The organism is Lentimonas sp. CC4 (assembly GCF_902728235.1).
In the GTDB taxonomy this organism is placed as follows: domain Bacteria; phylum Verrucomicrobiota; class Verrucomicrobiia; order Opitutales; family Coraliomargaritaceae; genus Lentimonas.
In genome coordinates this window covers 173,015-288,357 of sequence record NZ_CACVBO010000002.1, presented here as the reverse complement: position 1 = coordinate 288,357, position 115,343 = coordinate 173,015, and the positions used below count along the sequence as shown (strand labels likewise).

Sequence of the window (115,343 nt, the reverse complement as noted above, 5' to 3'; positions counted from 1 at the left end):
CGAGATCGATGAAGATTCCACCAACAATTGCCCTTGATGAGACAGCGTATAGGAGACGTCGGAAGCAGTGAGCGACACCTCGACTATCGTTAGACCATCAGGGGATTCAATGGTGGCGGTCTCCGCCCAAAGATTCACGGAGCTGATGATTGTAGCGATTAAGCCAATACGGATCGTTCGAACTTTCATAGTGAGTAATTAGCGTGATCGATGATCATTAGCGTGCAAATTGCCTGAAGAACCCCCAAGCGGGGATTATACATTTCATCCTCTGCTACGAGTATCCCGTAATCTCGGGCTGGGTAAAAAAACTTCGGACGGCCCCAAGGGCCATCCGAAGTTTTGTAAAACGCTGATTGTGCTTAAGCCTTCAAATGACAGCCGGCCGAGACAACTTAAGACCTGCGGCGACGGATCATAACGAAAGCCAGACCTGTAAGCCCCGCAAGCAAGGCGTAGGTGCCGGGCTCGGGGATGGCGGTGGTGATAGTGAAATCAAGATCAGACACTCCCCAAGCGCCGCTAGCGCTGCCAGCCGAAGAAATGTAGAGATTTGAGGCACCCCCAGTGGTCAGGGCTTCGTTGCTGCCCCCACTCCACCGAGCCTCGAACAGCCCGGTTCCCGAACCAACGATACCTTTATGATTACTTCCGCTAGTCTCGAGGCCATTGGCTAAATTAAAACCGTCGAACGTCGCACTCCCACCTGTGTAGACGAGGTTTGTAACTGTAAATAGCAGGGTTTCTCCGACGGCTATATTGGTGCCGACACCAAAACCACTTCCGACCAATCCGACATCGGCAGCTGTTGCACCGAGCGTAACCTCGCCGCTATTTCCGGTCGTGTTAGTAGTGATACTTTGCGTTACCGTGCTGCCCGAAAAACCGTCCACATTCAAGTCGAAGGTCAGAGTTTCGACACCATCGAAATAGGTAAACTTGAACAAGTAGTCTCCCGACGGATTTGTTCTCACTAAAGACGTAATCGAACCTGCCCCATTTTCCGAAACAGCGTTAGCACCGATCGTGTCCACGTTATTAAAATCAGTGAAGGCGATGGTTTCGGCATTCGAGACCTGAGCCAGCGCGAGCGACGCGAAGGCGGCGAAGAGAAGTGTGGTTTGATTTTTTGTTTTCATGATATTATTGGGGGTTCATCAGATTAAGAAGGTGCCAATTCAGAAAATTGGCCTAGAAAGAGAGATCCCTTTCTAAATTCGAGCGTCATTATGCCATAATAACCGACTTTGCCTATCGGTCGTTTGTCCGATAGGCAAAACACGTAGATGCCACATCATTCAGATAGGCTCGACTGCTCCGACGCGGCACCCGATTCAGGGAATCGTAGATTATGTTATTCGTGCGCCGGGTTGACGCGCAGGACACAGGAATAGCTACCGGAACCGCCATTAAAATTAGATCCAGAAGCCACGAAGAGGTGCGTAGGACGCCCGTCCTGCAGCAGCACTTGTGGTCGCTCAAACTTATGGCCACGTAGCTTTTTAGCCCCCTTCAATTCCTTTGCCGGAAGGTAATGACTGAGTTGATCGAAACCAAGGATCGGCTCCTTAAAGTGAATCCCATCGACCGACTCCCACAGGTAACCGGATCCGCCTTCGTTATGAGTCGTAAGGAGATAGACTTTTCCATTTTCATAAAAAGCATAACCATCCTCAATTTCTGAATCGTTGCTGGTCAAAGGCTCCGCATGAAATACGTAAGGCCCCTCCACCTTATCGGCGATAGCAACTCCCATCCGGCGCACATCGCCCTTCTTCATTGCCTTATAATACAGAAAAAAACGTCCATCCGGATGCGCAAATAAAGCGGGGTTATTGACGCCGACGACAGAGCCACAACTCCAAATGCTGGGATCTTCCGGAGGCGCCAGCAGCAGCCCGTCTTCTCCGACCTTGGTCCACGGCCCCGCAGGATGATCGGAGATCATCATACCGATACGTTGAGATACCACCCGACTTTTTCCTTTGCCACCCGCATTCGCGATGTAAGTGAGCGTATACCGATCGCCGATCTTTTGCACATTCGGATTATGCGGCGACTGATGGTCCCACGTCGCAGCACCCGATCCCACCACAATTACCTCCTTAAACTCATAAGGCCCTTCCGGACTGTCGCTGACATATCGAGCGATCTCACAATGCGTCAGCCAGGCACCAAAACCTTCCGAAATCGGCCAACGCGCGACAAAAAGGTGCGTTCTGCCCTCAGGGCCCACCACTGGCGATGCGCCCCACACGTGATAATCCGGCTCTTCCACCGCGATCCCGACATACTCTAGGCGATCTGCCCAAGCGCGTTCGGAATCCGCTCCGTATCCATTCACACTGGATAGAATGACCACACCAGCAAACGCGCAGATAGCACTTATGTATTTAATCGTCATATAAATGCCTCTTCATTTTATGAATTCTCTCAGAGTCAGTATCGCTAGAGAATTCACTGGAAACACTCCATTAGTTAAGCGTAATGCGAAAGCCAACAACCGGATATTCTGGCAGAGCCTTTGGTAGCGAAATGGTCACCCCTCCTGCATCACGATTCCACCGAATCGTTTCGTCACTGCCCATTAAATGAATCGCTTTGATCTCCTGCTCCAAGAGCCCACCGCTCGCGAGTGTTTTAATCACGATATCCTGGGTCGGATGCGCCAGCACGAAGGCATAGAGCGCGCCATCTTTTTGAGTAAATCGAATATCCTGTTGCGAAAAGTTCGTGTGGTTTTCGCCTTGGCGTCCGTCTTTCATCTTAACTGGACCTTCGCCAAACACCTTCCATGGACGAGTGCCGTAAATCCCCTCGCCGCAGTCTTTGAGGAATTCACCAAAAGTGATCAAGTAAGCCGCTTGATTCTCAGGCAGTGTTCCATCGCCTCGGAGCGCCACATTCATCATTACCACGCCATTTTTACTGATCGCGTCGACCGCGTTGCCTAGCATCACGGGGATGCTCATGCGATTCTGACTCCCCTTGCGGTAGAACCACCCGCCAGAAAGATCCGTCGCCCACATCCAGGACTCTGTCTGTATATCTGCCGAGCTCCCCCGCTCCAGGTTGTAAGTAAACGCCTTGCGGTTTAAACCGCCGCTCTTGCAGGAGAATACCACGGTTTGCTCGCCGTTGTTTTCTTTCAGGTCACGATTGATATAATCAGAGAACAATTTAACCCCCAGCGATTTTCCAGTTTTCTCATTTGGGAACGGCGAGTCGTTGTTGAACATATCTGGGTCGTATTTCTCGATTATTTCCCAACAGCGGTCATACCAATGCTGATTCCAACTATCCTGCTTCGAATACTGCTTTGGATCATAGTCCATGTTGAACAGCTTCGCCTCCAGCGTGCCGGGCGTTTGATACTGACGAGCGGTGTTGAAGAAACGCGGCGACCAGTATAGGTGCGTCGATACGCCAAACTTCATGTCATATTTGTCAGCGGCCGCCTTCCACTCTTTGAGCGTATCGCGCTTCGGCCCCATATCCACCGAGTTCCATGGATGGGAGGAGTCATACATATCAAAGTTATCATGATGCGTGGCCACAGGCATGACGAAGCGTGCGCCATTATCATGGAAGAATTTAACCAGCGCTTCGGGGTCCCAATTCTCCCCTTTAAAAAGCGGAACCAGATCCTCATAGCCGAATTCAGAGGGGTGCCCATAACGCTTGGTGTGAAACGCCGTCAGCTCTTCCGTCATCTTGAGCTGCCCACCTGTTTCCCCCTCGTTGGCGCCATACATGCGGCGGCCGTAGTGCGAGCCGTCGTTCGGGCGGTTTTCATCGGTCGCAGCGGGCACGCCCCAGTGCGCCCAGACGCCGATCTTACCGTCTTGAAACCATTCCGGCACAGCATAGTTTTCTGCCATTGATTCCCAGGTTGGTTCGACAACGCCCACCACAGGTGGTTCGATCGCATGTGAGTTAAGTGCCGCAAATAGTAGAGAGAATGCTGCAAGAGGAGCTTTGAGAGATAAGTGTATTTTCATTTCGATTTATAAAGGGCATCAGCGCATCCAGGGGAGTGCATTTGATATTATTGATGTTAACACGTGCGTGAGCTCAGTGGCATCACGCATTATCGGGATAGCGCTTATTACAAAGAGTCAGTGAATTTAGTTCTTAACTGGGACGGGCTGCTTTAGACAGGCCGCAGAGTGTGCGCATTCATGTGATTTACAGATACTTATTACATCGTCGGCAGCTAAAGCAGCCGTTTCCCAGTTATCCAGGCAAAGCTACTCCAATTCGAGGCAGAGCACCGTCGCAATTTTACTGCCAGTCGTTTCAGGCAGCGCGAGCAGATAGAACGATTTTAAATGTTTTTGCATAGTATGAATATAAGAGCCGAGCGCCCACTAGGGTAACTGGGCTCTTATTATGCCCGAACGAAATATTCTGGCTATCGGTCGTTTGTCCGATAGACAAAACGGCTGGATTCCACGATAATCCATATCGTGAATATTGAGGCGCTCCCTGCTCATCCCGCTTCATTCCAGCCAACTAGGCACGACAACAAAAATGTTCCGTATAATTCAAGCACTGATCGCCATCACACTGGTGCTGCAGACTATGACGGGAACCCCGTTGGACGACCTATCCTTGCCTACACTCGAGCAACGACTGGAAGCCATCGACACCGAATTGGCCTCCCTCGCCCGCCACACCCTTCGTAGGGGCAGCGGCTCGATCGGCTTCCGCTCGAAGTGGCAAAAGACGGCTGAGCACTCCGAATGGATCGAAATCGATCTTGGGCGTGAGGTTCCCATTGATGAAATTGCCCTGGTTCCTATCCTTTGGCGTGATTCTGAAGATGGGTTTCGATCCGACGCCTTCCCCGAAATGCTACGCGTCACATACGGCACAGGCGACGAACGACCAGGCACTCTGATGGGGGAACTCCATTTCTCACCACACAACCAAAGTATCGCACCACGTATCATTCCGGCGAACCGTGTCACCGCCTCCTGGATTCGTATCGAAGCCCCACGACTCAACTCACGCGCCTTTGATGGTTGGTATGTGCTGCAGTTTTCAGAGATAATGATTTTCAGTGATTCGGAGAACGTCGCGCTGCGTCGCCCTGTCACTGTCTCCTCCAAACTCTCGAATAAGGATGTTAATTGGAATGAGCGCTTCCTCGTCGATGGGCACATGCCCTACCTGATGGACACCGCACAGGAGAAGGGCAGTCTCGCCTTCCTCATTCTACGCAGTGAACGCGCTTCGCTGATGATCGACCTAGGCCATGCGCAACCGATCTCCCGTATTCATCTTCATGAAATAGAAAAAAGCGATACCGTCCCTCAGATTGACAACAGTAGTGTCGGCACCCCTCCGAGGATGCGACTCGAGGGCGCCAACTCTCCCAACTTTTCCGATGCAGTCACGCTACTCGAAACGAATACCGAACGCATGATCAACCAAGGCCCCATCTTAATGTGGCCCTTTCCCGAAACGGTCTGTCGCTACATTCGTATCGTAGATGACTCCGACATTCCGGAATTCCGAATCGGGTTTGCCGAAATAGAGATTTTCTCTAACAAGCACAACGTCGCTCGAGGTGTGATGGTTCAATCCGATCCGCCCGACCAACGCTCCACCCCGTCAGGCTCTAAAGCTTCCACTCGGAGCCTGTCGACATTAACCGACGGTAAAAACCTAACTGGAAACATTCTACCCATCCGAGAATGGCTCAACCAATTGGCGCGCCGACAGGCATTAGAAGTCGAACGCACACAAGTAGCGACTGCACTGGACCAACGCTACACACAGCAGAAAGCTAACCTCAGACGCATGAGTTGGTTGGCCGCCCTGCTCGCCGCTGGTATCAGCATCACACTATTGACCCAGAAGATTATTCGTCAAAAAGTCGTATTTAGAACCCGCGAACGCATCGCAGCCAATCTCCACGATGAGTTGGGCGCCAACTTACACGCCATCGGCCTCTTCGGTAATCTAGCCCAAAAAGAAGCCAATAAGCACGGCGAAGACGAACGATGGAGCAAATTAGTCATGTATGTCGACGAAGTGCGCACGCTTACCAAAAAAACCGGAGAAACAGCGCGCTATTGCACCAACATGCTCGAAGCTAAAGAAATCCATGAGGATATTGTTGGAGAAATACGTCAAATGACGGAGCATCTGTTAATCGACCTAGAGCATACCCTCTCCATTACCTGCGAGCCACAACTGCAACAACTCAAGCCCCGTAAACGCGCCGATCTATACCTCTTCTACAAAGAATGCCTGACCAACATCATCCGCCACTCCGAGGCCACCAAAGTCGAGACTCGTATCGCACTTGAAAATCATCGAATCACGCTCACCGTCACAGACAACGGTTGCGGATTCACCGAAACACCCAAGGCACTCAAACGACGCGCCCGCCTACTAGGAGCAGAACTATCCATCGAAAAGCCGGATACCCGCGGCACTTACATCACTTTACAGCTACGCAAATACTGATGGAGCGCACATCTCGGTCGAAGCGACCGGCATGCGACGGCTCACACATTAAAAATTACCATACCCATGCAAAATAACATCCACATCATGCTGATTGAGGACAACGTCGCTTATCGAAAAGGCATCGCCTGCGCGTTGGATGATGAGTCGGACATCACCCTAACAAGCCAGTTCGGCACGGCGGAGATTGCACTACGCACCCTTCAAAATGCCACGGGCGTCGACGTGCCCGACCTGATTCTGCTCGACCTGAATCTGCCTAGCATGTCTGGCCTCGATTCAATCACATGGATTAAGCAGTATTCACCAAACACAAAGATACTAATACTCACTCAGTCGAATATGGAGGCGGATATCCTCTGTGCGATTCAGCGCGGAGCCGATGGTTATCTGCTAAAATCCACCTCAGTTGAAGACCTTATCACTGGCATCCACGAGGTCATGAACGGTGGCGCATCGATCGACCCGGGTCTCGCTCGTGTCATATTAAACACGCTGAAAAAGAAGCTCCCAACCAGCACGACCACGATCACACTCTCTCAGCGTGAACATGAAGTGCTTGCACTGATCGGAGACGGGCTACTCAAAAAGCAGGTAGCTGATCAACTCGACGTTAGCCAGCGAACCATTGCCACCCACCTTGAACACATCTATAAAAAACTTCAGGTGCAAAACGCTCCCTCCGCAATTAGCAAAGCCTACAAGTTAGGTATTTTGAAATAAAGAAATGAGCACCTCGCTTCATGCAAGACTCCTACACGCCAGCCAGATTTGGTAGGAACATTGATAGCGGCGCCCAATACGTAATCAACAGCAAGGCCAGCACCATCACCACATAGAATGGTAGCATGGCCTTTGACACACTGACGATATCGCTCTTCCCCACCCCTGCTCCGACAAATAAACAGGTGCCTACGGGCGGCGTTAATAGCCCGATGCAGAGATTCGCGATTAGAATGATACCAAAGTGAACGGGATCGAGCCCGAGTGCCGTGGCAATCGGCAAGAATATCGGCGTAAAGATAAGCACCGCTGGCGTCATATCCATAAACACCCCGACCATCAGTAACACCAGATTCATGATGATGAGAATCACGATCGGGTTTTCGGACAGACTTAACAATCCAGCACTCACCTGTTGTGGCACCTGCTCCTGAGTGAGCAAGCGACTCATCGCATAACTACAAGCGACAAGGAACAGCACCACCGCAGTCGTGCGCGCGGCTTTCAAAATAATCCTCGGTAATTCTGAGAATGCGATTTCGCGATAACACCCGACTCCGAGAATAAAGGCCCACAACACTGCAATCGCCGACGCTTCCGTGGCAGTGAAAACCCCGCCAAGAATCCCTCCAAGAACAATCACGACCAAGAGCAAGCTCGGCAGCGCGCCCAACAAAGAAGGCATGAATGGTGGATAACTCACCGCCACGCCATCAATCGCTTTGCCATAGCCACGCTTTAAACAAAGCACCAGTGCCACAGACATAATGCCTAAGCCCACCACCACACCGGGAACGACACCCGCTAGGAACAACGCAGCCACAGACACATTGCCCGCGACCAAGGCATAAACGATCATGATATTACTCGGCGGAATCAACAGACCCGTCGTGGCGGCACACGCCGTGAGCGCGATGTTAAAATCTTTATCATACCCCTTACGATTCATCTCAGGAATCAAGGTGCCACCGATACTGGAAACCGCCGCCACCGAGGAACCACTGATCGCCCCAAACAGCATACATGTCAGGGTATTCACCGCTGCTAGGCCGCCAGGCAAGCGACCCACCACCGCGGTGGCCAAGTCGATCAAACGACGCGCTAAACCACCGCAGCCCATCAGTTCACCAGCAAGAATGAAAAACGGAATGGCAAGCAGCGCAAAGCTATCAATGCCATTACTCAGATCACTCGCCGCGGCTAAGGGTATATGATCATAGTCCAGCGCAACCGACGTCACGACCGTGACCATGCCCAAAACAAAAGCGATCGGCACTCGCAAACAAAGCAAGGCCACAAACAAGGCGATCAATAGTGCAAATTCCTGACTCATGACTGCGCCCCCTTTACCTTTGAAATTTCAGCGAGTTCCGCAAACAGACGCTCTAAGCTGAAGCAGCTCACCAACACCCCACTCACCGGCAGGGCTAAATAAAACCAGGCTCTGGAGATATCTAACGCAGGCAACATCTGACCAGACTCAAAGCGCGCGGCAACCAATTGACCGCCGCCCCATGCCATAATAATCAACGCAAACGCGATCACCGCAAGTTGCACCACGACCGATGCCCAACGCTGCACGTCCTCGGTCCACTGTCGCACCACAATATCCAAACCGAGGTGCTCACCTTCACGCGTCGCTAACGCAGCACCAAGCAAGGCCAACCAGACCATGAGCAGCCGTGCTAATTCCTCCGACCAACGCGCCTGCGTGCCTAACAAGTAACGCGACCCCACGCCCCAGAGCACATCGATCACAAGCACGACGAAAATGATGATCAGTAACAGATTCAGGCAGCGAGAGGCCCATGCATTTAATGATTTTAACATAGCACTTATTCCTCGCTGATACGGCTCACCAACTCGCTCAATTCACCCGTTGCATATTTATCACGCACGGACTGTGTCACTGCCATAAATGGTGCGATATCAGGATACGAAATGGTCACTCCCTCTGCTTCCATCATCGCAATCGCTTCATTCGCGCCGCTGGCCCAGACCTCACGCTGAAAGGCGGTCGATTCACTGGCGGCCTGCGTCAACCAAGCTTGCTCCTGCGCACTTAAACTATTCCAAGTCTTTAAACTGATCAGCAAAATGTCTGGAACGCGCGCATGATGATCGAACGAAAACTCCTTACATACCTCAAAGTGACGCGAAGTCACAAAACTCTGCGGGTTATTCTCGGCACCATCAACCACGCCCTGTTGCAACGCAGTATAGAGCTCGCCCCATGCCACTGGCGTCGGTGCGCCCCCCATGGCATCGATCATATCCATCGCCACTGGATCGTTCTGCACACGAATCTTCATTCCTTCCAAATCCTGCGGCGACTCAATCGCCTTCTTCGCATAAAAATTACGACTACCCGCATCATAATAAGTCAATCCACGAAAGCCACTGGAACGCCCCGCATCGTTGGTTGCCAAGGTATCCAAAATCTCCTGACCGATCTCACCGTTGAGAACGCCCCAGAAGTGCTCCTCATCGCGAAACAAATACGGCAAGCTAAAGACCTTACAGACTGAGATAAAATTACTGATCGGCGCCGAACTGCCCTTGGCAATGTCCAGCGTGCCCGCCTGCAACTGCTCCATGGTCTGGGTCTCACTGCCTAACTGGCCATTGGGGAAGACCTCAAGCCGCAACTCCCCTCCCGAGAGCTCTGCGACGCGCATAGACATAAAATCGAGGCCCTCATGAACTGGATGATTCGTGGGCGAATTATGCGAGACTTTGAGTTCGCGCCCTTGCGCGGCTCCGGCAGGCGCATTCGATCCAAAGAAAGCGAATACCAACGAGGTTGCGACCACGCCCAGTATCACACCAAAGGTAAGATAAGATTTATTTTGTTTCATTTAATCAAGTGGCAGTAATGCTGCACTCAGTTTATCGGGGGTAATCGAAGCTTATAAATCTGAATCGTTCGATCGATAGAGCGTCCATCAGCCTCATAGAAGTAAGGCTCCTTTTGAACTAAAACCACACCGATTCGTCAATTTGATAATAATAACAGACACAGCTTGAAATATTCAAATCGCTCTAGAATCTAACACAAACGGAATAGCAATCGCGTAATTGCGCGCGCAATAAAAACACCCGAAAATAGGGGCAACCGGCTCAGGAAGGAAATTTACGCCGAAACGGGTTCCCCGTTCCGCTACAATAGGTGACTGTCGCGAATACAGACGTGGTAGCTTGTAGCGGATCCGCGAAGCGGTTTCGGCTCACGTCGTGATCGTGCTGAGGCTACGCAAGCCGAAACGGGTTCCCCGTTCCGCTACACTGGGTGACTGTAGCGAATACGGACGTGTTTCTTTTGTAGCGGATCCGCGAAGCGGTTTCGGCTCACGTCGTGATCGCGCTGAGGCTACGCAGGCCGAAACGGGGTCCCCGTTCCGCTACAATAGGTGCTGTAGCGAATACGGACGTGTTTCTTTTGTAGCGGATCCGCGAAGCGGTTTCGGCAATACCACGTGCTCGCGCTGAGGCTACGCAGGTCGAAACGGGGTTCCCCGTTCCGCTACGCTGGGTTGCGGTCCCAAATACGGACGTCCTTCCTTGTAGCGGATCCGCGAAGCGGTTTCGGCTCACGGCGTGCTCGTGCTGAGGCTACGCAGGTCGAAACGGGTTCCCCGTTCCGCTACACTGGGTGACTGTAGCGAATACGGACGTGTTGCCTTGTAGCGGATCCGCGAAGCGGTTTCGGCAATACTACGTGCTCGTGCTGAGGCTACGCAGGCCGAAACGGGGTTCCCCGTTCCGCTACACTGATGAACCGCAACTGCCTCGCTCTAGAACACAATCTTCACCATGTCGGGAAGGTCGGTCTCCATCTCAGTGGGCAGCACCACGCGGAGGGCGGAATCGCGATATTCAAAATCCAATTTCGCGCCTGTCCGCAGTAAAGTCACCGACTTCGGGCGTGTGACGTCGGTGATGAAAATGACGCTTTCTACATCCGGTAGCGAGTAGTAGGTGTTGCCGCGTTTGGTCGTGTAGTTCTGAGTTTGATCCAACATGGGCAACGGGGCATCTTGATCGACGTCATACGTTGCCTCTTTGGAGTGCGCCATCCACCCTTCCATCTCGTTGCAGACCTCGTAGAACCAGTCCATCATCGAACCGTCCCCGCGTGGTGGCACATTGACAAGAAGGTTCCCGCCGAGTGCGCGGCAACGGATCAGCTCGGTCAGCAGTGTGTTGGCATCCCAGTGATTCGTTTCGCATTCGATGCCGTAGTGCCAGTTTGGCGTAAAACTATTCTCAGACTTCTGACAACTCTCCCACCACCATCCGGCTTCGTTGCTCACTTTGAGATTATGACTGGCGGCCTGATGCTCGCCTTCTGGGGTCGCAATATTACCGCGTGCGACAAACACGCCAGGCTGCATCTCAGCGAGCTCCGCTTCGTTCATGGCCACACTACCATCCCACCAAACCACATCGATCTGCCCGTAGTGGGTCATGAGCTCGCGCACTTGTCCGATGGACTCGGCCTTCTCTGCTGCGCTCGAAGTCGCCATGAGAGGCGTCAGCTTGGTATCTGGAGACACCTTCTCGTGCTTGTAGTTTACCTTATAGTCCTTGCCCGGTGGATTCTGAAACTCCCGATTCTTGTAATCGTAGTGCCAGTTCGGACCTGAGAAATAAAATCCAACGCGCATATTGTTTTTACGTGAGGCCTCGACATAGTCTTTCACTAAGTCACGACCGCCCATGTAGTCGCCGGTATCCCAAGTGCCGTAATCACTGGGCCACAGCGCATAACCATCGTGGTGCCGTGTCGTGAGCACCGAATAGCCAAAGCCTGCCTTGCTTGCAGCGGCGAACCATTGATCGGGATCGTATTTCGTCGGATTCCACGTCTCCGCCACGGCAAACATCTCCTCTGGTGTCTGCATGAAGCGGTTTGATTTTGCTTTACGCTCCGACCAGACCATAGCCCAAGCATCGCCGGTCTGTGGATTTTCACTGGTTAAGCCCCAGTGTAAAAAGAGCCCGAGGCCTGATTTACGAAACCAGTCCCACTCGGGATGATCCTTGGCAACGATCACACGCCTAGCGGTAAGTTTATGGTGCAAATTCTTTTTAGCCCACGCGCGCAGCTCCTCTGGACTACGTCCCGACCAGTTATCCTTACCTTCGCCTGCTTGGTGCTGGGCTTGGTTCAGTGCAAAAGGGTCTTCGCCGAGTTCGTCCTTCGCGCTCAGTTGCGAGGAAAAGGCCACTGCCCCGGCAAGGGCGAGAAAAGGGACAATAAAAGACTGCTTCAGGATATTTGTATACATGAGATATTTACCGAAGATAATAACTCATTCCTGAACAAATGGTATCCCAATTTCACGGGATAGAAGGAAATGAAACAGGCACAGTGGAGACCTGATCGCTGGATCGGGAGGCGTCAGAGAGTGACTAGGATTGAACGAATATCATTGTGATGGCGATGATTTCACTGCCGTGCTTCAAACAGTTTCCATTCCTTATTGGCCAGCGCCTTAGTGGTCTTTAAATTCAACGCCTTATTGGAAGGCGTATAGTCCAGATTCTCCCTGGGCATCTCGGCCTGCATCTCCGTCAACGCCCGATCCAGTTGCGCTGCCAGCCGTGCAACTTTTTCTGGATTGGTGACGGTCAGGTCGTATCGCTCATGGGGATCATTGTCTAAATCGTAGAGCAAGTAGGCACCGAACTCATCGTTGTAAAAACGAATCAATTTCCAGCCTCCTTCCGTAATCGAAGAAAACGGTCCTGTCGCGTGCGTATAATGCGGATAGTGCACAATGATCGGGCGTGGCTCCAAGGTAGCTTTCTCTGTCAAAACGGGCATCAGATCGACACCATCCACATGCTGCTCCGGACGCAACAGCAGCCCAGCGGCACTCAACAGGGTAGGATAAATATCCGTGCCAACAATACGCTGTCCCGAAATCCCGGGATCAACCTTACTCGGCCATTTGACGATAAACGGCACTTTAGTTCCGCCTTCAAAGGGAAAGGATTTACCGCCCATTAACGGATAGTTCGAGGTATTCTTGAGTGTCAATCCTCCGTTATCCGAAGTAAAAATCACCATCGTATTCTCATCAAGCTTGAGTGCTTTGAGTGCTTGTAGCACTCGGCCGACACTCTCGTCCACCGATTCAACCATAGATGCGTAGCCCGGACTGCCCTGGTCTGTTTTCCGCTTCTGCTGATAATGAGCCAACTTCTCTGGTTTCGGCTGAACCGGAGAATGAACCAAATAATGCGATAATACTGCCATCCATCGCTTATCATGATTTTTGGAAATGAAATCAATGCACTCATCTGTCAACACGTCGGCCACATAGGCATCTGGATCCACGCCCTCCAAGTGCGCGCCGTATTTCGAAAAGGTCTTCATCCAATGACCAGACTTGCTGGTCGGCACATAGGAGGTGCGATAGCCCTTCGCCACATCAAAGCCACGATCGTCTGGCTGATAATTCGCGCATTCCCCGATGTGCCATTTACCAAAGAAGCCAGTCGTATAGCCGCCTGCCGCGAGCGCTTGTGGCAGGATGAACTCCCCCGAGGGCAAGGCGTGACGGTGTAAGGCCTCAAGTGTCTGGTCGTTTTTGCCTTGGTATTTGCTGATTGCATACAAACGATCATCAGGGCCTTCATTTCGATTATACACCGCCGTCAATTTCGTGCGCGCAGGGAATTTCCCCGAATAGATTGCGCCTCGCGACGGCGTGCAAGTCGGCGCAGCGGAATAGGCGTTAGTGAAGCGCAAGCCCTCGCGAGCCAACCCGTCGATATGAGGTGTCTCGTAGTAAGCGCTGCCAGAAACACTGATATCCTTCCACCCCATATCATCAATGATGATTAATAGGATGTTAGGCTTTTCCGCAGCCGCTAAAAGGAACGGCACGCCTACCACTAGGGCGAGAGAGTAAAGCCAATACGACTTAAGATAGGATCTTTTCATACTAGTTATTTACTTTCGTTAAAAAAACGCCGGATTGAACAGTGTGCTGAGCTCGTGCCCTTAGCTGTAGAATTATTTCACAAACTCTACATGATCGAGTTTCACGACTACCGTGTTTGGCCATTTCTTGTCGTTGTAAATCCGCTGTGCACGCACGACGGAAATTTCAAGACCTTCCTCGACCTGCTTGAACCTCGATGTTGGAACAATCTTCGGCTGGTATTCTACCACTTTGTCGTTTTGGCCGAGCACCGAGATGCTGGTGCCACGCGTAGCTTTCAACTCTTTGAGCACGATCTTTTTGCGCTCGCCTAACTTCCATTGCTTTTTTCCAGTGAATTCAGTCAGGAAGACATATACTGATTTGCCATCTTTAGACTGCGTATACCACACACCATCCTCCCCTATGACTTTACCTGGACGGATATCATGAATCGCCTCGTCGTTAATAAACATCCACATGCCCAGTTCGCGGAAGGTGCGATCCTGCTCAAAGGGAATCGCGCCAGAAGGCTCGGGTCCCATATTAATCAAGAGGTTGCCTCCTTTTGCACGAGTCTCAATCAACATATTGATCAATTGAGTCCCGGATTTGTATCGCTCATTCGTCGGTTTGAACTGCCATTGGCTGCCTAGCGTAAAGCAAGATTCCCATGGCCCAGGTAAAGGCGTTTTAGGGAGATTCTGCTCCGGCGTAGTCATTTCTCCCCGAGTCACAATACACTTCGGATATTTTTGATGGATGTATTGAACCAAGTCGGCTTGGTCGCGACCGTCAAAGAATATCATATCAATCTCACCATAGTTCTCAAAGAGCTCGTCCAGCTGGCGTATGTTATATTCGACAAGCCCTTCCTTTTCTTTGCCGCTCGTTCCGACTCGGCGAATCGTTTCCCCGATCCCTCGCAGATAGAGGAAATCTTCCGGGGAGAAATACAAGCCCACTTTGAGGCCAGAGCGACGGCAGGCATCTACATAATCTTTGACGATATCTTTCCCATACGGGGTGTTCATGACATTGAACTCCGTCGTTTCGGTATCCCACATACAGAAGCCGTTGTGATGCTTGGTGGTGAAGACCATATATTTGGCACCAGCGATCTTGGCGATCTCCATCCACTCATCGGCATTATACTTTTGGGGGTTAAAGGTCTTTGGCAGTTCATGAATCATGCGATCCAGATATTTGTCCGACGCACCTACCATGGAGTGGCTAATAACAGAGCCAATTTGCGAATCGTGCGACCAGTGCACAAACATGCCTAGGCCCCAATCCATGAATTCCGATTCACGTGCAGGATCATTCAATAGTGGCCCGATGCGATCCGGCTTATTGGCTTCGGCTTGCGGCACCAAAGCTAGACTTGATAAGGCGACCAAGAGGCCAAGGAAGGATATTTTTCTAGTTATCATTTGTTGTAATTTCCCAAAAGCGTCAGAGAGTCCCTCTGCCTAAAATACGATATGCACCATCTCAGGTATTTCCGTGTGCAGCACAGAAGGCACCACGATGTGAAGCGCCGATTTGTGTAACTCGATGTCAATCGACTCACCTACTCTGAGTAGCGTCACGGATTCCGGGTGGGTAAAATCTGTGATGGAGATAATAACTCATCCCCTAAACAAATGGTATCCCAATTTCACGGGATAGAAGGAAATGAAACAGGCACGCCTGGATCAATTTCACGATGCGCTAACCATTGAATAGCACGCTTAAATACCGTCTGGAAGGCCACACAGCGAATACCTGCCGGCGGTTCTGTTTGCGTGTGCCAGTGATGGCCGTAGGTCGAATTAAACACGCGCCCTTCGCCGTATTGAATGACCCACTCAATCGGGAAATTGATGCCGGTCTTAAGCTCCTTGGCATAGCTGATCACAGTCAGGTTCTCGGCCGGACCACGAGCGTAGCGGTAGATCTCCAAATCAGCGGCGAGCCATTGCTGCGGTAGCCCTTGATGAATGGGGTGATCATTCATACGTGTGACAACGGTATCCTTTCGTTTCCCGTGCCCAGTATTGCCGCCTTCGCCAGCGGGAATCAGGACTGACACGCCATCGATGATTTGTATCGCGGGGCCGAAGTCCTTCTTGCGCCAGCCGAGACCGATCATACGATTATATTCGTGCCACTCGGGAAAGGCATTGTTGGCGGAGTGAAAGATATACAAACCACCACCGCCAGATACGAATTGCTCTAAGGCAATTTGCGCGGGACGTGGCCATGAACCATCAACGTTGATATCCGTCGTATTTTGAATCACCACATCATATCGACTAAAATCTGGCAACCAAGCACCCCACTCCGCCGCATCTTCGGCTGGCACCGTGGAGACTTCATAGCTAAACAGAGCATCGTCGCTGAGCATCGCCTTGATATCCTCCGTCGTGGCCTCCCAATCGTGATTACTAAAACCATCGACGATCAATACCTTAATCGTCGGCTCCGAGGTGTTGCCGATTGCAGTATGTAGCAACAGAGGGAGGAGGCAGAGAATAATCAGAATGGGAGGTAATTTCACTGTGATGACAATGATTTCACGCGAAGCACTTTCAACTCAATTCACTTTACAGGTGTGTTAATCCGCTCCCAAAGAATAGCGCTGCCCAGTTGCTATAGTTTCAACCAATTGCTGCTTCCCATCCGGCGTTTGAACCACGAATGGATTCCCTAACAGCGAGATGACTTCCAAATCGACTAACTGACCGTCTTTCCATTCAAGAGAGACCTCGAAACCGCCGCGAGCGCGCAAGCCATGAATCGAACCATCCGGCCACGCCGATGGCAGCGCGGGTAGAATGTCGAGAATGTGGTTCCCGTTGTCATCACGACGATGCGACTGCAGTAAGGCCTCCGACACGCCCGCAGTCAGACCGAAGTTACCGTCGATCTGAAACGGCGGATGAGCGTCGAACAAATTGTTATAGAATCCAGGCTGCTTCTTCACACTAGAGTTTTGAAAGAAGCCGGTAAGGATTGTGTTTAAGCGCTCTCCATCACGCAGTCGTGCCCAGAAATTCACCTTCCATGCACGCGACCACCCGGTCGCCTCATCGCCGCGCATTTCCAGCGTCGTCTTGCAGGCTTCGAACAGCTCTGGAGTGTCAGGCGTGATCTCGGATCCAGGATGCAGCGCCCACAGATGCGACACGTGTCGATGGTTCGTCTTTGGCGAGGCACGGTAGAGCCATTCATTCAACTGCCCCTCCGGGCCAATCGAATTGGGCGCGATCCGGCTTGCAGCATCTTGTAACTCTGCAGCAAATTCGGCGTCGCATTCGAGAATATCCGCAGCTTCGGCCGTAGTCGTAAACAAGTGACGGATGATTTGGTGATCCATGGTCGGTGCCATGACTAAGCCACCCAGCTCAGGCGAATTGCTGGGACCACTGATCAACCAACCTTTGCCAAACTGGGGATCCTCAATCATGTAATCGAGGAAGAATTCCGATGCACCCTGCATTAAGGGGTAGGCCTTCTGCTGTAAAAATTCTTTGTCACCACTAAAGAGATAGCGTTCCCATAGATGCGTCGCCAACCAGGCACCACCCGTCGGCCAGATCCCGTGGTTTGCGTGGTTAATCGGAGCTGCGCCGCGCCAGCCGTCTGTGTTGTGATGCACCACCCAACCTCTGGCGCCGTAGAAATCATTCGCGACTTCCGCACCTGTGACCGACAAGTCATCGATCATATCAAACAGCGGCTCATGGCATTCGGAGAGGTTTGTCAGCTCCGCGGGCCAATAATTCATCTCTGTATTGATATTGATGGTGTATTTCGAGTCCCACGCCGGCGACAGTTGATCATTCCATAGTCCCTGTAGATTTGCCGCCTGACTACCAGGGCGCGATGAGGCAATTAACAGGTAGCGTCCATATTGATAGAGCAAGGCGACAAAGTCTGAGTCAGGATTAGCCTTATATTGATTGAGTCGCTCGTTGCTTGTCAGCTTGGCGGAGTCCCCGCCCCCGAGGTCGATGGCCACACGACGAAAGAGCTCACGGTGGTCTGATTGATGATCCGCCAGAATATTGCCATACGACTTGTCGTCGATTTCTTGGAGTGTCGCCGCACAGAGGACTGAAGGATCGGCGTTAATTGATTTAAAATCCTCATAGCTCGTAGCTGCCGCTAAATAGAGCACTACGGCATCCGCCGACTTCACTTCGATGCTGTTATCCGTCACCACAGCGCTGCCACCTTCAGGCACTACCTGCAACTGAGCGGCAAAACGAACCTGCCCCTCCAAGGTATACTTTCTTCGCTTTGGGGTAATGTCATCCACCGCGCCTGAGAGTTGCAAAGTTCGAGCATCGAGCTTCTCAACTCGTGTCGCTTGCTTGTGCAGCGTGGACAGCTTCGCGGTGAAGTTAATCTGCCCCGGCTGGTCTGCTTCGATGCGCACGGCGATCACGTCATCGGGATAACTGGCAATCACCGTCCGCTTATAGCTCACTCCGTCGATGGTAAACTCAGTCGCGACGAGTGCGCCATCGAGGTCGAGCGTGCGTTGATACTCGACCGCGTCTCCCAAGCCTGGGAACTCCAGCACGAGATCCCCAAACGGCTGATAAGGCGCCTGTCCTAGCGGATCGGACATAAATGTCTGCATCGCCAGCTTCTCTGCTTCCTTCTGTTTGCCCTCAAAGAGCAACGCTCGAATCTGCGGGAGCGACTCAGAGGCAGCCTTACGCGAATACGAATGTGGCCCACCGGCCCACAGCGTATCATGGTTAAACTGCAAGCGCTCCGTCTCAACGCCACCATAGACCATCGCGCCCATCGAGCCGTTACCCACAGGCAAGGCATCCGTCCATTCCACTGCTGGCGCATCATAACGCAGCTGCAAATGGCTCCAATCGGACTCGGCCCACACTGTCGTGCAACAGACCGAGAATAGAGCGAGCATCAAGCTCATTTTTTTAGGCATATTCATCATTCAATTTTCTACAGATATTGGGGGGCAACTGGGATCAACTATTTCATTTCCGGCGCGTAGGACTTGACATTTATAATCCGAGGCGAGCCGACTCACTAAACTCTCATAGGCAACACGAACATCACTAAGCGAGTCAGCCCCTGCGTGTCAATCCGCCTCGCCCATTATATACATAATTCGTCAAATATATTCAGATTCAACATGCGACCTAGAAAGTATTCGATCAGTAGTCATTTGCGACTACTAACCCCTTTCACACTTATATAAAAAGCTACAATAGCCCTACCGACCCCAATGCATCCTGGCATGGGCAACCTACAAACCACTTCAATTAATTGACACAACTCGTCAGCTATTTGACTTTCCTTCACAAATATCAAGTTTTCATAGGTATGGGGTTTGTGTGCACTCTACTTAACTTCAAACACTACGGTCCCGCTTGCTTCGATATCCAGCACCAAGCGATCATCAATACGTTCAAATTCGACGGGCAGCCCCTCACGATACACTCCTGTGCAGGCTTCAACCGCTGGAAGCTCCAGACGCACACGCATCGTCCCTGGTAGGCTCAGCGATAGCGTGAATGTCTCCGAACTCACCCAATCGATCAGCACAGACCCACGCGGAGTGGGAACTTTGCCCCGAGCGGAGGAAAGCCCCGCGGTATGCGGACGAATACGAACGACCTCCCAACCGGGCTCCAATGGCTGTGCACCAAGGATGTAGCGAGGGAACAGATTCGCAGGCGCCGCCCCCCAGGCATGGTTCCAATCTTGATTCGGCTTATACTTTTGATCCCACGCTTCCCATGTAATGGTCGTGCCGCTTTCCACCATATGCCGCCAGCTACGGTCATTATTTGCAGTGATCATTTCAATGGCCTGCTGCCCTGCTCCATTCTCGAAAAGACCTTCGAGCAGATACTGTGCAGCATAAACGGAGCAACGCATCCCGCGACTCGACAGCCAATGCGCGATGGCCGCGCATTTCCCCTCAGGAACGATGCCAAATGCCAATGGAAACAGATTCGCATGCACAGAGCTATGCGCCGTATCGATCCCATCCATATAAAGCCCCGTTTTAGTATCGAAAAAAGTGGCCTGAAAGCGCTCATCACTCACGCGAAAATCGGACTCATACTCGTCTGCCTCGTTGGCTTTGCCAAGCGCGCGCGCCATCTCACCCATCAGCGCGATCGCGCGCAGATGAAAGGCATTCACCACTGTATTACGCGAGGTAAAGACATACCCATCACGCTCGCGCTTCGGCCAATCGACTATGTCGATTCTGGCAATCTGCTTCGCATCACTGCCGACTAAACCATCGGCCTGGCGGCGATCGGATAAGGTCTTAGATTTCAACGCATCGTAACGGCCAGCCATCCACTGCGTATCCCCCGTCTGCATCCAATCTGCATACACCATAAACACCATGTGAGGCGCCCATTCGCTCGGCCACGTATCATAGATCAAGAGATGGTCGATCGTATCGCGAGCCATCTGTATATCATTGTCCGTATAGTAATGACTCAACTGATTCAGATACGCATCCGCTTCATAAGGAATTCGCTCACGGTCTCCATCCACATATACTCCAGCAAAGGTAGTCGCCTTGATGGAATAGCGACACAGCTCCCAGATTTGGTTGAGCAGTTCGTCGGACGATTCAAAGGATGCGGCCTCATTGTCCCACGTGGATGCAAATACGGATTGCCGCATCACCTGTTCTGGTAACAGTTCCCCAGGCCAGCCCTCGATCTCAACCCAACGAAAGGGGGTAATCACTCCCCAGTGTGGCGGCGTTAGAATGGCGGGTGGATTGCTCGGATGATTCGTCTGTGTATTGCGTCGATTCTGTGGCGGAGCCACGACCACCGATGAGTTTCCAATCAACGTCGCGGTCGCGTGACTATAACGCACCGTGCCTGGCGGCTTACGATTGACTCGCCCTTCCGACAAATCTTCACCAAAGTGAAACGTAACACTCGTCTCCGAATTGACAGATGGCAATACGCGAAGGTTCCCGAACGCGACACGACCAAAATCAACCAGATAAGCGCCCGACTTCAGTTGCTCAATATGGACTGGCTCTTGATCGAACAGACGAGTCGGCGCAGCACTGCCTTGCAGCAGCCAGCCGAAGTATCCGATCAAAAAAATGACGATGCGCCTTTTCATCTCTTAATATCCAACGAGTTCATGTTATGATATGCCTTGAGGCAGTTCATCACTGAATGATTCATGTCCCTCCGGGTCAGTTCGACGAAGTCACCGTGCCATAAAGCGTCATGTCATTAAAGTCCATTGATAGGCCTCCATTGGCAGTTAACGGATAATAGCGAAAGGTGATCGACTCAATTCCTTGATAGAGAGGAGCGTTCAGATTGACTGTCACATTAGATGGAGCCGCTCGCGTGCCGATCTCATTGACGACCGAAGCAATCGGTTGATCGCCATATCTAAAAGGTGCTCCATTCACCGATGCATACAAAACATAGCCGCGCGACTGGCTCGCACCTCCACGAGCCGATAGAAACGTCAAGGCGGAGCAATTCATCTTCGATCCAGCGAGCGCTTCAATTTTCACCTCAAAATAGCCTCGTTCTAATTCCTTCGCACTGTCGATGGTGACGCCATTATTGGAAGCCAGGCTAAACCCGGCCCACTCTGAATTGGCATACGTGCTCAATGTGTCTCCAGCAGCTTTCAAAGTTTCCACATCCGTCAGACCAGTCACCTGTGGATCACAAACTTGTGAGACCAAGGCTGCATTGAGTGTCTTTTTATTCGGCTGACCGCCATCCAAGGTGCTCACCTGATACACAATACCACCCGGCACGACGACCTCAGCAGCTGAAGCAACGGGCACATCCAATTGAGCACGAAGCGCTTCCACTTTAAGATCCGCATTGTTCTTCATGAACCTGCTGTAGTCCTTGGTATACAAGGTCGCAACTGACGGGAACCGTTGGGGCAGTTTATTATAGATTAACCATGCAGCATCATAGACGGCGATCCAATCAGCCATGGCCTGCTGATCCCCGTTCGCTTCGGCATCGGACAAATAAATGATACTCCGATAAATTTCATAGAGGCGCAGTCCATACTCAGCCGATCCAATCGCATACTCCCGCGTGGCATCGTCTGCCCATTCAATCGATTGAGCCAACTCAAGGATCTCCTTCCAGATAGCAATCGCCTCGTCTTTTTGCTGTAGGATGCGTTGCTGTGTTGCGGGGTTTTTGGCAGCACGCGGCCAGCTGATCCCTTGGTCGCGCGTCCAAATCCCGCGAAATCCTCCTCGCTCGGCATACCGCCCCAACACCACCGCATCGGTAGAAAGCAGGCACAGCTGACGGAACTTCGCGAGATCATCCCCTTTCAAGTTCAAGCGCTCTGTGGCATAGCGATTAAAAACAGATGCCTCACTTTGCGATGGATCCTTTGCCCACTGCGCCATCACCCACGCATTGAGATCGCACCATAGCTCGTCTTTCAAATACGGGCCGGCCCAACCGCCACCACGCGACCACGTCCACACGCCGCCGAACAGTTCCGGCTTGGTTTGGTAAAATTCCTGTAGGCTGTTGATGGCAGCTGATGGCATCTTGGCGTGTTCTGCAAACCCATCGATCACCCCGTGGGCGATGTAGTTCGGATACGCGCCCTTGCCCTCGTATTCACGGGCACACTGCACCTCGATAATTTGACGGTGACGCCCCATGCCGATGCAACGGCTATAGGGGTTTTGGCGAAAGAAATCGCCTTCACAGTGCTTAATACTGATCACCAGATTCGGGTGTGGCTCAATCGCATCACTCACAGCCTGATAGCGCGCTGCGTTGTCATCAAACGCGCGCCATGTCCGAAAGATCAATGTCTTATTACGCTTTACACAGATCTCTTCACGCAGGATTTGCATCAAAGGAATAATGGTGGCCTCTGCATTCGTTTTGTCATTGATATGCCCCTGATGATACGGCGCATCCTGTAGGTAAGTCTCACCAATTCGCACGACCAGACCATCCATCGATGGGAACTGATCAAACATTTCATTGATCTGTGCGCGGATCAGTTTTTCCGTCTGAGGATGCTTAGGATCTCCATAAGTTTTTTGCATGCCGTATTTCTGAATTAGCCGCTTCGGAAACAGCACGAGGTCCGACATGGCAAACACCGAGAGCCCCTCCGCCTTCGCGGCGGCCTGCATACCTAGAATCTCAGCCGCTTTGGCATCCACCCACTCGCGCTCGGGCGAGCCTTGAGGTAGAATGTCGGCATCGACGGATTCCCAGTTGATCGCAAGCATCGGGGACTCGAACAGGAAATACACTTTCCCATTGTAGCCAATCTCTTTGAGCACAGCGGGATCATTGAAGGCACTATCATACGGCGTATCGCCCGGATTGTGGTGCACCATGTCCAGAATAAGACGCTCTTGCGCGCCACTCAGGGAGGTTCCGATGAATAGGCAGACGAGCATGGCTAGCACCTGCACCGGATTGTGATAAATTGCTTTTTGAGTCATGTTTACTGTATATTTGAAAGACGTCTCTGAGCTTGAATTGACGTTGAAATGAAGAGCCGTCCGTCACGATGCCCCCGTTCATAAAAAGGGAGAATAGACTTACAGTGGCCCAGCATTACAACGTCTAGAACACTCGCGATCGATGCAGCAGCAGCGAGTAATAGTATCATTTATTAAATATTTATGTGCTTTTATTATTTGTATTGAATCCAAACAAAAAGGCCACAGTAGTGAAAAGTTTCGATCATGGAACAACGCTCGCATACTACCTAATAGTAGTAATACGAGGTATCCCAATATGTTGGGATAAATCGAAAATACTGTAATTCCCCGAAGAATACGATCCCTACAGGCTACAAAAAAGCCCTCAGGAATCACCGAGGGCCTTTTGAAAATGTATTGAACTAGGATCGAACAACTACTACCGACGACGACGCATCATCACCGCGCCCAATCCGAAGCAACCCACGATCAGTGCATAGGCGCCTAGCTCGGGGACTGCGGTTGTTCCATTGAGAGTTACGCTATCCAGAATAACTGCAGGGACTGCGACCATACTATTAATAGTTAAGCGTAGCGCCCTTCCCTGGCTTGTTGTTCTCAGACTCCCACCATTCGTTCGGGCCTTCGGTTTTGACATCCTCCCAAGTCTTCAAAATTAGCTTTTTCATCTCGTCCAATTTCTCAGGCATGGTAGCGGCCAAATCGTTTTTCTCCTGCCAGTCCTCCTGCACGTTAAAGAGCATGAACTCAGTCATGGTATCGTTCGCTACAATTTTCCAATCGCCGTAGCGCAGTGCCACACGATCTTGCGCCGACGATACGTGTGTGCGCCAAAACATGGGGACGTCACGCGTCGTTTTCGTTCCGGCAAACACAGGCAGCATACTGACGCCGTCAATCGTGCGATCCTGAGGCGCTTGAATATCTACAATGTCCAAGACCGTCGAAAAGATGTCGGTGCCGATGACGGGCGTGTCATTCACCGTGCCCGGCTCAATATGCCCCGGCCAGCAGGCTAAGAACGGCACACGAATGCCGCCCTCGAAATCGTTACGCTTATTACCACGCAAGCCGCCTGAATAGCCACCAGAGCCCACGACCGGCCCGTTGTCGGATGTGAAAATCAGCAGCGTGTTCTCCATCAATCCCTCTGCTTCGAGCGTGTCCATGATTTTACCTAACGCATAATCGAGCTGTGTAATGTTTCCATAGTAGGTCGCATCGCGTTTGGATTCGTTCGGGTAGAGCGACGAAAACTGAATGTCCGTCGCGATCGGCTTGTGCGGTTCGTGGAACCAGACAGACAGCACGAAAGGCTTTTTAGGATCACGAACCTCTTTCAGCCAATGAATGGTCTCATCCGCAACCAATGGTGCGGAGTAACCCTCCAACTCACCTACGGCTTCGCCGTTACGGATGAAGTTCTTTGGATTCTTGTGGCTCGGATCCGCGTTGTTGTGCGTGGCAAACCAGTAATCGTATCCGCCTTGCTCGCCTACTTGAGGGAATTCAGGGTTGTCGAATTGTTGCCGAGACAAGAGATGCCATTTGCCGATGTGACAGGTTTGATAGCCCACCTCTCGGAGTAGTTCGGGATACGTAATTTCACTCACACGTAGGTGCGCTTTATGAATTCCAGACAAGTGACGCCATACCCCGTTCCGATAAGGTGTGCGACCAGTCAAGATCGCTGAGCGTGAAGGCGAGCAGACACCCGCCGCAGAATACCCCTGCGTGAACTTAACCCCCTCAGCAGCCATCCGGTCCAGATTAGGCGACTGGATGACTTTATGCCCGTAGGTGCCAGAATCGCCCCACCCCATGTCATCGGCCATGACTACCACGATGTTAGGCTGTTCAGGTTCAGCATGTGCAACCAGTGCCAGAGAAGCAGCAGTCAAAATGCTGCCGAGTTTTATTAAGTTCTTAATCATGATGTTTGAGTTAATTGAATCGGTGTTTTCCGTAAAATTAAAGGTTGTAAAAAAGCGCTATGGACGGATGCGTCCCATTTGCGAGACATTCAGAGGCTCGATTCCTAGAAGTCGTGCAGGACTGCCAGGCTGAAAGCTAAAATCGCCCGCAGCGGGATCGACGAACAGTGGATCAGCGAACACACTGTGCGTCTCTTTGCCCACTGCCTGCATTCTTAGTAAATGTGCCTCCACCCACTTCGTATCTGTTGGGTGAAAATAGAGATTCGAATCCATCTCAGTGTCTTCGACCTTGGGGTCACCATCCTCCGTTCTTGCGATTGGAGACTCTCCATAGACTTTCCCGCCTTCGGCATGAGACATCACAATATTATGCCGCACTTCTGATCCGGTGACGCGCACCCACTCAAAGCTGATATAGCCTCGTTTAGGCGCAGTTAATGGAGCCACGATGAAATTATTAATAATGTCGTTCACACCTTTAGACGCAATCGCAGCAGAGAAGCCGTAGTTGTGATAGATTACATTCCCGAAAATGAGCGTCTCATGTTGGTCATCATCACAACGAATGGCAGCCGGCAGTGAATGCTCTAAATTGTCGTGAATATAATTATAGCGCACGATGTTTCCTGTGCCAGCGCCGGAGACATAGATCGCGTTGCCATCGGAGAGCAATTGCACGGAGTGTGTGATTGCATTGTATTCTAACAGATTGTGCCGTGCATGATTATACTGCTCACGGACTTTCCAATCTTCATAAGTCTCAGCAACACTCGATTTGACAGACTCTGGGATTTCATCCTGACGAATCGTCTGCCCGCCCTGCCCTGTTAAAGGTCGATCTGGCTCAACCCGATTGGTAATCATGACTGCAGTATAACCGCTGTGATGGATATCATTATGAGCGATATGGTTATGACCGCTTTGCCACGCCCAGATTCCAGGTGAGTGCCAGGTGATCTGACTGAAGTGGTGAATGTGATTGTTAAAAATCTCATTATGGTGGTTCACGTCCTTGGTCCCAGGTCCATAGCCCGCGAGTAGAATTCCAGCTTCACCCAGATTCGCGAATTCGCAGCCCTCAATCCGATTACGCTGCGCATGCAGATCAAGTCGTAGCCCCGTGCCACCAGAATCAATAAACCGGCATTGAGTGACGCGGCATGCTTCGGCACCACGAAAGCGTAGCATTGCAGTTGGCCGGTCAAACATCTCCCAATCGTGCTGCAATCCCCAACCAAGACGGGAATCATCCGTCGTCCATGCCCAACGGTCGGCATGTGTGAATGTCAGCCCAGTGAAGGCGATGCCGACTACGGGTGTGTCCTGCGCCCCGTCATAGTCGATGACTCCCTCGACACGTATCAATTCACTGGTCGACGGAGCCAGAATACCACGCGGCGAGCCATCGGCAGCGGGATCCGAGGGCCACAAATAAACTTTCCGCGTGCTGGTATTCACCACCCATTCCCCGGGCTCATCCAATGCTTCGAGCACATTCTCAATCCAAACAGTCGATCCCGTCGGGTTGTGCACCCAGGCGGGCAGTTCACCCATTTCATAGGTGGCGGATACAGCCGTCTTCGCCACGCCTGTTGCTTCGTCCACCGTAGCGAGTGGGAGCATATTGATCACCCAGGGGCGATACGGTCTGACCTGGATCTCTACATCCTGTAAGTTATCCCAATTTTTGAGCGAACCAGAGGGAAAGTGCAGTGTTCGCTTATCGCCAGTTTTGGTGGGTGCAAAACCGCTGTCGCGCGCACGACTCAAACGCCCCTGATCATCATATAGCGTATAAAATCGCTCGAGTCCCTCGGGCATATCGGCCACCCACACATTGCCAGCGGCATTCGCGGGAAGGCCATCCGGTGCCGTCTCTAATCGCGTCCATCCCGCAACCGGCACACCCGCACTCAGCACAGGCGTCTCGCCGGGATACGCCGCAATCGTCAAATAGGCAGGCTCGGTCATTGCACCCGCACCGTATTGTTCATGGGCAACGACTTCCGACGTCGACGGACGGCCATCCTTCATTCCTAAAACCAAGGTTTGCTTCAATGGGTGACGCCCTTCGCGCAGGTAGATCGTCGCTGGCTCGACATTCCCAGCTTGGCGCAACGCTCTCAATGCGTCGACCGCATCGGGTAGCGATGCATAGGGATTTGCAAGGCTACCATCGGCCTGCGGGCCAGCGTCTACAGATACATAGAGTGCCGTCGCAGCGGTTGCGTGCACCGCAAAGAGCGTCATCGCCATCGATATGGGGAAGCTCACATGTTTGAATAAATTGCTAAGAGTCATACTATCAATCGCGTTCGCTGGATCCCTCCACAGGCACCAACTCCAAGCCCTTGAACTCAAATCCACTGCTCATACTGATCACCTTCGTGGGATAGACCATGATCTGCTGGATACCCCCCTGGTCGATACGGATGGTGTCCGGATGCTGTTTCTTCGTTAGAGTGCCGACGTCGCCCTTAGCATTGAGCTGCTGTTGATCGCTTTCAGTCATCAATTCATACACAAACTTATTGTCGCTTGAGTCTTCACTGAAGATCGTGAACTCGCCTGGCTCGGTCACGTTGACCGTCCAAATCAAGCCTTGTTTGGGATTTTCTCCCCAGCGATGAGTGACCTCATGCTCATAGTCGTAACTGATACGACGTATCGCGAATTCGCACTGAGATACCGGCAGCGAAATTGCTCCATTCGGTGCCTGTTGAATGGTTTCGTCCACCACGCGAGCCACTTCATCCTCCATCTCTAGGACGACCACGGTAATGCGTGGCTGGCGGTGCTCCTCGGGAATACTGACACTCAGGTGAGCGCCTTTCTGCTGCACTTCCAACGATTGCTGTGTGGAGTCCGCGAGACAATAAGCATTCGTGACTTTAGAAAGAATACCATCCAGTATCACCTGTGTTTGATCCAACTCCTTGAGGTGCAGATATAACTTCCCAGGTTTGCTGGTGATCGCAAACGGCGGGAATATAAGCGGACTCGGATCCGCTCCATAAATCGCCTCTCCATTGACTTCCAACCACTCTCCAATCGCTCGCAGGCTATTCACCTGAGATTCCGGGATCGTGCCATCCGGGCGCGGGGCAACGTTGAGCAGGTAGACGCCACCATAGCATACAATTCTGCTAAGACTGTAGACGAAATCGGTATAGTCCTCGGAACGATCAGTCTCGCCGCCATAGGTGGTGTAGCCCCAACCGCGCTCAGTCACGGATTCGTGCGTTTGCCATGGCACCTTCAAATCCGGCAACCATGTCGCAGTGCTGACACTTGGAGTGGTTCCATTGTCGAGCGATACATCGAAATGACCATAGCCCTGCCCCAACCTCGAGTTCACTAATGCGCCGGGTTGATTCTTGCGAACGATGTCCATCATCTGCTGACATTTGGCATCATCCATCTGCATGGGCGTATCGAACCAAACCATGAAAATGTCGCCGTAGTTCTTCGTGAGCTCTTCAACCTGAGCCACCGCTTTCTCCTCAAAATATGCGTCAAACTGAGCCTGCGGCTTGAATATATCCTCAAAATCCCAGCTATTACCAAAGGCACCGGACTCATGCCAATCCTGGCTTTGCGAGTAGTAGAACCCAAGGTTCATGTCCCGCTCGGCACACTCAACCGACAGCTCCTTGAGCAGGTCGCGGTCAAACCCTGCAAAGTCCACGATGTTGTATGGGTTCGCGGAATCATACATCGCAAATCCATCGTGATGCTTCGCTGTGACGACGATGAACTTCATGCCTGCCTGCTCAGCAATATCGACCCACTCCCCTGCATCGAATTGATCGGGCTTAAACAGACCTGACGCCTGCTCCTCGTAATCTTTGATTGGAATCTCGCCGCGACGCATAATCCACTCGGCCGAGACTTCTTCACCGTCCCAAACACCGCCTAATTGAGCATACGGGCCGAAGTGGACAAACAAGCCGAACTTATCTTGATACAGCTGCTCCATATTCACCCGCACCTCAGGCGTATAGGCGGAGACATCGGTCTTTCCGAAATCAACTTTGCCGCCAGTCTTGGTGACATAATCAATCGTTGAAGGTTTACCGGCCGCGTGTCCCGTTGCAAGCGAGGCACAGCCCAACAGTATTAAAAATGTTCGTTGAATTCTCATAATATTGATTGGTCTAACAAGCACGCTAGAGACCCTGCGGGTGAGATTGGAGAGGCATACTGCCGCTTATCAGGAATAGTGATTCTTAATGGTCCAGAAATGTGCGCAGGGGTCGTGCTGGCCTCCTGACCATGAGCTTGTCGAATGGCGCGAACCGCGAAGGCAGCAAACGTTGCAAAACTCCATAACCTTAAGGCCTTTGCGCGGTCTTCGCAAAGCAAAGCCCCTACCTCAGGCAGAGACGAGGCGCGCTCTGAATTGCTGCTAGTGCTTTTCGATATAAACATAATACGCGGGATGTATCCGTCGCTCGCTGTCAATGAGTTGCGCTTCCATATCGTATTTCCCCGCAGGGATCGTCGCCTTGAAAGTCACCTCATCTTGTTCCGCTTTGATCTGCGCGGTTTCCACGACGTTCGCCACATACAGGTAAGCTGAGGTAAAGTCCGACTTCACACTCGCAGGGGCAATCCGATCCAGTTCAATGGTCCGCTTCTGCGCGGGAAAAGTGGCATTGATCGCCAGCCCACTCTCGCGAGGAAAGCGGCGCAAAGTAATCGTATATTCGCCGTCCTCTACAAACTCGATTTTCCAGCGTCCGCTTGCCTGAGCGCCGGTCGCGGCTCCGATCTGATGCCATGACTGCCCATGCTTACCAGTTAACATATCGTGCGCAGAAATACGGCTAGGGTTCTCATGCGGGGATCCGACTTTGATATACGCGTAGCGTTCGTTGACGCCCTCCTCCTTGAAAGAGCCCCACCAGCGCTCATAGCCTTCAGCCAAGCGCGCAGCTACCTCAGGATACTGATCAAAGACGTTGTTTGTCTGGCCACGATCCTCGCTCATATCATAGAGCTGTGTGCCATTTACCAAACGCCAATCCTGATCCATCACGGTATACTTACGATACTTGACTAAATTCTGCAGCCGCTGCGTATCCATATAAAGAATACGATTGGGCCATTCTGGATCAGCTTCAGTCAGCAGCGGTTTAAAGCTAATACCATCCAAAGGTTTCACGGGTTCGAAATCGAGGCCGAGCAACTCCACAAAGGTGGGCAGCACATCGTAATGCGCGAGCAGTTGATCAATGTCCTTGCCTCCGGTCAGCTGACCATCAGGCCAACGAATGAAAAATGGCACACGGTGCCCGCCTTCGTATTCACTGCCCTTGGAACCCTTCAGCCCCGCATCATAGATCTTATTGCCGCCGGCGGTGCCGTTATCGGTCATGAAAATCACAATCGTATTATCGGTTAACCCCAAGGCATCGAGCTTGTCGCTCAGCAACTTAAAGTTGTCATCAATGTTGGTGATCATCCCATAGAACCGTTGAAACCGCTCAGGTAAGTCCGGCACATCCTTATACAGATTAAGATACTCCTCTGGAACGTTGTAAGGCGCGTGCGGCGCATTGGTTGAAATGTAGCAGAAAAATGGGCGCTCTTGGTTGTCTTCGATAAACTGCAGCGCCTCTGAAAAGAAGACGTCGGTGCAATAGCCTTTGTAAGGCTGCATGACTCCATTGTGCCAATAGGTGTCGTCGAAATAATCATTCCCCCAGTAATCCGGTCCCTGCGTGATGCCGCCACCGCCATGACGCACGACCTCATGAAAGCCGCGATCCATTGGGCGGAACGGATAATTGTCACCAAGGTGCCACTTGCCAAACATGCCATTGGTGTAGCCATTCTGAGCTAATACCTGAGGCAGCGTGACCTCATCTTCAAACATCAGTGAGCGCCCATTAATGGTGTGAAACACGTTCAACCGATTACAGTGTCGCCCAGTCATCAAAGAGCCGCGACTCGGAGCGCAGGTCGTCGACACGTGAAAATCAGTCAATCGCACGGATTCGTTATAGAACCGATCAATATTGGGCGTCTTGATAATGGGATTCCCCATACAGGCCAAATCCCCCATCCCTTGGTCATCCGTAATGACTATGACGATGTTTGGCCGTTGCTTGGTTGCAGCCGCCAGTGAACACGCTGATGATAAAGCGACACAGGCGAGCAACAGAGCCGCACCAATTCGAAAGGTATTTTTAATCATCAGTTTAAGATTAATTATTATTACTTCGCCGAAGAAGCTCCTGCCTTCGCTTTACTGCCAATTGGCACGACTTGCAGATCAAGCTGCACCCCTGGAATAAACAGATCGGGCACACCGCCGTGTTTCTTTTGCTCTCGCAGGTAGGTGGGCCAGCAAATCGTGCTCACGGTGATGTCGGCGTCTTCATTGATCATTAGTGGACGGCATACATCCCACCACGCTCCGTAGGCTTCCATCATCGTGCTGACGATTTCTGGGTGTTCCTTTGCGACGTCGTTCTTCTCGCCGGGATCTTCCGTAATATCGAAAAGCTCCAGATCCTTATCGATCCCCTTGTTGACTGTTAAACGCCACTGCTCGTCACGCGCAGCAAAGCTCAGAAATTTGTTGTTGTCCGCGCCCGGATTCCTGCGGTGCTTTGCATGCTTCGAATCGGGATTTCCCCAACGGCCCTTATGGAAAAACATCATACGTTTCTCCCACTGAGCATTCGGATCCTCCAACAATGGCAACAGGCTTTTTCCATCGGTTTGTAACGTGCGGGTATCCACACCCGCCAAGTCTGCAAAAGTCGGCAGCAGATCAAAATGCCGAGCCAACGTATCGATATCGCGGCCCGCCTCGATTTTACCAGGTAGACGAATGAAGAACGGAACCCTAGAACCGCCTTCATGCACGCTGGTCTTACCACCGTTCATGCCAGCATTGTAAACCGAACTGGCGACCGAACCGTTGTCCGTCATGAAAATTAGGAGGGTGTCTTCCTCCATGCCCCACTGCTCAAGCTTCTCCATCAGTAAGCCCATGTTGTCATCGATATTGCTGATCATCGCGAAGAATCCCGCCTTCTGCGCATCCGACGGATCTTCGATCGTATCATACAGCTTAATGTATTTTTCCGGAGCGCTCCACGGCCCGTGAGGGGCATTCGGAAAGATGCAGGCCAGAAAGGGCCTCTTTGCATCGTGCTGCGCCTTCATCCAATTCATTGCCTGCCCGAAGAATACATCGGTGCAGAAGCCGTGGGTCTGGACGAACTGGCCGTTGTGCCGGATCAGCATGTCCGTGTAGGATCCGTTGGTGCGAATCCCACTGGCTCCCGCAATCCCGCCGCCATGGATCAAGGACTCATCGAAACCACGCATGTGCGGCTGGTAAGGATCTTCGTCGCCCAAGTGCCATTTCCCAAAAAGTCCAGTCGCATAGCCAGCCTCTCCCATGATCTGAGGCAGGATCTTCTGATCCAGTGCCATGAGCTCGCGGCTAAAAATGGTATGAGTGACTCCCACCTTGAACGGATGCACGCCGGACATGATTGCGGCACGCGTCGGCGCACAGCTGGAACTCACATGAAAATCCTCAAACCGTGTGCTCTGCTCACGCAGTTTGTCGATATGAGGCGTCTTGATATACGGATGCCCATTGCAGCTCAAATCTCCGTAACCCTGATCATCCGTCATCACTATAATGATGTTTGGCCGACTGCCTGACAAGCTCTCCGCAGTGGACTGCCCAGTAGCGCAGAGAAGGCCCAGGAATAGGTAACTACTCCACCGGTATTTTGTTAAAACATTCATCTTGTTCTTAGTATCGTAGGTGACTCGTTTTAAACTAGTGCCAATCGATGCGCGCCTCTTTGGAAGTGAGATCCACCCACACCGAGGCGTGCTTGAACTCGCGCGTGGCGGTCATGCCATCCCACACGGCATCCGCTTCCGGCGGCCCCAGTGGCTTTTTAAATTCAGGGTAGGCATCCAACATCCCGTGCTTTTCACGATACCCCCACGAATAACAAAATTGCGAATCCGGTTGGGCCGCGACGAGAAAGCAAGCCAGCGGGAAAGTGATCCGCTCGCGAGCGATTGTTAGCAATTCCGCGCGCGGCCGCTTCATCATTGCCGAGTCATTCCAGGCGAACCCCGGCCATGCCTTGATCACTACAAATTTTCCCTTATCCGCCGCCAGCTGAATCGTTTCGAGATCCGCTTTAATCGTGGCAGGATCGTGACTACCAAACTCATCAAAGTGCTCGATCATGATCCCGTCCAGACCCGGCCACTCTAGAATTTCGCGGTAATCCTCACCACGTGCGCCATTCGCCAAAATCATCTTATCAGCCCCAATCTTCTGCTTCGTCAATGCGATCATATCACGCACACCCGCGACGACTGCGAGCGCCTTTGCGTCGCCGAGCTGTGATGCTAGTCGCTCATGGAGCACTTGAGGCAAAGCATCCACAAAGACCCCGTCGATCCAACCATCCTTCATTTGATCTGCGATGACCTGCGACCACCATTCACGAAATTCCGGATTCGACGGGTCTGGCCGCGCAACATTTTCCGTCTTAAAAACGACACTGCCCTCAGGCGTGCGTAAGTCCCACTCTGGCTGATAGGTCGCATAGCAGTCGTAGCCTGGCCAGTTGATAAAGGAATTCAGATAAAAGAGGACGTTGACGTTCGGGTTGCGCTGCTTCAGGCGCCTAGCCGTATCCGCGATCCCGGCTTCCGTGCTACCGTGCACTTCCAGTCCATGTCTTTTCTCCAAGATGACCCAACCATCATACGAGGCGAGAAAATCAATCTCTGCATCGGTCAAATCTCCATTGGTTTTGCCAAAGTGAATATTGACCGGCACACGATCCCAATGGCTCCAAGTGACATTCGAGCTCGCGGCCGATCCATGACTGGACGGATCTAACAAAGTCTCAGCTGGCAATAAAGCGGGTGTGATCAGGAGTGCTACACATGCACACATTAGTTTTCGATATATGCGCTTCATAGTTCCACTCGAAATTAATGCCCCTTTGAAGCGCCCGGTGCCTTCACGACTTCGCTATACTGCATATAGCCATTCGAATCGATGATCGCAAAGCAATAGGCTGGGATGCTCGCGGGTATCGCAGCACTGACACGGTATCCGTCGGCACTAATCGTCGCTAATTCGCGCATCCCTGGCAATTTCGCATCGTCCGGCTTACTGACCATTTCTTTATATCTGTGTTTCACATCGGGATTTTCAGGACGGTAAATCACGTATGCCTTTTGAATGGCAGGCCCGGAGCGTTTAACAGACAGCGTGGCGTGGCGGCTACCGCGATCATACTTCGACTTTGAGACGATCGCAGACGGCGCCTTGTTGCCAGAAAAAGCAGGATTCAAATAGGGGCCTTCGGCATGATTCGCTGCCAGTTCGGCTTCGAGTGTCGCACTCAGTCGCTCAAGCACGGAACTAAACTCTGGATTGTTTGCCAAATCATTGGCCTCCTCAAAGTCGTTGCGCTGACCATCTTTGTAGAGTCGATAGAGCTCATAGTCATTGGTGGCATAGCGCTTATGGAGCTTAAAGTCACCGCTACGAATCGCAGACTTCATCGAACCCATACCATTGTGCGGGAAGTGCCAGAACAGGTGCTCACGCTCGTTCCCTTGTGCATCCACGATCTGTTGTGACTTGCCTTCGAGGACAGGTGTAATGTCGAGGCCGCTGAGTTCCTTAAAGTCTTTTTTAGCAATCTTTGAGTCAGTCAACTCAAGGATCGTCGGGAAATAGTCGAGCTGGTTCACTAATCCATCAAACTGACTGGCATGTGCAATCCCTGGTCCTGAGATGACCATTGGCACACGAACGCCACCACCCTCAGTATGCGTCTTCCCGTATTTCAAAGGCGCGTTATCAGAGATGACTTCCTTACCGTGCTTCTCGGCACCGCCATTGTCCGAGGTGAAGAAGATGTAGGTCGTCTCAATGAGTTTTTTACCTGGATTTCTAGGATCATCGGTTGTCTCGAGATAATCGACCACGCGCCCGAGGCTCCAGTCCACCGTGGTCACCATGGCAGCGAAGTAAGGGTTTTGCTGGCCTGGTAACGACATGTCCCCTGGCTTAGGTGGAAACGGTTGACCGAGTTTGTCGCAGTAGTATTCGAGCAACTCGCCGTTGCGCGTCAAGACAGGCCAGTGCACCATCCAATGGCAGAGGTTAAGGAAAAACGGCTGATCGCCGCTCTGGTCCATAAACTGAATCGCCGACTCTGTGACCTCATCGTATGGGTAGCTAATGCCCTCTGGCTTCTTGTCACTCAACGGAGGGAACTTCTCCTTACTGAGCGGATATTGCTTATCATCCGCGGTCGCAAAGCCTTTGGTGCGGTCATCCATACCACGGTGAGGGCCACGTTCTTGGTTCACGACCTCAAAACCATAACTCGCGGCGTTGAGGCCGACGTGCCATTTCCCAGAGTGCCCAGTGCGGTAGCCGTTGGCCGCCATCGCATCCGCTAGCGTCAGGAGGTTCAGATCGAGAGGGTCCTGGAGATACGGTGCAATCAGCGACTCGCTCTTTCTTGCTGGTGTCATCGCGCCAAGATGAACGTGGGTCATGCCAATTTTAGCCGGATGCTGTCCCGTAATAATACCCGCACGCGAAGGCGAACACGACGGAGCTGGCGAGTAGCCCTGGGTAAAATTCATACCAGACTCGGCGAGCTTGATAATGTTCGGAGTCTCGTAGGGACACGGTGCGTCCACATCATTGAGCTGCACATCTTGCCAGCCAAGGTCATCGACGTAAAAAATAATGACATTTGGTTTCGACACTGCCTGAGCCGTGATTGAACTCACACAGAGCAGTGCAAACGTAGAAAGTATCGGTAATTTCATAAGAATTTAGTAATGTTAGATTTACTTTGAGACCACTGTCATCGATGCCAGCTTACTCACCTTCCCAACCATCAATTTTGAGGATGTAGCCTGCGGTCGAATCGTCATCATGGCACGCGAGGTATAGATAATCCGGCTTGCCATCTTTCCACAAAATATGGGGACGTTCACTGCGCGCAAGTTCGTGCCCGTAATAGATCTCGTTGGTTTGGTAGCCGACCTTAGGGATGCCCCAGTCGAGGCCATCCTTTGATTGATAGATCAACCCTGGGCGCAGGCCGCCAGGACGTGCCTTACCAGTATGCGTGCCTTCCAGCATGCCTTTCACATCCTGCCTATCCTCCAGGATCATATAATACATGCCGTTGTAATAAAACGCATAGGGATCTTCGATATCGATCTTCTGCTCCGCATACGAAATCAGCGGATTTTCAGCATAGACCTCATAGGGGCCTTCGAGCTTGTCGCTGGTCGCCAATGAGATCTCACGATAGATCTGACCTTCGCGCTCCGTCATCGTTTTATAGTAGATCCGGAATGAACCATCTGGCGCGGTAACAAAGGTCGGGTTCGAGGCGTGCTGACCATTTGCCTCCGTCGCTTTCAGAACCGGGTTGTGCGGGCTTTCAGTCCACGGCCCCGTCAATGACTTCGCGGTCGCGATGCCGACTTCTTGCTTGGAGCCATTCGCGTCTTGGTGACGATTCAATAAAAACACTAGCACGTAGGTGTCGCCGACTTTAGAAATCTGAGGGTTATGATAGCTGGCGATGTCACTGACAAAGACGTCACCCAGCAGCGTGTAAGGCCCCTCAGGCTGATCGGCGACCCAATGCACAATCTTACTGTGCGTGGTCCATTTCCCTTTCTTATCGATGATGGAGTTAAAGATGTGCACCTTGCCCGCTTCGTCATAGATCGGCGCCATGCCCCATGTCCATGTGCCCGCAGGAGACGGTAGAATAAAAGGCCCCGGAGTGAGGGATTTTACAAATTTGGAGTCTTCCACGGCGCTTGCGGTCACAGAAAAAAGTCCTAAGGCCAGCACGGCCGCTATTACGTATTTTGATTGCATCATGTTTCGTTTCTAAAAGTCAGTCGGAGTGAGATCTCCAAGCATGTTACATAGTATCAATCGATTGCCCCAACGAATATCCCCTCTTTACGGGATAGGGCGCAGTTTTACAGGTATTTCGAGCGGGATGCGATACTCGCACGCATCATGATTTGTAAAAAGTGACTCACCAACTGCACATACACATTGAATAGGTGCGCCTCACCTCGCCGGCGAGTCACCTCTCCCCATAAGCGTTCAATTAGCGTCAATAAGCGGTTCCCGCGCAGCGGCTCTGGGCACTGCGCTAAGGCTCTGTTTTTTCTACCGCTTATGGTCCGCGTAAAAGCCCTTCGTCTCACGCTGGAAGCTGCCTATTAAACCCTTATCCACTCTGACGTGACAATGAAACCTCGAGTCAGACATGAACCTTAAAAGAGTAGTCAGAAGCTAGAAGGCAGTAGTTAGAATCTGAATATCAGTGTTTTATGAAGAATCTTCGATCACCAAATGGCTTCGCCCTTCGGTTGCACCCAAGGGCATCATAAGTGTCGCTGCGCTCGGTAGCGCGACAGCGAATACGTTCGTAAGAGTTTCATCACCAAGGACTAACTCCTGACTTCTAATACCATCCTTTGACATTTTCTGGTAGTATGTAGCCATCGAAGGGAAGACCACTGTGAATACTTTTCAGCTGTATTTGTTAACCGCCCGCTACGCTAGAGATCGCAGAGCACGCTGAGAGCTGACGCAGAGCATTTCACGCAGCCCTCCCCATCTCCTCGGCGCACTCAGCGATCTCTGCGGTTAAACCTTTTTACCAGTTTTAGTCGCATGTTGGTATAACTCCTGAATCTAGGATGAATCGTAGCGCTCTCTGCCCCGAAATTGAAGTCCTCCAGATCCGTAGCCACAAAAAAGGCCTCGGATCAATGATCCGAGGCCTTGGAAAATTGAAGCGTCAGTCAGCTTAAGCGCGGCGACGACGAAGCATTACGAATGTCAAACCGAAGATACCTGCCAACAATGCGTAGGCATTAGGCTCAGGAACAACCGTCAGCCCTAGAATACCAGTTGTTTCAGTAAACACCCAAGTATTATCGCCATCTACGAGATCCCAAATGCCATCTGTATCACCATCTAGCAGGTTGCCAGTATAGTCACCGGATAAGGCAATTGAGGCGAAAGTTCCGGTCTCGGTGCCAAAGTCGAACAGATCCCAAGAGTAAGCGCCATCTGCAAGGATGCCGGAGCCAAGGACGAGGTTTAGATCGCCGCCGTAGACGAGTGCACCCGTTACATTGTGGAAATCATGTCCGCCTGCGACACCCGCACCTGCAGTGCCGTCGATTTCAGCAATCGTGCTACTACCCGCATCCAATGCCAGACCAGCTGCGAAGTTCATCGTGCCAGGGCTATTACCGACCGACAGGATATTGCCATCTGTGATAGTGACCGCAGTGCCGATGGTGCCGGAACCAGTCAGCGTGTTACCAGTGCCAGTAAAGCTGATCGCAGCCGCCAGGGCGGTGGATGAGTTGTAATCAAAGGTGCCCGCGAAACTGACAGTAATGCCGCTGGTTGCGTTGATACTACCGCCGTCAGCCACAACAAGTGTGCCGGCACTGACAGTCGTGCTACCAGTGTAGGTGTTGACACCGGAGAGTGTCAGCGTGCCTGTGCCAGTTTGCTCAATCGCACCTGTGCCGCTTACAACACCGAAAAGTGTCTGGTCAGCAGTGCTGTTCTGCCTATAGACCCCGTCGTTAATCACCGCGCCACCAAAGTTTCCGCGTTTGATTCTCCCGGCATCGGCGACTTCAAAAACGCCGTCTTCAATCGTGATTGTATTGGTGTCTAGTAAGTCGTTGTGTATGTGGGTGAGAGCCAAAGTGCCGGTGCCTCGCTTGACAATGAATCCTCGCTCATGATCGACCGACACCAGAAGGTCAAAATCGTCAGAACCATCCGCAATGTCGTAATAAGCGGTCCTTGTATTCTGCATGTTGAGATAAGCAGTGCCGGCCAACGTATTTTGTAAACCTCCGGTGGTCACGACCGTGTTATTGCGCCAGAGCCCCTGAGATCCATTGACTTCCAATGTGCCACCGCCCGCGCTGTCGAATGTGAAAGTATCAGTGTCAATACTGAGCCCTGAAACGCCCTTCTCAATTTTCAGCGTTGAGCCGTTGTTGATTTGAAAACCCGTGCTATTCGAGTTTTTATTCGATTCGCTGCTACTGACTAGCACTAGGGTTCCCTCGTCGACCGTGGTGATGCCGTTATAACTTAAGTCCCACTGGGCTGTCAGCTGACCTGCTCCGAGCTTTGTCAGCCCAGTGTTGCCGAGGAGCGAAGAAGCGAGCACGACGTCCTGTCCGTTGGTATCGAAGGACATCGCCGAGCTACCGGTGATACGAGAGCTGTAGTCAGTGCCTGCGCTGTTAGCAGTGTATTGAAGCGTGCCGCCGGTAAAGGTGATGTCTCCACCGTTACCCAACGCACCTGAAGTAGCTGCTATGTCAGCAATGTCGGCCTGTAAAACCCCAGCAGCGAGTGTAGTCGTGCCAGTGTAAGTGTTAGCTTGATTGAGGACAAGTGTGCCGGAACCGTTCTGCGTGATTCCACCGATGCCAGTGAGTGCACTGCCACTGAAGTCAGTGCCTTGAGTCACCGTATTTGAGCGATTAAATGCCAGCGTGCCAGCGTTCGTGATCGCGCTGCTCGTAGAGAGCGAGCCAGTCGTGCCACCGTCACCAAGTTGCAACGTGCCTGCGCTGATCGTAGTCGCACCAGTATATGTGTTCGCTGCATTAAGAACAAGCGTGCCGGAACCGTTTTGTTCGAGTGCCCCCGATGTGAGCTCACTACCGCTGAAGTCAGTGCCCTGAGTCACCGTATTTGAGCGATTGAATGCCAGTGTGCCATTATTAGTAATAGCACTGCTAGTTGACAGCGAACCAGTCGTTCCACCATCACCAAGTTGCAAGGTGCCTTCGCTGATCGTAGTCGCACCAGTATAGGTGTTAGCACCGGATAGCGTTTGCACGCCAGTGCCTAATTTAGTCAATGCAAGTGCGCCACCGCCAGCGCCGTCCTGAATCACGCCAGAGAAACTAGTGCTAGTATCGTCTTCGCCCGTGCTAAGGACTACAGCAGCAGCGTTGGCATTTTCGACCGTGCCGGCTCCAGCGAGCGAGCCGATGGAATTCGAGTTTCCGTCAAGTTGAAGAAGTGTAGCGTTGTTGACAGTCACTGCCGAATTGCTGCCGAAAGCACTTGTGCTGCCTGCGATCAAGGTGCCTCCAGTAACATTGGTGGTGCCCGTGTAAGTATTGTCCCCAGAGACTTTCCAGGTGCCGTCATCGGTCTTCGTTAGGTTAAGCGGATTTGAATTGACCGTCGAGTCAATGATCGCCCCCTGAATTTCATTAGTGTCCGTGTTGCTACCGCGAAGCGTCAGCGTCTTTGTCGCAGTGTTAGCAGTCGTGTTGGCAAAGGCCCCTGTAAACACCAAGGCCCCCGTGCCGTTGTTGTAGATGGTGGAACCTGCGTTGTATACTGTCAGCGTGCGGTCTGTAGAGTCGCCGCTGCCCGTGTAAAAAAGGTCCGCATTGTTTCCAATCTGGATCGTGTCGCCCGCACCTGCAGCACTGTTCACTCCACTGTTTGCGATCGAGGAAACATAGGTGTTTCCGCCATTGTTCAGGTTGAGAACGCCAGTAAAGGAATTGTTATCGTTGGAGAGATACATGTGCCCTGCTCCAAATTTATTAATGCCAAAAGCACCGGTGATCTGAGACGTAACCGTCAAAGGGCCATTAGTAATCGACCACGTATTGGTTGCATTTAGCGCAAGGCTACCACCATCAGAGCTCTCAATTAAGACAGCTCCACTCCCAGCGTTCACCCTGACACCGCCAGTCGTCAGGATAAAACTCGCAGTATCGAGTGTGTAGGTGCCAGCAAATGCTGTATTGAACGTGATCGCTTCAACAGCAGCAGTGGTCGTAATATCGCTGCCGAGAGTCACGGTGCCTGCGGTGCCTTCGGTGCCTCCTCCAAAGATTGCTTTGTCGCCATCTGCCCAAACGATTCCATCGCTAGTTGGGGTTACGGGCGTGTCGTTCCAGTTCCCGGCACCAGTGGTCCATGTGCCAGCTCCATCTGTGATAACACCATCGGCAGCGATGGTGGTGTCCCAGGTTAGGTCAGCGGCCTGAGAGGCCTGTGCTAGCGCCAGCGAGGCTGCGGCAGCGGTGAAGAGTTTTATTTTATTTTTCACAGGAGTAGTTTTGGAGTGAATGTATGAGTTCGGGGTTTTCTTTAAAGTCAGTGAAATGAGTGATTAGTGAGTCAACAGTGTTAGCATGTGACATAATACATAACTCGCAGAATTCGCATATCCCAATATATTGGGGGGGATGCGTGCAAAAAAAGTCAGAATCACCTCAGGTTAATCCAAGAAAAGTCGCGGGGCGCGGCGTAATGCCTGCGCCAAATCGGCCGCAACCGCGCCGGAGGAATGGATCTGATCTATCAAGGGTTAGGGGTATTAGACTGAATCGATGGGGGTAGAGTGTTAAGAGCACTTCATAGAACTGTCGTAACGCTGACTTACTGTTGCTCATTCATCGCACCAAGTAAAGACAACACCTCTACACTTTCGTGTTTTTTACAACAAAACAGCATTCATTTTAGTTAAATCCTAAAGCTGGCTACGGGAGAGCCTGCGAATGGCTGGGACAATTGAATCGTCAGCGGGGAATATGAGGGCAGCGCACAAAGCCACGGGGCTCCTCGAACACTATACTGCTGCGCATCAAGAATTGTAATCTTTCGCTCAAAACATTCGGGAGGGACGAGCTTCGTCTGCGGCGTGTGGGTGCTTTGGTTCGGTGCAGAGGCTCGGCCGACGGCAGCGTAGAACGCAGCAGGCGTAGAGGCCATCCCTCCCAAACAACCAGCACATACGCCAAAGCCACCCTCACCTCATCTACGAATGACTTCTCCCCATAAGCGTCAAATGAGCGTCAATAAGCGGTTCCCGCGCTGCGGCTCTGGGCACTGCGCTAAGGCTCTGTTTTTTTCTACCGCTTATGGTCTGCGTAAAAGCCCTTCGTCTCACGCGGTAAACTGCTGATTGAACGCTTATCCACTCTGACGTGACAATGAAACCTCGAGTCAGACATGAAACTTAAAAGAGTAGTCAGAAGCTAGAAGGCAGTAGTTAGGATCTGAATATCAGTGTTTTATGAAGAATCTTCGATTCGCCAAATGGCTTCGCCCTTCGGTTGCACCCAAGGGCATAATAAGTGTCGCTGCGCTCGGTAGGCGACAGCGAATACGTTCGTAAGAGTATCATCACCAAGGACTAACTTCTGACTCCTGAATCTAGGATGAATCGTAGCGCTCTCTGCCCCGAAATAGAAGTCCTCCAGAACCGTAGCCACAAAAAAGGCCTCGGATCAATGATCCGAGGCCTTTGAAAATTGAAGCGTCAGTCAGCTTAAGCGCGGCGACGACGAAGCATTACGAATGTCAAACCAGTGAGCCCAGCGAGCAGTGCGTAAGTGCCAGGTTCTGGAATGACGGAGATCGCGATTCCTAAATCGCCTCCGCCAAAGTCGTAAACATAATCTGTGGAAAACGTCTGCCCTGCTTCCAAACCCAGAACATTCACGATGCCAAAAGTTCCATTCAGTGAACCGTAGTCAATCAATTCATAGGTTCCCAATTCACTTCCTGCAGTCAGATCCGTTAAATCCAGATTCAATGCATCACCAGCACCGCCACCAAGTTGAGCTTCCCCATCGACTTGAAAGAGCGTCACCTCACCCAAGCTGTTTGCAGCGAAGGTTATTATTTCGTTTTCGCTGGCTCTATTCCAGTCGAAGGTCGTGACCCTAGCCGTCGCGCCAGACTCGATAATTAGGGTTGGGTTATTTCCACCAAAAACGTTACCATATGTTCCTGTCGTGTTACCCCCATTGGTCAAATCAAGTGTGCCGCCAGTTGCAACAGTGAATGTTTGCCCATTTGGACGTAGGCTAGTGCCATCTTCATTGGCGATCACGGACTGGCCCGATGTAATTGTAAACGAGGTATCTGCAGTAACCCATGCGCCACCTCCACCGTCTTTTTCCCCCGCATTAAGGATGACCGAATCCCCATCGGTGGGGGCAGTAGTGGCAGTAACACCACCATTAAGCCAATTATCGGCGACACTCCAACTCGCAGTCGTATCACCGGGATTATTCCATGTGAACGTGTCCGCTTGCGCGGAAGAAGCGAAAAGGCCTGCGGCGACAAGCAGAGAAAATTGTGTGATAGTGTGCTTTTCCATGATAAGGGGGTAAGTGATTGTGAAAATAGTCTGTTTTTCGGTTTTTCTAGTTAGTGTCCACGATAGCTCACATCCAGCTATCGTGAATATCGCAATATATTTTGGTGGGGAGAGAATTGGATAACCTCAGGTTAATCCAAGAAAAGTCGCGGGACGCGGTGTAACGCGAGGCCAAAGCTGGCACAACAGCGCCGAGGGGATTGATCTGATCTATCAAGGGTAAGGGGTATTAGACTGAATCGAGGGATTGTTAACAGCAGTTAAGGGAACTATGGTAAAACACATCAACCTATGCCGATTTATCCTAAAAAGTAAAGCGAGCAGCCCATGTATTCCGCATTCTCTTTTTTTCAAAAATATAAAATCCACCTCAGGCGAGTTCGATTCCCCATGCATTCGACACCAACAAGCAATCACTAGCTACTGCGCTCAGGCGACAAAGCAACGCACACTCTGTCCACTAGCCACAGGTTCGCATAAAGTGCACTCACAAAGATCCGCACACTTCACCTAAACGCAACAATGGGACCTAGAGCTACCCTGCCGACATTGTTGAAGTCCGCCAGAGATCACTCCACAAAAAAGGCCTCGGATCAATGATCCGAGGCCTTGGAAAATTGAAGCGTCAGTCAGCTTACGCGCGGCGACGGCCCTTCGACAGGCTCAGGATCTACGACGACGAAGCATCACGAAGGCCAGACCAGTGAGGCCAGCGAGCAGTGCGTAAGTGCCGGGCTCCGGAATGACCGTGAAGACAATATCACCACTACCCGCTAGGTCCTGAGTCAAGGTATAACCAACCCCCTCAGTGCCGAAGCCATTCACTGTGATATTACCACTGTCAAAACCTGTAAGCGTAGCCGCATCTACGAGGGTGAAGGCGGCGCCGACAGTCGCGTTGTAGCTACCAACATTGATCGTCATGGTTGAAGTCGTGCCTGCGCCAAAGGATCCAGCAGTTGTAAACGAACCGATGCCTGCTGCATCAAAATTGAACGTTAATGTAGAGTTGCCTTCAAAATCAATCGAACCCGCTGAAACAGCCGCGGTCGACCCCGTCAGGATGACATCGCCAAGTGTATTCACCTCGTAAAGTTCGGTAAGCGTCACATTGCCACCAGACATGGTGTGTGAAGAGCGTGTTGTCGCTGTAAGACTGCTAGCAACGACAAAAGTTCTACCGGACAGAGTGCCGCCAGTCTGAACAACGTGCCCTCCTCCATTGCCGCCATTCGCTGCTAGGCGTCCTTGGTCAAAGTTGGAAATGGTCACTCCGGTCTGAAGTGTCAGTGTTGCTTCATTTCTGAAATTGAAATCCGATGCCGTCGTAAAGGCAAAGGATGCTGTCGGGGTATTGTTGTCACCCGCTGTATTAAAGATTACACTATCTTCCACACCCTGGCTGCCCGGAGTGACTCCGCCCCAATTGGCAGTATCATTCCAATCGTCCGTAGTGCCACCGCCAGTCCAATTAATACTAGCAGCATGGCCAGCTTGAGTGAACGCGAGCAGGGCGGTTGCCGTTGCGATAAATTTGATCTGTTTTTTCATAGAGGGATGTAACTTTCGTTGAGTGCACTAGTTCGGGAAATCAGCAGAAGGAAACTCAACGGACCGCCAACTACTGATAGTATTAACAGCACGCATACTACCGAATTCTAGTGGGCTCGAATACCCCAATATATTGGGGGGTAGTTAAGAAAAATGGCTTAATAAATCGAACCCAAGCCAACTGCCGAGTTTAGAATAAGCGTCAAATGAGCGAGAATAAGCGGTTCTGGGCACGATTCTAAGGCTCAGTTTTTTTCTACCACTGATGGCTGCTTATCCACTCTGACGTGACAATGAAATCTCGAGTCAGGCATGAACCTTAAAAAAGTAGTTAGAAGCTAGAAGGCAGTAGTTAGGAGCTAAATATCAGTGTTTTATGAAGAATCTTCGATTCGCCAAATCGGCGACAGCGAATACGTTCGTAAGAGTTTCATCACCAAGGACTAACTTCTGACTTCTAACTCCTGAATCTAGGATGAATCGTAGCGCTCTCTGCCTCCGAGATTGAAGTCCTCCAGATCCGTAGCCACAAAAAAGGCCTCGGATCAATGATCCGAGGCCTTTGAAAATTGAAGCGTCAGTCAGCTTAAGCGCGGCGACGGCCCTTCGACAGGCTCAGGATCTACCACGACGAGCCATAACAAAGGCAAGGCCAGTGAGGCCAGGGAGCAGTGCGTAAGTGCCGGGCTCGGGAATAGCAGTGGTGAATGCAAAATCAAGGTCACGAAAACGATTACCATTCGCGGTAGCAGTCACTGTAAGCACATCAACTGGGCCAGAGAATCCGGAATCCCCATCACCCGTCATGAAAATAGACTCAGCGGCTGTTGTTCCAAAGTAATAAGTGGTGTTATCCGTGCCATATTTAGAGATCGCAGAAAAACCGTCAAATGTGGCCGCCCAACCATCGCCCTCACCTTGATCAAAAAAGATATTCTCAATACTTAACTGGAAGGACTGATTATTGTCGATATCACCGCCAGGGCCAAAGTGTTGCAGAGGAGTGGGAACGGGATTAGTAGTCGCATCATAGACACTATCCCAGTCTGCGCTGAGATCGTAAGCAGTTCCAAGCGTCACATCAGGACTCGTATAAGAGGATCCCGTAAAGCCCTTGAGGCGCAAATCGAAAGTCAGAGTGTCATCTACAGTCCCTCCATCCAAATCGCCAGTTCGAGTCAAAGAAAAGACACTTACTCACTCATTCGCGCGCCAAGATCCTCACACGCAGCGGTAACTACGACGAAGGCAAAGTGATGATCGCACAGACACGCCAGCAACTCGGCACACAGATCAATGAGACCGACGACCTCGCACTGCTCATCCTCGAAGCCAAGATCGCCCGCGCCGAAGACGATAACGAGACAGCCATCACCGCACTCGATCAAATCATTAAGCGTGATGCCCTCAACGGCGAAGCCATCATCGACCTAGGCCGTATCTACGCAGCCCAAGGCGATCTCGCCAAAGCAATCAACCGCTTTGAGCAGGCCGAAAAGATAGCTGAGTTCGAGCGCAAAGCACTTATTGCCCACGCACAGGCACTCGTCGCCAACACAGAATATCAGGCAGCGTTGCCACTGCTACGCCGCGCACTTTACATGCAGCCAGACGAGAACATCGAAGACTACCTGAAACGAGTCGAACGTGCCGCTCGTAACAAAGCGTAGACAACACCGCGACATTTAGCTTTAGACAAGGCCGCCCGATACTAGGGCGGCCTTTTTTGAGTTTAACGAAACTGCAGGGGGCAATGATACTGAACCACTGCATGGTCTGTGCGAGTGAGCAGATCCCCCGTGTCCTCTTCTACGTGCTGCCCTACCTGATGTCGCAGCGAACACTTTGATATCAACTGTCCGAACGGCATCATTCAGATCATTTATACTGGCGCGCATCATGACATGTGAAAAGCGTAGTCAAGTGCCTAGCCTGACATAAGCTCCTCCCAATGTAGGTGTTCAACCGACACGTTCGTTGGAACCACCCCTCCTAGCGGGTGACCACCTAATGGAAGCCACCTACGACTGAAGTAAGATTGTGTTTTTTCGACAATCAGACCGCCCTATCGAGAATCACAATACTTGATACGCAGCGGTATAATACGGGAACATCTAAAAAGATGAGTTGGAACCGCGACGTAGGTCAGCCGACATTCAGGACTTAGAAGCAAGGAGTCAGAAATTAATCTTTGGTTGTGCAGCGCGCTAAAGTTCGCACAGCACGCAGAGAGCAGACGCGGAGTATCCACACTCCCCATCTCCTCTGCGCACTGCGGTTATTTTCATACCAATACTGGTCAGTATTTGGTATTAAAAGTCGACTGCAGCCTGCAGGCCGAAGGTGCGTGGGTTCGTATATTGCGCACCGTTGCTCTTCGCAACATAGCTCACCTCGTCAAACACGTTCTTAACGATCACTTTGAGAGATAACTTCGGGGCTTCCTGACTCTTGCCCATTTTGCAACTCCAGCCCGCAAAGAGACTCGTCTCAAAATGGTCATCTAACCAAAGCTCCGCATTACCGCCGTCCAGGAGCTCATATGTATCGTAAAGGGCTTTATCGATATACTTCATACTACCACCGAAATAGCCCCCCTTGAGAAGCCCATCCTTGAAGCTATATCTCCCGGTGAATGTGACAGTATGCGGTGCCGTGCCGTTTTGTGTATTCCCTTCTTTATAGTCAAGCGGATGATCCTTAATTTCGGTATCCAAATAGGCATATCCTAGCGACAGTGAAACCGCTGAAATCGGGTTATAAAAGACCATCAACTCGACGCCTTGTGACTGCACGTCAATCCCAGATAGACGATTACCGACAAATTGTGTGCTACCGTCTGTTTGATCGTATAAGTCATCATTGGTTCCATCATTTGGATACAGGCCTTGAAGCTCGCTGGTATTCAAAGAATTGATGTCATTCTCTTTTTTGATGCTGAAGCCGACCAATTCGCCATTCAGCTTCCCGTCAAGCAATTCAAATTTGAATCCGACCTCATAACCTTTGCCCTTTTCAGGGTCCAAGATCTCACCTTCTGGGTTACGATCAAATCCTGTGGGCGATTGAACCGAGGTCGAATAATTCGCAAAAACCGCGACATTCTCATGAAACCAGAACAGTGCACCGATCGAAGGGCTCCACTCAGTATAGGTATCATCTGTTTTAACCTTTCCATTTTCATAGCCCTTGATCGCGGTCCGGTCATTCTCTGACGAAACATCAATCATATCCACACGCACGCCTAACAGTGTATGCAAGCGCCCATCGGTATAGGTGCCTTGATTCGCAAACCATAGAGCATGCGTTTCAATCTGTGCTGTATCCTTATTCGTTTCGACCCACTTCGAGTCCCCCGAATAGTTTCCTGTGTCAACGCCATCAAAGCGATAGTTCAAAATGGGGGTCTTGTCACTGTTACTATAGATGCCATCCGCACCAGGCGTCGCATACGTATAATATGGGTCTTTTTTCTTTTTACCGACATCGCGATAGTCGAAGTCATATGAGAACAAGAACTGCTGCTTACTCTCTGCAATATCTTTATGCCATGAGAAGGTCGTCCTAGTAGAGTAGGTGTCTTCAAAAGCCTCGTTCTTTACCCACCTCGCACCCACATGCGCTCCCGATATCGCTTCCTCAACACTTCCGTTTCCACCTAAGTATTTCGCGTCACTAATCGGATTTGGTTCGCCGTCACGCCCCAGACCTTTATAAGGATAGGAACGATCTGGATCATAGCTCTTGTTCGTGGCCAATTTAACCGTGCCCAAATTAATTGTTTCAGAATCGGTATCCTCACTATCGATTGCGAAAGCAAACTTAAGATTTAAGTTCTCGGTGAATGAGTGCATCATTTCTCCCAATGCAAAAAATCCTTCACTGTCCCGATACTCATCGTCTCCTTCGAAATCACCAATATCATCGGGGTCAAAATCAATACTTTTGTAGAGATTTTTTATATCCTGCTTTGACTCAAAGAAATCAAGCACTGGCTTTGAGTTAGGAGTTCCATTAGCTCTAAGATCCGTTGTCTCTAACGTTCCGTCGTTGAAGTTAATCATATCCTGCACCATACTATTGGGCAAATAATCAACCAAATCGTCATCAAACGGAAGATTTCGAAACGGGCCAGTCGTGCCATATTCAGAAGTTCCATCTTTATACCAATTTGCGATCGGTGTGCGATCCGCCTTGGCTCCTTCTAGGTGTAAGCGGAACTGAGTGTTCTCTGTAGCTCGGTAACTCGTTTCTACAGTCATACCTTGAAAGGTGCGGTCTGCCTCATCTTGGACAAGGTCCTTATAGGAGTATACCCCCATCACCCGAGTCGCCACTTTTTCGTTAATGACTTGGTTGTAGTCAAACTCACCACGATAGGAACCGTCATCTTCAATCGTAGTGGAGACGCGTCCCTTATTCTTACCAAACTCAGCACGTTTAGCGATGTAATTGACCTTACCGCCTGGGTCAGACTGACCATAAATCAAACTGTTTGAGCCGCGAATGATCTCAGAACGAGCCACATTGTAATTATCTTGATCCAAAACACGCGGCATGAACTCAAAGGTCTGAGAGTTCGATTTGAATCCACGGAAGCGCAACACACGGTTATTGAATCCGTCGTTCGCATCGGTTTGAACACCTGCCAATACACTCGCAAGATCATCAATCGTATTCAATCCGAAGTCATTGATGAGCTCTTCATTAATGACACCAATAGTCAGAGGCGTATTTTTAATCAGTTCACTGGTGCGAGTCCCCGCAAGTGAGTGCGCAGAATAATAACCTTGGTCCTTCTCGGCTGACACCACGAACTCAGGCAGGACATAAACTTCTTCACCGTCTTCATCCTCAAATTCGCCTTCATCCGTATCGGCGCTCGCATCTGTAGCATCCTCATCCTCCTCGGGCAGCACAAAGCCCTCAGGAAGCACCATGGCATTTTCTCCTTCTCCAGAATAAGCGTCTGCAGGATCATCTGCATCTGGTAGCACAAATCCAGCCGGAACTGCGACATCGTCTGCAACGGGCGGACCTGAATCTGCCGCGGCTTGAGCACATAGCCAAGGGCTACAAGCGAGCATGAAAGTCGTAATATAAAAACGATATGTAATGTTGGGGTATTTACTCATATTGCATATTAAACTACAGGACATAGAGCATATGTAATATACAAGATTGCGTATTAATTAGGCGTAATTTGATCACCATCCTAAACAAGTATAAGGAAAATACCTCACAAAGCAGTCATCTTTCAATTTAATTTCCCTGCAGCAAGGTATCGATGGCGCAAACAGACATAATATATCCGCAATCATAACTATCGACACGCGGCATATCGGGTTACAATGAGGATTAATAACCACTCCAATAACTCATGCAATTACCCTCCCGAACTTCATACCTCGCTACCAGCATGGCAATCATCAGTGCAATTAGCACCCCCACCATCACAACAGCCAGTCAGCAGCCAAATGTGATCCTGATTACAGTCGATGACCTTAATGATTGGATTGGTCCACTCGCTGGCACCGACCCCGTGAAACAGCAGTGCAAAACGCCTAACATCGACAGCTTTTGTGACGCAGGCACGATCGTATTTCGCAATGCAGTTTGCGCGGCACCAGTCTGCGGCCCGTCTCGATCATCCTTCTTATCCGGGTATATGCCCAACAAAATAGGCGTGTATGGCAACGGCGCAAACATGCGCGATGCCGAACTGGTGCAAAACAACCCAACACTCCCGGAGTATTTACGCCTGAACGGCTACTACACACTCTCAACAGGAAAGGTGTTCCACGGACACGAATCAACCGATGGGGATGACCTAGGGCACTGGGCCTTTGATACTTACAAGCACATCAACCTGTTTGACACTGCCGACGACGACCAAGAGACAGTCAGTAAGGAGAACAAATTCAACGGAACCTACGACCCCAATGAACTTTACGCCGACTATGCCATTACCAAAGGCTTATCATGGGGTCCCACATCGAATCCGGACATAACACGCACCAAGGACTATCAAAAAGCCGCATGGGCAGAAGATCAACTCGGCACGGTGGGTAATGGCGCCTTGCAAGAGCCCTTTTTCATGGCAGTCGGTCTCTATAAACCACACTTCCCGTGGTTCGCGCCACAGCACTATTTCGACCTCTACGACGAATACGACTCCGTGCCCGGCAATGGCGACCTCGCGAACCTGCAAACGCCCAACGTGCTTGCGACTGACCTGGATGACATCAACAAACCAAACGGCTCCAATTTATTCAAATCCATGAAAGACTACGACTGGATCGTAGCCAACGATGCCGCTCACAATACCATCAAAGAGGCCACACGCGCATACATGGCATGCGTCTCACAATCCGACGATGCACTCGGCGTCATTTTCGATGCACTCCTAAATAGCGACTACGCGGACAATACCATCATCATCGTCACGGGCGACCACGGTTGGCACCTAGGCGAGAAGCTACAATATCATAAAAACACCCTCTGGGCCGAATCCGTGTTAACTCCTCTCATTATTAGCACACCTGCCACCCGCGCAGTCGACACACCAACGCTCGAATACTGCGATAATCCCGTCAGCCTCATTGACCTCTATCCGACTTTGATCGAGCTCTGCAATTTGCCCGCCAAACCGGACCTCGACGGCTCAAGCTATGCGAGCATGCTAACCAGCCCATCCACAGATACCAGCAGTGTCGCGGTGACAGTTTCAACTAATGGGGCTTCCGTTTTATCCAAGGATTGGCATTACATCGAAGATCGAGCCAAGACCGACGGCGCGCCCGGCGCCTTACTTAGCAGAGAACTATACGATCGCACTGCCGACCCTCACGAGCACACGAACTTAATCACGGTCGATCCCACGGAAGACGGTGACTACGCAAGCGTCACGGCGACACTCTCCGCGCACGCACCTCAGACCTTTGCCGCCGACGTCACCATAGACCATGGGGATGGGGATGGCGACCTAGACCCCACGATCAAGCCTGAACGCCTCGCAATGGACAGCGACAACGATGGCCTAACCGACCTGATGGAGCAATTCCTCGGCACCAACGGCGCCCTGCCCAACAGCCAGGACCCAAGCAGCAGCGCCTACCCACAGATTTCAATAAAATCGAATGGCAAGCTCGCCTATCACTATGGCGTCTCCTCGGCGATCAACAGTTACACCTTCACACACGGCATCCTAGTCAAAGATGACCTGACAGACGACAGCTGGACACCACTCGACACCACAGTCAGCAGCGAGTTCCCATCGTCCTACGAATACGAATTTGACTCCGAAGACCCGCAAAAATTCGTCAAGCTAAGCATCACGGCATCTGAATAAAACATCTCAATCACCTGGCCTCCAGCAGTGATATCAATCAACTGCTGGAGGCCGCCACACCAGTTATACTGGCGACATCTATACTACAATCTGTAGCGAAGAATATACCGAGTTTCAGTTTTCAGCGTTTCCTTGGCTTGAATGTCTCAGACAAAGTCCCCGATAAGAACACCCATTTTTAGATGTCCCCGTATAATATGTGCCTATATTGGACACCAGCACATGCCGACCCCGACCGTGCGAAGTCAATATACGATACTCAACGGACGGTCTTGAGTTAATCAAGCAGTGGTTATCGAACGCCGTCCGCAGACATCAATTCCTTCAGCTGAAGATCCATCAACTCAGCCTTCTCAGGGTTTTGATCGATGATATTATTCAACTCACTGGGGTCGCTATCCAAGCGATATAATTCCGCATCTTTCCCAGGCTTGTTCCTCCACGCCTTTGTCGGAGCGATATATTTCCAGTCGCCTAAACGTAAAGCACGACTCGTCCGACCAGCCTCTTCGATCATATACGGCAGACCGATGGCATCTTCACCGAGGAACGCGGCTAATGTATCACGGCTATCAGCCGCATCCGTTACCGCTAATTCGATGTCCAACAGGTCCGCAAACGATGCGATGAAATCGATCTGATTCACTAAGGCGTTCGATACGCCCGGTTGAATACGTGCTGGCCAGCGAATAATAAAAGGCACGCGGGTGCCACCTTCGTAGATCTGATATTTACCGCCGCGATAGTGCGCAGAGCCGTCGTGACCGCGATCGACCTCCTCGGTCGATGTTTTGACAGTGGTGCCATCCGCATAGCCATCGTCATACACGGGGCCATTGTCACTGGAAAAAATAACAATCGTATTTTCAGTCAGTCCATGCGCCTCAAGTGCATCTAGAATTTCGCCAGTGGACCAGTCAAACTGCACCATCGCATCACCACGGTAGCCCAACTCTGTCGCCCCCTGAAAACGCGGATGCGGCGCGCGCGGCACGTGCACATCCTGCGACGCAAAATAGAGAAAGAATGGCTTGTCCTTATTGGCTGCGATGTAGGCCTTCGCCTGCTTCACAAACTCGTCGGCCATCGTTTCGTCATCCCATAACGCAGACTTCCCACCAGCCATGAAGCCGATACGGCCGATGCCATTGATCACACTGTTATTATGTCCGTGCGAACTCTTGTAATAAGTCATCGCTTCTGGATTCGCCACAGCATCTGGATACGGCGTGCTACCATGACGATCAACATCAGCCTTCGTCTTTCCGACATACAAAGGATCGGCAGGATCCAGATTCACCACGCGGTGGCCATCGAGATAAACACAAGGCACGCGATCATTGGTGGATGGCAGCAGGAATGACGAATCAAATCCGATTTCCATTGGCCCAGGCTTTACATCCCCATTCCAATCCGTGGACACCCCCGCTTCGCCAATACCCAAATGCCATTTACCAACCACACCTGTGGTGTATCCGGCGTCCTTGAATAGCTTGGGCAGTGTCAAGATATCGGTCGAAATACTGAGCGGTGCATTGGGTGGCAAAATACTGACACCATCACGAAAGCCATGCACGCCCGTCAGGAGTGAATAACGTGATGGCGTGCATGTCGCGGCCGCGCAGTGACCATCCGTAAAATTCAAGCCGCCTGCTGCCAATCGATCAATATTAGGCGTTGGAATCATAGTCGAACCATTCACACCGATGTCACCGAAACCGACATCATCGCCATAAATAATCACCACATTCGGCTGAGAAGACGACGCCTTTTCAGCAACGACGGCGATTCCAGTTGAGAGAAATGACGCAGCAATCAAGCAACCGACAGAAAGAGAACAGCATTTATTAGACTTCATGTATTAGAGAACTCGGGGACAATGAACAGAAAGATGACCTTTTCAAAAAAAGGTCGGACGTTATAGCGAACGTCCGACCTTGGAAAGCAGTATTAAGCGAGCGGCCTACCAGAAGACTGCGTAGAGTGCGATGGTAGCGAGCACCACACCGATACCAACGATCTTCGCGCCCTTGGAAGACTCCAATTCGATTTGATCGTTCACTGGCAACACCACTGGATTCTTCATTGGTTTGATCAACGTGAGTAATGCACCCGCGATCATTACAATAAAGAAGCAGATAGCCATACGGTCTAAGAATGCGATTTGATCGGCATACCACCAGCCCTTGGAGACGACCCAATCACCGAGGAACAACTTGAACGAACCATAAGAAACAACGTTCAGGCCGATGCCAACCGCACCGAAGTAGCGAGGTGTGCGTGGTGAGAAGAAGCCAAAGATGAAGACGGCCAAGATACCAGGAGAGATGAACCCTTGGAACTCTTGGATGTATGCGAAGATACTCTCGAAGTTATCGAGCTTTGGAGCAACGAGTGCGGCAAGTAAAACGAAGAGCACCACAAACCCACGACCAACTTTAACCAGTTTTGCTGGATTCTTTTCACCCGAAAATTTCGAGTATAAATCCATTGTCGCAATCGTCGAAGCAGAGTTAAGCATGGATGCCAGTGAGCTGATCACCGCGCCGCAGAGAGCTGCGAGCACGAACCAGGAAATCAACGGGATCGGCTTGATTAGGTTACGCACGAGAACTGGGAATGCGGAGTCATAATCATATGCCTTCAGAGTCGATAGACTCATGCCGCCATCCACTCCGGATTGCGCGAGCTCGTTGATACGATTCGCTAGCTCATCGCCTCCAACCCCCACGGCCAGCGTTGCATCCGCACCGACTGCCGTGATGTTCTGTGCCAAGGCACGTCCAGCAAGCTCTGGCTGTAGTCCGACAACGGCGGCCTCGACAGAAACAACCGTGTTTGAATTCGCCACTTCGGCTGCTTGAACCATCGCGATGTTCTTATTGGCAGCAGAGGTATGGAGGTCGCCGCTAAAGAGATTGAAAGCGAGAATCCCCGGAATCACCACCAAGAATGGAATCAGCAACTTCAGAGTCGCCGCAAAAACAATACCTTTCTGACCTTCGGCCAGCGACTTCGAACCCAAAGTGCGTTGCACGATATATTGATTCAGCCCCCAGTAAAAGAAATTAGGAATCCAAAGACCGATCAGCAATGCAGTCCATGGAATGTCCGTGTCTTCTTTCGGGCGCACCATGTGCACCTTACCGCCAGAACCATTCGGCCCGTTCATGGCAACGGCTTCGCCGTCGACACCATCATTCAATAACATGAATCGTTCCCACGGGCTCGCCACTTCGAGTTGCTCAACCGTCGCATCTGAATTCGCAACCTTGGTGAGGAAGAGCTCTTCGGCTGACTTGTCTGCCAACACATTAAACGCGAGGAACATCACGATCGCACCACCAACAATCAGAGCCGCGCCCCAGATCAAGTCAGTCCACGCACAGGCTTTTAGACCACCGACGAATACATAAACCGCCGCAAAAATCGCGATCATCCAGCAGACTGCGGTCAGATTATTGAGGATCGGCACATCATTGTAATATTCGGAAACGAACTTACCGCCGGAGAAAATGACCGAAGAGGTTGTAACAAATACCAAGGTTACAATCGCAGGAATCGCCATGGCGAGACGTGCGACACCGTCGAAACGATACTGCAAAAATTCAGGAATCGTATAGAGACCTGCTTTGAGGAATTTCGGCAAGAACCAGAACGCCACAAAGATCAGAGTGACAGCCGCCATCCACTCGTAAGAGGCGATCGCCATGCCGAGCCAATTGGCTGAAGAGCCTGACATGCCGACAAATTGCTCGGTCGAGATATTAGCAGCGATCAATGAGAAACCGACGAGCCACCACGTGAGGCCACGGCCAGCGAGGAAATAATCGGAAGCGCCCTGCTCTCCCGAAGTGTCTTCGTCTCGACTCTTCCAAATGCCAAGACCGATAACGCCAACAACGGCGATGATGAATAATGAGACTTCAAGTATGTTCATGAGATAGGTGTTAAGATACCATTGGGGTGTGATAAGGATTTCGGCGTGCTCTAATTATCCGAAAGATTTGTAGAAGTTAGGCAGTATATCTATGGGACCCTCGCGCTGATACACGCATTTACGGAAAAAGCATACACAATCTCGCCACAATGATTTACCTCACAGCGGACATGCGGATCTTGGCGAGATTGTGTATGCTTTTTACGTGATTTCGCATTTATGCCACGCAGCTTTGTGATAAGATAATACCCCCCCCATTGGGACTCTCTATGAAAACAACGACCTCTTTGCTCGCCTCACTCCTGCTGACATTAACTTTTAGCGCCACCGCGCATGCAGCAAAATCGAATGCTCCAACCACGGCACAACCGAATATCGTGCTGCTCTTCGTCGATGACATGGGCTGGGATGATATGGGTTACCGCGATCCACTACTGGACACGCCGAATCTGGATGCGCTGGCAGCAGACAGTCTCGACTTCCAACAAGCCTACATTGCGACGCCGACCTGTAGCCCCAGCCGCGCCACGCTGCTAACCGGACAACATCCCGCACGGATCAAAATGGTGCGCCACATTCCGAATGATATTGAACACGGCTTTGATAAATACGGCCGCACCGACGAGAGCAACCCAGTCAACTACTGGAAGAAGGATCCCGCTCAGTTCCCGTGCCCCAATTGGTTAGCACTCGAATACACTAGCTACGCCGAAGCGCTCAAGGACTTAGGCTACTATAATCTATTCGTCGGCAAGTGGCATCTCGGCCACGAGCCCTTTCACCCCATCCATCAGGGGTTTGACCGGCAGATCGGCACAGGCAACGCAGGACATCCGAAGTCTTACTATCCACCGTATTTCCATCATTCCGACGTCATGGCTGACGAGACAGAGCGTTACCTGACTGACAAGTTGACCGATGAAACCGTCAACTTCATCGAGCACTACGAGAAGGAACAACCCTTCATGATCTCGCTCTGGTATTACACGGTGCATGGCCCACACGTCGGCCGCAAGGACTTGCTCAAGCACTACCTCGACAAAGGATTCACCGGCAAAGAGGCACACTATGCTGCAATGGTTAGCGCGATGGACGAATCTGTCGGCCGTGTCCGTGCCGCACTAGCAGCCAAGGGCATCGATAAAGAAACCATTATCATCTTCTTATCCGACCAAGGGGGCATGTTTGAGAACAAGCCCTTCCATGGCGGCAAGAAAGCAGACACGCTCTACGAAGGCGGCGCACGCGTGCCGTTTATGGTGAACTGGCCAGGCGTCACCGTAGCCGCTCAAAACAATAGCCTCGTGCAATCCACCGACCTCTTCCCGACCTTGGTCGAAATTGCTGGTGGTGACCCTAGCCAATACGAAAACCTCGACGGTGTCTCCTTGCTACCAACCATTCGTAACAACAGCATACTCGATCGTGGCGAACCACTTTTCGGCTACCGCGCCTATGAAGACCTCTACGCCTCCGTCCGCGAAGGCGACTGGAAACTCCTCGCTTACCGCAGTGGCACACTGAAGCTTTATAATATCGCCAATGATATTGGCGAACAAAAGGACTTGGCCGCCACTCATCCCGAAAAAGTCGATCAACTCGTCAAAAAGCTGAAAGCATGGGAGAAGGAAATGGAAGTCGATCAATACTCAGGCGTTCAATAAACGGCAGAGGCACGATTCATCATGAAATACATGCGATACATTCTAACTGCTGCACTTTGCGCTCTCAGTCCGACGGCTAGTGTAATTGCATCGGCAGATCAGCCCGTCCATGTCGTGCTCTTCGCGGGGCAATCCAATATGGCAGGCGCGGGTAATTATCATGCGCTCTCCAGTGAGGACAAAGCACGAGTCGAAGATGCGGCAAAGCAAGTGTCGCTGACTTATAACGGCAAGTCCACGGCTCCGCTCACCTACTTTACTTACTCCACAGAGAAATACGATTTCAGCGATCGTTTTGGGCCGGAGCTCTTTGTTGGGATCGAGCTGGCACAAGCAAATCCAGATCAAGAATACCTATTTATCAAACGCGCTCAAGGCGGCACGGCGCTCTATGGCGCATGGAACCCCGAGTGGTCGGCCGATAAATCCAAAGCCGTCGAAAAAGGGGATCGCAAACAAAACCTGCACCTAGTGGATGAACACATCGCATATATCCACCAAGAACTCAGCCGCCTCGAAGCAGCAGGTCAAAGCTACAAGATCATCGGCATGCTCTGGATGCAGGGCGAAAACGATGCGGCCAAAGAAATTAGCGCGCGCAGCTACGAGGCCAACCTAAAGCAATTGATCGCCCGCTACCGGCGTGAATTCAACCTGCCTGACATGCCTTTCATCTATGGCCAAATCAACTCGCGATATGGCAACTTTGAGCCCGGCCCCACCATGGTGCGCCAAGCGATGGTCAACGTAGCGAAAGCAGACTCACGGGCGCGCGTCACACTCACCACTGCCAATCCCCCATGGGATGACTTCCCAAAACACACCGACCAAGTTCATTATAATGAAGTCGGTCAAAAACGCCTCGGCACGGCATTCGCGAAATCCCTGATCGAGTTAAACCAACACTAAGCTACCCTACTATGCGTTACATCATTCCCCTACTCTTGGCCGCCCTCAGCGTTCAACTCTCCGCTGCCCAGAAGCCCAACATCATTTTATTCGTCACCGACGACCACGGCATGGATGCCCTCGGTTGCTATGGTAATCCCGTCATTCAAACGCCGAACATGGACAAGCTGGCAGAGAACGGCGTGCGCTTCACGAATGCCTACTGCACTAGCGCCAGTTGTGCCGCCAGTCGCTCCGTCATCCTGACGGGTAAATACGGCCATGCGACAGGATCCTATGGCCACGTGCATGATTACCACCACTTCAGCACGTTTGATGGCGTCGATTCCCTGCCTGTGCTGCTGGAAGCTGCGGGCTATCAAACCGCTCGTGTTGGCAAATACCACGTCGCGCCAGAAGCCGTCTATCATTTCGATACCACGCTCGAAGCCGATCCACGCAGCACCATCGAAATGGCTGAAGCGTGTAAGGACGTCATCAACCAGGACGCACCCTTCTTCCTCTACTTCTGCCCAGATGACCCGCATCGCGGGAACCCCTTCACTCCAGAAGTCTGGAGCGACCCGAATTCTTTCGGCAACAAAACCGAGCCCTACCCCGGCGAAACACAAATCAAATATGATCCTGCCGAAGTGCTTGTGCCCGCGTTCATGCCCGACAGCCCGGAGTCCCGCGCCGAGATCGCTCAATACTACCAATCCATTTCGCGAATCGACCAAGGCCTCGGTAAATTACAGACACTGCTGGAAGATGCAGGAAAATCAGAAAACACGCTGATTATTTATATCTCCGACAACGGCATGGCCTTTCCCGGAGCCAAAACCACCGTTTATGAACCTGGCATCCAATTGCCATGCATCGTAATGGATCCTCAAAATGATGCGGCCGGTTTGGTCAATCAGGCCATGATCACATGGGCCGACCTCACACCCACCATTCTCGACTATGCCGATGTCGCCTACAGCGCGGATGCCTTCCACGGTCGCTCCATTCTACCGATTCTCAACGAATCGGATGCCAACGGATGGGATGAAATATATGCGTCTCACAACTTCCATGAACTCACGATGTATTACCCGATGCGCGTGGTGCGTAACGGCGACTATAAGCTGATCTGGAATATCGCCTACGGCCTATCCTATCCCTTCGCGTCCGACCTCTGGGCCGCGTCCACATGGCAGCAGGTCCACCGCTCCGGCAACGAATACTACGGCAACCGTAAGGTCGAAGACTTCCTGCACCGCAAAGAATTTGAACTCTACGACCTATCAAATGACCCCAACGAACTGATCAACTTGGCAGACGATCCACAATCCGCAGCCATGCTCGAATCGCTCAAAGATCAGATTAAAGCCTTTCAAGTGCGAACGAACGACCCGTGGTATATTTTGTGGTCAAACGACGCGAGTATGCAAGGGAGCGGAGTCAATCTATAGCGTCTCTTTTCTTTCCAATTTAGAACCACATAGGATTTGCAATTGTATATACAAGTTGCACTATCTCGCCACGTGAAGCAATTCGACCGAAAAATACCCCAAGTCGCTATTCTCCTCGACCCCTCAAGTGGTTGGGCCCGAAAAATCCTCAAAGGCATTCTATCCTACGCCAATGAAGTAGGCCCATGGCATGTGTGGATTAATTCGAAGCGAAACAACTCTCTAGAAGATATCCCCAAAGGATGGCGTGGCGATGGTGTCATTACACGCATCGACACACCAAAACTGGCGAGTGAGATCAAAAAGCTAGGGCTGCATGCTGTGGATGTTTCAGACAACCCACTCCCTGACCCCGTCGCGCCCTGCATTCGGACCGACGACCGTGCCAGCACCAAAATGGCTGCACAGCATTTCCTCGATCGTGGACTGCGCAATATTGCGTTTGTCGGCCCCACGAATATGCCGAATCCAGTTTGGTATGCAAAAGCCTTTGAAGAAGCCGTCGAATCGCACGGCCTCTCCTTGACGGCCCTGAAATTACAGAAAGACCAGCCGAACCTACACGAAACGATCACCGAGTGGCTGCAAGGCCTCACGAAACCGGTCGGCGTCTTAGTCTGGGGGCATGGTTACGCGCGTGCTGTGGTGGACTGCTGCATGGCGGCAAACATCTCCGTGCCGCATGATGTGGCAGTGCTCAGTGGCAGCTACGATGAGCTCCTCTCACACGCCTGCTTCCCTTCACTGTCAGGCGTGCTCGGCCCCACTGAAACAATCGGCTATCAAGCAGCGAAGACATTGCATCGTCAAATGAAGGGAGAGACCGTGCCGATCGATGTTACATATATTCCGCCGCTCGGTGTGATGGATCGGCTATCGACCGATACCCTCGCAGTCAGAGATCCAAAGTTATTACAAGTCGTCTCCTACATCCGCGAACACGCCTTCGAGCCGATTACAACAGACGATATTTTGCGCGCAGTCCCGATGGCTCGAAGATCACTGGAGCGACATTTCCAGCAGGCATTCGGCCATTCTCCAGTGGACGAAATTCGCCGTATCCGAATCGACAAAGCCCGCCGACTCCTCGCCGAGACCGATATGCAAATGCAAAACATCGCGGAGGTCTGTGGCTATGCCACTTACAACTATCTGACCCATGTGTTTAAGAAAACGACTGGCATGACTCCCCGTGATTACCGAAAGCAGTTTCGTTCACAGGGACAAGGGGCTTCAAATTAATAGATCTGGCCTCGGGCACACTTCCGACTCGTGAAGCATCATATCACTAAGCCAGAGGATAAAGTCTCTACGACTCAAAAGGTGGGCTACGGCTTGGGCATGTCGTCTCAACGCCTGCAAATGAACACCCTCAATCAGATGGCTAACCCCATCTTTAATGATATATTGGGCGTCGATCCGCGCTTGATTGGGTTGTCTCTGGGTGCCTCCCGCATTCTCGATGCGATTACTGATCCGATCGTCGGCTATATGACCGACAGCACCCGCTCGCGTTTCGGACGGCGGCGACCTTGGATCGCAGCGTCCAGTATTCTTTGCGCAGTCGGTTTTATTGCGATCTGGATGGTGCCGCGCGATCTCACGCCTAGCGGTAGTCTAATTTGGTTCACTTGCACCACCTTATTTTTATTCATGGGGATGAGTATCTTCTCCGTGCCCTACAGTGCACTGGGGATGGAGTTGACCCCCGACTATCACGAGCGCACCAGTGTGATGGCCTACCAAGCAGTCATGTCGAAGGCGGGAGGCTTCCTTAGCTCCAGCTTGTTCATGATCGTAACGCTCGACTGCTTTGATGACATGGCCGTAGGCATGCGCTATACGAGCATGGGGCTAGGAGTAGTCGTGCTACTATTTACCTTGATCCCAGTCTTTGCCTGTAAAGAGCATCCGACCTTTCAAAAATTGCTAAAGAAGCGCTCTGGCAAAAAAATAGGTATCATCGAGAGTAGTCGGCATACCTTACAGAATCGGCCTTTCATCATACTCATCGCAGTCACGGCAGTCATGTTATTCGGGCTCACGATGGTCAGCAACTTGAGCTATTACCTGACTATTTATCACGTATTCGACGGAACCAGAAGCACCAGCGCAGGCATGGTGCTCACATTTTGTGGCTATGCCGCTCAGATCGGCGGCCTACTCGGCATACCCGTTATGGCTTACGCAGCCAAACGAATCGGCAAACGCAAGACCTTGCTCGCCGCGCTCGCGCTCGCTTTCGTAGGCGACATCCTCAAATGGTTTTGCTACACGCCCGAGTCCCCCTACCTCGCACTCCTGCCAAACTTTATACAAGCCTTTTGCCTCATCGCAGTATGGACTCTTATTCAGGCGATGATACCAGATGTCGTCGATTATGAAGAACTAAAGAGCGGTGAACGGCAGGAAGGTATGTTCAGCGCATTTCATAGTTGGATCGGCAAGCTTGGGATTTCAGGCGCGCTGATTATTTCAGGCTTCATCCTCAATGGATGCGGCTTCGATGCCGACCTCGGCGCGAATCAATCCTCGGACACCATCTTCGCGATTCGCATTATGTATTGCTTGATCCCTGCCTGCGCCTTGATTCTCGGCTTCATCCTACTCTATCACTATCCGATCACTGAAAACAAAGCCTACGCAATCCGCACGCGCCTAGAGCGCCGCCGTAAGCTGGCAGATCTCGCGACTGAGGAGACCTCATCCTAGTCTTCCGTAACCTTTCAGAAAGTCGCCTTGGATCGGCAGACAAACCTTCACTCCTACCTCCTACGCCAAGGCTACGGCGGCGCATGCCGTCTCGGCAGACCGAGCCACCTTCCCTTGGTAAGCATATCCTTAGACACAAGTTTGTATTTCCAATTTTACGTAATTTACGGGCAATTGACAGCTCCTCCCCTGCGAAGGGGAGGTGGCCCCGTCTGCGGGGTCGGAGGGGTTTTTACAGTTGCTTGAGCGAGTCGGAAGGGGTTTGGGCCCAGCCTCAGCTTATGTTAACTGCCGTTCGAATCTGTTCTAATACCCACTCTGGTTGGTCGAAGACTGTCTTGTTTTCAAATCGAATCACTTGAATGCCTGTCGCTTGAAGAAAGAGTGTGCGTTCGTGGTCGTATTCGGCAGCCATCGCGCTGTTATGCGCCTGCCCGTCCAGTTCAATAGCCAGCTTTGATGCTGGACAGTAAAAATCCAAAATATACTGGCTGACACTATGCTGGCGACGAAACTTTCGACCTTCGAGTTGCTTGCCTTTCAGGTAAGTCCAGAGTTTTGCCTCAGCAGGCGTCATATGACTCCGTAGTTTTCTACGGAAATGCTTTAGTGCAGGCAAGTTGTTGAGTCGCTCTTGGTCACCAACAGACATACCTTACAGATTAGATCAAGGGATGGACATTACCAGCGAAACCCCTCCGTCTCGGCAGACCGAGCCACCTCCCCTTCGCAGGGGAGGAGCTTTAAATAGTGCATTCATAGCGTCAATTTAAACGGGCAAAGATGTGTATAAGGATATGCCTCGTAAAGGAAGGAACTCCCAAAACTCGCCCGAAGGGCTCTCTAGCGAAGCGGTTGTAGGTCAATCATTTCGCCAGCAACGCATTGACTTTCAACTTGATCTTACTCGCGCCGATACCATGCGCCTGCATTCCGTCTTTGATGCCTTGAGCCAGCTTCTTGACGATCTCGTGGTAAGCGGGATCATTGAGGCGGTTAATGAATTCGTCAGGATCGAGATCCAAATCAAATAGCCAGACGTCGCCTTTTGCTGAATTATCGATCACCAACTTGTAGCGTCTACTGATCGCTGCGATCCAGTAGCCCTGCTCGACCACCGCAATATCGTCCCAGACCTGCGGCGGCGTTGCGCTGAGTAGCGGCGTAAGATCGCGCCCTTGATTCTTGGGAATATCAGTCACATCCAAAAGCCTCAGAAATGTCTCCAGCCAATCTGCATTCGTCGCAGCCGCTTCCACGACTAGGCCGCTTGGAATCATAGGAGCGGAGTCGCTCTTCGTCGCCGTGAGTTGACTGCCATCGACCACGATAAACGGAATCGCAACAGACATGTCATACGGCGAGCTCTTGTTGAGACGTCCATGTTCGCCGAGTAGATCACCGTGATCCGCACTGAACATGATCAAGGTATTTTCCAGCACGCCTTGCGCTTCGAGTTGATCAACCAGTAAACCGATATTGTAATCGATCGCTTCCACCATGCCGAAATATTGCTTTAAATCATCAAACAGCTGGAATTTATAGGGTGTTTGCCCATTGCTCAATGCATCCACCGCAGACGCGTGATTCTTATAGGCGCCCTTTGATTTATTGGCTTTTGCGTCGGGCTTCATCCAGCTCGGATTCGTATCCAGGTGGCTAGCGCCTCCTGGGAAATTTGGATCCTGAAAGGTATGCGGCATCTGAATATCCATGTCGTTGTAGTTCGACGCATAGGGCTCTCTGGCACTATCGGGCGTGTGCGGATCGGGAATGCTGATCACCATAAAGAACGGATCATTGCCACGTGGAGCATGTGTATCCGTAGGATTTTTGATAACATCCACCGCACGGTCAAAGAGCCAGTCCGTGGTAAATTTCACAGACTTGGACTTATCATCGGCATAGATCGGGTGCCCCAAGGCATCGACATCGTCTAGATCCTGAGGGAAGAACTGACCATCGCCGTCCAGATCTTGGATCTTCGGTCGATTGCTCGCGTTATACGGGTTCCCTTCGGCATCGATCCCTTTGTATTTACCATGCCCGTTGTTAAACATCCATCGACGATCCTGCCAGCCATAATCGGAGATCTCGACGTAGCTTGGGTGTAGGAAACTCCCCTCTGGGTTGGTCTGCTCGTCATACGGCGCAGGATAGCCGGGCGACCACCAATCGTTGTCCTCCGCGGCCGTGCCACTGAGGTGCCACTTGCCGATGTAGGTCGTCCAATAACCGGCATCTCTCAATACTTCGGCAATCGTAGTGACCGAGGAATCATCGAGAAACTTGCCATCACTGACTGTGGTGGAGTTATTTTTCAGGCCGAGTTGAGAACCATAAATCCCAGTAAACATCGAAGCGCGTGACGGTGTGCATACCGGAGTGGCGGCATGCATGTTCGTAAAGATGGCGCCCTTACGTGCAATGTGATCCAGGTTCGGCGTCTCCACGACATTGCCCGCACCCCAGATCTCTGCCTGTTTGGGGTCGTTGGGATACTTCGCGTCCAACAGATCGCGATAGACACCGAGTGTTCGTAGATTATGCTCGTCGGTAATAATCCAAATCAGATTCTTGCCGTTGGTTTCGGTCGAGACTGAGTTGGTATGCACGGCGGACGCGCCGTTCGTGGTCAGGCTCCCCGCAGTTGCGGAGAGAATCATACAGGCAGACAGCGCTAGAGAGGTTGGGGAGTATTTCATAAGTAGTGTGGTGCGGGAAGGGATCTGCGATTAATGCGCCAATGGAGATTCAGGCGGCAATGGCACGGCGTTTGCGGTGCGCCACGCTACGAGTGCGCTGAGCAATGCTTCAGCGGTCTCAGGCTTGGTTTGAACTAAGTTCTTCGATTCTTTCGGATCAGCTTTCAGATCATACAGTTCCACTGAGCCGTCCTTCAGAAACTGGATCAACTTGTAATTCCCTTTGCGAACAACTGAACACGCGCCGTGTTTATACTGGCTGGCGATGTGCCAGAAGTGAGAACGCTCCTGTAGCGTCTCATCTTCGGCGGTAAAGAGTGGTGCAAACGATTCCCCGTCCAGCAAGCCATCGTAATCAATGCCTGCAATATCCATCAAGGTCGGAAAAAAGTCCACTGCCGTGACTGTGGTCGAACTGCGACGTGCAGTCACCTTACCTGGCCAATTGACAAAGGTCGGCACCTTGATGCCGCCTTCATAGATGTAACCTTTGCACCCACGTAGCAGGTCGTTGCGTTTGTTGTTTTGCCCATTGTCCGAGCTAAAGACGATCACTGTGTTCTCACGTAAGTCATGTTGATCTAGATAGTCGACGATGCGACCGACGTTGTCGTCGAGCGATTCGATCATCGTCGCATACATGGCTTCGTGCTCACCACGCTTGCCGCGCTCTGTGCCCTGCCCCGTAATCGGGTCGCCTGGTTTATCGATATACTTCTTCAAAAGTTCGGGACTACGTGCACGCAACGGGGCATGCACCGTGTAGTAATGCAGATCGACGAAGAATGGCCCTTCTTTGTGCGCATCCATAAATTCGATTGCCTTGGTCGTCAGGTGATCAGTCAACCATTCATCCTTAGGCTCACGTTCGTCCATAAACGGATTATTGAACGGCGAAAAGTAACCGCCGGTTTCACCCTTATAGCCACCGATTTCCAGAGCTGGATCGCCGCGATACGTGCCTGCAATGTTCTGCAAGTAGCCGCGTCCCTCTGGGTAATACTTCTGCCCCTCCGGTGATTTATGGTATGGCACCCAGTCCACTGCCCACGGATCGGGCTGCTTGAGTTTTTCAGTCAACGGCCACTCAGCCGACAGCTCCTCCTCTGGATATGGGCCGACCAAATGCCACTTGCCGATAAAGATCGACTGGTAACCCGCATCAGCCATCGGTTGACTATACAAGGTATGCTCTTCGCCGACGGTCCAACGAGAAAAGATGTTCTCCTGATCGTCGCCCTTTTCTAACACGGGAACGGTATAGATACCTGTGCGAAATGAATGTTTGCCAGTGGCCAGCGCCGTGCGCGAAGGCGAGCAGGTCGGATACATGTAAGCACTATCCAATATAAGACCACCCTGTGCGAGTGCGTCGATATGTGGCGTTTCGTAAAAGGTCGAGCCATTGAAGCCGACATCGCCATAACCTAGATCATCGACTAAAATGAAGACAATATTTGGTGCAGGAACGGCACCGAGTGCAGAGGTTGCAGGCAGCGCTAGGCTGCAGAAAAGGGTAAGTGTTTTTGTGAGTATCTTCATCGTCTTATTGATCAGTTAAAGTGGTGGCTCAGAAATTAGGGGCTCAATCAACGAACTCCACAATGATCAGTTATCATACTCATATACGTATACCGCATCTACACTTTAATGCGCAAAGCATATACGAATTTACGCCATTCACTCGAAATAGCCCCCAATGGATCGACTATTTTTGAGGAATCATGCCTCACTCCAAACGAGGTTGATGTGCGCAATCGCATATACCTTTTGCGTGATCTCGTATTTCGCAAAAAACGCCGCCGTGATATTCTAGCGGGTATAAACGCCGAAGTCTCCCGCCCATTCGGGCGCAATCCCAAGATTGCTTACCTCTCCCCTGCTTCGGCCAACAGACGAATATCACACACAAAAAAAAATAATTATGAGAGCACTATTTCTTAGCATGGCGGTTCTTTGCACACAGTTTGTTAATGCCGAAACCATTAACGTCGCAGACCATGGCATCCTGCCAGGACAGGACGTGAGCCTTGAAGTCAATCAACTGATCGAATCAGTCAAAGGTCAAAGCGACATCACCCTCCACTTCCCCAAGGGGCAATACGAATTCTACCCCGAGAAAGCGGTTGAAATGTATCGCGCGGTCACGAACCACGATAACAGCTTAAAGCGGATCGCGTTTCCCCTCATCGGATTTAAAAACATCACCATCGATGGTGGCGGTTCGATGTTTATGTTCCATGGCAGAATCAGTCCCATCGTCGTGGACAACACCGAAGGTGTTACGCTCAAAAATTTCTCCATCGATTGGGAGCGCTCGTTTCACGATGAATTGCCAGTCGTCGAGAGTAACAAAAAAGAAAGATACATCGTGGTTGAGGTCGATCCGGTGAAATACCCGCACTCGATCTCAGGTGGCAAAATGTTCTCCGAGAAATACAACTGGCAGGACAAGATGGGATCAAACATCGTATTTGACCCCGAAACGCGCGCACCGATCTATAACACAAAGGACTATTCGGTGAATTTCAAATCACATACAGCCAGCCTTGCTGGTAAGAATCGCATCAAGATCGCAGCGAAGTTTAAGGCGTCGCCACCGCCTGTAGGCAGTGTCCTCATCTCCTACGGCACACACCCGACCAGTCGACTTTGCCCAGCCATCCACACTGCCAGCTCGAAGGACATTAAGATCGAACAAGTCACTGTTTACAATGCAGGTGGCATGGCACTCATTGCTGAGCGTTGCGAAAACATCCATTTGGACGGGATGACTGTCAGTTCGAACGACGAGCGCCTAGTGGCTACCCGTGCGGATGCCACTCACTTCCTCGGCTGCAAAGGCGAGATCCGAGTCGAGAACAGCCTATTTCAGCACATGCTGGACGACGCCATCAACGTGCATGGTGCATACGTTAAAATTAACGAATACCTCGGCGACAACCGCTTCCTCTGCGAAATCAGCCACTTCCAGCAGACTGGCTTAATCTTCGCTGAGCCTGGTGACAAAGTCGCTCTGCTCTCACGTAAGACGATCCTGCCATTCTTTGAAACCAGCGTGACGCAGGCCGAAATCATCAATGAGAACCTCGTGGTGGTAACTGTCGCCGAGACACCTAAGAATCTCCCCGAAGGCCCCCTCTCAATCGAGAATCTCACATGGAATCCCGACCTCGTCTTTAAGAATAACACAATTCGTGAGAACCGTGCACGTGGCATGCTCATTACAACCAAGGGCAGCGTCCTAGTTGAAGACAATACAATCTCCCCACAAATGCACGGCATCCTCATCGAAGGTGACAACAACAAATGGTATGAGTCTGGCGCCGTCGAGAACGTCGTCATCCGCAACAATACATTTGAAAATCCTGGCTTCGAAGGCTCTGAAAACTACCCGCTCTACGCCGCACCACTCCTTACATCCGAGCAACACTTCGGCGAAGGTCGCTACCACCGTAATATCGAATTCACAGGCAATACGATCAAGAGCTTCAACGGACATTTGGCCTACGCATGCTCCGTCGACGGACTGAAGATCGAGGACAACACAATTGAATTCAGCACCGATTATCCGAAGATTGAAGACTACCCTTCAATTGACTTAGATTATTGCGAAAACGTCACGATCCGTAATAACAAAAGTGTCGGCTTTGATCGTGAACTTTACATCGAGCAGGCCAGCGACACTTCAAACGTCAAAATCACAAAGAATCCTGGGTTTAAAGCTCTTGAAGAGAGAACACCCGCACTCTCCGTGGTAACAAAATAATACAACCATCGCTCGGGCAACCGAGCACACTTCCATGCTACCCTGCTCCCGAATCCCCCGTCTCGCTGCCGCATGCGTCAGTGTCCTGCTCTCTCTGATTATTTCGGGTTGCTACGGCGAGGCTGAATCGGGCACGCCCTTCGAGACGACAGTCGTCCGTCAAGCAGCGGGCCTCGTCAGTATCGATCTCAGCCCATATACGATCTCTAAGGTTCGCAGCGCGGTGGATCAAGGCGCGCCCTACATCGTGGCAAGCAGCTACGAGGGCACCTTGATCGGACTCACCGAAGGTGGACGCATCGGCTGGGTCAATTCGCTCTCGGGCTTTATGAACCGCGACATCTGGTGCGCGGACATCACTGGTAACGGTTCCGATGAAATTCTGGCGGCCAATGCCGATGGCTCACTCTACTGCCTCGATGGATCAGGCGCTACCATGTGGCAATTCAAGCCAAGCGATGCGCCAATGAATGCCGTGAGCGTGGTCACGCACGAAGGCCTGCCTTACGTCGTATGCGGGGGCTATGACAAAAATATTTATTACCTCAGTGCCAAGGGCGACTTAGTCAAAACCATCGCATCGGCGACCTACTCGAAGGACAAGCCATGGGGCAAGGCGAGCAAGAAGCGCATTCCTCCCGGCCCTGCGCACATTGCCAACTTCATCCGCACTGTCCGTGTCGCCGACGGCAGCGAAGCGCTACTCGTGCACGGCAATGTCTATAGCAATGCCAGCACCGGCACCGTATATCTCTTCAAGCCGATGGCTGATCAGCCATTTAAAACAATTAAGAAGCTCAGCGGCAGCGCGGGCGATCTCACGACCTGCGACATCGATCAAGACGGAGTCGATGAACTCCTCTATGGTGCCAGCGGTATGATTGATGCTGCACAAATCGGCTGGCTCAATCTAAAGACCGATGAAACACGGACGCTCAGGCCGCAAGACTTCCGACGCCAAATAGACGGCTTCGGTTATCGCGTCTCCCAGTCAGTGAGTTTTGGTTCTAAGGATACACCGCAATTTTTCAGTTCCTTTGGCTCCCGGATCTTCATATCTCAAGCAGACCTCAATTCCAAAACGACCGAAATCATCACGGTCGGCTACTCCTTCAACGATATCTGGAAGGACTCCAACACAGGAAAGATCCTACTGGCTGGCACACAAACTGGCGGCAGTTGTATTCACATCATAGATACGACGAAAGACGGATGGAAAGATGCGCTCGCGAATTTCCAGCCATCGGGTAAACTTAAGGCAGTCCTCGACAACACCGCCACCGCCCGCGAGCAGCTGAAGACCTTCAAACGCCCTGCCCACGAACGCGCCAAGCCTGTGTATATGATGAGCGAATCGCTCAAGGGCGACGTCGAGCAACTCGCAACAAGCCTCGAAGCGGAATATGGCACCCCCGTCTTCCTGCAAAGTCAGCACATGTCGAAGGTAGAAGATTTTGATCGATCAATGATCAAAGACGATAAATACCGCGACCGACGCGATCGCCGTAAAAAATACGTCCTCACGTCCGAGCAAGCCTTGGCACAGATCACAGCCCTCTACGATAGCCCCCGCAAGGGCATCTCATTCTGGGGGGGCCACGGCAATGACCCCTACATGTTCAGCACTGACACGATGAAACAGGTCGTGGATGCCGCCAACGGCGAAAAATCCGTCTTCATCTATCCAGAACTTGAACAGTATGGCGACGGGTTCGACTACGTGCTCGAGCACCACATCTACCCGATGGCCGAGCACTTCAAAGGCAAAAATGCCAACATCTACGTGCGCACCAAACACGCCTTCTGGCAGTCGATCGTCTATCTACCACTCTGGTCGAATCTACTGTCTGGCGAATATGCGGATATTTTCGTGCCCTCTATGGAAGAGACGACCGATAAGACGATGGAGCAAAGTGTGGCTGCCCGCCTAGGCATCTGGGTCAGTGGTGCGACCAACCAGTGGGGCTCCCGTGGCGCACGTGATAACCCTAGCTTCGACCGCCTGCGTGAGCACTCGCACCAAATGATCCCCAACCACTTCCTGCGCGCACAGATCTACAACATCGCGAGCGGATCGACCTATCAAAACAACTTCGCAGTCAATCAGGAATACTTCAGCATTCTTTACGAACTCATCGCCAAGGGCGCGCTCTACGTGCCCGAGCGCAACGAAATCGTCAGTTTCAACCCCGTGCACCTCAGCATGACGTCACCCGACAAGCATTACCTCGACGAAGGTAACAACGCCAAATGGACCACGTTCTTTGATCAGGAGTTTGAAGATGCCAATCCGATGGTTTTCAGCCGCCTCAATGGCAGCTGGCCCGGCGCACCTGTTACAGAGTGGGATTTCTCCCGCTACGCCGCAGGTGTCACAGATCGACGACTCAACTTCTTGCCGACCTATGAAAACGGCATCGTGCTCATTACACCACCACAACACGGTGTTTTTGCAGACCAAGACGCTCCCCGTGGAGCGATGGTTGATAAGCTACACCCGATTTATAAAGGCATCCTCAAAGAATACATCACCGACGGACGTAACTATCTCTCTGCCGATGGCAAGCAGACCTATGCCGCCGACACCTACTACACAACCATCGAGGCCGACATCCAAGCGGGTGCTAAAAAGCTGCCCCTCACCGTCACCGGTGATGTCGCTTGGGTCGTCGCACAGACCTCCCCCACGCACCTACGCCTGACCTTGATCGACAACGGCTACATCAGCCCCGCAGACCGCGTGGCGACGATCACCTTTAACACCGTCGCCCCCGTCAAGATGACTAACCTGCTCGATGGCACCGCTTACGATGTATCAGACAAATCGACCATAGAAGTCGACGTGCCCTGCGGCCTGTTCCGCTTTATCGATATCGAGTTGGATAAAGCGTTGTAGCGTATCAAGCACCCGCTGGCGGAATGACACACATATTTTGCGAGATCATTAATATACGATGCCGTCAATTCTCCATAGAATACCATCAAATATGACACAAATACCTCAAAATGCATAATACGCATATATGATGAAAATACGCATATTTTTTACGCAATCGTTAATATTACCCAATAGAAGTATCTGATAATATTCACCAAAACTCATACTGGATTCAACAACCCTAACAATAACACACACACATATGAAGAAAACAATACTCCTAATATCCTCCATTTCCGCGATGCTCAGCGCACAAGCAGGAACGGTATTTTCATTCGACGATGCGAATGGTAATGGTGCAACCGAAACAACCGCAAATACTGCTACGGTTGCAGGTAGCTGGGTCGATGATGCCAGCGGTAATTTCAACACTACAACATTCACGATATCCGATGTAGATATTGATGGCGATATGCTGAACGACACATTCGTAGTGAATGTCGTCCTAACCAGGATATCAGCCGCAAACGCAGCGTTCGATTCTGCTAATAATCGATACAACCCAAACTTGAATGGCGCCGGCAAAGCATTGAACGTCTCATTAGGTGCGGTCACTGCGACGACATTGACCGATGGTGGCACATTGCAAGTCGATAGCTTTTCATTTGATCTGCTGGATATGGCTCTTTGGAACGGCACTCCAGATGACACTGCAACCATTGCTCAAGATGGTGGCAGTGCCGTTGCATATACCGATGCAAGTTCCGCAATCGCATTGAGTGCAGCTAATTCATTTGAGCTAACTAACACCGCAGGTGCCTTCCGTTTGGCAAATTTCGATTTCACTATCGAGGTGTCAGCAATTCCAGAGCCAAGCACCTACGCCCTTCTTGGCGGCTTGTTCGCTCTCAGCTTCGTGATGGTTCGCCGTCGCAAATAGAAGCACCCCATAATTTCATATAAGGTATATAGGGTATACTTTAGGGGTAAAGGGTATGAGCTTCGGTTCATGCCCTTTTTCATGCCTAACTCTCCTCGAACAATAGAATCTACCGATTTACCAAAGGACTCGATACTCCAGAGTTCAATCTTTCACACATCAATCTCCCTAATATGATTCAACCGAAACACCTTTTAATCGCCCTTTGCGCACTCGCCTCACTGAGCACCATCGCTCGTGAGACACTCTCCTTGAACGACGACTGGAAATTCGCACGTTTTGGCGACATGCCTGACGGTTCACAACTTAAGGAACCCAAAGGCTTAGAGCACCCGTCCTTTGACGACTCCTCATGGCGCAGCCTCAACGTGCCCCACGACTGGGGCATCGAAGGCCCCTTCCGCGCCGAGCTTCCCAATCGAACCGGAAAATTACCATGGTCCGGAATCGGCTGGTATCGTAAACACTTCGACTCCCCCGCGAGCGATGCAGGTAAAAAAGTTTTTATCGATTTCGATGGCTCGATGTCAGGCAACAGCATCTATCTGAATGGTGCCCACATTGGCGATTGGCCCTACGGTTACTCCTCATTCCGCATGGAGTTGACCGATCACATAAAGATCGGCCAACAAAACGTGCTCGCGGTGCGTCTCAATAATCAAGCCGAGTCTTCGCGCTGGTATCCCGGAGGCGGCATTTATCGTAGCGTGCGTATGGTCAAAACGGAACCTGTCCACGTGGCTCATTGGGGTGTATATATCACCACGCCGATGGTTTCGACCGACGAAGCGACTGTAAAAATCGAAACGACTCTAGACGGAGATTCAAGCAATGCGACGATCACCCACGAAATAACCGAAGATGGCTCGGATACGGTGTTAGCCAGTGGCAAAGGGAAACTTGCCTTCATCAAACTGAGTGCGCCGAAACTCTGGGACCTGCAGACTCCGAACCTATATACGGTCAACACCAGTATCACGATCGATGGTGAAGTCGTGGATACCTACAAAAGCACTTTCGGAGTGCGCACCATCAAATATACCACCGACGAAGGTTTTCTATTAAACGGCAAAGTCGTTCGCATGAATGGTGTCTGCCAACACCACGACCTTGGACCACTGGGCGCGGCAGTCAATGTCCGCGCGATCGAGCGGCAGATCGAAATCCTCAAAGGTTTCGGTGTGAATGCAATCCGCACCTCGCACAATCCTCCAGCACCAGAGTTCCTCGAACTATGCGACCGTATGGGCATCTTGGTTCAAGTTGAATCGTTTGATGCATGGTCCCGCAAAAAAGCGGACAACGATTACGCACAGTTTTTCTGGGAATGGTGGGAGCGCGATACCATCAACATGGTGCGCCGTGATCGCAATCACCCCTGTGTGGTCATGTGGAGCACTGGCAATGAGATCTTAGAAATGAGCCACCCAGAAGAAGCGTGGATCTCACAAATGCAAACCGATCTCATCAAAAAAGAAGACCCGACACGCCCTGTCTCCTTTGGCGGCAGTCGACCCGAGGCAGCTTTCAACGGCTTCCAAAACACCATCGATGTTTACGGCTTCAACTATAAGCCGCACCTCTACGCCAAATTCCGCGAGGCGAACCCAGATATCCCCCTCTACAGTAGCGAGAGCGCATCGACTGTCAGCTCACGCGGTGAATATTTCTTCCCTGTGTCCGATGACAAATTCAAAGGCCAAGGCGGCTACTTCCAAGTCAGCAGTTACGATCTGACCGCACCGAACTGGGCCTACCGCCCCGATATCGAATTCGAGGCTCAGGATAAATACCCCTGGGTCTTCGGCGAGTTCGTCTGGACTGGCTTCGACTACATCGGCGAGCCGACTCCCTACAACAAGGACAAGACCAATCTGCTCAACTTCACCGATCCCGCCGAGCGTGAGCGTATGAAAAAAGAGCTGGCAAAACTCGGTGGCGACATCCCGCCGCGCAGTTCCTATTTCGGCATCGTCGATCTCTGCGGCTTCCCGAAGGATCGCTACTACATGTATCAAGCTCGCTGGCGTCCGGAACTACCGCTCGCTCACATCCTGCCACACTGGAACTGGCCCGAGCGCGTCGGCGAAGTCACACCTGTGCATGTCTATACTTCCGGCGACGAAGCCGAGCTATTCCTCAACGGCAAGTCTCTCGGACGCAAAATCAAAGGCGAATTCGAATATCGCCTGCGCTGGGACGACGTCATCTACGAACCAGGCGAACTGGTCGTAGTTGCCTACAAAGATGGCAACGAGTGGGTCAAAAACTCAGTGCAGACCACAGGCGAAGCGACACAACTAGCGCTCACAGTCGACCGCAGCCGAATCGCAGCCGACGGCCAAGACCTAGCCTTCATCACCGTCGATGTCGTCGACAGCAAGGGGCGACTCGTGCCACGCACCCACAACTCGGTTAAATATACAATCACAGGCCCTGGAATCATCGCCGCCACCGGCAATGGCGATCCGACCAGTCATGAATCGTTCCAAGCGACGGAGCTCAAAGTCTTCAACGGCAAGGCGCTGGTCGTCGTTCGCTCAATCAAAGGCAAAAAAGGGACTGTCACCTTAACAGCGGAATCCGACGGACTGACAACCGCCGAAACAACGATTCGCATCAAATAGCCCAACTTAAATACTGACAAAGGCCTCCGGAAACGGAGGCCTTTTTTTGGATCCTCAATCAAAATCGGGAGTGTCAGACCAACGGATACAACCATCCTATCGGCGAGCGCTGACACAACTGAGTATTTTTTATACGCAATAGTGGCTATAGAGCAAAACCGAACTCTGTATAATAGACGATCCATGCGCCGACGACTCATACCCCTCTTCTTACTCGCACTGGCTTCTTTAGCAAGCGCAGCAGATCGCCCAAACGTGCGACTTCATCTCTCTTAAGATGCGCATGACTGCCCGACTACTTTCATTGACACTCTTCATCTGCGGATACGCTGCCACCTACGCGGATAGCACGATCGTCCAATGGGGTGCCCCCAACGGAGAAACGGACATCGTTAGCGCCAACACGGATTTCAACCGCAAGGACACCACCTACTCGCAAGTCGAAGCCTCGAGTCCGACCGCGGCGGACTATTACAATAGTGCTTCCGGTAGGACTCCACACTTTCACCATGCCGCCACGGTTTCGGGCAACACTAAACGCGTGCAAGACGATGCCAGCGGAGATTTCATCAGCAGCGGGAAAAACAGCGCCACGTATGAGACCATGATCTGCTGGGAAAATTTCCTCACTGCAGATAGCACCCTGACTAGCCTCAGTTCCACAGTAAGGATTAGCGGCGGAGCGACCGATGCCGCAAACCTTCGCTGGGTCATTCGCAAAGGCGACGGCAACTGGTATGCCAGCGAGCCAATCAGCATCACCATCAATTGGGAGACTTACACCACTGGAGATCCTGGTGGTCTCACATGGTATCACTTTACACCACTCACGAGTGGTTCCGCGGTGGTCGGCTCAGTCGCAACGATTGATATGATCGGCGTCGAGGCGCTCGGTTTCTACGGTTTCTTCGACAACACCGATGGCAACCCTTGGCGTGGCGTCCATCTGCGCTATTTTAAGGCGACTGCTTCCCAGCCACCGATTGCACGGATCACACACGACACTGGCTACACGATTTCGAATGTGCGCACCGCATGGAAATCTGGCGAGCGCATCCTCATCGCCAGTTCCTATGATGGCCGTGTGATCGCCCTCGATTACGACGACGGCACCATCCTCTGGGAGAATGCATTATCTGGGTTCTACAATCACGACATCTGGTGCGACGATCTCGATGGTGACGGCGACGACGAAGTCCTCGCAGCCAATGCCGACGGCAAGCTATACTGCATCGGCAGCGACGGACAAGATCTCTGGACTTTCGCCCCACGCACCGGCGACCATGCGCCACCGATGAATGCAGTCTGCGTCATTCGCAACGGCAGCACACCGTATGTCGTTTGTGGCGGCTACGACATGAACCTCTATTACCTCTCACTGAGTGGCAATTTACTCGCCCCTAGCCAGCCGCATCTGACGATTCCCGCTTCAGGCTACTCGATCGAGAGCGCTTGGGGCGATAATCCTCCGCCCAATAATCGACACATCGCTAACTTTCTGCGGCCAGTCAAACAGTCCGATGGCTCCGAAAAACTCGCGGTGCACGGCGCGCAAAACTCAAATGCCGGCAATGGTTCGATTTACATCTTCAGTCCACTGGCAACGACTCCGAGTTATTCCAATTCAATCAGTCTCAACGATCCTGCTGGCCACATGCACGCGGCAGATGTCGATGGCGACGGCACCGAAGAGCTCCTACTCGGCACCAGCACCCACGTCAATGGAGCCGATTTTCAAGTAGTCGATTACAACGACAATAGCCTCACCGACTTCCCCATTCGCGACTACAAAACAGAACTCGGCGGCTTCGGTTACTTCGTCGTTCAGCCCATCTTAGTTCCCGATGGAGCCACCTCCCGCTATCTCATACTGATCGGCAATCACATCATGCTGCTGCCACTCGACCTCGACCCTGCAGGCATGGAAGTCATCAGCGGTGGCACCTATTCCTACAACGATATCTGGCGCGATCCGGAAACGGGCGACATCATTCTAGCCAGTGCCCAAAGTGGCGGCAGTTGCGTGCACATTTTCAACATCACTGCGCCCAACTGGAAAACCGAATTCACCGAACTCACACCGCCAGGAAAGATCAGCACCCTACTAGCAAACACTCAAACCGCCCGCACACAACTAGCAGCCTTCACCGCACCGAGCTGGGAGCGCGCCCCATTACCCGTCGTGCTCATGACCGAAGGCACCACCGACGTCGAAGCACTCGCCACTGACATCCAAAACAACTATGACAGCCCCATCATTCTCAACGGATTTGGCGTCAATAGTCAGCTGCCGGCCGATTGGGATCGCGACACCGTGCTCGCCGCTAATCCGACATACCGCGACAAACGCGATAGCCGCAAGGATTACAATCTGACCGCATCCGAGATCACCACCACTGTGCAAAGCGAATTCAACGCAAATCCCGATGGCGTCGCCTTTTGGGGTGGTCACGGCAACGACCCCTTCTTCTATGATCCCGAGCTCACCAAGAGTTTCATGACTTATGGGCAGTCCGAAGGTAAGATGACCGTGCTCATCTACCCCGAAGTGACCGACCACAGCGACGACTTTGCCTTTGTGTGGAACCACCTGTTTGAGCCACTGGCCATTCACGCACGCAGCAACAACACAAAACTCTACATCCGCACAAAGAATATCTTCTGGCAGTCCGAAGTCTATGCCACTTCCGAGCCCAGCGGACTCGACCTCTGGCAGGAGTTAATGAATGGCAACTATGCCGACGTTTTTGTGCCCTCAATGGAAGAGACCACCTCGAAGACGATGGAGCTCAGTGTGGCTGGGCGCTTAGGCATTTGGGCCAGCGGCGCAGTCGACGACTGGGGCTCACGTTGCGCACGTGATAACGTCAGCTACAATCGCCTCCGCCAACACGCGGATCAGAACCTGCCCAACCACTTCCTGCGTGACATGGTTTACCGTGTTGCCAGTGGAGCGACCTACCTCAACAATTTCTCCGTCGATCAGACCTACTTCAGCTTCCTCTGGGAACTCATTGCTGAAGGTGCACTCTATGTGCCCAAGCGTGAAGAGATCGTCAGCTTCAACCCCGTCCATCTCAGCATGGCCGAGCCTGATGAACATTATATCGAAGAAGGCACCGACACAAAATGGCTCACATGGTTCGACGAAACGACCGAGAACGCCAACCCACTCGTATTCAGCCACCTCAACGGCACCTGGCCTGCCTCACCCGTAACCGATTGGGATTTTTCAAAATACGCGGCTGGCGTAAACGATCGTCGCCTACATTTCCTACCGCCTTACGAGCACGGCATGGTGCTCATCACGCCGCCCCAAGCAGGCGACCATGCAGCAGCCACCCCCGCACGTGGTGCCATGATCGATCACATCCACCCGATGTATCGCAACATCATGACCGAATACATCACCGATGGCCGCGATTACCTCGACAGCACTGGCAACGGCAAGCATGACGCCAAAACCTACTACACCACAGTCGAGGCCGACATCCTTGCCAACAAGAGCAAGCTCCCTATCACCGTCTCCGGTGGTGTGGCCTGGGTCACCGCACAGTCCGCCCCCACTCACCTGCGACTCACACTCGTCGACAGTGGCTATCTCAACCCCGAAGAACGCACCGCCATCATCCACTTCCACACCGTGCAACCCGTGCAAGTTAAAGACCTACTTAGCGGCGAGACTTTTTCCGTCAATAACGGCAGCACCACCATCACCGTGCCGCTCGGCCTATTCCGCTTCATGGACATCGAACTCGACGAGCCCTTCTTTCCTGAAAACGACTGGGGGACGTTTGCCAGTGTTCACGGCCTCAGCGGCAACTCCAGATCAGACAAAGACTTAGATGGCATGAGTGATTTGCACGAATTCGCCCTAGGTGGCGATCCGCTCGATCCGTCCGACACCGGAACTCCCCCGCAATTGACTCTAAACTTCGACAGCCACACGGCGTCCTATTTCAACGTGCAGTTGAGTTCCGTGACTGCAGGTATCCATTACGAAGCTCAATGGAAGGAGGATCTAAGACTCGGGAATTGGAATACGACTTGGGGCACTGAAAGTAACACAACCCCGGGCAACCCGATGGAGCTATTTGAGCGGACACTCGATACGACAGATAGAGCGCAATTATTCTTCCGATTAAAAATCTCTCAACCATAGTTGAGGTCATTCACTTGCAATGACACCCCATTCGACCTGACGAATAAACATATACTTTATACGCGATCGCATATCTAAGGATATGACGAATTCTGATATAATTCATGTTTCCACGGATCATTTGATCGTAGCTTCTGTTAAAGCTCCCCTCCCCGATAACACATGACATTTAAATCCACTCTCTTACTCACCGTAGCCAGCCTTCTGGCGTCACAAAGCTTCGCAGCCGACAAGCCTCAAGATCAGCCGATGAATATCCTCATGATCGCCATCGACGATCTGAATGACTGGGTCGGATTCCTCGGTGGCCATCCGCAAGCCAAGACGCCGAATATGGATCGTCTCGCAGCGCAGAGTATGGTGTTTGAAAACGCGAACTGCTCGTCCGTCGCCTGTAACCCTTCGCGATCGGCCTTGATGAGTGGCCTGCCACCTTACGTCACCGGGCTGTATAGCAATCATCAGAAAATGCGCAGTGTGCCAGCTCTCAAGGATGCGATCATGATACCACGCTACTTCAGCAATCATGGCTACACCTCCATGGTGCGCGGTAAGATATTCCACCACGCGGACATGGATGAGCAGAGTTGGGACATCATGAGCAATCAGAAAAAGGATAAGCTCAAAATTCCCAAAGATCAGCAGACCGACATGAGTCCCTACAAGGACATCAAGATCGATAACGGCCTCACTTTCGTGCAGAAGCCGCAAATCGCATGGAAGTCCACCATGCAACCGAAAGAGCTCACCCAAGACTACCAGAATGCCATTTGGGCAGCGCAGTGGCTCACCGACTCAGCCGATCAAGACACGCCACTACCCTTTTTCTTGGCATGCGGCATATTTCGCCCTCACCTCCCATGGACAGTGCCTGCTGAATACTACGCCCGCTTCGATCTCGATACCATCGAACTGCCTCCGATCAACGAAGACGACTACTCCGACATTAAAGGCGGCCCTGCCGCAGAATATATCGACGCGAAAGAACGCGGCTTGCTCAAAGAAATCACCTGGGCCTATCTCGCGAATGTTGCTTATGCGGATGACTGCGTCGGCGTGCTACTCGATGCTTTGGAAGAAAGCCCTTACAAGGACAATACCATCGTCGTGCTCTGGAGTGACCACGGTTGGCACGTCGGCGAAAAAATGCGTTACAAAAAATCGACCCTGTGGGAAGAGACCGCACGCATGCCCTTTTTGATGAAAGTCCCCGGCTCAGAACCAGGCCGCAGCATTCGCCCAATCAATTTGATCGACCTGTATCCAACACTCATCGATCTAGCAGGCCTGCCTGAAAAGGCCGATCTCACCGGTCGCAGTTTCAAGCCACTCATCGACAACCCAGAAATGGAATGGAACTATCCATCCATCACAACCTCCTCATCAGGGTATAGCCTACGAAACGAACGCTGGCGCTACATCACCAAAAAAGGTGGCGTGGAAGAACTTTACGACCATAGCAAGGATCCGAATGAGTGGCATAACCTAGCGTCCAATCCTGAGTATGATTCCGTCAAAGCAGCATTCTCGAAATTCATCCCGAAAAAGCAGCATAAATAAACTGTTGCGATTGGAAGAAACCGGGTTGAACCATCGATCGAATTAACACGATGACGCACGCCGCAAGGGCAAGGTCTTCAATGGCAGATCCCCTTTCTGGCGCTGCTGCAACCGCGCCAACATCAACAGTAGTAATTGCGCAGTCGCCAACACATCGCCTTCGGCCGTATGGCGATCCTCTATCGTAATACCGCAATAGGTGCACACCTCATCCAGCGATGGTGGATTCTGATTACTATAACCACTGGTCTTGAAAGCATCGAGGGTCTTCATCGCGAGCTCAGCCGTATCAAGCCAGCGATTCTTCAACTTCATCTGATAATGAGTCCGCATCGACTGATTTATCATACGTAGATCAAATGCAACATGATGTCCGACGATGATCGAGTCCGATAAATCCAGCAGAAGCTCGGCCAATATCGATTCGGGCTTTTGCCCCTGCTGCAACTGCTCATGTAACAGTCCGTGGATCGCACTAGAATCCTTCAAATCGACATTCGGCTGACAAACGATCGCGCTCTTTGCGGACTCGATCAGCAACTCCCCGCCAACAACTTTGACCCATGCAATCGAAACAATCTTATCGTGCCATGCATCAAACCCAGTCGTTTCGACATCCAAAACAATAAACGACGCCTCTTGCACCGTAGTCGCACCGCCACGGAAGCGCGGAAAATTTCCCAGATAGGCCTGAACCACGCTGTCCGTGTCTTTATTAAACAGTGATCGAATCATGTGTTGAGCTCCAATCCAAATTCAATTCGCAAGGTATTCTGTAGCATACGCTGCACATCGAACACATTGGATAATTGCGTGCGCTCCAATTTCGTCAGCGAGCCTGGTTCGATATAGCGCCCCGAATCGTCCTGCTTAAATCCGTTTAAGGTCCGCATTCGCATCAAAAACTCATAAGAATCACTCGCATATCGGCAAACTTCTGCCCACTCGGGCTTCAAGCGTCCTAATTCGTCCAATCGTTTGCCAGTCGAGTAACATGATTGAACGCCACATTTCAGAGCGAGCACACGAGCGATATCGCAAATCGGCTTGATGCCTCTGGCCTTAATATCAAAGCGCCCTTCCTGCATGCCCTTTTTTTCGACGATAAACTTACCTAAGAAATTCAGCGGCGGCCGAGACTCGACCGCATAACCAGCCATCGCAGGTAACAAAGTCGGCTCATTCGTTGCGTGGTGAAACATCGCGGCTCGTAGCTGAGCCGAAAGCGCGGAATCACCTGCCACATGACGCATATCCATGAGCGTGAAACCACGGAGCAGATCCTGGCCTTTTGTAAATCGGTTGAGGGTTCGAAGCTCTTCCATCCACTCAAGCTCCGTTTTACACCAAGCGGGATTTGAGGCCATGATACCCCCCTGGCATCTTGAGAACCCTGCGTCCACAAGGCATTGAATCACACGTTCATTGAATTTCAACAACCGCGCCCGAATGCGCTCATCCGTATCGTCATTACCAGAGGAAGCAAAAACCATCGCGTTATCAATATCGGTGCGTAGTAGCTGCTCACGACGCCCATCACTCCCCACCGCAATCCATGACCACCGCACATCTGGCAATGTATCATTCTCCGCGATCATGACGTGCTCAATAATTTCGATAAAGCGTTCGACCATCGTATCGTAAAACTCGGCGCAGATTTGACCCATAAAAATGGATGATGCACCCGCAGTCAGGTAGCTATTACAGACCTGCTCAATATCATCGGCCAACTCATGGAAGCGTGATGATGCACGCGCCAAACGAATCTCGCGCAACAGACCAGCAGGATGATGCCCACTCTGTGTGAGCAAATCCTTATGCGTCGCCACGTCCAGCACCGGTGAGCGAGGGCTGCCATCCTCAGTAATACAAATTTGCCCAATTCGCTGACGCAGCATCAAGAGAATCGCCGCCGTCGCACTCTCATCTCGACCGATGGTATAGACTGGACTCGCCATGATCGTAGAAACGGGCAACGCCTCATCGATTCCTTCCACAATGATACGCTTGATCAGTAAACTGCTAGTAACAATACCAAGAGGGTGCCGTTGTTCATTGACCACCAAAATCGAGGACACACGTCTCGCGGAAATCAGAGTCGCGGCTTCTTTCAACGAAGTATACAAAGAACAGGACAGTAAGCGCTCGATCGGTCGTAAATCAATCTTACGCGCTCCGACCAAATGCGCTTCTAGAATATTCGATTCGACGCTGGCATTCATTTGAGCAGGCAGGCTGGCGGAATGGCCTACGCGTGTCGCCCAAAAGAGGTGACGCCTCACATAGTTACGGGCGGCATCACATTCGTCGAACAGTCCCTTGAGTTGCTTCCACTCCAATGCATACACCAAGCTCTCCTCGACAACGTGAGCGGAAACTTGATACGAAATGGCATCTATAAAAGTAGTGAGACCTAGAACATCACCCACATCGCGGACACTTACCAACTCTTCGCTTTGATTCTTCTTCCATAAATATTCAACCCGCCCTTTAGCAAGAAAATCAACATACTCTCCCGGCGCATCGCCCTGCCTCCAAATGAAGTCATCCTTCGCATACGCCCGTATACGCGCCGTCTGCGCCAAGGACTCAACGTCGGCTTGCCTTAACATGGAGAAAGGCGGGTATTTCAATAAGGCATCCGCAACCCGCTTTGGAATCTGATTCATAAGGAATATTTACAACTAAGGTCCGCCCCAAACCTAAACTAGTATTAGGTCAGCCCGAGGCTTACAAAAACAAGGGGCATTGAACGACCACCCATCACACTGAACGATAATAGTGAATTCCACCAGTTGGCGAAAGCGGTTTTAACGTAAAAGATATATCGATTTGCGCAAATCAATCAGCCGAAATGGGAATCGAAGAATCGTGGACTGAATAATCCGCTTTCGCTGACGAAAATACACATGTTTTTTACGCGATCATCACTATGCCACACTTCGGATTATTCGTATAGTCGGGCTACATTTTGAATGGGGATATGGGGATATCCCTGAAAGGCACGGATCGCAAGATGCGTGCCTTTTTTGCGCCATATCCCAGTGATACTTCCAGTAATAACATAGAGCCGATTCCGTCATAAACACGCATACTTTCGACGCGATTCAATATAGTCACGAATTCGGCATTCCGCTATGATACGAGTTCAAATGGCAAGGATCGGTGCGACACATCATGCGTGAAACCACCTTGCGCCTCAAATCACCCCACTCCAACGAGGAGACAACCACACACATAGATTATGACCAAAACACTCACCATTGCAGGCATCCTGTGCATCGCAGCACTCACAAGTCTTTCAGCTGCCCAGAAGGGCATGACCAAAGACCAGTTCGTCGCAGCTCAAAAGAAAGCTGCAGCCAAAAAAGGCTGGAAGTTCAATCAAGAGAAAGTTGAAGCACAATTCGTCATCATCGACACCAATAAAGACGGGATCGTCACTGGCACTGAGAAAAAAGCTCATTGGGCAGCCAAAACGAAGAAGGATCAAAAGTAGTTGATCTGACCAACATACCATTCATTTCGAAGGAGGCCTGAACGAAGTTCACGCCTCCTTTTTTGAGACTAATACGAGGTCAATAGCCTAAGAATGAATTGAACCGCGACAGATCACACGAAGTGACTGCCCCCCGATCCTATTTTGTGGCTACATCGTATCTCCAGAACGGATCACCCAAAGCAACCATCTCTTCCGCCGTCAATGATTCCACATGTCCATCGATAAATACAAAGTTACATTTGTTCCCATGCAGGTAATGAATTGAAGACGGCAAGTCCCAGAGCACGCGTTTTTGCGCATCTCCATACAGTATCGTCTTGGTAGGATTAAGCACACTAATCTGAGGAATTCCAAACTTGGTCTTGGTGCCATCTCCATTATCAACCTTCTTCGCCAACCAGCCATTCATACCATAAAAAGCCTTCAAATTATCCCCCTGCTCTTCGCCCTCGGCGACCGGTTCGTGCAACGGTGAATTAAAAATAGTATCCATGCTCCGATCAGCTTCCTGCGAAAGCATATCCCGCTCATAAACGACCTTCCATAAACTAGTCACCCAATACGCTTCCTCAACTTTCCAGTCGATGGCTGGGAGCATCCCCTTATTATCTGCTACATAAATCTGCGTTGCGACACCTAGTTGACGTAAGTTCGACAACGATTGTGTCGCCTGCGCTTTCTCTCTAACTTTTGAAATTGAAGGGATTAAGATAGCGGCAAGGATTGCAATAACTGCAATCACCGTAAGTAATTCGATCAAGGTGAAACCTAGGGAGGTCGCGGGATTACGAGACAATCGGGATTGGGGGCTAAGTAATTTCATACATGAAGGGGGTGTGAGGTTAGATCATAAAAAACGTGCGAGTCAGGCTTCAATAAGTGAAGATTCGACTCGTCCATGTTGCCATCATAGCAAACTCAAACTGACGAAGAAAGGCGTGTTTACGTAAATTATATACCTCATTACGCAAATCAAACTGGCTCAATCGCGTATATCTAATACGCGCATACATCTGTTCTCACGTTTGGAGTATGATATACTATCTTTAACCTTACCGATAGTAACAGCCACACGAACACTTAAAATCCCCCAACCCTACGACACGAATCGCGTTACCTCGGGGCTATCTACCATGCACTTATCTACTAAACTATACGGATTCCTCGCACTGCTAATCGGCCTATGCGCCGGGGTATCACATGCAATGGTAACCCCGTCGCCGACAATCAACAAGCGACCGAATATCATCTGGTTGATGGCTGAAGATATGGGGACGGATCTGGAGTGCTACGGCACTGCCGGAGTCAGAACACCCAACCTCAACCGACTCGCCGCAGAAGGCGCACGCTTCACTAAGGCCTATTGCGCGAACCCAATCTGCTCTCCGAACCGATCCTCCATGATGGTCGGAGTCAATCAAACGAGGATCAATGCACAGCACCATCGCAGCAATCGCGATGTGCCACTAATGGCTCCCTACAAACCGATCACCTATTGGATGCGCGATGCGGGCTACACCGCCATCCTTGGCAGCGATCTGGTAATGAAAGGAGGTAAGAAGATCGATTGCAATTTTAAGACTGCTCCACTCGGTTCGTATGACGGCGTGACGAATTTTGGCCTATTCGATAAGGAGCTAGATTTCTCTGCTGCCGATCAGCCCTTTTTCAATCAAATCCAACTCGTGGTCACGCACCGCGGGGATTGGTGGAACGGCGTGCGTGCAGAATCAAAGCACCCCGTCGACATGAATGCCATCGAGCTTCCGCCGTTCATGGCAGACACACCGGAAATTCGCTACGATTGGGCGGCCTACCTCGACACCGTCGAATACATGGATAACGAAGTCGGACAAATCATGCAAAAGCTTGAAGACGAAGGACTCGAAAACAACACCATCGTCATTTTTATCGCCGATAATGGTCGCTGTAATCTACGCGGCAAAGGTTACCTACAAGACCCAGGCATACACATTCCAATGATCGTCTGGGCACCCGGTCTCATTGAGGCGGGCACTGTCATCGACGAACTCGTATGCACCACCGATATTTCAGCAACCGTGCTAAAACTTACTGGCTCCACCATCCCCGACTACATCACGTCGAAACCATTCCTCGGCACCGACCAGCCAGAATACCGCCAATACGTGCGCTCCGCTCGTGACATCTGGGACGAGATCGATGATTGCTCACGCAGCATCACCACCAAACAGTTTAAATATATCAAAAATCATATGCCCGAGATACCATGGGAAACCGACCAGGCCTACCTGGAGCTTAACCGACCGGCCATGCATGTTATGCGTCAGCTAAAGAAGGAAGGTAAACTGAGTGACGTAGAAATGATCTTCATGCACGATGAAAAACCAGTCGAAGAACTCTACGACCTCGAGAACGATCCAGATGAGCTCAATAACTTAGCCAGCAACCCAGAATATGCAGTTGTGCTGGAACAGATGCGCGCCAACGAGGCCACATGGTTGCAGCAGAATCGCGACTTCGGACTGGAAGATCTAGGCAACCGTCAGGTCGAAGAGAACATGTCCTCAGTTCTAGTTCGCAAGGGAGTGAAAGCGAACGCCCCCGATCTGTGGAATCGTCTCGAATCGGGCGAACTAATGGAGACTCAAAGCTGGAAAAAATATAAGTCTAAGAACTAGGACGACTCTCGGTTAGACGAGACGAAATCCGATACATTTATTACGCAATCCAGTCTATCTGGATCCCTATACTTTTCGTAATGTAGATGTTCCTAAACCCCGAACACCATAACTTATCATGCGTCTTATAACAGCCCTCATACCACTAACCCTCATTGCGTTTACTTGTAGCCTGCAGTCTCAAACAAAACTGCAATGGGGAAAACTTGGAGGAGACACTGAAATCACTCAGTCTATTATAAAGCTAGAACGTCCAATTAACACGACCTTCAAAGCGGGCACTCAAACTAGCCCAAATCAAGGCAATGGCTATTACCCGAATGCCGAGGGCTATGCACCTAGTTTCAATCTAGCTGCGAGTTCCCCGCAAGCAAATGCAGCCATCGCAAACAAGCCTGATGGTGACAGTATCACAACTGGTAAAAACGAACCATCGTATCAATCAATGGTTGTTTGGGAGAACGCCCCCGAAGGTCGCATAGAAAACATTGCTATTGATATAAAAGGCTCAGGGTCCGGATTTATAAGTGGAAGCTATCGGCTCCTCATCCAACAAGCCAACAACTCGTGGGTCGCAAGTCAGCCATTCGAGATCACGAAACCGTCAAGTGATGCTTCAGATCGAATTGTAAATAATCTGAAGTGGTATCACTTTACTCCAGTTACAGACAAGGAAGCCACGATCGGAGATCCAACTGCTGTAAATTTAGATAACATCAAATCAGTCGGATACTACAACCGACTGCAAGGTAATGCCACAAAAAGCTACCGAGGATGCGAAGTAAGCTACTTCAAAGCAACATTCGCACCGATGAAACAATTACAAGTCAAGGCCTCCAGTTTGAAGTCTCAGGAAAAAAAGCCTGCAGACGGGAAAACACGGATCATCGCCGACTTCGAAGAAGATTTCAAAATCGACAACTCTCAAACGGGCTGGACTTACCAGTGGAATCCAACCGGAGTTGAAATAGGGCAAAAGGATCGCTACCAAGACTTAAAGCCCGAATCCAAGAAATCATGGCGCCTTGTGGTTGATCCCGACAAGAAACCAGGAGCGGTCTCTGGGCCAGTCAATGCAAGATGGCTCATGGCACGTAAAGGTCAGATCACATCTGGCGACAGCAGCGAAGTATCAACGGACGGTCTAACTCACTTCGTCATCGTCTCCTACACCATACAACCAGGAGAAGCTGGGATCATCTCGATTCAAGACAGTCAGATCTATGGAAAAAACGAAAACAGCAGCAATGCATTACACATCTACGTTAAAGACGAGTTGCTAGGCACCGACGTCACCACTGGCAAGCCGAGCAGCTTCAACATAAATCTCGGAAGAATGGATGAGGGCGACACCTTCACACTGGCAGTCGGAGGCTATAACAAGAAAAGCGGTGGCGTAAACATTCAGTTTAAGCTCTGCTCCTCTCAGTAGTCAAAAGGATCGGTTAAAGCGGGCAGCACAGCCGCGTCTCAAATGGCACCGCCTGAAACTGAGCTCACACTGACTGGGAACGATTGCGAAAGCAGCCGTTCCCTTTTTTCATATTCCACCTGAGTTCCCCCGCGTCCATTTGCTTGGCATCGCAAATTCATCCATCCTCGTTCCTCAACATGAAGAAGCTCCTCTTTACCCTCGGGCTCTGTCTAATTTTCACTGCGACGGCCTCCGCCGAAGTGACCCGCGAACGTGATGTCGTTTACCAACACTTCGAAGGCACAGCAATGACAATGGACGTGTTAATGCCGGATAACCCAAACGGTCTAGGCATCGTGAGCATCGTCAGTGGTGGTTGGAAGTCCCACCACGGCAGAGTGAAGGAAGACTTCGGCAAACTGTATACAGACGCTGGATACACGGTCTTTGCGATTTTCCACGGTTCACAACCGCGCTACCAAGTCCGCGAAATTATGGGATTTATGCACCGAGCGGTGCGCTTCATCCGAACCAACGCAGATCGGTGGAATATAGATCCAAATCGAATCGGAGTCACCGGTTCGAGTGCAGGCGGCCATTTGAGTCTGATCCTCGCAACTACCGGCGCCCCCGGCAATCCCACGGCGAAGGACGCAGTTGAACGGGCCAGCAGCGCGGTGCAGGCAGCTGCGGTATTTTATCCACCCGTCGACTATCTGAATTGGCGCGAGGCCGGTGACGATGCTGTCGGCGTGGGTCCACAGTCACGCTGGCAACCAGCCTTTGGCCCCGAGTCGGCTACGGCAGAGGGACGGCAAGCGCTAGGTCGCGCGATGTCATCCATCTACCACATTAATGAACACACCGCTCCCACTTTGATCGTGCACGGTGATGCGGATCCAATCGTTCCGCTGTATCAATCCGAGCGATTTAAGGAAGTTGCGGAGTCACACGGCGTTCCAGTTCAGCTCATTGTGAAATCGGGAGGCAAACACGGCTGGCCGAATCGTGCCGACGACGAAATTTTATTTCTCGATTGGTTCAATCAACAGCTACAACCTTAAGCTCTCTCATGAATTTCTTCAAAACAGTGTTAGCCAATTGGCGGCACGCGTCATCGATCGGTCATTTACTCATCGCGTCGACATTGCTGGGGCAATCACATGCGTTAGCGAAGTCGGAGTTCAAGGTCGGCACGTGTGATTGGACGCTGCGGATGGATGCCGACGTTGAAGCATTTTATTTTGCCGAGCGAGTCGGCCTACAAGGGGTTCAGTTTACCTTTGGTGCCGCTGGCGAGGGACTGGATCTGCGCACCCGTGCCAATCGCGATCTATTTCGTCAGACCATCAGGCGAACTGGTGTCGCCTGTTCCTCATTGGGAATCGGACGACTGAACAAAATCCCTCTGGCATCAACGGACGAAGGCGAACAGCTCGTCGTCGACTGCATCGCTGCAATGGCGCTGCTCCAGACTGAGTCAGCCGAATTCAACGATCCCGACTTCGCTGCTCGAGTTTCGCCACAGATCGTATTGCTGGCGTTTTTCAACAAAGGAGACATCAACGGCCAACCCGCTCTCATCGAAAGCGTCATCACCAAGCTGAAGCGACTCGCGCCCATGGCAGAGTCACACGGCTTAACGCTCGGCCTTGAAACGCGACTCTGTGAGGCGGACCACCGATATATATTGGAAAGCGTCGATTCCCCTGCGTTGAAGGTGTTCTACGACGTAGCGAACTCAGCCAGCATGGGCTACGATATCTATGCGGAATTAGAAAGTCTTGGCACCGATAACATCTGCCAGATTCACCTCAAGGAAATGAAGGCATTACTTGGTAATGGCTCCATCGACTTCCCACGAATCAAAGGTATTTTGAAGACGATGGACTATCAGGGATGGTTGATCCTCGAAGGCGCGACACCGAAGGGCATGGATCGTCTCGAAGCTAGTAAAGCCAATGCTACCTACGCATTGGAACTGTTTGGGCGCTGAGTGTTCTGGCTCTTTTACAATATCAGCACAATTTGAAATAACATGAAAAATCGGATCAAACCGTTGCAAATACTGGTGGCACTGACCGTCATGAGCTTCACCTCAAGCTCTCTAGCGAACACTTCAGCGGTGCCGGAAGATCTGCTAGGGTTTTGGAGCTTGGATGTCGACTCGGGCGAGCCTGCTTGGATGCACGTAGAGGAACAAGACGGGGAACCCGTGGTGACTATGCGACTCTACGTCGGCCCTGAAGGTCCCTATGATGATGCCCAGATCCAGGACGGACGACTCACGTTTACACTGAACAAAAGTAAAACTAAGAGGAGTAAAATCGTGGTCGCTAGAACCGTCGATGTCGGCCTCATAAACGGCAAGCTCGACGGTGTGATTGTCGCCACGCCCAATAATGGCGGACCTGTCACCCAAAAGCATTTCACTGGCAAATGGGTGACGCCCATGCCGGAATCGGCTCCTGATCTAAGCACAGTTCGCTTTGGTCAGCCGAAAGCGATTTTCAACGGAAAAGATCTCACGGGATGGCGCCTGCACGAGACCGATAAGAAAAACGGCTGGAGTGTTGAGGACGGCATGCTGGTCAACAATACACCAAAGACCGACTTCAGTGCAACTGGAGCCTACTCGAACATTCGCAGCGAGGCCGAATTCGAAGATTTCTGGCTTCACATTGAGTTCCTGATCGAGGCAAATCGCAATAGCGGGGTGTATCTGCGAGGCATGTATGAAGCGCAAGTAGTTGACCGCGATAGTCGAATGCAAGGCCTCCAAGGCGTCGGTGCGATCTTTAGCCGTATCGCGCCGTCGGTGAATGCCGGAAAGCGCCCCGGAGAATGGCAGACCTATGATCTCACACTAGTAGACCGCCATGTCACTGTAGTGCTCAACGGTGTGAAAGTGATCGATAATCAACCAGTGATTGGACCGACAGGCGGTGCCATATACACGGATCCCTCCGCCCCCGGCCCAATCTACCTGCAAGGCGACCACACCGCGGTAAAATACAAGAACATCTATCTGGCACCTGTCTTGGAAGATTGAGGCCAGATCATCCGCTTAACGGTCAACCGCAGTCGGTGCGCCGCTAACGCGCAGGTCTTGATAGGTCTTCAGCATGCGCTCGGTGCGCTCCCGATACTCTGGGTTCTTGAGTAGATTCTGATCGCTATCCTCACTCAAATTATCTTCGAGGTGATACAAAGCGTATGGCTGCAGATTCTCCAAACTCTTCTCATTCTCGGCTTTAATCACCAATTTCCAGGCACCCTCACGCAGTGCATAAAATGGCCCCGCGCTGCCCCCTTTGGATTGATGCATTAAATATTGATGCGCCGGCGCTTCTGACTCTCCGAGAAAGACTGGCAACAAATTTGTCGAGTCCATAACTATCGACCGATCAATCGGTTGCTCAGCCAAGGCAGCAATCGTAGCGACGGTATCGTGACCGACGATCGACTCCGCCGACACTACGCCTGCTTGAATCTTCCCGGGCCACACCGCGACGAATGGCACGCGGTGACCTCCCTCTGAGATCGAGCCTTTCTTACCCTCTAATTCGAGACTGGAATTAAACCCACGTGTCATCGAAAGGCCGCCATTATCGGAAGTGAAAATCAGGAGTGTATTCTCATAGAGCCCCTTCGCCTTCAACGCTTTCACTATCATACCGACCTGAACATCAAGCTCGAGAATCATGTCTCCATGCACCCCTGCCGTGCTGCCGGCAATTTTCACGCCGTCGAGTTCCGCCGGAGGCGTATGCGGCAAGTGCACCGCCTGACTGCAGTAATACATATAAAACGGCTCCTCTGCTGATTGCCGATCAATGTAGCTGACGGCCTTAGCAACAAGCATTGGCCCCGTCAGAACCGGATCCCAGTTCGAATCACCGATGCCTCCATAGTCACGATGCTTCGCGGATTTCTTCTTCCCTTTGCCGAGAGGCTTAGGTGCCTCATACCCCGCGTGCTCATGTGTCACGTTCGCCAGCACAGAATCTGGCTTAAACTTCACCCACTCACGATTCTCATAAAATGCATAGGGATGGCTTTGAATGCCTTGCGGTAAAGCCATCGCGTAATCAAATCCAAAACTCAACGGCCCAGCCTCCTCGGCGGTGTAGTCCACCTGCTTCTTACTCAACCATGAACCACCGAGCCCCCATTTGCCGAAAAACGCGGTATGATAGCCGCCAGCCTTCGCGATACGCGCCACGGTCGTGAAATCCGGATCAATGAGCGCACTACCTTCGGCTCCCCAGACACCCCATGGACGGGAGTTCCTATAAGAGTAATTCCCGGTCATCATCGAGAAACGACTCGGGGCACAGAGCGAGGCCGGGGAGTGCGCATCGGTAAAGCTCATGCCTTCGCCAATTAAGCGATCCAGATTCGGCGTCTCCACGACGGGCTCGACACCTGCCAAATTCGCGTAGTGGCTCAAATCGCCTAGGCCTATATCATCCGCCATGATGACCACGACATTCGGCTTTGCCGCCTGTGCCTGTAGTGCGGCGATCATAGTGAGCAGTGTCGCGAGTATATGTATGGTTTTCATGTGTTACTTGGTAAATTCGATATCGATCAAACGGAACAGCCCCAGCGGCACGTCAATTGCAGCGGAATCCGCATTCGTCATTTCGAGACGCTCTCCTGTCAATACATCGGTGATCTTAATGGGTTTGACCGCGTGAAATTGCACCAGTGCCGTGCGTGCCTGTGGATTGAGATAGCCACTGTCGACGAGCGTTAAGCGCAAGTGATTATCTGCGGATTGTGCTGCAACCCATGCCACGTCGCCCGCAACGGTTAGAGGCAGTTGTGCTTTGCCCTGCTCAATCGCAGCGGCCACGGTCTGGTAGTATTCGTCGGCCGCATACGTTTGTTTCCCATCCGCCGAATAGTAATGGCGACCGTCGGTGATAAACTCCTGCATGATATCGCGATACAGAGGATGCAAGTGATCCACCATCTGACCGCGTGGCGCGTCTAAATCGGCAAACACACCTGCTTGCGGCGGCGTAATCAGCACGGTGCCCCTAGGATACGGCGGAATGAAATGCTGCCGACGATCTGCGACACCTGCGGCATAGCGCGAAAAGTCCCACTCCGTATTCGGCGCCGCAGGCCACACGGCATTGGTGCGACCGAAAACAAAGGGGTTCTGCTCCTCAAAGTCACGATCGTAGTAAGTCGTCACCTTATGGTTCACGGCATTGGATAAATAATGCTCATCAGGTGTCTTCATACTGAGATGAACTGGCGAGAAACTGACGATCTCTTCGCGCTTAGGCACGAAGAGCGCCCCTTTAGCGACCAGCTCCAGAGCCAATCCCATATGATCCATATCGACATAGGTATTGTTCATATAGGATGAACCGTTGGCCAAACTGAAGACCATCGTGCGTAGGAAATGATTCGGTAAGCGTTGATAAGAATGCTGCCGACTGCGATCAAAACTCGGGTTGTCGCGTGAGCAACGCATTCCCCATGCATCCACTGCCCCGCTCGCCCAGAGCCCCATGCGCCCGACGAGGCTCAGCTCCATGGTGCGATCCGTCGTCTCTTCCATCGAAGGCACAACGGACTTGGCAAATCGTCCTGAGACGACGTTGCTCCACTCTGGCAGGTAGATATCCCCCTGCCAGAAGACATTCTTCGAACGGAAGAATATATTGGCGTTATTCTCTGCGGCATACTCTGCCAATGGATTAAATAAATCACCGATCACATACCCCGCCTCACCAAATGTATCGGACAATTCAGGCAGAATCAGGACGGTCTTTTTACCGTTTGCCGCGTCGAGCACTTTCTTTGTCGTCTCGAGTTGATACATATACGGGTCATTGCCATGCCCCACCCAATACGCAATCCCGGGGGCATCTTCATAATTCGGAATCAGTTTATCCAACACCTGCTGCTGCGTGAGAACATATTTCATGCGGCGATCACGCTTATTGCGGTAGATCTCGCTCGGCATGGATGAACGATCCCAATTCTCCTTATTCGAACTGCAGCTATTGAGGAACACGGGGCTGTCGTAGTGCTCGATCAAGTCCTGAACCAATCTGTCCTTAGCAATCCCCTTCTTCTTGGCCCATGTCGAATAGACAGGAATCGGCTCACGCTCCCAAGCCGGCTTCTCGAAGGATGCGAGTTGCTGGCGCGCCTCCTCTGTATTCTTAAGGATCGCTTGGATCTTGCCTGGAGGGTCGAGGTGAACGAAAGCATCCTGCCAACCGGATTGTGTCGTATCTAGAATGTGAATGCAGCTGCCTCCACTCTGGCTACTCGCGAGCAGTAGTCGCCCGGTGGCATCTTGCCACACATCATTGTAAGCATATTTACCATTAATTTTCCGCTCCGACTTCGCACTCAAATCCGGCGCAACCGTCACGAGGTAATTCCCACTCAGCATCAGGTAGCGAAAGCTCTCTCCATCTGGAATAGTCACGGATTGCGTCACTCGGTATCCTGCCGATCCGATTTTCTTTAGATTATAGGAACTCACTTTAGCAGTCTTTGGATCGTAAATCGTCATCGCATCTTTCCCCAACCAAGACGTGCCGAGCAGGATTTCATACGCGCCATCGCCATCAGGATCGCAGACATTAAAATCGCCCACGACGGTAGGCACCTGCAGCTTACCGGAATCCATATAAGGCTGATCAGCGAGTGGCTTAAATTGATAAATCGCCCCCCGGCCCTGCATGTGATTATTGGAGGCATGCATCGCGAGCACGTCAGAACCGTCTGGTTGTGGGACTGGGCGCAGGAAATTGATCGTATGCACATTCACCTTCGGAAGATGCGACGCACCCGGCCCAAAAGGTCGAATCGTGGAGTAATCCCGCGACTTAACTTCTTTCACGACTTTCCCATTCGCCAGTAAGTAGTAAAAGCTCTTATCGAAGCCACCGCAGACGACATACGGAATTTGTTTCGCATCACGAATCACGCAGACCGCATACATCGGCGGCACGTGGCCTCCCTCATTGGGTTTAAACTCCCAGAGAATGTTGCCTCTGGCGCTCAAGCAATAAATCGCTCCGTCCGCATTCGCGATCAAGATCTCATCGTTACCATCGTTCGTCAGATCTTCGCACCAGATATCGTGATTCATGTAGCCAGACAGCGGCTGCGACCAACCAATCGAACCATCATAACGAACACCCAGAACCGTGCCCTCATACGTGCTGGCGACAATAAAGGGCGCACCGTCTGCACTCGCACTACGAACCTTCATGATCGTATGCCCCGTCTCGATGCTTTTTAATGCTTCGCCTGCCGAGGCGGAACAAAGGCACAGCACTAGGCATATGGAGTAAAAGACTTTGGAGTAAGGGAAATTAAAGATCATATTCTTCTTTGTAGAAAGGGAGGGGTATCGTTTAAACATGCCCGCAATATACAGCATTAGAGAAACATGGATATACACATATCCGCATGAAATTCCTCCGCTTGAGCCATGGAGCCCTGTAACGCGGAGTCATCCCACTTACTTCTGCTTAGGCCTCTTAGGCGCGATGGTCTTTCCCGTTTTGTAGTCCAGTTGCCTGCCGACGTAAGGATACGCATCAAAAACATCGCCTTCACCTAGCGTGCGCGGATCTTTCTGCTCGATCAATTCGGATTCCATTTGCTTACGTAGCTTTGCGATAACGGCTGTGTATTCTGGGTTGCTTGCCAGGTTAGTCATGCAATCCGGGTCTTTTTGAATTTGATACAACTCTTCTTCGGCACGTTTACCAAAGCTCATCTCATAGAAGGAATATTCTGCATCACCAGGCTTCAGGTTCGTCAGATAGCTTTTTGTCGGGGAATTGTCAGTATTGCGCCAGCCGTATTCGGGATTTCCTGCCGGCCAGAGGTCGGGCTTGATGTTGTGCACATACAGAAACTCTTTCGTGCGAATCGCACGCACTGGAAAAGAAAGATCCGTGCCGTCTTCGCTGGCCGTGCCAGTATCATGACGCTCTTTACCGAGTAGCACGTGGTCGCGGGTCGGATCGATTTGACCAGACTCAGGGGCACGCAACACATCAAGAAAGCTTTTCCCTGTCATTTGCGGATGCAATTCGTAGCCGACAGCTTCCAGAAAAGTCGGAGCGACATCGGGAAAATTAACAAAGTCTTCAATCACACGACCGGGCTGAATGACACCTTTCCAATAAGCAACCATCGGCACATGCACCCCTTCTTCGTAAATCTGGCCTTTGATACGAGGAAACGGCATACCATGATCAGAGGTCACGATAATCAAAGTGTTTTCCAGTAGCCCACGTTCCTCCAGCGCTGCAATGGCCTTGCCGAGGTGCAAGTCAAACCAGCTGACTTCGTTCGCGTAATCGAGTAGATCACCTCGCACCACTGCATTGTCGGGAAAATATGGCGGCACGACGGCGTCTTCCAATTTCATTCCGGCTTTTTTCCATGCGCCTTTTTCGTAGGCCCGATGTGGCTCGAAGGTGCCAAACCAAAAGCAAAAAGGTGCATCCGCAGGCTTTTCGTCGAGAAAGGCCGCAAAATTAGCACCGTAATCGACGTTGCTCATACTTTTATACGGAGCCTTCAGTTTGATCTCATCATAGGCAGGTCCAGCAGGATTGTGCTTCGTCTCGTAAGTGCCAGGCCCCCATCCCTTACCCGTTACGCCGACATGAAATCCTGCTTCCATGAGCAAGTGTGGATAGAAAGCGAATTCTGACGGAAAATGAGAAAAGTGGTTCCCTGCTTCCTTCAATTGCCAACTAAACATACCAGTCACCAGACACGCACGCGCAGGCGCACACTTGGGATTACAGTTATAAGCGTTTTCAAACAACGCACCTTCTGCGGCGAGGCGGTCGAATGCAGGCGTCTCAATCGTCGTCCCACCATAGGCACCAAAGGTGCGCATCGATGCATCATCGGCGATACAGAAGAGGATATTCGGCCGTGCCGCCGTCGTTGGCTGTTTGTCAGAGGAGGCACCCCATGCAGAACTAAAAGAGAGTGCCGCAACGAGGAGTAGTGTTGGTAGTTTGCAAGAGAAGTGGTTCATCTATCGATTCTAAGAGGAGACAGAGCTGTGATTCGATGATCAATCAGAGAGATTTCACGGCTAGACCGATCACGAGAGCGTAGTTTAGCAGATATCTGAGCAGGTAATATGTATCTATGCGTATAATATATACTCCTTTTTGCCATTGATCGAACTCATCTCTGATAGCGCTGCTTAAATGCCCGAGGTGAGACTCCGAAATACTGCTTGAATCGATGCGAGAAGTGAAAGGGATCTTGAAATCCAGATGCGTCTGCAACTTGTTGCACCGATTGGCGCGTCGCTACGAGTAAGTTCCCCGCGTAGGTCATCCGCATGCGCAGCAATAGCTGATAAGGCGTTTCTTTGCTATACCTCTTAAATAAGCGTGATAGATACGCACTGCTGATATTCAAATCGGCCGCGAAGTCTGCAACATTACCAGCATCCGTGTAGCGAGCCTCGATGTAATCCCTACAACGCAAGTAAGACTGGTATGCATGATCAGTCTGCAAGACTTCGCGCTGACTTTCATTCGCAAGAACTGATAAAATTAATCGAACGGAGAGTTCAAGCGTGCTCATTGCGCCACTACCACGCTCCGCATCTTTCAATAAGCCTTCGAATAGCACTGGGAGTCTATTATCCAAGGCCGACTCAAAATGCATCCCGACTTTCAAGCCCAGAGCGGAAAGCGCGCGCACCGCCTCATCTCCATAGAAATCGACAAAAAATTTCGACATCGGCCGATCTGGATCATTCGAAATCGCATGCGGCATCCCCGGCCCGTAAATAAAAAAGGACTGTCGCCGCAGTGGATACGTCTGCCCTCCAAGAACCACACTGCCCTCTCCCTCGACCACATACTCCAGCCCGACTCATTCAAAGTCAGAGCGATCTATCGAATACTCTGGCAACGTCTTATCAAATCCGACCAATGCGACCCCGAATCCCGAGACCGACATATCTGGATTCGTTTCGATAAAGCAGTATTTCGATAACTGCGGATCGACGGAGACTCTCTCATCATACAAAATGACCACACCTACAGGTCATGAATATACATGTATTGGTCAAGCGCACATATGGCACAAAGCAATATAACCGTCTATTATATCCATCAGATGGCTAATAAAGTGCGATACTAAAAAAGCATAACACACATTCGATTATTCGAATCTGATGTGACATCAAGAGCATCCCCATTCCCCCTTTCGAGACATGAATATACAGTTTCCTAAAATTATTTTTGGTTCCAGCGCGCTCGGGAACCTCTACGAAGTCGTCCCCGAATCCACTAAGCACGATATCGTCGCTAACTGGCTCGAACATCAGTCCAACACAATCATTGACTCCGCTGGCAAATACGGCGCGGGCCTCGCCCTTGAAAACATCGGGCGCTACTTGAAAAAATTAAGCGTAGATCGAAGCGATGTGCTGATCAGTAACAAGCTCGGCTGGAAGCGCACACCGCTTACCACTCCGGAGCCAACGTTTGAGCAGGGCGCGTGGTTTGGCCTCGAACACGACGCTGAGCAATGCATCAGCTACGATGGCATCCTTGAATGTTACGAACAGGGCAATGCCCTACTCGGCGACTATGACGCAGAGCTTCTCTCCGTCCACGACCCCGACGAATATTTGGCCGCAGCAGACTCCGAATACAATGCTGCTCAACGCTACGAAGACATCCTCGGTGCCTACAAAGCATTGACCGAGCTACGCAAGGCCGGAAAAGCCAAAGGCATCGGCGTGGGCTCCAAAGACTGGAAGATTATTAAACGCCTCTTCGACGACGGCGTCTCGCTCGACTGGGTCATGCTGGCCAACAGCTTCACCCTGCTCACGCATCCGAAGGAAGTAATGGATTTCATGGAGGAGCTACATGCCGCAGACATCACCATTATCAACTCTGCCGTCTTCAACGCCGGCTTCCTGATCGGCGGAAAATATTTCGACTATCAAATCATCGACGAAACCGATCTGCCGCAGACACCGATCGACCTTTTCCTCATCCTTTCGATGATCGCCGCCGAAGGTATTCCTGCGCAGACCATCGCACCGAAATTCACTGGCCGCTTTAACAAGGGTGTCGACTACGTCGGCGACCTCGTGCAATTCGAAAAAGAATTCGACGAAGATCTCTACGTGATCGCTTACGCAATTAAAGAGTTCGGCCTACCTGAAACATTGAAGCTCAGCGTGCACTCCGGATCAGACAAATTCTCGATCTACCCGATCATCAAGAAGCTAATCGCCAAGCACGACGCAGGGCTACACGTAAAGACAGCTGGCACCACATGGCTCGAAGAAGTCATCGGTTTAGCAGAGGCCGACGGTGAAGCCCTAACCATCGCCAAAGAAATCTACGCCGGTGCCCATGGACGCTTCGATGAACTGACCGGCCCGTATGCGACCGTGATCGATATCGACAAGTCGAAGCTACCCACTCCTGAGGAAGTGAACGGCTGGGACTCCGAAAAATACGTCAACACACTCCGCCACGTTCAAAGCAACGCGGATTACAATCTCAACTTCCGCCAGCTCATTCACGTCGGCTTCAAAGTCGCAGCCGAAATGAAAGATCGCTACACAGACGCACTCAAAGCGAACGAAGCCATCATTGCCAGAAACGTTACGGACAACATATGGGATCGTCACATCCAGCCGATCTTTGGCAAATAACATTTAGAACACGTCCTGATTAGTGAAAGCGAATTCGAGGTATTTAGCGTCTCCAACGTAGGGGGTTTGCTTGCGAAGACCGCGCAAAGGCCACACGCGCACGAAGTTTTGTAACGCCTCCAACGCTCGCGGGTGCCGCAAATAGCACCCCTACCAATCTGACAAAAAGACCTATTTTTTTATGAAAGCACTCAACCGCAGTAATTTCCCTGACTTAGCAACACGCCCTGAGCGAATTATTTAATTCGGCGAAGGCAACTTCCTACGCGCATTCGTGGATTGGATCATCCAACGCATGAATCAAGAGTTGGACTTTGATTCCTCGGTCGCAGTGGTGCAGCCAATCGCGCAAGGTTTGGGTGACATGATTAATGGGCAGGACGGGCTTTACCACCTGATCCTCGAAGGCATGGAGAATGGCGAGCCAAAGCGCAGCGTTGAGTTGATCGATTGCATCAGCCGTTGCCTGAACCCATATAGTGAATACGAAGCCTATCAGGCTCTTGTGCAAAGCCCAGACGTGCGTTTCGTCGTGTCTAACACGACTGAAGCAGGCATTCAATGGGCAGAGGGTGAGACGCTTGATATGAAGCCGCAGCCTTCTTTCCCAGGCAAGATGACTGCCCTACTCCATCATCGTTTCACTAAATTCGACGGTGCTGCCGACAAAGGCTTAATCATCATTTGCTGTGAGCAAATTGAGGACAATGCCGACCGACTACATGAACTCGTGTTACAGCATGCCGCCAATTGGGGGCTCAGTGCTGAGTTTGTCGCTTGGTTGGAAAATAGCTGTGCATTCTGCGCTACGCTCGTCGACCGCATCGTGCCAGGCTTCCCACGCGATAAGATTGGCGCGATTCAAGAGGAAATCGGTTTCGAGGATAACCTCGTCGTAGTTGGCGAGCTCTACCACAACTGGATCATCAAAGCACCAGCATGGGTGGAGAAGGAATTCCCCTGCGACAAGGCTGGCTTGAACGTTAAATTTGTTGACGAAGCGCAGCAGCAGGAGATCCGCGAGCAGAAGGTGCGTATCTTAAATGGTTCGCACACTGGCACCGTGGCCGCTGCTTACTTGAGTGGGTTCGACACCGTGCGCGAAGCGATGGAAGACGACCATGTCGGCGGATTCGTCAACGCTATGGTAGCTGAAGAAATCGTGCCGAATATCCCAGGCGATCAGGACTATTTACAAAAATTCTCACAGAAGATCCTTGAGCGTTGCCACAATCCATTCATTCGCCACGAGTGGATGTCGATTGCCCTCAATGCCATGAGCAAGTGGGAAACCCGCGTGCTACCAAGTCTTCTCGACGCACAGAAAAACACAGGCGCATTGCTGAAGCGTATCGTCTTTTCACTGGCAGCATTGAAGGCCTTCTACCGTGGACAACGCGGCGAGGAAACATATACCTGTAAGGACAACGCCGACATTATCGAACTCTACGCAAAAGTATGGGTAAAGCACATCGTTGCCACTGTCGGCCGCTGTAACCGTCCAGCCTCCTAAATACGCCCCAACATTATTTCCATCCCAGTTACCAACGCTAAGTGATGCCGCACTCGCGGAAGAAGCAAAGAGCCCAGCTGCAGTAAGCAGGGCGAATTGTGTAATCGTGTTCTTTTTCATAAGGGGTGTATTTTTACTGAGTGAATGCGCTCGAGCGAATCGATGGTTCAATTGCAGGATAACGCAAAATCAGGGCGAATCTGTTGACTACGGAGAAGTGGCAGCACAGAGAACGCAGCAGGCCATACACCCAGAGCCGCCCCCTCACATTTATCCAAATTCATTTCCAATCGATTCGAGCTTGGTGGTTTTGAAGATCCACCCAGACCTCCGCGAATTCAAAACTGCGTGTAAATACAAAATCGCTTTCTTGTTGATAGTCACCTTTCGGTGCGCCCAAGCGTTTATTAAACTCAGGGTAATCAACGAGTGCACCGCCTTTATACAGCTGAAACCCCCATCCGTATTGGAAATAACTATACTCCTGTGCGCCAATGAGAAAAGCCGCAGTCCAGAAAGTTGCCAACTCCTCTGACCGCTCTTCCCATTCCTGATTAGCCTCTTTGGTATCACCCGTATTATTAACTCCAATTCTCCAGACCGATAGCTTACCTCTGTCATGAAAGATTTTCATCTGCTTCCAGTCATTGATAATTTCTTCAGGCGTGCAGGTTTCTGGCTTATAATTTTCAAACATGAAACCTTCACCGCCATCCAATAAGACGCCAACTGCATTGCCCTGATTGATGAAAATAATTTTATCGGGCCCTAATTCTGCCCTTAAGGCATCTAATATGACTTTTCGTGCCTTATTTGAATCGTCTTCCGTTAGGTCATTATACTTCATCAAAAACGTGGGTATCCAGAACGCATCAATATATATCCCATCCGCTTCCGTGTAATTCACTCCGTTTACTGCGGTATCCACCCACCATTGCTGATACTCAGGGTGCGCGATATTCATAAAGAACTGCTTAAACCTAGGTGTCCCCCGCGTATAAGGCGTCCCGTCTTTCTGCTTTATCGCCCACGCTTCATACTCCTTTTTGATCGGGGCACGATAGTAGTTTCGCTCGTTCTCAGTATCAAAGAGCGCCCTGACCGCACTACCGTTCGGCCAGAGTATAGACCCATTCAGATACATGAGTGCTTTGAGCTTCGGATTTTCTTTTTTAAGCAGGGCAATGTCGTGTTTCGTGCCATCTTCAACTGTCTGGTATTGGCCGCTGCCATGTTGCTTCTCAAAGCAAACAAAGTCAGTGCTTGCGGCAATAAACTGTGCCTGCGCATCCGTGAGTCCATTCCCATCGCCAAACATTTTATAGACAGGCACCTTATCCCAGGAAAAGAGTGGGAATTTGTTGGGAAATGTTCCACTGAGTCTACGAACTGGAGCATTTGAAGCGTTGGATGTATCGCTGCTTACAGGCTGCGCCGTGTTTGGAGCGTGGGGCTGTGCGGCGAGTTGCATCGCACGGTCAATGGAGTGCTCAGCAAGTTCTCGAATATTGGTCGATGCATGTGGCAGAGCGTGTAAGGCATTCATATATTCCACAGTGATCGTTTCATCGTCCATTGCGTGGATCGGCAATTTACTGGCTTCATCGATCCAAGCGGAGCCGACAGTTTCGCCGTCAATCATTAAAGGAATTTCGACGGCTTGATTGATGGTGACAGTGCGTAGTCTGCCCTTCCAGTTATGTTGAATCCATTCGATCGGATTCGGCCTTGGCGGTTCGGCTACAACTGGAGGGGCGACGGCAGGTTCGACGGTAACAATTGGTGCTTCTGGCTCAGGCCTTGTCGGCAATGCTTCAACGATGACCGGTTCTTCCTTAGTTGTGACCGGTTCACGATGAACCTGGGGCTCTGCGGTGCGTCCGGAAGATAACCAGACCTTAGTCGCGAGTGCGCCACCAAGTAGAATAAAACAGAGGAGTATAAGTGACCGGGTTTTCATTAGAGACGGTTAAATAAGAATCGAGAGGATGCTTTTGGTTGGAGAAGGCTTTTGAGGATTTAATTGTGACAACTAGGACTTGTGTCCTAAAACGATCCTTCAGAATGCACCTGAAGGCGGCCAAAGAATTTGCCATCGATTGCGAGAGCTTTGCGAAGGGTTACAGTCACTGATTGTAAGCCCGACTCCACGGGGCCAAAACTCACTTCAGCCCCTGCAGGAGAGGAAATACGCACATCCTCCCATCCAGTCAGCGTTGAACCATATTGAAATATTTGAGTAGTGAATGACACCGCATCTGCCCTGCGCGTGAAAGTGAAGACGAAGTGCTCGCCGCTGGCATCCAGCACTGGAAGTATGAGTTCATCCTGCGCAGTCGGGCTACCGCCGAGCACATACTCTAGGCCTGTAGCGATGCCGTCTGGCTCAGGGTCACCAGCAAAGGTGGGATCCAGCATTGCTGGATATTCGGACACCCAAGCGTTATAATCCTTGGGCAAGGTATAATGGCTGTAAAGCGTCGCGACTTCAGCGCTCGACAGGGCAGCGTCATACAAGATGACCTCGTCAAGCAGCCCATCGTAGCTCCCAGTGCTGGGATCATCCGAACATCCGATCCAGGCGCCCGTGATTCCGCTCACTATATTCGTCTTTCCAGTGCCGCTGTGCCATAGAGCGCCATTCAAATAAATCTTCATCTCCCCGGTGCTTGCATTTTTGGTAAACACCCAATGGTTCCACTGCCCCATGTAGTGATCCGGGGCAGCCGACTTGTTAATCCGATCATAGCCGTCTGAGTATCCGGCATCCCAATACACCACTGATGAATCCCACGGCAGATGAATATTCAGCACCCGATTGCCGTCAGCATCGGCGGCATAAAAGACGGAATCCTTTGCTGGTTGTGAGCTGCCGCCGTATGCCCAAAGCGCAATACTTAACTGAGAGCTGATAGCAACGAATGCGTCTGTCGGGACACTGACGTAGTTCGCGTTGCCATCGAAATTTAGAGCTCCACGCTCGACACCAACGTCCCACACCGCACCCGTCACGGTTCCATCATAGTTGCCATCTTCAATATCTGAAGCCACGAGGCCAGAGGCATTGTCTAGGCTCCAATGAGCCACGGCATCGGGCATACTGGCCGCGACGCCCGCACGCACTAACAGTGTTTCTCCTGCAGGAAGATAGTTCCCTGTCGCCCCTGCTAACACCGTAGCTAAATCGTCGTAGTCATAAGTGAACTCACCAACGTTAATAGCTTCAGTTCGCAGAGCAAAACCGAGTAGCCGTATGCCAGCGATCGTGCCATCATAGGTTTTAACGACTCCAGTGGCATACGGATCCCAAGTCAGGTAGCGGCTGTAATCGTTTTCGATAATTTCAAAAATGGGAAAACCACCTGCCACTGGTTGTGCATACAAATAAAATTGCGGTGATTCGGTTGCGACTTCGACGCGGAAGTCCTCACCACTTCCACTGAAACTATATCCAACCAGTGGCGAAGAATCCTCAGTATAATCAAATGGGAACAGTGTATCGCCCTGTAATAAACCACGCGCCTCGATCCGCTCGGCCACGTCGGCGACATCATCGCCCATGACGAAATAGTAGCGCCCCCAAACACCATTGCCTTGTGGGATATTATATTTACGCACCGTCGCAAAGACCGCGTAGTTTCGGGAGCCTGCTGGATCATCATCCTCTGGGCTCGCATCTGTCAGCTTCCACCACATGTAACTCTCCGATGGCTGATCCTCCAACAGCGGGCTACTATCAGATCCATAGACGAGCGCGATCGCAGCAGTGCTACCATCGGCAGAATCACTGAAGCCCATCCAGCCTCCAGTTTCATCAAAGTCTTTAGTCAGATCTGCATCGCCATCCCAGCCCGTCGAGGCATTTGCCCAAGTTCCGTCTGGCTTAGATAGAAAGTAATCACTCAAGCTGGTTTGTCGAAATCCGCCCCAAGGCACATTGATGTGATTAATATACTCGTCCCCAAAGTTATAAAACCCAAGGGACACCTCGATCAGTCCCTGCCCGAGATCGCGAATCCGAGTGTAGTAGAGCAAGTGCGATTGGAAATCATTACTCGTGAGCTCATCTGCAAACAAATCCGTATGCGCCTGCTGACCCCAGTTCACAGTGGTAAAACTACGCTCGGCGAGATCCACCTCCGCAGCAACCTGCGGCGAATAATAAGGCTCGGTCTGTGAGTGGTCTCTCATATACGTGCCTGCCTGATGAATGAACCACTTCTCATCAGATGCATTCTTAGCAATCGTATCCACTGCCACTCCTTGCCATAGATCGTCAATCCACGGAGCGAAGCTGCTGCCATGCTCGCCGTTCGGAGCACGCCATTGCGGTGGCATCGCTTCCCCCAATGCTGGAGTCACAAACGAGTAGAGTGCCCCACTTCGCGCAACACGTAATTCCCATGATCGATTGATCGCACCACTGCCGGCATCCAACACATCCTGCTTCAATAGTGTATCCATCACGTGTGCTTCGCTAAAGATCGGGGTCCAAATAGAGCCCGATGGATCATACGCGCGCGAAACGGCAAACTGTGACTGCGTGTAGTCGACCGCAATTGTGCTGTCTGGCACGAGCGAACATAACTCCTGCGAAAGGCTTGGCGGGGCAAGCAACCGCAACCACAGGCCATCCTCTTGCTCCACCAGCGATGGTTCACGCGAGCCGAATCCTGACAATGTAACATTTGATAAATCAACACGCCCCAGCGCTCCAGACACCAAAACTAAAGGAAAATACCCATCGCCGCCCTCATAGGCACTGCCGTCAACGACCAGCTGACTGGCCGCATCCACCGTAAAATCTCCCGACAAGTTCAAGGGCGTCGCACCCAGTGTATCGAGCTCAAACCACAACGTCCCCTGACTACCTAAGGTCAGAGAGCCGCCACTAATCAACGTCGCAGCCGATCCATCGACAACGAAACTTCCCGCCCCCAGAGTGCCGACCTGTAGGTCCACCCCCGTGAACACCAAACTCCCACCGCTGATTGCGTAACCACCGTCCGCAGCACCCGACCCCGTTGCAGCCAGAGCAAAGCCACTCGTGCAAGTGACGACTCCATCGCTCTGAATAATATGACCAATCGAACCCGAGGCGACTGCCACACGTATATCAGCGACCGTTAAATCCGCGTGGATAGTGACTGCTGTAGTGGTAAAGGCATTATTGCCGACGATTAATTTATCTAGCTCCGGAGCAGCCACAGTGATGCTCACCGATCGTCCAGAGTTAACAATCGCAGTGTCCACACTCGTCGGAACGGTGCTGAGCGACCAATTACTAGCCGTCTGCCAGAGACCATCACTGCTCGTGTTTTGAAAGATATTACTAGCTGCCTGCAATGAGACGACACTAGTCAGAGAGGTAAGGTATATGAGGGTAGAATTGAAAGCGCTCATGGGGATATCCATAGGAGTATACACTAAATAGCTCGCTTGGGTATCCCACTAATACGGGGGTAAATCAAAAGGAGCATCCAGTGTAAAACAGCGGTAAAAGTGTTAAGACGACAGAGAGCCATTCAGCTTTCGATACCGCACGACAGCTCACGCATAGACTGAGACTATCGATTATTAATTGAGTTAAGACACACATTCACTCCCAAAGACCCCCCAATATATTGGGGTATCATATGCTTTATAAGCTGATACTATCCGAGCATACCCCACTAAAGATTCAAAGCCCCCTCAATGAATCAAGCTCTACTTAAACACCCCAATTTCAACAACACTGCAAGCGTTGGAAATCACTGAGCACATTTGCTCTCCTATAACCCCACAACCAACATAGATCTTAATTGATCGCTCTTATGAAAACTACCCCGTTTCTTCTGACTGCTAGCGCACTGATGCTAGCACAGAGTGCCTATGGAGCCTCTATCCAATGGGACAACCAGGGCATCGATTCCAACTGGAATACGATTGATAATTGGTCAAAGACCTATCTGCCCGGAACCAGCGCGACCGATTATGCGGTTCTCGCGGCGAACGATTACGTAAGCATCGAAAGCGATGTCCTCACACCCGCAAATTCCGTGAACCTAAAAATGCGAGCTGGAGCTGGTATGGATATTTCAGCGAACACCTCCAGCTTCAAGAATATGGATGTCGGTTATTTGGCCAGTCCTGGCGTTTGGATTGACCAATCCTCAGGAGCCGTCATCGCCGGTGGCTATTTAGGTATCGGTCAACTCAGCACATCACAAAGTATGTATGAGCTATCCGGAGACTCCAGTCTAGACACTGCTGGAGCGTTGAGCGTATACGCGAATGGCGTCCTGTCGACTGTCGGCGAATCTGTCACGATTGCGACGAGCGACCTAGAGTTATATAACCTTGGAATCCTTCAGTTTGTATCTGGCCAATCTGGCACTAGTCACATCGACATCAGTGGCACCCTCCAAGTCGAAACGGGCTCCGAGTTAATTATCGATTTAAGCAACTACTGGGCAGGAGGCGGTTCGATCGAACTCGCTTCCTATGCCTCGCGAACAGGTGTGTTTGCCGCGGCAGATGTATCCATCATCGGCCTTGATAGCGGAAGCAGTGCCACGCTCACGTATGATTCCGACAGCATGGATCTGAACATCGTGCCAAAGCAGGATGCGTATTCTAAGTTCTGGTTTACCGCTGCGGCCAATGCAGGCGGTGCCAACGCAGTCGCCGAGGATATGATTGTGAATACTGGCCATGGTTATGCGACCTTGGATGCCCCTGGCCTATCTTGTGTCAGAACACAAGATGGAGCTGACCTAGTCTATGCGGTGACTTGGTCGGGCAGTGATTACGACGGTGATGGTGCCAATGACACCTTCACCTTCGACCTACGAGTCAAAGCATTCTCAGGAAGCACCTACACGTATGATGCCACACCTGGCCTGTCCTCAGTCACGCTAGGGAGCGCCTCCGATGTCACGGATATCAACGGCAACTTAGGAGTCGGTGATGACTATGATCTCGATGCTGGCGAAAGCTTGCAGATCACCGTCGAAAACGCGGCTGTATCTGCCTCAGGTTTTGTCGCTACCTTTGATGGCTTCAAACAAATGGACGTGCTGGAAACCAATGGAGGCAGAGATCATGCACACATTCGCGGAGTTGGCACGAACTTGGACTCCGGCATCTTCTCATCAGCGACAGCGAGTTTCGCGACCGCCCCAGTCCAGACCTTTACAGTGACAGGGGCTGGAAGTTATTACGCCACTCGCACATGGGCCATCACTGGGCTCGCATTCGAGTTCACCGTATCGAACCCATCGGCTCCATACGTTGAGGATTTGTCTGACTATTCGAATGATCCAACTGGCCCAGGCTATATCGATCCGTATCCAGTCCAAACAGACTTCACCAATTACCCTGAGTTCTCTTGGGGCTCAGTGCCGCGCTGGTTAGCCGTCAGAAGTAGCAGCGCCTTTACCACGGATGAAGTGAACTCGATCGCAAATAATTACCAAGTGGTCATGCTCGAAAAGGCAAATAATCAAGGGCAAGCCAGCATCGAAGCAGGCATCATCGACGCATCCACTCGATTGAAAGCAGTCAACTCCGACATCACGACGCTCTATTACCGCAACACTGTCGTCCACTATGGTGGATATGCCTCAGACGCTTCTTACAATTCAGACGACTGGAGCCAATATACAGAAGATGCAGATGGAACGAGAACTTACTCCCTCATTCGTGACATCTACAGAAAGTATAATGCAGATATTCCCGAACTCAGAGAGTGGTGGATCGATGCAGCTCTGAGTGTCTTTGATGATCCAGATGGCCTCGCCAATATTGACGGGATCTTTCTGGATAAAGTCGGTGGGGGGGATGTGCCGCTAATCGATGCAGACGGCAATCCATCATCGAATTATGTAGACATGCTCTACAGCCTCAAGCAGCAGATGCCTGCGGGGAAATTGCTCACAGGTAACACGCTTCGAAATGAGAATCCGAATGGCGATCGCGCGATGATGGAAATCATGGAAGCCTCTTATTTCGAGCGCTGGCGCCTACCAAATAAATCGAGTTCGCCAGAGCAAAGCGTCGCTGATGCAACGGCCGTGACCATTCAGCTAATGCGCGAAGGCTTATCTCGCGGAAAAATCATGATGCTGCAATCCGGCCCCATCGGCTTCACCGAAACCGACGGCGACGACGGTGCGACCTACGATGATCAGGAACTGTTCGAAGCTAGTATCGATTTCGCACTGAGCGTTTTCTTGGTCGCGGCTGAAGAAAATGCTTACTTCAGCTATCAAGATGGTGTGAACGCATTAGAGGCCGATTGGAAATGGGATAGTAGCGGTATTGATGTCTTGAGTCGACCCTTGGGAGCGCCACTGACTGATCCGACCATCGATGGATATGCCTACGCACGCTCCTACCCTGGTGTCGAAGCCTGGGTGAATCTCGAAACGGAAGAAGCCCGCCTACTATGGAAAACCGAAGTGGGCACACCGGCATTCGCAGGATCATCCACTTCAGATGTGGACGGAAATTACACAATCGAAGGCGGCGGTAACATCAGCACCACGGCTGACAACTGCTTCTACTTGTCGCAGCCACACACTGGTGACGGCGAAATCATCGCTCGGGTTGATTCAGTGGAAAACACACACTCATGGGCCAAAGGTGCTGTCATGTTCCGTGAATCAACCGACGCCGGGGCCAAATGCGTCACACTGTATATCCGTCCCAACGGATCGGCACGTATGTCGTATCGCGCCGCGACCAACGGAAATACCCAAGCCCAAACTGGTATCACACAAGGCAGCGCATCAGATCCTAAATGGATCAAGCTCGTGCGTGCTGGCGACGTATTCACCGGCTACACGTCTTTGGACGGAGATACATGGGCACTCGTGAACCAAGCGACCGTCACTATGGATAGCACAGCAGAAGTCGGTCTAGCCGCGTCCTCTCACGACAACAGCACGATCGCCACAGTCGAGATCAGCCATGTAACGCTGCCTTAAACAAAAGCGAATTAGGTTTTAACCCAAGGCACCGATACTCGAATGAGTGTCGGTGCCTTTTTTGTGGATGAGTGAACTTGGATAAAAGATGTAAAACGACCAATACCCCCGCATTAGTGGGATAGTCGCCAGCAGCATTTAGTATTATGCTACGTTCATTCTCCCACACTCCGAATGAAACTCATACACACACTCGCTTGGTGCATCGCACCTTTAATCAGCACCTGCTTGCCTCCGGCGCTTCACGCCGCTGAAGCCGACTTAGCTGCCATGCTGGCGCTGGGCGACTTAACCAGTGCTCCCGCCATCTACGATATCGATGGAAATGCGACGACATGGAGTGCGGTCGCAACAGCTGCAAAGACCGAAGCGCAAGGCATCTACTACGACGGCATTGATTATCTAGGCAACCCGACGCGAGTGTTTGCTTACATCGGCCTCCCCTCTGGTGCGAGTGCCGCGAGTCAGGTGCCTGGCGTTGTCTTAGTGCATGGCGGTGGTGGCACGGCCTACCCCGCATGGGTGGATGAATGGACAGATCGTGGCTACGCAGCGATTGCAATGGATAATGAAGGCGATGCGTTCGATGCGCTCGGCAAGGAGATCGATAGTCCTTTCCCTGGCCCCAAACGCACAGGCATTTACAAAGACTCTGAACCGGAAAATCTCAAGCCACTGGATGAGCAATGGGAATATCATGCCACGTCGACCGTGGTGCTGGCCAACTCGCTGTTACGCTCCCTCCCAGAAGTCGATGCCAACAAAATCGGCGTTATGGGAGTCTCCTGGGGCGGTGTGCTCACCAGCACTGCCATCGGAGTCGATAATCGTTTTGCATTCGCGATCCCAACCTACGGCTGTGGCCGACTCTTTGATCTAGCCAACCAGTATGGTATAGCCCTCAATGATAATGCTTTTTATCGAACGGTGCTCGATCCAATCCTACGCATGGATCGCGCCACCATGCCAGTGCTATGGTATTCGTGGCCAGGTGAGGACAATTTCTCACTCGATAGTTTGGCGTCGACCTACTACGCAGGCACTTCCAGTGCGCGCATGGTAGCGATCGTCCCCGGCATGGGACACTCTCATGGCTCAGCCTACCGTCGTCCCGAAAGCTATGATTTCGCAGATAGTGTCGTTAATACCGGCACCGCTTGGGCGGCACAACAGAGTCTAAGCCTAACTGGCAGCGCGGTCGAAGTCGTCTTTACCTCCACTAAGGATCTCTACGGAGCCACCCTGATTTATACCACGGGAACGGGCTATACCGGTGAGCTGGAATGGCCAGAGATCGCGGCCGACTCACTTGTTGAAAGCCCCGCTGGCACGTGGACCATTCATGCCACTTTACCCGCAAATGCCACCGCGTGGTTTGTGAATGTAAAAGCCTCGGCACCTTCTGGATACAGAGATAATTTTAATATACTTACTTCCGATTATCAGGAAGTGATCAACGTCAATTTCGCGCCGTCGGATCAGTTACTAGTGGATATAGCTGAAAGCAGCGCAACATCCAATGCCAACATGAGGTTATCCTACACGGCTCCGACGAATCTCGAAATCACAAGCATTGCAATCAGCGGCGAATCCCATGCCGGATCGTTTAGTGTCTCCCCTAACACTGCAATGGTCTTGGACGGCATCCCGCCGATCACTACGATACTGAATGTTCAGTTTGATAACACTGTCGCAGGCCTAAGTCTGGGTGAAACGTCAACGGGCACCGTGAACATCACATGGGAAGAAGTGGACGGCAGCCTAAGCTCAGCCAGCCTTCCCCTCAGTGCCACAGTGCGCATACCAAAAACTGTGATCTACGATACGACATCAAACTGGTCCAGTGAACCCGTGTTCGGAGTGGATGAGGTCATCATTCGCAATGGAGCGACCGTCAGTCTTGATCAAATGGCTCAAGCGGACTCGCTGACGGTGAGCGATGAGGGCACACCCTCCTCTGCTGAATTATTGGTCAATCAGAACTTCGGCCTGAGTATCGGCGGCACACTCAATCTAGGTAGCAACACCGGAGCTGGCAGGATCTTACAATCGAATGGAGCGGTATGGGCCTCGGATCTAAGTATTAATTCCAGCGAAGCAGGCGATGTTTGCAGTTATACACTCAACGATGGCAGCCTCTTTCTTTCAGATAGCTTTGCGGTCAATACAAACGGTTCGTTCGACCTAAACGGCGGAACCTTTGACGTGTCGGCCTCGACATTCTCCATTGATGGCACCGCCACAGTGGATGGCGGTTCATGGACAAGTGCAGGCTTCTCACTCTCAGGCTCTGGAGCCTTCATCCTAAAATCCGGATCGGTCACGATTAGTGGAGCGGTGCAAACCAGTATCCCTCTGATTGAAATTAGCGGTGGAGCAATCGACTTCGGAACGACACACGTGCAGATCGGCAAAGGTAGCCCGACTGAACTTCGTGTGATTGGTGATGAGGCCTCCATTCAGATGGACATCTTGAATCAGCAAAATGGAACGGGCAAATATGGCACCTTTAGCTTCATTTTCAATGAAACAGGGATCAGTCCAATTCAAGTAGCGAATTATATGCATTTAGTCACCGCCACCATTGTGGTGGATGGCACGAACTATACTGGAGGAGCCGCATCGTTTCCTTTGCTAGACTCGCCGAATTTCATAAAGCTCGGCACTCTCGAAAACTTCACAGCAACTGGCTTCGACGAACACGGGCTACAGGCAGTGTTTGAACAAGATCAGGCAGATGGAGCGGATTGGCTTCAACTCGTATTAACAGAGAACGCGTATGGTGCTTGGGCAGTAGATAAAGGCCTGTCAGGAGCGGACACACACATTTCAGCTGACCCAGATCTGGATGGCATGAGTAATTTAATGGAGTATGTGCTCGTCCGAGATCCAGGACTCTCCACCGAAGAGAATCACCCAGAGATAGATGCCACGGGCGGGGACTTTGTATTCACCTTCAATCGACTCGAAGCGTCGGCAGCAAGCACCACCCAGGTTTTCCAATATGGCTCTGACCTGCAGGGATGGGATGACGTTCGGCTCACTGCCCCGATCGATAGCGAAGTGACACTGGGCACTGCAGTGGATGGGATTCAGCCTGTGACAGTGACCATCAGTAAAAACCTCGCAGTCGGCGACAAGCTGTTCGGCCGCTTAAAAGTCACACTTCCTTAGGCGCGCCATAGAGCGACCTAATACCCTTTTTCAACGAAACCTGCCCAGAGATGCCGCCCCAGCACCGAGGCGACACAGCCTCGAAACTTTTGATGGGGGTGGCGAATGAACACGTATCAGACGTGTTTGTTAGCCGCCCGCTGCGCTAGAGTTGCGTCGCCATCTCCGTCAGACCTCCGTCGCTGAGGACGTAGAGACCTTTACCAGGTTAAGTCACACATTGGCATTAGAATGCTGAACATCCGTGCTTTATGCTATCTTTACCGTTCGCCAAATGGGCGACTGCAGACGAGAATTCACAATGCCTCGCCCTCTTCGACACGGCGTAGCTTGCAAAGCGAAGACGGTGGTGTGTGTTTTGTG

66 protein-coding genes and 1 pseudogene (1 of these 67 cut by a window edge) are annotated in these 115,343 nt (G+C 51.5%); 25 read left to right on the top strand and 42 right to left on the bottom strand.

What is annotated here, in order from left to right:
* From GZZ87_RS17880 to GZZ87_RS17865, 4 genes are all read right to left on the bottom strand, one after another.
* On the bottom strand, positions 1-189 hold the 5' end (the start) of the coding sequence (locus tag GZZ87_RS17880; protein WP_162024809.1) for a glycoside hydrolase family 97 protein. It extends 1,716 nt beyond the left edge of the window; only the first 189 of its 1,905 coding nucleotides appear in the window; its start codon is at positions 187-189; its stop codon lies beyond the left edge, outside the window.
* 206 nt (positions 190-395) lie between these two features.
* Positions 396-1,139 (bottom strand): PEP-CTERM sorting domain-containing protein, encoded by a 744-nt coding sequence (locus tag GZZ87_RS17875; RefSeq protein ID WP_162024810.1) that lies wholly within the window; start codon positions 1,137-1,139, stop codon positions 396-398.
* A gap of 215 nt (positions 1,140-1,354) precedes the next feature.
* Positions 1,355-2,404 carry a glycoside hydrolase family protein gene (locus GZZ87_RS17870; protein WP_162024811.1) on the bottom strand — a complete coding sequence of 350 codons (1,050 nt, stop codon included), beginning with the start codon at positions 2,402-2,404 and terminating at the stop codon, positions 1,355-1,357.
* Positions 2,405-2,474: 70 nt separating this feature from the next.
* Positions 2,475-4,001, bottom strand: coding sequence for an alpha-L-fucosidase (locus GZZ87_RS17865; RefSeq protein WP_162024812.1), 1,527 nt, complete (start codon positions 3,999-4,001; stop codon positions 2,475-2,477).
* A gap of 532 nt (positions 4,002-4,533) precedes the next feature.
* On the opposite strand from GZZ87_RS17865, the gene GZZ87_RS17860 reads away from it, so the two are divergent.
* Entirely contained in the window at positions 4,534-6,480 is a 1,947-nt protein-coding gene (locus GZZ87_RS17860; protein WP_162024813.1) for an ATP-binding protein, read from the top strand.
* 66 nt (positions 6,481-6,546) lie between these two features.
* On the top strand, positions 6,547-7,203 hold the full coding sequence (locus GZZ87_RS17855; protein WP_162024814.1) for a response regulator transcription factor: 657 nt from the start codon (positions 6,547-6,549) through the stop codon (positions 7,201-7,203).
* Between the two features lie 31 nt (positions 7,204-7,234).
* Here GZZ87_RS17855 and GZZ87_RS17850 read toward each other — a convergent pair whose 3' ends face one another.
* From GZZ87_RS17850 to GZZ87_RS17745, 23 genes are all read right to left on the bottom strand, one after another.
* Complete coding sequence (locus tag GZZ87_RS17850) at positions 7,235-8,536, bottom strand: TRAP transporter large permease (RefSeq protein ID WP_162024815.1); 1,302 nt, start codon at positions 8,534-8,536, stop codon at positions 7,235-7,237.
* Entirely contained in the window at positions 8,533-9,033 is a 501-nt protein-coding gene (locus tag GZZ87_RS17845; RefSeq protein WP_162024816.1) for a TRAP transporter small permease, read from the bottom strand. The genes GZZ87_RS17850 and GZZ87_RS17845 overlap by 4 nt, the downstream gene beginning before the upstream one ends.
* Before the next feature lie 5 nt (positions 9,034-9,038).
* Positions 9,039-10,061: a TRAP transporter substrate-binding protein gene (locus tag GZZ87_RS17840; protein ID WP_162024817.1), complete on the bottom strand. Its 1,023-nt coding sequence runs from the start codon at positions 10,059-10,061 to the stop codon at positions 9,039-9,041.
* A 936-nt stretch (positions 10,062-10,997) separates the two neighbouring features.
* The gene (locus tag GZZ87_RS17835) at positions 10,998-12,494 is read right to left on the bottom strand and encodes an alpha-L-fucosidase (RefSeq protein ID WP_162024818.1); all 1,497 of its coding nucleotides are present in this window, start codon (positions 12,492-12,494) and stop codon (positions 10,998-11,000) included.
* A 161-nt stretch (positions 12,495-12,655) separates the two neighbouring features.
* Entirely contained in the window at positions 12,656-14,158 is a 1,503-nt protein-coding gene (locus tag GZZ87_RS17830; RefSeq protein WP_162024819.1) for a sulfatase, read from the bottom strand.
* Positions 14,159-14,230: 72 nt separating this feature from the next.
* Complete coding sequence (locus GZZ87_RS17825) at positions 14,231-15,571, bottom strand: alpha-L-fucosidase (protein ID WP_162024820.1); 1,341 nt, start codon at positions 15,569-15,571, stop codon at positions 14,231-14,233.
* Positions 15,572-15,798: 227 nt separating this feature from the next.
* Positions 15,799-16,680: a ThuA domain-containing protein gene (locus tag GZZ87_RS17820; RefSeq protein ID WP_162024821.1), complete on the bottom strand. Its 882-nt coding sequence runs from the start codon at positions 16,678-16,680 to the stop codon at positions 15,799-15,801.
* Positions 16,681-16,737: 57 nt separating this feature from the next.
* Entirely contained in the window at positions 16,738-19,089 is a 2,352-nt protein-coding gene (locus GZZ87_RS17815; RefSeq protein ID WP_244648065.1) for a glycoside hydrolase family 95 protein, read from the bottom strand.
* A 419-nt stretch (positions 19,090-19,508) separates the two neighbouring features.
* Positions 19,509-21,275 (bottom strand): family 78 glycoside hydrolase catalytic domain, encoded by a 1,767-nt coding sequence (locus tag GZZ87_RS17810; RefSeq protein WP_162024822.1) that lies wholly within the window; start codon positions 21,273-21,275, stop codon positions 19,509-19,511.
* A gap of 76 nt (positions 21,276-21,351) precedes the next feature.
* A complete protein-coding gene (locus GZZ87_RS17805; RefSeq protein ID WP_162024823.1) occupies positions 21,352-23,625 on the bottom strand; it encodes a hypothetical protein in 2,274 nt (757 codons plus the stop codon).
* 421 nt (positions 23,626-24,046) lie between these two features.
* The gene (locus tag GZZ87_RS19930) at positions 24,047-24,181 is read right to left on the bottom strand and encodes a hypothetical protein (protein ID WP_280178248.1); all 135 of its coding nucleotides are present in this window, start codon (positions 24,179-24,181) and stop codon (positions 24,047-24,049) included.
* A gap of 4 nt (positions 24,182-24,185) precedes the next feature.
* Entirely contained in the window at positions 24,186-25,562 is a 1,377-nt protein-coding gene (locus GZZ87_RS17800; protein WP_162024824.1) for a sulfatase-like hydrolase/transferase, read from the bottom strand.
* A 57-nt stretch (positions 25,563-25,619) separates the two neighbouring features.
* Entirely contained in the window at positions 25,620-27,839 is a 2,220-nt protein-coding gene (locus GZZ87_RS17795) for a right-handed parallel beta-helix repeat-containing protein (RefSeq protein WP_244653533.1), read from the bottom strand.
* A gap of 31 nt (positions 27,840-27,870) precedes the next feature.
* Complete coding sequence (locus tag GZZ87_RS17790; protein ID WP_162024825.1) at positions 27,871-29,709, bottom strand: alpha-L-fucosidase; 1,839 nt, start codon at positions 29,707-29,709, stop codon at positions 27,871-27,873.
* Between the two features lie 264 nt (positions 29,710-29,973).
* On the bottom strand, positions 29,974-31,767 hold the full coding sequence (locus tag GZZ87_RS17785; RefSeq protein WP_162024826.1) for an arylsulfatase: 1,794 nt from the start codon (positions 31,765-31,767) through the stop codon (positions 29,974-29,976).
* 20 nt (positions 31,768-31,787) lie between these two features.
* Positions 31,788-33,344 carry an arylsulfatase gene (locus tag GZZ87_RS17780; protein ID WP_162024827.1) on the bottom strand — a complete coding sequence of 519 codons (1,557 nt, stop codon included), beginning with the start codon at positions 33,342-33,344 and terminating at the stop codon, positions 31,788-31,790.
* A gap of 34 nt (positions 33,345-33,378) precedes the next feature.
* Positions 33,379-34,524 (bottom strand): putative glycoside hydrolase, encoded by a 1,146-nt coding sequence (locus GZZ87_RS17775; protein ID WP_162024828.1) that lies wholly within the window; start codon positions 34,522-34,524, stop codon positions 33,379-33,381.
* A 38-nt stretch (positions 34,525-34,562) separates the two neighbouring features.
* Positions 34,563-36,428 (bottom strand): sulfatase, encoded by a 1,866-nt coding sequence (locus tag GZZ87_RS17770; protein WP_162024829.1) that lies wholly within the window; start codon positions 36,426-36,428, stop codon positions 34,563-34,565.
* A 52-nt stretch (positions 36,429-36,480) separates the two neighbouring features.
* A complete protein-coding gene (locus GZZ87_RS17765; RefSeq protein WP_162024830.1) occupies positions 36,481-37,506 on the bottom strand; it encodes a glycoside hydrolase family protein in 1,026 nt (341 codons plus the stop codon).
* A 946-nt stretch (positions 37,507-38,452) separates the two neighbouring features.
* Entirely contained in the window at positions 38,453-41,767 is a 3,315-nt protein-coding gene (locus tag GZZ87_RS17760; RefSeq protein ID WP_162024831.1) for an autotransporter-associated beta strand repeat-containing protein, read from the bottom strand.
* A 1,224-nt stretch (positions 41,768-42,991) separates the two neighbouring features.
* Complete coding sequence (locus GZZ87_RS17755; protein ID WP_162024832.1) at positions 42,992-43,828, bottom strand: PEP-CTERM sorting domain-containing protein; 837 nt, start codon at positions 43,826-43,828, stop codon at positions 42,992-42,994.
* Between the two features lie 663 nt (positions 43,829-44,491).
* Entirely contained in the window at positions 44,492-45,379 is an 888-nt protein-coding gene (locus GZZ87_RS17750; protein ID WP_162024833.1) for a PEP-CTERM sorting domain-containing protein, read from the bottom strand.
* A gap of 615 nt (positions 45,380-45,994) precedes the next feature.
* Positions 45,995-46,561, bottom strand: coding sequence for a PEP-CTERM sorting domain-containing protein (locus GZZ87_RS17745; RefSeq protein WP_162024834.1), 567 nt, complete (start codon positions 46,559-46,561; stop codon positions 45,995-45,997).
* A 74-nt stretch (positions 46,562-46,635) separates the two neighbouring features.
* Here GZZ87_RS17745 and GZZ87_RS17740 point away from each other — a divergent pair, with 74 nt between their 5' ends.
* Complete coding sequence (locus GZZ87_RS17740; protein ID WP_162024835.1) at positions 46,636-47,049, top strand: tetratricopeptide repeat protein; 414 nt, start codon at positions 46,636-46,638, stop codon at positions 47,047-47,049.
* A 642-nt stretch (positions 47,050-47,691) separates the two neighbouring features.
* Here GZZ87_RS17740 and GZZ87_RS17735 read toward each other — a convergent pair.
* Positions 47,692-50,514 (bottom strand): TonB-dependent receptor, encoded by a 2,823-nt coding sequence (locus tag GZZ87_RS17735; protein WP_162024836.1) that lies wholly within the window; start codon positions 50,512-50,514, stop codon positions 47,692-47,694.
* Between the two features lie 245 nt (positions 50,515-50,759).
* Here GZZ87_RS17735 and GZZ87_RS17730 point away from each other — a divergent pair, with 245 nt between their 5' ends.
* Positions 50,760-52,730, top strand: coding sequence for a sulfatase (locus GZZ87_RS17730; protein WP_162024837.1), 1,971 nt, complete (start codon positions 50,760-50,762; stop codon positions 52,728-52,730).
* 292 nt (positions 52,731-53,022) lie between these two features.
* Here the strand turns inward: GZZ87_RS17730 and GZZ87_RS17725 are convergent, their stop codons facing one another.
* Both GZZ87_RS17725 and GZZ87_RS19815 read right to left on the bottom strand, forming a co-directional pair.
* Positions 53,023-54,588, bottom strand: a complete 1,566-nt coding sequence (locus GZZ87_RS17725; RefSeq protein ID WP_162024838.1) for a sulfatase-like hydrolase/transferase — start codon at positions 54,586-54,588, stop codon at positions 53,023-53,025.
* Between the two features lie 105 nt (positions 54,589-54,693).
* Positions 54,694-56,670 carry a sodium/solute symporter gene (locus GZZ87_RS19815; RefSeq protein WP_244648063.1) on the bottom strand — a complete coding sequence of 659 codons (1,977 nt, stop codon included), beginning with the start codon at positions 56,668-56,670 and terminating at the stop codon, positions 54,694-54,696.
* Between the two features lie 269 nt (positions 56,671-56,939).
* Between GZZ87_RS19815 and GZZ87_RS17710 the strand changes: the two genes are divergently transcribed.
* From GZZ87_RS17710 to GZZ87_RS17690, 5 genes are all read left to right on the top strand, one after another.
* Entirely contained in the window at positions 56,940-58,334 is a 1,395-nt protein-coding gene (locus GZZ87_RS17710) for a sulfatase (RefSeq protein WP_162024839.1), read from the top strand.
* Between the two features lie 21 nt (positions 58,335-58,355).
* Positions 58,356-59,243, top strand: a complete 888-nt coding sequence (locus GZZ87_RS17705; protein WP_162024840.1) for a sialate O-acetylesterase — start codon at positions 58,356-58,358, stop codon at positions 59,241-59,243.
* Between the two features lie 11 nt (positions 59,244-59,254).
* A complete protein-coding gene (locus tag GZZ87_RS17700) occupies positions 59,255-60,679 on the top strand; it encodes a sulfatase (RefSeq protein ID WP_162024841.1) in 1,425 nt (474 codons plus the stop codon).
* A 72-nt stretch (positions 60,680-60,751) separates the two neighbouring features.
* Positions 60,752-61,921, top strand: coding sequence for a DNA-binding transcriptional regulator (locus GZZ87_RS17695; RefSeq protein WP_162071479.1), 1,170 nt, complete (start codon positions 60,752-60,754; stop codon positions 61,919-61,921).
* A gap of 30 nt (positions 61,922-61,951) precedes the next feature.
* Positions 61,952-63,391: an MFS transporter gene (locus GZZ87_RS17690; protein ID WP_162024843.1), complete on the top strand. Its 1,440-nt coding sequence runs from the start codon at positions 61,952-61,954 to the stop codon at positions 63,389-63,391.
* Positions 63,392-63,665: 274 nt separating this feature from the next.
* On the opposite strand, the gene GZZ87_RS17685 is transcribed toward GZZ87_RS17690, so the two are convergent.
* The 3 genes from GZZ87_RS17685 to GZZ87_RS17675 all read right to left on the bottom strand — a co-directional run bounded on the left by GZZ87_RS17685 (position 63,666) and on the right by GZZ87_RS17675 (position 67,638).
* Positions 63,666-64,043 (bottom strand): endonuclease domain-containing protein, encoded by a 378-nt coding sequence (locus GZZ87_RS17685; protein WP_162024844.1) that lies wholly within the window; start codon positions 64,041-64,043, stop codon positions 63,666-63,668.
* Positions 64,044-64,257: 214 nt separating this feature from the next.
* Positions 64,258-66,096 carry a sulfatase-like hydrolase/transferase gene (locus tag GZZ87_RS17680; protein ID WP_162024845.1) on the bottom strand — a complete coding sequence of 613 codons (1,839 nt, stop codon included), beginning with the start codon at positions 66,094-66,096 and terminating at the stop codon, positions 64,258-64,260.
* A 30-nt stretch (positions 66,097-66,126) separates the two neighbouring features.
* Complete coding sequence (locus tag GZZ87_RS17675) at positions 66,127-67,638, bottom strand: sulfatase (protein ID WP_162024846.1); 1,512 nt, start codon at positions 67,636-67,638, stop codon at positions 66,127-66,129.
* Between the two features lie 382 nt (positions 67,639-68,020).
* On the opposite strand from GZZ87_RS17675, the gene GZZ87_RS17670 reads away from it, so the two are divergent.
* The 6 genes from GZZ87_RS17670 (at position 68,021) to GZZ87_RS17645 (ending at position 82,032) form a co-directional block, all read left to right on the top strand.
* Positions 68,021-69,865, top strand: a complete 1,845-nt coding sequence (locus tag GZZ87_RS17670) for a right-handed parallel beta-helix repeat-containing protein (protein WP_162024847.1) — start codon at positions 68,021-68,023, stop codon at positions 69,863-69,865.
* Between the two features lie 34 nt (positions 69,866-69,899).
* Entirely contained in the window at positions 69,900-72,761 is a 2,862-nt protein-coding gene (locus tag GZZ87_RS17665; RefSeq protein WP_162024848.1) for a hypothetical protein, read from the top strand.
* A 244-nt stretch (positions 72,762-73,005) separates the two neighbouring features.
* Positions 73,006-73,683 (top strand): PEP-CTERM sorting domain-containing protein, encoded by a 678-nt coding sequence (locus GZZ87_RS17660; protein ID WP_162024849.1) that lies wholly within the window; start codon positions 73,006-73,008, stop codon positions 73,681-73,683.
* 173 nt (positions 73,684-73,856) lie between these two features.
* On the top strand, positions 73,857-76,310 hold the full coding sequence (gene galB, locus GZZ87_RS17655; protein ID WP_162024850.1) for a beta-galactosidase GalB: 2,454 nt from the start codon (positions 73,857-73,859) through the stop codon (positions 76,308-76,310).
* 283 nt (positions 76,311-76,593) lie between these two features.
* Positions 76,594-80,472: a PQQ-binding-like beta-propeller repeat protein gene (locus GZZ87_RS17650; RefSeq protein WP_162024851.1), complete on the top strand. Its 3,879-nt coding sequence runs from the start codon at positions 76,594-76,596 to the stop codon at positions 80,470-80,472.
* Positions 80,473-80,634: 162 nt separating this feature from the next.
* Positions 80,635-82,032 (top strand): sulfatase, encoded by a 1,398-nt coding sequence (locus GZZ87_RS17645; protein ID WP_162024852.1) that lies wholly within the window; start codon positions 80,635-80,637, stop codon positions 82,030-82,032.
* A gap of 42 nt (positions 82,033-82,074) precedes the next feature.
* Here GZZ87_RS17645 and GZZ87_RS17640 read toward each other — a convergent pair whose 3' ends face one another.
* Complete coding sequence (locus tag GZZ87_RS17640; protein WP_162024853.1) at positions 82,075-82,767, bottom strand: 3'-5' exonuclease; 693 nt, start codon at positions 82,765-82,767, stop codon at positions 82,075-82,077.
* Entirely contained in the window at positions 82,764-84,701 is a 1,938-nt protein-coding gene (locus GZZ87_RS17635) for a DUF294 nucleotidyltransferase-like domain-containing protein (protein ID WP_162024854.1), read from the bottom strand. Before GZZ87_RS17635 ends, GZZ87_RS17640 begins: the two co-directional genes overlap by 4 nt.
* Positions 84,702-85,276: 575 nt before the next feature.
* Between GZZ87_RS17635 and GZZ87_RS17630 the strand changes: the two genes are divergently transcribed.
* On the top strand, positions 85,277-85,531 hold the full coding sequence (locus GZZ87_RS17630; RefSeq protein ID WP_162024855.1) for a hypothetical protein: 255 nt from the start codon (positions 85,277-85,279) through the stop codon (positions 85,529-85,531).
* A 139-nt stretch (positions 85,532-85,670) separates the two neighbouring features.
* Here the strand turns inward: GZZ87_RS17630 and GZZ87_RS17625 are convergent, their stop codons facing one another.
* Positions 85,671-86,357 carry a prepilin-type N-terminal cleavage/methylation domain-containing protein gene (locus GZZ87_RS17625; protein ID WP_162024894.1) on the bottom strand — a complete coding sequence of 229 codons (687 nt, stop codon included), beginning with the start codon at positions 86,355-86,357 and terminating at the stop codon, positions 85,671-85,673.
* Between the two features lie 310 nt (positions 86,358-86,667).
* On the opposite strand from GZZ87_RS17625, the gene GZZ87_RS17620 reads away from it, so the two are divergent.
* The 5 genes from GZZ87_RS17620 to GZZ87_RS17600 all read left to right on the top strand — a co-directional run bounded on the left by GZZ87_RS17620 (position 86,668) and on the right by GZZ87_RS17600 (position 92,660).
* Positions 86,668-88,194, top strand: coding sequence for a sulfatase (locus GZZ87_RS17620; RefSeq protein ID WP_162024856.1), 1,527 nt, complete (start codon positions 86,668-86,670; stop codon positions 88,192-88,194).
* A gap of 118 nt (positions 88,195-88,312) precedes the next feature.
* Positions 88,313-89,626 carry a hypothetical protein gene (locus GZZ87_RS17615; RefSeq protein ID WP_162024857.1) on the top strand — a complete coding sequence of 438 codons (1,314 nt, stop codon included), beginning with the start codon at positions 88,313-88,315 and terminating at the stop codon, positions 89,624-89,626.
* 179 nt (positions 89,627-89,805) lie between these two features.
* A complete protein-coding gene (locus GZZ87_RS17610; RefSeq protein ID WP_162024858.1) occupies positions 89,806-90,672 on the top strand; it encodes an alpha/beta hydrolase in 867 nt (288 codons plus the stop codon).
* Positions 90,673-90,680: 8 nt separating this feature from the next.
* Positions 90,681-91,604 carry a sugar phosphate isomerase/epimerase family protein gene (locus tag GZZ87_RS17605; RefSeq protein WP_162024859.1) on the top strand — a complete coding sequence of 308 codons (924 nt, stop codon included), beginning with the start codon at positions 90,681-90,683 and terminating at the stop codon, positions 91,602-91,604.
* Between the two features lie 42 nt (positions 91,605-91,646).
* Positions 91,647-92,660: a DUF1080 domain-containing protein gene (locus GZZ87_RS17600; RefSeq protein ID WP_162024860.1), complete on the top strand. Its 1,014-nt coding sequence runs from the start codon at positions 91,647-91,649 to the stop codon at positions 92,658-92,660.
* A 15-nt stretch (positions 92,661-92,675) separates the two neighbouring features.
* Here GZZ87_RS17600 and GZZ87_RS17595 read toward each other — a convergent pair whose 3' ends face one another.
* The 4 genes from GZZ87_RS17595 to GZZ87_RS17580 all read right to left on the bottom strand — a co-directional run bounded on the left by GZZ87_RS17595 (position 92,676) and on the right by GZZ87_RS17580 (position 99,502).
* Positions 92,676-94,175 (bottom strand): arylsulfatase, encoded by a 1,500-nt coding sequence (locus GZZ87_RS17595; protein ID WP_162024861.1) that lies wholly within the window; start codon positions 94,173-94,175, stop codon positions 92,676-92,678.
* A 3-nt stretch (positions 94,176-94,178) separates the two neighbouring features.
* Positions 94,179-96,977: a hypothetical protein gene (locus GZZ87_RS17590; RefSeq protein WP_162024862.1), complete on the bottom strand. Its 2,799-nt coding sequence runs from the start codon at positions 96,975-96,977 to the stop codon at positions 94,179-94,181.
* 138 nt (positions 96,978-97,115) lie between these two features.
* Positions 97,116-98,660 carry a sulfatase gene (locus GZZ87_RS17585; protein WP_162024863.1) on the bottom strand — a complete coding sequence of 515 codons (1,545 nt, stop codon included), beginning with the start codon at positions 98,658-98,660 and terminating at the stop codon, positions 97,116-97,118.
* 155 nt (positions 98,661-98,815) lie between these two features.
* Positions 98,816-99,502, bottom strand: a complete 687-nt coding sequence (locus GZZ87_RS17580) for an AraC family transcriptional regulator (protein WP_162024864.1) — start codon at positions 99,500-99,502, stop codon at positions 98,816-98,818.
* A 358-nt stretch (positions 99,503-99,860) separates the two neighbouring features.
* On the opposite strand from GZZ87_RS17580, the gene GZZ87_RS19810 reads away from it, so the two are divergent.
* The gene (locus tag GZZ87_RS19810) at positions 99,861-101,324 is read left to right on the top strand and encodes a tagaturonate epimerase family protein (RefSeq protein WP_162024865.1); all 1,464 of its coding nucleotides are present in this window, start codon (positions 99,861-99,863) and stop codon (positions 101,322-101,324) included.
* Positions 101,325-101,580: 256 nt separating this feature from the next.
* A pseudogene (locus tag GZZ87_RS17570) lies at positions 101,581-102,837 on the top strand (tagaturonate reductase); the annotation flags it as partial.
* A gap of 280 nt (positions 102,838-103,117) precedes the next feature.
* On the opposite strand, the gene GZZ87_RS17565 reads toward GZZ87_RS17570, so the two are convergent.
* Both GZZ87_RS17565 and GZZ87_RS17560 read right to left on the bottom strand, forming a co-directional pair.
* On the bottom strand, positions 103,118-104,797 hold the full coding sequence (locus GZZ87_RS17565; protein ID WP_162024867.1) for a putative glycoside hydrolase: 1,680 nt from the start codon (positions 104,795-104,797) through the stop codon (positions 103,118-103,120).
* A gap of 86 nt (positions 104,798-104,883) precedes the next feature.
* Positions 104,884-108,240, bottom strand: a complete 3,357-nt coding sequence (locus GZZ87_RS17560) for a LamG domain-containing protein (protein WP_162024868.1) — start codon at positions 108,238-108,240, stop codon at positions 104,884-104,886.
* 410 nt (positions 108,241-108,650) lie between these two features.
* Here GZZ87_RS17560 and GZZ87_RS17555 point away from each other — a divergent pair, with 410 nt between their 5' ends.
* The gene (locus GZZ87_RS17555; RefSeq protein ID WP_162024869.1) at positions 108,651-111,806 is read left to right on the top strand and encodes a putative glycoside hydrolase; all 3,156 of its coding nucleotides are present in this window, start codon (positions 108,651-108,653) and stop codon (positions 111,804-111,806) included.
* Positions 111,807-111,980: 174 nt separating this feature from the next.
* Complete coding sequence (locus GZZ87_RS17550; protein ID WP_162024870.1) at positions 111,981-114,980, top strand: acetylxylan esterase; 3,000 nt, start codon at positions 111,981-111,983, stop codon at positions 114,978-114,980.
* Positions 114,981-115,343: the final 363 nt, after the last annotated feature.

Coding starts and splice junctions, on each gene's coding strand:
- GZZ87_RS17875 (WP_162024810.1), bottom strand. CDS start 1,139: ATGAAAACAAAAAATCAAACCACACTTCTCTTCGCCGCCTTCGCGTCG.
- GZZ87_RS17870 (WP_162024811.1), bottom strand. CDS start 2,404: ATGACGATTAAATACATAAGTGCTATCTGCGCGTTTGCTGGTGTGGTC.
- GZZ87_RS17865 (WP_162024812.1), bottom strand. CDS start 4,001: ATGAAAATACACTTATCTCTCAAAGCTCCTCTTGCAGCATTCTCTCTA.
- GZZ87_RS17860 (WP_162024813.1), top strand. CDS start 4,534: ATGTTCCGTATAATTCAAGCACTGATCGCCATCACACTGGTGCTGCAG.
- GZZ87_RS17855 (WP_162024814.1), top strand. CDS start 6,547: ATGCAAAATAACATCCACATCATGCTGATTGAGGACAACGTCGCTTAT.
- GZZ87_RS17850 (WP_162024815.1), bottom strand. CDS start 8,536: ATGAGTCAGGAATTTGCACTATTGATCGCCTTGTTTGTGGCCTTGCTT.
- GZZ87_RS17845 (WP_162024816.1), bottom strand. CDS start 9,033: ATGTTAAAATCATTAAATGCATGGGCCTCTCGCTGCCTGAATCTGTTA.
- GZZ87_RS17840 (WP_162024817.1), bottom strand. CDS start 10,061: ATGAAACAAAATAAATCTTATCTTACCTTTGGTGTGATACTGGGCGTG.
- GZZ87_RS17835 (WP_162024818.1), bottom strand. CDS start 12,494: ATGTATACAAATATCCTGAAGCAGTCTTTTATTGTCCCTTTTCTCGCC.
- GZZ87_RS17830 (WP_162024819.1), bottom strand. CDS start 14,158: ATGAAAAGATCCTATCTTAAGTCGTATTGGCTTTACTCTCTCGCCCTA.
- GZZ87_RS17825 (WP_162024820.1), bottom strand. CDS start 15,571: ATGATAACTAGAAAAATATCCTTCCTTGGCCTCTTGGTCGCCTTATCA.
- GZZ87_RS17815 (WP_244648065.1), bottom strand. CDS start 19,089: ATGCCTAAAAAAATGAGCTTGATGCTCGCTCTATTCTCGGTCTGTTGC.
- GZZ87_RS17810 (WP_162024822.1), bottom strand. CDS start 21,275: ATGAAAAGGCGCATCGTCATTTTTTTGATCGGATACTTCGGCTGGCTG.
- GZZ87_RS17805 (WP_162024823.1), bottom strand. CDS start 23,625: ATGACTCAAAAAGCAATTTATCACAATCCGGTGCAGGTGCTAGCCATG.
- GZZ87_RS19930 (WP_280178248.1), bottom strand. CDS start 24,181: ATGGTCGCAGTCCCTGCAGTTATTCTGGATAGCGTAACTCTCAATGGA.
- GZZ87_RS17800 (WP_162024824.1), bottom strand. CDS start 25,562: ATGATTAAGAACTTAATAAAACTCGGCAGCATTTTGACTGCTGCTTCT.
- GZZ87_RS17790 (WP_162024825.1), bottom strand. CDS start 29,709: ATGAGAATTCAACGAACATTTTTAATACTGTTGGGCTGTGCCTCGCTT.
- GZZ87_RS17785 (WP_162024826.1), bottom strand. CDS start 31,767: ATGATTAAAAATACCTTTCGAATTGGTGCGGCTCTGTTGCTCGCCTGT.
- GZZ87_RS17780 (WP_162024827.1), bottom strand. CDS start 33,344: ATGAATGTTTTAACAAAATACCGGTGGAGTAGTTACCTATTCCTGGGC.
- GZZ87_RS17775 (WP_162024828.1), bottom strand. CDS start 34,524: ATGTGTGCATGTGTAGCACTCCTGATCACACCCGCTTTATTGCCAGCT.
- GZZ87_RS17770 (WP_162024829.1), bottom strand. CDS start 36,428: ATGAAATTACCGATACTTTCTACGTTTGCACTGCTCTGTGTGAGTTCA.
- GZZ87_RS17765 (WP_162024830.1), bottom strand. CDS start 37,506: ATGATGCAATCAAAATACGTAATAGCGGCCGTGCTGGCCTTAGGACTT.
- GZZ87_RS17755 (WP_162024832.1), bottom strand. CDS start 43,828: ATGGAAAAGCACACTATCACACAATTTTCTCTGCTTGTCGCCGCAGGC.
- GZZ87_RS17750 (WP_162024833.1), bottom strand. CDS start 45,379: ATGAAAAAACAGATCAAATTTATCGCAACGGCAACCGCCCTGCTCGCG.
- GZZ87_RS17740 (WP_162024835.1), top strand. CDS start 46,636: ATGATCGCACAGACACGCCAGCAACTCGGCACACAGATCAATGAGACC.
- GZZ87_RS17735 (WP_162024836.1), bottom strand. CDS start 50,514: ATGAGTAAATACCCCAACATTACATATCGTTTTTATATTACGACTTTC.
- GZZ87_RS17730 (WP_162024837.1), top strand. CDS start 50,760: ATGCAATTACCCTCCCGAACTTCATACCTCGCTACCAGCATGGCAATC.
- GZZ87_RS17725 (WP_162024838.1), bottom strand. CDS start 54,588: ATGAAGTCTAATAAATGCTGTTCTCTTTCTGTCGGTTGCTTGATTGCT.
- GZZ87_RS19815 (WP_244648063.1), bottom strand. CDS start 56,670: ATGAACATACTTGAAGTCTCATTATTCATCATCGCCGTTGTTGGCGTT.
- GZZ87_RS17710 (WP_162024839.1), top strand. CDS start 56,940: ATGAAAACAACGACCTCTTTGCTCGCCTCACTCCTGCTGACATTAACT.
- GZZ87_RS17705 (WP_162024840.1), top strand. CDS start 58,356: ATGAAATACATGCGATACATTCTAACTGCTGCACTTTGCGCTCTCAGT.
- GZZ87_RS17700 (WP_162024841.1), top strand. CDS start 59,255: ATGCGTTACATCATTCCCCTACTCTTGGCCGCCCTCAGCGTTCAACTC.
- GZZ87_RS17685 (WP_162024844.1), bottom strand. CDS start 64,043: ATGTCTGTTGGTGACCAAGAGCGACTCAACAACTTGCCTGCACTAAAG.
- GZZ87_RS17680 (WP_162024845.1), bottom strand. CDS start 66,096: ATGAAATACTCCCCAACCTCTCTAGCGCTGTCTGCCTGTATGATTCTC.
- GZZ87_RS17675 (WP_162024846.1), bottom strand. CDS start 67,638: ATGAAGATACTCACAAAAACACTTACCCTTTTCTGCAGCCTAGCGCTG.
- GZZ87_RS17670 (WP_162024847.1), top strand. CDS start 68,021: ATGAGAGCACTATTTCTTAGCATGGCGGTTCTTTGCACACAGTTTGTT.
- GZZ87_RS17665 (WP_162024848.1), top strand. CDS start 69,900: ATGCTACCCTGCTCCCGAATCCCCCGTCTCGCTGCCGCATGCGTCAGT.
- GZZ87_RS17660 (WP_162024849.1), top strand. CDS start 73,006: ATGAAGAAAACAATACTCCTAATATCCTCCATTTCCGCGATGCTCAGC.
- galB (WP_162024850.1), top strand. CDS start 73,857: ATGATTCAACCGAAACACCTTTTAATCGCCCTTTGCGCACTCGCCTCA.
- GZZ87_RS17650 (WP_162024851.1), top strand. CDS start 76,594: ATGACTGCCCGACTACTTTCATTGACACTCTTCATCTGCGGATACGCT.
- GZZ87_RS17645 (WP_162024852.1), top strand. CDS start 80,635: ATGACATTTAAATCCACTCTCTTACTCACCGTAGCCAGCCTTCTGGCG.
- GZZ87_RS17640 (WP_162024853.1), bottom strand. CDS start 82,767: ATGATTCGATCACTGTTTAATAAAGACACGGACAGCGTGGTTCAGGCC.
- GZZ87_RS17635 (WP_162024854.1), bottom strand. CDS start 84,701: ATGAATCAGATTCCAAAGCGGGTTGCGGATGCCTTATTGAAATACCCG.
- GZZ87_RS17630 (WP_162024855.1), top strand. CDS start 85,277: ATGACCAAAACACTCACCATTGCAGGCATCCTGTGCATCGCAGCACTC.
- GZZ87_RS17625 (WP_162024894.1), bottom strand. CDS start 86,357: ATGAAATTACTTAGCCCCCAATCCCGATTGTCTCGTAATCCCGCGACC.
- GZZ87_RS17620 (WP_162024856.1), top strand. CDS start 86,668: ATGCACTTATCTACTAAACTATACGGATTCCTCGCACTGCTAATCGGC.
- GZZ87_RS17615 (WP_162024857.1), top strand. CDS start 88,313: ATGCGTCTTATAACAGCCCTCATACCACTAACCCTCATTGCGTTTACT.
- GZZ87_RS17610 (WP_162024858.1), top strand. CDS start 89,806: ATGAAGAAGCTCCTCTTTACCCTCGGGCTCTGTCTAATTTTCACTGCG.
- GZZ87_RS17605 (WP_162024859.1), top strand. CDS start 90,681: ATGAATTTCTTCAAAACAGTGTTAGCCAATTGGCGGCACGCGTCATCG.
- GZZ87_RS17600 (WP_162024860.1), top strand. CDS start 91,647: ATGAAAAATCGGATCAAACCGTTGCAAATACTGGTGGCACTGACCGTC.
- GZZ87_RS17595 (WP_162024861.1), bottom strand. CDS start 94,175: ATGAAAACCATACATATACTCGCGACACTGCTCACTATGATCGCCGCA.
- GZZ87_RS17590 (WP_162024862.1), bottom strand. CDS start 96,977: ATGATCTTTAATTTCCCTTACTCCAAAGTCTTTTACTCCATATGCCTA.
- GZZ87_RS17585 (WP_162024863.1), bottom strand. CDS start 98,660: ATGAACCACTTCTCTTGCAAACTACCAACACTACTCCTCGTTGCGGCA.
- GZZ87_RS19810 (WP_162024865.1), top strand. CDS start 99,861: ATGAATATACAGTTTCCTAAAATTATTTTTGGTTCCAGCGCGCTCGGG.
- GZZ87_RS17565 (WP_162024867.1), bottom strand. CDS start 104,797: ATGAAAACCCGGTCACTTATACTCCTCTGTTTTATTCTACTTGGTGGC.
- GZZ87_RS17560 (WP_162024868.1), bottom strand. CDS start 108,240: ATGAGCGCTTTCAATTCTACCCTCATATACCTTACCTCTCTGACTAGT.
- GZZ87_RS17555 (WP_162024869.1), top strand. CDS start 108,651: ATGAAAACTACCCCGTTTCTTCTGACTGCTAGCGCACTGATGCTAGCA.
- GZZ87_RS17550 (WP_162024870.1), top strand. CDS start 111,981: ATGAAACTCATACACACACTCGCTTGGTGCATCGCACCTTTAATCAGC.